Annotated in this window: 95 protein-coding genes, 1 pseudogene and 1 riboswitch; of the genes and pseudogenes, 52 read left to right on the forward strand and 44 right to left on the reverse strand. The window is 63.8% G+C overall.

The genetic code is table 11. The annotated features are described in order from the left end of the window. Positions 1-392: 392 nt before the first annotated feature. Positions 393-2678 carry a 5-methyltetrahydropteroyltriglutamate--homocysteine S-methyltransferase gene (gene metE / locus PI87_RS15330; protein ID WP_039598594.1) on the reverse strand — a complete coding sequence of 762 codons (2286 nt, stop codon included), beginning with the start codon at positions 2676-2678 and terminating at the stop codon, positions 393-395. A 153-nt stretch (positions 2679-2831) separates the two neighbouring features. Between metE and PI87_RS15335 the strand changes: the two genes are divergently transcribed. Beyond that, a complete protein-coding gene (locus tag PI87_RS15335) occupies positions 2832-3521 on the forward strand; it encodes an epoxyqueuosine reductase QueH (RefSeq protein WP_039598595.1) in 690 nt (229 codons plus the stop codon). Between the two features lie 77 nt (positions 3522-3598). On the opposite strand, the gene flgK is transcribed toward PI87_RS15335, so the two are convergent. The 4 genes from flgK to PI87_RS29110 all read right to left on the reverse strand — a co-directional run bounded on the left by flgK (position 3599) and on the right by PI87_RS29110 (position 8475). Next, a complete protein-coding gene (gene flgK / locus PI87_RS15340) occupies positions 3599-5533 on the reverse strand; it encodes a flagellar hook-associated protein FlgK (protein ID WP_039598596.1) in 1935 nt (644 codons plus the stop codon). Between the two features lie 42 nt (positions 5534-5575). Continuing rightward, on the reverse strand, positions 5576-6361 hold the full coding sequence (gene flgG, locus PI87_RS15345) for a flagellar basal-body rod protein FlgG (protein ID WP_039598597.1): 786 nt from the start codon (positions 6359-6361) through the stop codon (positions 5576-5578). 92 nt (positions 6362-6453) lie between these two features. Continuing rightward, the gene (gene flgE / locus PI87_RS15350) at positions 6454-7665 is read right to left on the reverse strand and encodes a flagellar hook protein FlgE (protein ID WP_039598598.1); all 1212 of its coding nucleotides are present in this window, start codon (positions 7663-7665) and stop codon (positions 6454-6456) included. Between the two features lie 462 nt (positions 7666-8127). Further along, positions 8128-8475: a helix-turn-helix domain-containing protein gene (locus PI87_RS29110; protein ID WP_198139569.1), complete on the reverse strand. Its 348-nt coding sequence runs from the start codon at positions 8473-8475 to the stop codon at positions 8128-8130. Between PI87_RS29110 and PI87_RS15360 the strand changes: the two genes are divergently transcribed. Next, positions 8474-9139 carry an HAD family hydrolase gene (locus PI87_RS15360; RefSeq protein WP_039598600.1) on the forward strand — a complete coding sequence of 222 codons (666 nt, stop codon included), beginning with the start codon at positions 8474-8476 and terminating at the stop codon, positions 9137-9139. The genes PI87_RS29110 and PI87_RS15360 overlap by 2 nt on opposite strands. Positions 9140-9182: 43 nt before the next feature. Here the strand turns inward: PI87_RS15360 and PI87_RS28100 are convergent, their stop codons facing one another. Continuing rightward, positions 9183-9512, reverse strand: a complete 330-nt coding sequence (locus tag PI87_RS28100; RefSeq protein ID WP_052321560.1) for a YdhR family protein — start codon at positions 9510-9512, stop codon at positions 9183-9185. Positions 9513-9655: 143 nt separating this feature from the next. Between PI87_RS28100 and PI87_RS15370 the strand changes: the two genes are divergently transcribed. Next, positions 9656-10072, forward strand: a complete 417-nt coding sequence (locus tag PI87_RS15370) for a hypothetical protein (RefSeq protein ID WP_039598601.1) — start codon at positions 9656-9658, stop codon at positions 10070-10072. Positions 10073-10135: 63 nt separating this feature from the next. On the opposite strand, the pseudogene PI87_RS15375 reads toward PI87_RS15370, so the two are convergent. The 3 genes and pseudogenes from PI87_RS15375 to PI87_RS15385 all read right to left on the reverse strand — a co-directional run. Further along, positions 10136-11068: pseudogene (locus PI87_RS15375) on the reverse strand (Dyp-type peroxidase); the annotation flags it as partial. Between the two features lie 111 nt (positions 11069-11179). Continuing rightward, positions 11180-12619, reverse strand: a complete 1440-nt coding sequence (locus PI87_RS15380; RefSeq protein ID WP_039598602.1) for a HEAT repeat domain-containing protein — start codon at positions 12617-12619, stop codon at positions 11180-11182. Between the two features lie 225 nt (positions 12620-12844). After that, entirely contained in the window at positions 12845-14362 is a 1518-nt protein-coding gene (locus PI87_RS15385; protein ID WP_039598603.1) for an efflux transporter outer membrane subunit, read from the reverse strand. Positions 14363-14498: 136 nt separating this feature from the next. Here PI87_RS15385 and PI87_RS15390 point away from each other — a divergent pair, with 136 nt between their 5' ends. Together PI87_RS15390 and PI87_RS15395 are read left to right on the forward strand one after the other, a co-directional pair. After that, the gene (locus tag PI87_RS15390) at positions 14499-15734 is read left to right on the forward strand and encodes an efflux RND transporter periplasmic adaptor subunit (RefSeq protein ID WP_039598604.1); all 1236 of its coding nucleotides are present in this window, start codon (positions 14499-14501) and stop codon (positions 15732-15734) included. 12 nt (positions 15735-15746) lie between these two features. Continuing rightward, on the forward strand, positions 15747-18917 hold the full coding sequence (locus PI87_RS15395; protein ID WP_039598605.1) for an efflux RND transporter permease subunit: 3171 nt from the start codon (positions 15747-15749) through the stop codon (positions 18915-18917). A 41-nt stretch (positions 18918-18958) separates the two neighbouring features. Here the strand turns inward: PI87_RS15395 and PI87_RS15400 are convergent, their stop codons facing one another. After that, complete coding sequence (locus PI87_RS15400; protein WP_039598606.1) at positions 18959-19564, reverse strand: response regulator transcription factor; 606 nt, start codon at positions 19562-19564, stop codon at positions 18959-18961. Positions 19565-19647: 83 nt separating this feature from the next. Here PI87_RS15400 and PI87_RS15405 point away from each other — a divergent pair, with 83 nt between their 5' ends. After that, on the forward strand, positions 19648-21270 hold the full coding sequence (locus PI87_RS15405) for a sensor histidine kinase (RefSeq protein ID WP_052321561.1): 1623 nt from the start codon (positions 19648-19650) through the stop codon (positions 21268-21270). Here PI87_RS15405 and PI87_RS15410 read toward each other — a convergent pair whose 3' ends face one another. Continuing rightward, entirely contained in the window at positions 21271-21639 is a 369-nt protein-coding gene (locus tag PI87_RS15410) for a hypothetical protein (RefSeq protein ID WP_039598608.1), read from the reverse strand. Positions 21640-21852: 213 nt separating this feature from the next. After that, positions 21853-21958: riboswitch (glycine riboswitch) on the forward strand. Between the two features lie 145 nt (positions 21959-22103). Here PI87_RS15410 and PI87_RS15415 point away from each other — a divergent pair. Beyond that, positions 22104-23357: a D-amino acid dehydrogenase gene (locus tag PI87_RS15415; RefSeq protein WP_039598609.1), complete on the forward strand. Its 1254-nt coding sequence runs from the start codon at positions 22104-22106 to the stop codon at positions 23355-23357. Between the two features lie 202 nt (positions 23358-23559). Continuing rightward, complete coding sequence (locus PI87_RS15420; protein WP_039598610.1) at positions 23560-24927, forward strand: chitinase; 1368 nt, start codon at positions 23560-23562, stop codon at positions 24925-24927. Positions 24928-25006: 79 nt separating this feature from the next. Here PI87_RS15420 and PI87_RS15425 read toward each other — a convergent pair whose 3' ends face one another. Both PI87_RS15425 and PI87_RS15430 read right to left on the reverse strand, forming a co-directional pair. Beyond that, entirely contained in the window at positions 25007-26071 is a 1065-nt protein-coding gene (locus tag PI87_RS15425; RefSeq protein ID WP_039598611.1) for a porin, read from the reverse strand. Positions 26072-26192: 121 nt separating this feature from the next. Next, the gene (locus PI87_RS15430) at positions 26193-28100 is read right to left on the reverse strand and encodes a bifunctional sugar phosphate isomerase/epimerase/4-hydroxyphenylpyruvate dioxygenase family protein (protein WP_052321562.1); all 1908 of its coding nucleotides are present in this window, start codon (positions 28098-28100) and stop codon (positions 26193-26195) included. Positions 28101-28231: 131 nt separating this feature from the next. Between PI87_RS15430 and PI87_RS15435 the strand changes: the two genes are divergently transcribed. The 5 genes from PI87_RS15435 (at position 28232) to PI87_RS15455 (ending at position 33826) form a co-directional block, all read left to right on the forward strand. Further along, positions 28232-28999: an IclR family transcriptional regulator domain-containing protein gene (locus PI87_RS15435; protein WP_039598612.1), complete on the forward strand. Its 768-nt coding sequence runs from the start codon at positions 28232-28234 to the stop codon at positions 28997-28999. 220 nt (positions 29000-29219) lie between these two features. Continuing rightward, a complete protein-coding gene (locus PI87_RS15440) occupies positions 29220-30605 on the forward strand; it encodes an MFS transporter (protein WP_039598613.1) in 1386 nt (461 codons plus the stop codon). Positions 30606-30624: 19 nt separating this feature from the next. Next, positions 30625-31458: a shikimate dehydrogenase family protein gene (locus tag PI87_RS15445; protein WP_039598614.1), complete on the forward strand. Its 834-nt coding sequence runs from the start codon at positions 30625-30627 to the stop codon at positions 31456-31458. A gap of 23 nt (positions 31459-31481) precedes the next feature. Beyond that, complete coding sequence (locus tag PI87_RS15450; RefSeq protein WP_039598615.1) at positions 31482-32672, forward strand: MFS transporter; 1191 nt, start codon at positions 31482-31484, stop codon at positions 32670-32672. Between the two features lie 80 nt (positions 32673-32752). Continuing rightward, the gene (locus PI87_RS15455) at positions 32753-33826 is read left to right on the forward strand and encodes a 4-hydroxyphenylpyruvate dioxygenase family protein (RefSeq protein ID WP_039598616.1); all 1074 of its coding nucleotides are present in this window, start codon (positions 32753-32755) and stop codon (positions 33824-33826) included. A gap of 71 nt (positions 33827-33897) precedes the next feature. Here the strand turns inward: PI87_RS15455 and ggt are convergent, their stop codons facing one another. Continuing rightward, positions 33898-35628 carry a gamma-glutamyltransferase gene (gene ggt, locus PI87_RS15460; protein WP_039598617.1) on the reverse strand — a complete coding sequence of 577 codons (1731 nt, stop codon included), beginning with the start codon at positions 35626-35628 and terminating at the stop codon, positions 33898-33900. A 141-nt stretch (positions 35629-35769) separates the two neighbouring features. Further along, on the reverse strand, positions 35770-36246 hold the full coding sequence (locus tag PI87_RS15465; RefSeq protein ID WP_039598618.1) for an Lrp/AsnC family transcriptional regulator: 477 nt from the start codon (positions 36244-36246) through the stop codon (positions 35770-35772). A gap of 70 nt (positions 36247-36316) precedes the next feature. On the opposite strand from PI87_RS15465, the gene PI87_RS15470 reads away from it, so the two are divergent. Beyond that, a complete protein-coding gene (locus PI87_RS15470) occupies positions 36317-37534 on the forward strand; it encodes a cystathionine beta-lyase (protein WP_269746645.1) in 1218 nt (405 codons plus the stop codon). Between the two features lie 11 nt (positions 37535-37545). Here the strand turns inward: PI87_RS15470 and PI87_RS15475 are convergent, their stop codons facing one another. Then, a complete protein-coding gene (locus PI87_RS15475; protein ID WP_039598620.1) occupies positions 37546-37998 on the reverse strand; it encodes an Lrp/AsnC family transcriptional regulator in 453 nt (150 codons plus the stop codon). A gap of 134 nt (positions 37999-38132) precedes the next feature. Here PI87_RS15475 and PI87_RS15480 point away from each other — a divergent pair, with 134 nt between their 5' ends. From PI87_RS15480 to PI87_RS15510, 7 genes are all read left to right on the forward strand, one after another. Further along, entirely contained in the window at positions 38133-39035 is a 903-nt protein-coding gene (locus PI87_RS15480; RefSeq protein ID WP_039598621.1) for a DMT family transporter, read from the forward strand. Positions 39036-39246: 211 nt separating this feature from the next. Further along, positions 39247-39435 carry an H-NS family nucleoid-associated regulatory protein gene (locus tag PI87_RS15485; RefSeq protein ID WP_442965493.1) on the forward strand — a complete coding sequence of 63 codons (189 nt, stop codon included), beginning with the start codon at positions 39247-39249 and terminating at the stop codon, positions 39433-39435. 295 nt (positions 39436-39730) lie between these two features. Further along, positions 39731-39997, forward strand: a complete 267-nt coding sequence (locus tag PI87_RS15490) for a BufA1 family periplasmic bufferin-type metallophore (RefSeq protein WP_039598623.1) — start codon at positions 39731-39733, stop codon at positions 39995-39997. Between the two features lie 28 nt (positions 39998-40025). Next, positions 40026-40895, forward strand: coding sequence for an MNIO family bufferin maturase (gene bufB, locus PI87_RS15495; protein ID WP_039598687.1), 870 nt, complete (start codon positions 40026-40028; stop codon positions 40893-40895). After that, on the forward strand, positions 40882-41658 hold the full coding sequence (locus tag PI87_RS15500; protein WP_039598624.1) for an HvfC/BufC N-terminal domain-containing protein: 777 nt from the start codon (positions 40882-40884) through the stop codon (positions 41656-41658). Before bufB ends, PI87_RS15500 begins: the two co-directional genes overlap by 14 nt. Next, positions 41655-42137, forward strand: coding sequence for a DoxX family protein (locus PI87_RS15505; protein ID WP_039598625.1), 483 nt, complete (start codon positions 41655-41657; stop codon positions 42135-42137). Before PI87_RS15500 ends, PI87_RS15505 begins: the two co-directional genes overlap by 4 nt. Positions 42138-42220: 83 nt before the next feature. Continuing rightward, positions 42221-42646: a BON domain-containing protein gene (locus PI87_RS15510; RefSeq protein WP_039598626.1), complete on the forward strand. Its 426-nt coding sequence runs from the start codon at positions 42221-42223 to the stop codon at positions 42644-42646. Here PI87_RS15510 and PI87_RS15515 read toward each other — a convergent pair. Then, complete coding sequence (locus PI87_RS15515) at positions 42643-43065, reverse strand: hypothetical protein (RefSeq protein WP_039598627.1); 423 nt, start codon at positions 43063-43065, stop codon at positions 42643-42645. The two genes, PI87_RS15510 and PI87_RS15515, sit on opposite strands and share 4 nt — an antisense overlap. 86 nt (positions 43066-43151) lie before the next feature. Between PI87_RS15515 and PI87_RS15520 the strand changes: the two genes are divergently transcribed. The 5 genes from PI87_RS15520 (at position 43152) to PI87_RS15540 (ending at position 49970) form a co-directional block, all read left to right on the forward strand. Beyond that, the gene (locus PI87_RS15520; protein WP_039598628.1) at positions 43152-43538 is read left to right on the forward strand and encodes a MerR family transcriptional regulator; all 387 of its coding nucleotides are present in this window, start codon (positions 43152-43154) and stop codon (positions 43536-43538) included. Positions 43539-43702: 164 nt separating this feature from the next. Continuing rightward, positions 43703-45097 carry a TolC family protein gene (locus tag PI87_RS15525; protein WP_198139570.1) on the forward strand — a complete coding sequence of 465 codons (1395 nt, stop codon included), beginning with the start codon at positions 43703-43705 and terminating at the stop codon, positions 45095-45097. 4 nt (positions 45098-45101) lie between these two features. Continuing rightward, complete coding sequence (locus PI87_RS15530; protein ID WP_039598629.1) at positions 45102-46259, forward strand: efflux RND transporter periplasmic adaptor subunit; 1158 nt, start codon at positions 45102-45104, stop codon at positions 46257-46259. 2 nt (positions 46260-46261) lie between these two features. After that, the gene (locus PI87_RS15535) at positions 46262-49357 is read left to right on the forward strand and encodes an efflux RND transporter permease subunit (protein ID WP_039598630.1); all 3096 of its coding nucleotides are present in this window, start codon (positions 46262-46264) and stop codon (positions 49355-49357) included. A gap of 172 nt (positions 49358-49529) precedes the next feature. Further along, positions 49530-49970: an Hpt domain-containing protein gene (locus tag PI87_RS15540; RefSeq protein WP_052321563.1), complete on the forward strand. Its 441-nt coding sequence runs from the start codon at positions 49530-49532 to the stop codon at positions 49968-49970. Here PI87_RS15540 and PI87_RS15545 read toward each other — a convergent pair. Beyond that, on the reverse strand, positions 49967-51379 hold the full coding sequence (locus PI87_RS15545; protein ID WP_052321564.1) for an APC family permease: 1413 nt from the start codon (positions 51377-51379) through the stop codon (positions 49967-49969). The genes PI87_RS15540 and PI87_RS15545 overlap by 4 nt on opposite strands. A gap of 353 nt (positions 51380-51732) precedes the next feature. On the opposite strand from PI87_RS15545, the gene PI87_RS15550 reads away from it, so the two are divergent. From PI87_RS15550 to fdhD, 4 genes are read left to right on the forward strand one after another with little or no spacing between them, the layout of a single operon-like run. Next, positions 51733-53388, forward strand: a complete 1656-nt coding sequence (locus tag PI87_RS15550; RefSeq protein ID WP_084209981.1) for an OFA family MFS transporter — start codon at positions 51733-51735, stop codon at positions 53386-53388. Positions 53389-53415: 27 nt separating this feature from the next. Then, positions 53416-55755, forward strand: coding sequence for an FdhF/YdeP family oxidoreductase (locus tag PI87_RS15555; RefSeq protein WP_039598631.1), 2340 nt, complete (start codon positions 53416-53418; stop codon positions 55753-55755). Continuing rightward, entirely contained in the window at positions 55755-56000 is a 246-nt protein-coding gene (locus PI87_RS15560; protein ID WP_039598632.1) for a hypothetical protein, read from the forward strand. Before PI87_RS15555 ends, PI87_RS15560 begins: the two co-directional genes overlap by 1 nt. Beyond that, complete coding sequence (fdhD, locus tag PI87_RS15565; RefSeq protein ID WP_039598633.1) at positions 55997-56818, forward strand: formate dehydrogenase accessory sulfurtransferase FdhD; 822 nt, start codon at positions 55997-55999, stop codon at positions 56816-56818. Before PI87_RS15560 ends, fdhD begins: the two co-directional genes overlap by 4 nt. A gap of 25 nt (positions 56819-56843) precedes the next feature. Here the strand turns inward: fdhD and PI87_RS15570 are convergent, their stop codons facing one another. Beyond that, positions 56844-57878, reverse strand: a complete 1035-nt coding sequence (locus PI87_RS15570; RefSeq protein ID WP_039598634.1) for a LacI family DNA-binding transcriptional regulator — start codon at positions 57876-57878, stop codon at positions 56844-56846. A 265-nt stretch (positions 57879-58143) separates the two neighbouring features. On the opposite strand from PI87_RS15570, the gene PI87_RS15575 reads away from it, so the two are divergent. The 4 genes from PI87_RS15575 to PI87_RS15590 are packed head-to-tail and all read left to right on the forward strand — an operon-like array spanning position 58144 to position 62882. Further along, positions 58144-59514 (forward strand): uracil-xanthine permease family protein, encoded by a 1371-nt coding sequence (locus tag PI87_RS15575; RefSeq protein ID WP_052321565.1) that lies wholly within the window; start codon positions 58144-58146, stop codon positions 59512-59514. A 26-nt stretch (positions 59515-59540) separates the two neighbouring features. Next, entirely contained in the window at positions 59541-60998 is a 1458-nt protein-coding gene (locus PI87_RS15580; RefSeq protein ID WP_052321566.1) for an amidohydrolase family protein, read from the forward strand. 31 nt (positions 60999-61029) lie between these two features. Beyond that, entirely contained in the window at positions 61030-61746 is a 717-nt protein-coding gene (locus PI87_RS15585) for a sulfite exporter TauE/SafE family protein (protein WP_039598635.1), read from the forward strand. 44 nt (positions 61747-61790) lie between these two features. Then, the gene (locus tag PI87_RS15590; protein WP_039598636.1) at positions 61791-62882 is read left to right on the forward strand and encodes a porin; all 1092 of its coding nucleotides are present in this window, start codon (positions 61791-61793) and stop codon (positions 62880-62882) included. Between the two features lie 173 nt (positions 62883-63055). On the opposite strand, the gene PI87_RS15595 is transcribed toward PI87_RS15590, so the two are convergent. Continuing rightward, positions 63056-63472, reverse strand: a complete 417-nt coding sequence (locus PI87_RS15595) for a hypothetical protein (protein WP_039598637.1) — start codon at positions 63470-63472, stop codon at positions 63056-63058. 316 nt (positions 63473-63788) lie between these two features. Between PI87_RS15595 and PI87_RS15600 the strand changes: the two genes are divergently transcribed. Next, the gene (locus PI87_RS15600) at positions 63789-64337 is read left to right on the forward strand and encodes a TetR/AcrR family transcriptional regulator (protein ID WP_232314006.1); all 549 of its coding nucleotides are present in this window, start codon (positions 63789-63791) and stop codon (positions 64335-64337) included. A 22-nt stretch (positions 64338-64359) separates the two neighbouring features. Here PI87_RS15600 and PI87_RS15605 read toward each other — a convergent pair whose 3' ends face one another. Next, entirely contained in the window at positions 64360-66255 is a 1896-nt protein-coding gene (locus PI87_RS15605; RefSeq protein WP_039598694.1) for a potassium transporter Kup, read from the reverse strand. A 353-nt stretch (positions 66256-66608) separates the two neighbouring features. On the opposite strand from PI87_RS15605, the gene PI87_RS15610 reads away from it, so the two are divergent. After that, complete coding sequence (locus tag PI87_RS15610; RefSeq protein ID WP_039598695.1) at positions 66609-66812, forward strand: cold-shock protein; 204 nt, start codon at positions 66609-66611, stop codon at positions 66810-66812. Positions 66813-67026: 214 nt separating this feature from the next. Further along, a complete protein-coding gene (locus PI87_RS15615) occupies positions 67027-67233 on the forward strand; it encodes a cold-shock protein (RefSeq protein ID WP_039598639.1) in 207 nt (68 codons plus the stop codon). A 76-nt stretch (positions 67234-67309) separates the two neighbouring features. Here PI87_RS15615 and PI87_RS15620 read toward each other — a convergent pair whose 3' ends face one another. Further along, positions 67310-68833 carry a CoA-acylating methylmalonate-semialdehyde dehydrogenase gene (locus tag PI87_RS15620; RefSeq protein WP_039598640.1) on the reverse strand — a complete coding sequence of 508 codons (1524 nt, stop codon included), beginning with the start codon at positions 68831-68833 and terminating at the stop codon, positions 67310-67312. Position 68834: 1 nt separating this feature from the next. Then, positions 68835-70172 (reverse strand): aspartate aminotransferase family protein, encoded by a 1338-nt coding sequence (locus PI87_RS15625; protein WP_039598641.1) that lies wholly within the window; start codon positions 70170-70172, stop codon positions 68835-68837. Between the two features lie 145 nt (positions 70173-70317). Between PI87_RS15625 and PI87_RS15630 the strand changes: the two genes are divergently transcribed. The 4 genes from PI87_RS15630 (at position 70318) to PI87_RS15645 (ending at position 74951) form a co-directional block, all read left to right on the forward strand. Next, positions 70318-71730: an aminotransferase-like domain-containing protein gene (locus PI87_RS15630; protein ID WP_039598696.1), complete on the forward strand. Its 1413-nt coding sequence runs from the start codon at positions 70318-70320 to the stop codon at positions 71728-71730. Between the two features lie 363 nt (positions 71731-72093). Continuing rightward, entirely contained in the window at positions 72094-72843 is a 750-nt protein-coding gene (locus PI87_RS15635; protein WP_039598642.1) for an acetoacetate decarboxylase, read from the forward strand. Positions 72844-72877: 34 nt separating this feature from the next. After that, complete coding sequence (locus PI87_RS15640; protein ID WP_039598643.1) at positions 72878-73663, forward strand: 3-hydroxybutyrate dehydrogenase; 786 nt, start codon at positions 72878-72880, stop codon at positions 73661-73663. 25 nt (positions 73664-73688) lie between these two features. After that, positions 73689-74951, forward strand: coding sequence for a DUF3734 domain-containing protein (locus tag PI87_RS15645; RefSeq protein ID WP_039598644.1), 1263 nt, complete (start codon positions 73689-73691; stop codon positions 74949-74951). A gap of 6 nt (positions 74952-74957) precedes the next feature. Here PI87_RS15645 and PI87_RS15650 read toward each other — a convergent pair whose 3' ends face one another. Both PI87_RS15650 and PI87_RS15655 read right to left on the reverse strand, forming a co-directional pair. Then, positions 74958-77090: a cation:proton antiporter gene (locus PI87_RS15650; protein WP_052321568.1), complete on the reverse strand. Its 2133-nt coding sequence runs from the start codon at positions 77088-77090 to the stop codon at positions 74958-74960. Next, the gene (locus PI87_RS15655; protein WP_039598645.1) at positions 77087-78199 is read right to left on the reverse strand and encodes an oxidoreductase; all 1113 of its coding nucleotides are present in this window, start codon (positions 78197-78199) and stop codon (positions 77087-77089) included. Before PI87_RS15655 ends, PI87_RS15650 begins: the two co-directional genes overlap by 4 nt. A 248-nt stretch (positions 78200-78447) precedes the next feature. Between PI87_RS15655 and PI87_RS15660 the strand changes: the two genes are divergently transcribed. The 3 genes from PI87_RS15660 to speG are packed head-to-tail and all read left to right on the forward strand — an operon-like array spanning position 78448 to position 82345. Continuing rightward, positions 78448-80580, forward strand: a complete 2133-nt coding sequence (locus tag PI87_RS15660; protein ID WP_039598646.1) for a TonB-dependent receptor — start codon at positions 78448-78450, stop codon at positions 80578-80580. Between the two features lie 22 nt (positions 80581-80602). Continuing rightward, positions 80603-81745, forward strand: a complete 1143-nt coding sequence (locus PI87_RS15665; protein WP_039598647.1) for a PepSY-associated TM helix domain-containing protein — start codon at positions 80603-80605, stop codon at positions 81743-81745. Positions 81746-81802: 57 nt separating this feature from the next. Next, positions 81803-82345, forward strand: a complete 543-nt coding sequence (speG, locus tag PI87_RS15670) for a spermidine N1-acetyltransferase (protein ID WP_039598648.1) — start codon at positions 81803-81805, stop codon at positions 82343-82345. A 13-nt stretch (positions 82346-82358) separates the two neighbouring features. Here the strand turns inward: speG and PI87_RS15675 are convergent, their stop codons facing one another. Further along, positions 82359-83063, reverse strand: a complete 705-nt coding sequence (locus PI87_RS15675) for an ArsR/SmtB family transcription factor (protein ID WP_039598649.1) — start codon at positions 83061-83063, stop codon at positions 82359-82361. 108 nt (positions 83064-83171) lie between these two features. Between PI87_RS15675 and PI87_RS15680 the strand changes: the two genes are divergently transcribed. From PI87_RS15680 to PI87_RS15690, 3 genes are all read left to right on the forward strand, one after another. Further along, on the forward strand, positions 83172-84302 hold the full coding sequence (locus PI87_RS15680) for a cytochrome P450 (protein ID WP_039598650.1): 1131 nt from the start codon (positions 83172-83174) through the stop codon (positions 84300-84302). A gap of 42 nt (positions 84303-84344) precedes the next feature. Continuing rightward, positions 84345-84689, forward strand: a complete 345-nt coding sequence (locus tag PI87_RS15685) for an antibiotic biosynthesis monooxygenase family protein (RefSeq protein WP_039598651.1) — start codon at positions 84345-84347, stop codon at positions 84687-84689. Positions 84690-84826: 137 nt separating this feature from the next. Further along, a complete protein-coding gene (locus PI87_RS15690) occupies positions 84827-85981 on the forward strand; it encodes a Gfo/Idh/MocA family protein (RefSeq protein WP_039598652.1) in 1155 nt (384 codons plus the stop codon). A gap of 55 nt (positions 85982-86036) precedes the next feature. Here PI87_RS15690 and PI87_RS15695 read toward each other — a convergent pair whose 3' ends face one another. From PI87_RS15695 to PI87_RS15775, 17 genes are all read right to left on the reverse strand, one after another. Next, entirely contained in the window at positions 86037-86327 is a 291-nt protein-coding gene (locus PI87_RS15695; protein ID WP_039598653.1) for a membrane protein, read from the reverse strand. 175 nt (positions 86328-86502) lie between these two features. Beyond that, positions 86503-89742: a bifunctional cytochrome P450/NADPH--P450 reductase gene (locus PI87_RS15700; RefSeq protein WP_039598654.1), complete on the reverse strand. Its 3240-nt coding sequence runs from the start codon at positions 89740-89742 to the stop codon at positions 86503-86505. A gap of 148 nt (positions 89743-89890) precedes the next feature. Then, positions 89891-90679 carry a DUF2968 domain-containing protein gene (locus PI87_RS15705; RefSeq protein WP_039598655.1) on the reverse strand — a complete coding sequence of 263 codons (789 nt, stop codon included), beginning with the start codon at positions 90677-90679 and terminating at the stop codon, positions 89891-89893. Between the two features lie 106 nt (positions 90680-90785). Further along, positions 90786-92183 carry a sigma-54-dependent Fis family transcriptional regulator gene (locus tag PI87_RS15710; protein WP_039598656.1) on the reverse strand — a complete coding sequence of 466 codons (1398 nt, stop codon included), beginning with the start codon at positions 92181-92183 and terminating at the stop codon, positions 90786-90788. Positions 92184-92198: 15 nt separating this feature from the next. Then, a complete protein-coding gene (locus tag PI87_RS15715) occupies positions 92199-93878 on the reverse strand; it encodes a TadG family pilus assembly protein (protein ID WP_269746646.1) in 1680 nt (559 codons plus the stop codon). Between the two features lie 70 nt (positions 93879-93948). After that, positions 93949-94281, reverse strand: a complete 333-nt coding sequence (locus PI87_RS15720; protein ID WP_039598657.1) for a DUF3613 domain-containing protein — start codon at positions 94279-94281, stop codon at positions 93949-93951. Then, positions 94278-95201: a tetratricopeptide repeat protein gene (locus PI87_RS15725; RefSeq protein WP_039598658.1), complete on the reverse strand. Its 924-nt coding sequence runs from the start codon at positions 95199-95201 to the stop codon at positions 94278-94280. Before PI87_RS15725 ends, PI87_RS15720 begins: the two co-directional genes overlap by 4 nt. A 1-nt stretch (position 95202) precedes the next feature. Continuing rightward, on the reverse strand, positions 95203-96192 hold the full coding sequence (locus tag PI87_RS15730; RefSeq protein WP_039598659.1) for a type II secretion system F family protein: 990 nt from the start codon (positions 96190-96192) through the stop codon (positions 95203-95205). 9 nt (positions 96193-96201) lie between these two features. Continuing rightward, positions 96202-97128 carry a type II secretion system F family protein gene (locus PI87_RS15735; RefSeq protein ID WP_039598660.1) on the reverse strand — a complete coding sequence of 309 codons (927 nt, stop codon included), beginning with the start codon at positions 97126-97128 and terminating at the stop codon, positions 96202-96204. Beyond that, positions 97121-98485, reverse strand: coding sequence for a CpaF family protein (locus PI87_RS15740; RefSeq protein ID WP_039598661.1), 1365 nt, complete (start codon positions 98483-98485; stop codon positions 97121-97123). Before PI87_RS15740 ends, PI87_RS15735 begins: the two co-directional genes overlap by 8 nt. After that, on the reverse strand, positions 98482-99837 hold the full coding sequence (locus tag PI87_RS15745) for an AAA family ATPase (protein ID WP_039598662.1): 1356 nt from the start codon (positions 99835-99837) through the stop codon (positions 98482-98484). Before PI87_RS15745 ends, PI87_RS15740 begins: the two co-directional genes overlap by 4 nt. Positions 99838-99846: 9 nt before the next feature. Beyond that, positions 99847-101214, reverse strand: coding sequence for a type II and III secretion system protein family protein (locus tag PI87_RS15750; RefSeq protein ID WP_039598663.1), 1368 nt, complete (start codon positions 101212-101214; stop codon positions 99847-99849). After that, positions 101207-102133 carry a Flp pilus assembly protein CpaB gene (gene cpaB / locus PI87_RS15755; protein ID WP_039598664.1) on the reverse strand — a complete coding sequence of 309 codons (927 nt, stop codon included), beginning with the start codon at positions 102131-102133 and terminating at the stop codon, positions 101207-101209. The genes PI87_RS15750 and cpaB overlap by 8 nt, the downstream gene beginning before the upstream one ends. Before the next feature lie 52 nt (positions 102134-102185). Further along, the gene (locus PI87_RS15760; RefSeq protein ID WP_039598665.1) at positions 102186-102680 is read right to left on the reverse strand and encodes a TadE/TadG family type IV pilus assembly protein; all 495 of its coding nucleotides are present in this window, start codon (positions 102678-102680) and stop codon (positions 102186-102188) included. 63 nt (positions 102681-102743) lie between these two features. Continuing rightward, positions 102744-103235 carry a prepilin peptidase gene (locus PI87_RS15765; RefSeq protein ID WP_232314008.1) on the reverse strand — a complete coding sequence of 164 codons (492 nt, stop codon included), beginning with the start codon at positions 103233-103235 and terminating at the stop codon, positions 102744-102746. Positions 103236-103304: 69 nt separating this feature from the next. Further along, positions 103305-103481 (reverse strand): Flp family type IVb pilin, encoded by a 177-nt coding sequence (locus PI87_RS15770; protein WP_039598667.1) that lies wholly within the window; start codon positions 103479-103481, stop codon positions 103305-103307. A 575-nt stretch (positions 103482-104056) separates the two neighbouring features. Next, entirely contained in the window at positions 104057-105235 is a 1179-nt protein-coding gene (locus tag PI87_RS15775) for a collagen-like triple helix repeat-containing protein (RefSeq protein ID WP_039598668.1), read from the reverse strand. Positions 105236-105735: 500 nt separating this feature from the next. Here PI87_RS15775 and PI87_RS15780 point away from each other — a divergent pair, with 500 nt between their 5' ends. The 5 genes from PI87_RS15780 (at position 105736) to PI87_RS15800 (ending at position 113668) form a co-directional block, all read left to right on the forward strand. After that, the gene (locus PI87_RS15780) at positions 105736-107223 is read left to right on the forward strand and encodes a collagen-like triple helix repeat-containing protein (protein ID WP_039598669.1); all 1488 of its coding nucleotides are present in this window, start codon (positions 105736-105738) and stop codon (positions 107221-107223) included. A 295-nt stretch (positions 107224-107518) separates the two neighbouring features. Then, on the forward strand, positions 107519-109192 hold the full coding sequence (locus PI87_RS15785; RefSeq protein WP_039598670.1) for a ShlB/FhaC/HecB family hemolysin secretion/activation protein: 1674 nt from the start codon (positions 107519-107521) through the stop codon (positions 109190-109192). Positions 109193-109335: 143 nt separating this feature from the next. Next, a complete protein-coding gene (locus PI87_RS15790; protein WP_039598671.1) occupies positions 109336-110595 on the forward strand; it encodes a helix-turn-helix transcriptional regulator in 1260 nt (419 codons plus the stop codon). 268 nt (positions 110596-110863) lie between these two features. Beyond that, positions 110864-112957, forward strand: coding sequence for a putative bifunctional diguanylate cyclase/phosphodiesterase (locus PI87_RS15795; RefSeq protein ID WP_039598673.1), 2094 nt, complete (start codon positions 110864-110866; stop codon positions 112955-112957). Between the two features lie 402 nt (positions 112958-113359). After that, a complete protein-coding gene (locus PI87_RS15800; protein WP_021192590.1) occupies positions 113360-113668 on the forward strand; it encodes an H-NS histone family protein in 309 nt (102 codons plus the stop codon). 113 nt (positions 113669-113781) lie between these two features. On the opposite strand, the gene PI87_RS15805 is transcribed toward PI87_RS15800, so the two are convergent. Next, positions 113782-115323, reverse strand: a complete 1542-nt coding sequence (locus tag PI87_RS15805) for a methyl-accepting chemotaxis protein (RefSeq protein ID WP_039598674.1) — start codon at positions 115321-115323, stop codon at positions 113782-113784. Between the last annotated feature and the right edge of the window lie 20 nt (positions 115324-115343).

The following is a 115343-nucleotide window of genomic DNA, read 5'->3' on the forward strand; positions in this document are numbered from 1 at the left end:
GCGACACCCACCCGATTCACGCTACCAATCGGCCGGAAACCCGCACCACTTCTACTTCTCCACCGCCTCAACACCGCCACCGTCGCTTTCGTTTCGGCGCTGTGTCGTACAGCGAGGGGCGAACTATAGGGAGGTTTCCCGCGCTTGGCAACACCTTTCTCATGACCAACTGATGACGAGACCGTGAAGAATGCTCGCCAACCCAGGCTGGGACTGGGATTGCGGGCAAAAAAATAATTCAAAAGCAGCAACCTCGCCCTCATGGGCACTCCGATTAACTCACTGGCGGCAGCGGTTACTGATGAAAGGAGCCCGAGAACGGCATCGCCCCGGACATGCCGGGGCGACGGGTCTCCTTATAGACGGATCCCTTTATATAGAGACAGGCGTGCTTATTGGTCGCGCAGCGTCTTGGCGGCGGCGACCATGTTGGTCAGCGCCGGAATCACCTCAGCCCACTGGCGGGTCTTCAGACCGCAGTCCGGGTTGACCCACAGGCGCTCCTGCGGAATGCGCTCGGCGGCCTTGCGCATCAGTTGGACGATGTGATCCTGCGTCGGGATGTTCGGCGAGTGGATGTCATACACGCCCGGGCCAATCTCGTTCGGATACTTGAAGTTGTCGAACGCGTCGAGCAGCTCCATGTCCGAGCGCGAGGTCTCGATCGTGATCACGTCGGCATCCATGTCGGCAATCGACTTGATGATGTCGTTGAACTCCGAGTAGCACATATGGGTGTGGATCTGCGTTTCATCGCGCACGCCATTTGCAGTGATGCGGAACGACTCCACGGCCCAGTCCAGGTACTCCTGCCATTGCGCGCGGCGCAGCGGCAGTCCTTCGCGCAGTGCCGCTTCGTCGATCTGGATCACGCTGATGCCGGCACGCTCCAGATCCAGCACTTCTTCACGAATCGCCAGGGCGAGCTGGTAGCACGATACCGAGCGCGGCTGATCGTCACGCACAAAGGACCAGTTCAGGATGGTGACCGGGCCCGTGAGCATGCCCTTCATCGGCTTGCTGGTGAGCGACTGGGCGTATTGGATCCATTCGACCGTCATGGCGTTCGGGCGGCTGATGTCTCCAAACAGGATAGGCGGCTTCACACAGCGCGAGCCATACGACTGCACCCAACCGAACTGGCTGAAGGCGTAGCCCTGCAGTTGTTCGCCAAAGTATTCGACCATGTCGTTGCGCTCGGCCTCGCCGTGCACAAGCACGTCCAGGCCCAGGGCTTCCTGCTCGCGCACGCTGCGTTCGATCTCGGCGTGCATGGCCTGCTTGTAGCCGGCTGCGTCCAGCGCGCCTGCCTTGAACTGGCTGCGCGCATGACGAATCTCTGCCGTTTGCGGGAACGAGCCGATCGTGGTGGTCGGGAACGCAGGCAGCTTCAGCAACGCGGTTTGCTTCGGGGCACGTACGCCGTATACGTTCTGACGCTCGCCCAGCGTGCGGGTGATCTTGTCGACGGCGGCCTTGACGTCGGGATTGTGTACACGCGGCGAGTTGCGGCGGGCGTCGATGGCAGCACGGTTGGCTGACAGCGCATCCTTCGCGGCGTCACGCCCCTGGCGCAGCGCCACGGCCAGTACCTTGAGTTCGTCGAGCTTCTGCAACGCGAAGGCCAACCAGGACTTCACGTCGGCATCGAGCTTCTGTTCACTGCTCAGGTCGACCGGCACGTGCAGCAGGGAGCACGACGGGGCAATCCACAGGCGATCACCCAGTTGCGCCGCTACCGGCTCCAGCCAGTCCAGCACGCCATTGAGATCGGTCTTCCAGATATTGCGGCCGTTGATCACGCCCAACGAGACCACGCGGTCAGCCGGCAGCGTTGCGATCAGGCTCGCCACCTCCTGGCGCGCATTGATGGCATCCAGGTGTACGCCCTGCACAGGCAGCTCGGCCACCAGCGGCAGGTTTTCCTGCAGTTGGCCGAAGTACGTCGCCAAAAGCAGCTTGACCGGGCTCTTGGCCAGCGCGGCATAGGCGGTGCGGAAAGCGCCCTGCCATTCCGGCGCCAGTTCGGTCACCAGCACGGGCTCGTCAATCTGCACCCATTCCACGCCCTGCGCTGCCAGTGCGGCCAGCAGATCGGCATACACCGCCAGCAAGCGCGGCAGCAATGCGAGCCTGTCGGAATCGTCCTTGGCCTTGCCCAGCGCGAGGTACGTGACAGGGCCGACGATCACCGGTTTGGCGCGTACGCCTTGCGCGCGGGCTTCGGCCAGTTGCTCGACCAAACGCGAAGTGTCCAGCTTGAACGCCGTATCGGCAGCGAACTCGGGGACGATGTAGTGGTAGTTGGTGTCGAACCACTTGGTCATTTCACCGGCCGCCACGCCACCGCAGCAGGCGGCGTGTTCTGCGGACTGCGCCGAGCGGCCGCGGGCCACGCGGAAGTAGTTGTCCAGCGCATCACCGTGGAAATCGCGCACGCGCTCCGGCAGGTTGCCAAGCGTGAAGCTCATGTCCAGCACCTGGTCATAGAAGGCAAAGTCGCCCACCGGCACGAGGTCGAGGCCTTGCTGGTTCTGCCAGTGGCGCTGACGCAGTTGGGCGCCGAGGCCCTTCAGCGCATCGCGCGACGATTCGCCTTTCCAATAGGACTCGAGGGCGAACTTGAGTTCGCGCTTGGCGCCGATGCGGGGAAAGCCGAGGTTGTGGACGGTGGTCATCTTCTGAATATTCCGGTGGAGTCAAATCGATCCGCTGATTCTAAAAATCTCACTTCATGAAGTAAAATGATGTATTTTTTGAATTGAATGAATTTCATTCATAAATCGCAATCGAGTACACCCTGAGTCCCGCCTCGGGACGCGAGGAACCTCATGACAACTCCCACGACACCCGCTGAACGCAAGGCGTTGCCGCTGCCCGGCGGGCACAACAAGGTGCTGCTGCATTCCTGCTGCGCGCCGTGCTCCGGTGAAGTCATGGAAGCCATGCTGGCTTCCGGCATCGACTACACGATCTTCTTCTACAACCCGAACATTCACCCGCGTAAGGAATACGACCTGCGCAAGGATGAAAACATCCGATTTGCAGAGAAGTTCAGCATCCCCTTCATCGATGCGGATTACGATCGCGATAACTGGTTCGCGCGTGCCAAGGGCATGGAGAACGAACCCGAGCGCGGCGTGCGCTGCACGATGTGCTTTGACATGCGGTTCGAGCGCACGGCGCTGTATGCGCACGAGCATGGCTTCCCGGTCATCACCAGTTCACTCGGCATTTCCCGCTGGAAGAACATGCAGCAGATCAACGAGAGCGGCGTACGCGCGGCCTCACGCTATCCCGATCTGATGTATTGGGAATTCAATTGGCGTAAGGGCGGCGGCTCGGCCCGCATGATTGAGATCAGCAAGCGCGAGAACTTCTATCAGCAGGAATACTGCGGCTGCGCTTACTCGCTGCGTGACACGAACCAGCAGCGCAAGGCTGCGGGCCGCGCGCCGATCCAGCTTGGTGTGCTCTATTACGGAGCGCCCGACTCCGAGGCCGGTGACGGAGAAGACTGAAGGCTGGGCCCCGTCTTGACCGAAAACGTACCGGACCAGCCTTGCACTGGTCCGGCTCAGGTCAACATCGACCGATCTCAACGCCCCGCGATGGATAGCAGCGAGTCAAACAGACTGTTTGCCGTTTGCATGACCTTTGCCGAGGCCTGGTAAGCCTGCTGATAGCGCATCAGGTTCATCGCTTCCTCATCCAGACTCACGCCTGACACCGATTGCTGCTGCCGCGTGGCGCTCAACAGCAGCCCCGCCTGCGCGGTCAGGTTGCCGCTGGCCTGGTTGGTCTGCACGCCCACCTGTGTGGTGAGACTGTTCCACGCCGAGCCGATCGACGTGGTACCGCCGTCGAGCAGCGTGGCGTTGCGCAGCTTGGCCAACGCACTGGCGTCGCCGTTATCCGTACTGTTGGCGCTGTTGGGCGAGAACTTGAAGGTGTCGCCGTTGGCAGGCGAGCCCGTCATCGTCATCTGGACGCCGTTGAACGCATACGTGGCGCCCTGCGTGTAGGGCGCCGTGCCGGTATACGTGGTCGACGTGCCGTTGACGGTGACGGTGACAGTGCCCGGAAAGCCTGAAAGCGTACCGCCGCCCGCCGCGTTGTAGGTGAGCGAGACCGGCGAGGTCAGCGGCGTTGCTGCGTAGCCTGCATTCACGCCGACGGACGTAACCGCCCCGCTGCCCTTGTTGTTACTGCCCAAGTCCGCCACCACCGGAGAGGCTGCGGCGACCGCGTGGTAGTCGTTCGTCAACGTCTTCATGCTGGACGCGGCGTTGGCGGTGGGGCGCACGAGGAACGAGTCTCCGTTGCTCATCGTGCCGCTCAGGTTGAGCGTGACGCCATCCACCGTGGTCGGCCAACTGGTGACCGTGACCGCGCTGGAACCATCGGGATAGCGCGACACCGTATAGGCGCCGCCCTGATACTTCACCTGATAGTCATACCCCTGCCCCGCGTTGGCATTGGTGATGGTGGCCGTAAGCGTGCCGCTACCGGTGTTGCCGCTGCTGGGTGCAACGCTGGGGCCGGCCACGGAGAACAGGTCCGAGCCCATCTTGCCGTTGGCGTCCATGCCTAGCCTGTTCTGGGCGTTCACGGCCGATGACGTGGCGGCCGCCAGACGACCCAGGCTGTTCTGCGCGGGAGTGAGCGTATTGCGCCGGAACTCCATCAATCCGCCCAAAGCACCGCCGCCAAGCTGGCTGTCGTCAACGCTGACGGTGCCTGCCGGGCTCTTGTAACCCACCGAAAGCTGCGTCGAATCGTACGGCGATGACACCGTCGTCAACTCAAAACTCTGGTTGCCCTGCACCAGGGCCTGCCCATTGCCGATGTAGACGTTGTACTGGCCGTCGCTCGTCTGCACTGCACTGGCCTTGATGGATTTGTTCAGTGTCTGGACGAGCTGATCGCGTTGGTCACGCAGGTCATTGGCGGGCTGGCCGGTAGAGCTTTCCGCCTTGGCGATCTGCTCATTGAGCGCGGCGATCTGCTTGGCGGTGCCGTTGACAGTGCTGACTTGCGTCTGTACCTGCGTATTGACCTGGCTCGACAGCGCATTCATCTGCCCAGCAATCGCATTGAAGCGGTTCTGCAGGCCTGCGGCGGCGTTCAGAAACACCTGCCGCGCAGTGGTGTCCGACGGCTTGGAGGCCAGACCATCGGCTGCGTTGAAGAAACTGGTGAGCGCCGAGCTCAGCCCGCTGTTGGGGTCCCCCATGTATTTGTCCAGGCCGGTCAGCAGGCTGCTGAGCTGGTTGGCAGCACTGGTGGCCGCATGGCCGTTCTGTACCTGGGTGGTCAGGAACTGGTCGTAGATGCGCTTGACGGTGGCGACATCGGCACCCTGCCCCAGATAGCCGACACCGGCATACAGCGGCACATTCTGCGTCTGCACCGCTTCCTGGCGCGAATAGCCGGGCGTGTTGGCGTTGACGATGTTGTTGCCCGTCACCTGCAGGTGGATGCCCGCAGCGCGCAAGCCCGATGCGCCAATGTTCAGAAGAGAAGAACTCATAGTTGCAAGGAGAAGAATCTGCCCGATCAGGCGCGCGGTGCGTTACTTGAGCTGCGCCACTTTTTCCAGCATGCGGTCGGACGTTTGCACGGCTTTGCTGTTGATCTCGTACGCGCGCTGCGTCTGGATCATCTGGATCATTTCTTCCACCACGTTCACGTTGGACGTTTCCACGTAGTTCTGATTGAGTACGCCAACGCCGTTGGAACCGGGTGCGGCCAGATTGGCGGTGCCGGAAGCCTCCGTCTCTGCGTACAGGTTCTCGCCCATGCTGCGCAGGCCGGCCGGGTTGACGAAGCTGGCCAGCTGGAAGGTGCCCACCTGCGTGCTGTTGGGCGACCCTGCCGTGGTGACCGTCACCACCCCATCCTTGCCGACCGTCAGGCTCTTGGCATTCTGCGGCACGGTGATCGCCGGCTGCACCGCATAGCCGCTCGATGTCACGAGCTGCCCCTGCGCGTTAATCTGGAAGCTGCCGTCACGCGTGTAAGCCAGCGTGCCATCGGGCATCTGCACCTGGAAGAGGCCGTTGCCGTTGATGGCCACGTCGGTCGAGTTACCGGTCTTGGTCATGTTGCCTTGCGTGTGCAACCGCGTGGTGGCGACAACGCGCGTTCCGGTACCGACCTGCATGCCAGAAGGCAGCGTGGTCTGCTGTGACGACTGTGCGCCCGGTTCGCGCGTGGTCTGGTACAGCAGATCTTCGAACACGGCGCGCGAACGCTTGAAACCCGTCGTATTGACGTTCGCCAGGTTGTTGGAGACGACGTCCAGTTGTGTTTGCTGGGCGTCCATCCCCGTCTTGGAAATCCACAGGGAGCGAATCAATTGGAGGCCTCTCGTCAAAATCGGAATGAAGCCGCCCCGGGGCTCCGGCATGCCAGAGCCGCACCAGGCGGGGTATCAACGGCCGTACGCGATCAGCGCAGGCTGACGAGCGTCTGCAGGATCGAATCCTGTGTCTTGATGGTTTGCGCGTTGGCTTGGTATGAACGCTGGGCAACAATCATGTGGACCAGTTCGGCCGAAAGATCCACGTTCGACTGTTCTGCCGATTGCGACTGCAGCAAGCCAAACGAGCCCATGCCCGGCGTGCCGAGGTTTGCCGCGCCCGAGTTGGAGGTCTCTACCCACTGGTTGCCGCCAATGTTCTGCAGGCCATCCGGCGCCTTGAAGTTGGCCATCGCAACCTGGCCCAGCACCGCGGTGCGGCCATTGGAGTACCGCGCCATCACCGTGCCGTCGTTGCCCACGGCGTAGCTGGCCAGGCGCCCGGTGGCGTAGCCGTCTTGCGAGACGCCAGGGGCCGTGTCGTTGTAGCCGCCGCCGTACTGCGTGGTGCCCGTCAGGTCGATGTTGGTGATGCTCGTGCCGGCAAACGCAACCGGAATCTTGGTGGGCGCGGAAGTCAGTTGGCCGGTGCCGTTGAACGTGAGCGAGGTAATGGGGTTGCCGGCTGCGGGCGGAGCACCGTCCAACATTGCGTGGACATCCCAACCGGTATTGGTGCGCACGTAGTAGTTGGTCAACATATGCGCCTTGCCCGTGCCGTCATACACTTGCTGCGAAACGGAGTGATTGAAAGTCTGCGAGTTGGTGGCCGAGAACGGCGCGGTGGCCGGCAGCTTGGCGCCAGCATCAAGGTTGACGCCAAACGTGGTGTTGGTCGTGCCCAGCGGGGCCAGGTCGTTCACCGGAATCTGCAGGTTGGTCAGCACGGCCGTGTTGACCTTGCCGGTGGAATCCACGCCGTAGCCGGTCAGATTCTGGCCGGTGGCGGAGATGATGTAGCCATTCTTGTCGGTCTGGAACTGGCCATTACGCGTGTACGACACCTGACCGCTGCCAGAGTCCACCATGCGGTAGAAGCCCGTGCCGTTGATGGCGATATCCAGCGGATTGCCTGTACGCGTGACATTGCCCTGCGTGAAGGACTGCGACACGCGCGTCACGTTCACACCCTGCCCGATCTGGCTATCCGATGCGCCGACGAGCGAGCGCGCATACACGTCACCAAACACCGTCGTCGCTTTCTTGTAGCCGACGGTATTGGCGTTGGCGATATTGCTGCCGATCGTGTCCAGCGACTTGGACGCAGCGTCGAGGCCACTCAACCCTTGTTGAAATCCCATGATGTTCTCGCTTGGAAAGTTGTAACGCTGTTCTGCTGGTTGACCGTGCAATGCGGTAGGCCAGCGTCAAAGACTCGGAAATCGATCTCCCGGCATCACTACCCGCTCAACGACCGGGGCGATTTCGTCTTTAGACAGCGTGGTGTATTTCCCTTGCGAACACCTTATTAAACCTAGCTTTAAAGCGATACCGTTCGATTCTTTATGCAGTCTGACATTCAATCGCTGAATTAGAAGGATAAAAGCACCGCATCTCTTCAGATTGACCCCGGACATACACGCACTGCAGATCAGGTGTCAGTACGGCAGGTAGTCACGCGACTGACCCGGCGATGGCCTTCCGTGCAGGCAAAGGGCCGCAACGGATTCCCCACTCCCAGTGGGAAATGAACGCATCGGAGTGGCTTGTTTCGGCACGGTGCTTCGCCCCACATTTTGTCTGCCCGCCGACTTCCCGGCGATTCATCGCGAGCGCAGCTTGACCCCAAGACGGATCTCGAGTGTGTTCAGGTGCTTGCCGACCATGCTTGACGATAGGCTCAGCCGCTCAGCGGCCGTTGTCAGGTTTCCATTGCTCACAATCTCGACGAACACCGCCATGCTTTCAAGGCCATCCATTGCCGGACGATTGACCTGGATGAGGTAGGAGGTGAAATACCGCAGCACATGGCGCGTTTTCTGCCGACCAAGATGGGGCAACCCTTCATGCGCAGACTCTGCTGCCGGTGCATGATGTCGGCTGTTCGCGGCCCCAACATCAACTCGCCGATCCAGAAAATGGCGCACTGAACCAAGGAGCTTCCACCCCATGCCGACTCGCGCAGTGATTTTCGACTTCGACCTGACATTGGCCGATTCCTCCAGCGCCATCATCGAATGCACCGAGCACGCATTGCGACAACTGGACGCGCCAACTGCCACGCCTGCGGAGATTCATGCCGTCATCGGGCTGCCGCTGCACGTGATGTTCCAATCCCTGACCGACGACAGCGAACCGGCACGCGCCGACGCGTTTGCACGGCACTTCGTCGCACGTGCCGACGAGATCATGGTGCAGTCCACCCGCATCTACCCCGAGGTGCCGGCCCTGCTCGCACAACTGCGTGAACAGGGCATGGCCATCGCGATCGTCTCGTCCAAGTTTCGCCATCGGATCGACGCCACGCTTGCGCGAGCCGGATTGCGGCCTCTGGTTGACGTGTTGATCGGTGGGGATGACGTGCAGCGCCACAAGCCCGACCCCGAAGGCATAGAAGCCGCGCTGGCGCTGCTCGGCATCACGGCGGTCGAAGCGGTGTACGTTGGTGACCATGCCGTTGATGCGCAGGCCGCCGAACGCGCGGGCATGCCGTTTATCGGGGTAACCAGTGGAACGACGTCATTTGAGGCGTGGTCTGCCGCAGGCAAGACTGCGGTGCGCAAGCACGTTGGCGAGGTGGCCAATATCGCGCGTGTGGAGCAACACGCTTCCTAGCAGGGCATGGATCAAGGGCCATCGTGATGGCCCTGCGGGCAAGTCAGACCGGGCTTTCGCCGTTGAACATCTCGTAGGTCTTCCGGGTTGCATCGACATGCCCCAACGCATCGAGCACGCGAATCTCCGGTGGATACCCGTAGACCTGCTCAACCATCGCCTTGTACTCTGCGCCGTGCCATCGTTCGGCCGCCTCCCGGCTGCGCCAGATGTACACCCCACCGCCTTCCCGAGTGGCTGCGTCATGGAAGTACCACTTCTGCAGCAGGTCAGGGTTCTCGGCCCATTTCACCGCCGTGCTTTCGTAGCGCGCCAATAGCGTGGGAATGTCTACGTCAGGTTTGAGTTTGAAGAAGACGATCTCGGTGATCATGGTGAGCCTCTCTCGTGAATGACAGGGATGGGAACCACGTCGTCAGGCTGACAGCTTCCAACCCAGTCTAGACAACATCCCACTGCGCTACCATGCGCCGCACGCTGTCGCTGCCTCACGCAAAATCAGGAGTCACCTTGACGATGCAAACCATTCACTTCCGGCTGCGCTGGCTGCCATTGGCGCTCTCGCTGCTCTTGTTCACGCAAGGGTGTGCTGCCGCCGGCGCAGCCAGGTCAGAAGACGCGTTCCGCACCCAGCAGTCGGCGCAGGAGGCAAGGCAGCAGATCGCTGGCTGGATACCGTCGTCATCGGCGCTGGATGGTGCGGTCAAGACGCTTCAGTCTCGCGGCTTCACGTGCCGGGCGATGCAGCCTGCCGCCGCCGATCTGCGCTCGACCACGCTCTGCATACTCGGGCCGCTCCCGGATGTGCCACCCATGCGGCGTCTGGCTACGCCTGCGACGCCCGTCAACTGGTTCGTGACGCTCAACTCGATGGACGGCACCACCGTCAGCAACATCCAGGTCAGCCGTACCCCGAAAGACATCGGGGGCTGATCCGCCCGGTAATTCGTACCGTTGAAAGTTGCCGCGCCTCAATCGCTGCCGACATCAGCCCCCCCGCTCGGCCAGCGCTTCCAGCAGGTCTGCAGAGGGAACGAAGAAAAGGCTGCCCGTGACTGCGCGGCTGTAGTCAAGCAAGCGGTCATAGTTGCCGGGCGGGCGACCAACGAACATGTTTTCCAGCATCTGCTCAATCGGGGCCGGCGAGCGGGCGTAGCCGATGAAGTACGTGCCAAACTCGCCAGCACCTGGGCGGCCGAACGGCATGTTGTCGCGCAGGATCTTCACCTCCCGACCGTCTTCCTCAAGCGTCGTCAGCGAACTGTGCGACCACGACGGTTTGACGTCATCCTCCAGCTCGATATCGGACAGCTTGGTCCGCCCGATGATGCGCTCCTGCGCCTCGACGGAGAGCGCGTTCCACCCGGCCATGTCATGCAGATACTTCTGCACGAGCACATAGCTTCCGCCGGCAAAGGACGCATCCTCATCGCCGATCACCGTGAAATCGACGGCTTCGCGACCCTCTGGATTTTCTGTGCCGTCAACAAAGCCGACCATCGCGCGCTGGTCGAAGTAGCGGAAGCCGTGTACCTCGTCGACCACCTTGACTGCGTCACCCAGCCTGCCGATCAGTTGCGTGGCAAGTTCGAAGCACAGATCCATCTGGTCTGCGCGGATATGCAGCAGCAGATCGCCTGGCGTCGCAACGGCGGTGCGCGCCCCCGATCCGAACACGCGAAACGGATGCAGTGACGCTGGGCGCGGTGCACCAAACAGCGCATCCCAGGCATCCGAGCCAAAGCCGCAAACGCACGACAGGTGACCGGAGGGGAAGCGCTTGCCGACCGAGCGGACCAGCGCGGCAACATCGGCACACCATGCGCGCACAACGCCAGCGTGATTGGTGCCCGGATTCAGTGTCGCGACAATAAAGATTGCGCTACGGGTCACGGGGCCGGCAACGGCTTGCGGTTCTGGGGTTGGCATCGGATCGAGTGCAGTGAAGACGGTAGGGCTCTGCAGCCTACCAGAACACGTTCACCGTCGGGCGACTGGAGCCGCATCGCGGTACGCGTGTCGAACTGCAGTTGGTGAAGGCTACTCGTAGTGCACAGTGCCGCGCTGGCCCGATCGCGTCGCGGCCAAAGTTGCAGCCGCCAACTCCTCGCGCGCGTCAATCGCGCTCTGTAGCGCATGGGTGGCGACGGAATCGCGTTCAGGCAGATCCGAAAGTAATGCGTGCAGCGCTGGCAGCGGGTAGATCGCCGCTAATGCCTGCGCGGCTTGCTCCCGCACGTTGCCATCACTGTCCCGCAAGGCCTGTGTCAACGCGGGCAGCAATGCCGGCTCGGCATCTGCATGCGTGCCCTTCTGCAGCATGGCGATCGACTCGGCGGCACGTGCGCGGAACTCGGCATCAGAGTCACCCAGCGCCGTAAGAAGCGTCGGCATGCCCGTGAAATCTCCGCTATCACCCAGCGCCCACAACGCGCCCCAACGCACACGGTGCCCCAGCGCGGGCGTCTGAAACACGGTGATGAGGTGTTGCGTGGCATGCGCGTTGCGCAATTCACCGAGCGAACTGACGGCGTAGTAGCGCACCTCTTCATCCGCTTCGTCAAACACGCGCGCTGCAATCGTCTCGACCGCCCGTGCATCCCGTAGCGAGCCCAACGCGATCACGACCTCCAGCCGCACGCGCGGCTCTGGATCGTTGGCTGCGGCCACCAACGCGGGCAACACCTCTGGTGGCCCGAAGCGCAGGCTCTCGGCCGCCTGCCGCCTAACTTCCGGCACAGGGTCAGACAACGCCGCTAGCAGCAGGTCGCGCAACGTGGTGTCTTCTGTGTCGAGGCATTCGCGCAGCGCGCCCAATGCAGCGGCGCGCACGCTACCGTCGAGATCCGCTGTGGCGGCAAACAGATCGGGCATCGCATTGGCGGTGTCGCATCTGGCGAGCGCATGGATTGCCCAGATTCGCACGTCGACGTCGGTATCCAGATGCAGCCGTGCGCGCAATGCGGCAACCACGGGCTCGGACGACCAACGCCCCAGCGCCTGCACCGCCTCACGCCTTACCTCGGCGCTCGGGTCCTTGAGGGCTTGGAGGCACGCGGGCAGGTGCGCGTGCGCGACAGCCTCCGACTGCATGCCGATGGCAAGCACGGCAGCGGCGCGGACATCCGCCTCGGTGTCGTGCGCCAGCGCATGCAGCACGGCGGACTCGGCTTGCGGATATTGGCGCAGATCGTAGTCCGCCAGCGCATGGACAGCGCTCGCACGGAAGTAGGCATCGGCGTCGCGCGTGGTGGCCACCAGCGGCGAAACGAATGCATCGTCGACGCCCAGATCGGTCAGGCTGACGTTGGCGCCGCGGCGCGTATCCGGTGCCTGCTGCCTGAGCGTGGCGATGAGCGCTTCGATCTCGGCAGCGCTGCGCGCCTCGGCTGACACCTCGCCGGAATCGACAGCAACAGCCCGCTTACGGCGACTGAGCAGCACAGCTTTGATATGGCCCATCAGCGAAATCAAGCCCATGGAGCGGCGGTTCCTCTACGTTCGGTCAAGGCCAGAAACGCGCCCACGGTAGCGGGAGCAAGAAACGCCCCGGAGCGGCTTGCCGGCGGGCCGAGGATCGGGTTCCGGCGAGCGCGGATCGTAGCGCGCATGCCAACACTGTTGCAAGTGGCGCACCCACACCACTGCCGAGTGGGCAGGCTTGGCGACCCCAAGGGGATAGATGGAGGCAACGGCCTCCGACGCTCAGTTCGTGGCCGTACTCACACCCTCCCGGTTCCACCACCCGCCGCCGAGCGCCTGGAACAATGCCGCCGTATCGGTAAAGCGGTTGGCGCGCGCAGCAATGGTGGCTTGCGTGGCAGTCTGATAGGCCTGCTCGGCGTTCAGCACAGCCAGGATGTTGACCTGCCCGATCGCACGCTGCTTGTCAGTAATGTCCAGTGTGGTGCGAGCGGCCTGCTCAGACTTGAGCGCGGCCTTGAGCACGTCAGCATCCGCATCCAGTGCGTGCAGGGTGTCTGCCACGTTCTGGAAAGCGGTGATGACGGTGCCGCGATACTGCGCCTCGGCTTGATCGACACCGGCATCGGCGCCGCGCTTCTTCGCCAGCAGCGCGCCGCCATCAAAGAAGGTCTGTGCAACATTGCCGACCAGGCTCCAGAAGACATTGCCGTCACGGAACATCTGGCTGAAGATCTCGGCAGTGCCGCCCTTGGTACCGGTAATCGTCAGTTGCGGCAGCATATTGGCGATGGCCACACCCACCTGCGCAGTGGCAGCGTGTAGTTGCTCTTCCGCAGCACGCACGTCCGGGCGCTGCCGCACAAGGTCAGACGGCAGTGAGACCGGCAGGTCTTGCGGCAGCGTGAAATCAGCAAACGTGAAGGTCTCGGCAATGCCTTCGCTGGGCAGCTTGCCGGCCAGCGCAGCCAGTAGGTCACGCTGTACGGCCAATTGTTTCGTCAGGCTGGGCAGCGCCTGCTCGGCCTGGGCCTGCGCGGTCACGGCAGCCGCCAGGTCCAGTCCGGTGACAGCGCCCAGCTTGAACTGCTTCTGCAAATTGTCGACCAGTTGCATGTTGATGGCGACGATGCGCTGCTGCGCATCAATCTGCGCACGCAGCGAGGCCTCTTGCACCGCCGCCGCCACGATGTTCGATGCCAGCGTCAGATAGGCCGCTTCCATCTGGAAGTACTGCGCGTCTTCGGCCGCCTTGAGCGACTCAACCTGACGCCGGTTCAGGCCGAACACATCCGGCGCGTAGCTGATGGTGAGCTGCGCAGTGTGCAGGGAGTAGATCGGCGCACCCGAGGTGAGCGTGGGCGAAATGGTACCCACCGCGTTCTGCTGGCGGCTGGGTTGATATGAGCCCGTCAGTGTCGGGAAAAACGCCCCCTGCTGCGCGCGCGTCTGCTGCTGCGCCACCCGTAGCGCCGCCTGCGCAGCAGCCAGCGTGGGGCTGGCGGTAAACGCGCCGGCAATCGTCTTGTTCAGCTTGTCCGACTGGAATGTCTTCCACCACTGGTCAGACACCTTCATGCCGGAGACGAAACGCTGGGCCTCGCCGCCCGGTGTGGCGGCAGAAGACGTCTGCTCCGGCAGCGGCTGCGGCGTATAGCCGGTCACCTTGGGCGCTTCCGGCGTCTTGAAATTAGGCCCGACCGCGCACGCGCAGGCCAACAGGCAGGCTGCTGCCACGGCAGTCAGGCGCAACAGGGTCAAAGCGGAATGTGGCATGCCAGAGGCAGTCTTGGCGGGCATGGAAGCACCCAGTTTGATCGAATGGCGGCGATTCTAGGGGGGATCAGATTTGTTGCGAACTGTGATTCGTCACAGTAGACCGATCTGCGGCCGGCCAGCATCATGCGGGCAAATTTCTACCATCTGGGGTACTGCTGTGCAGGTCGACTACAAATCCGCCGCCATTGGGGGCGCCGTTGCCGCGCTGGTCGTCGGCGGGCTGATGTGGGGAATGGGCGGGCAGAAGCGTTCGGAAGCTGCGCCCTCTTCGCCCACTTCGTCCTCGTCGTATGGGGACGTGCCCACGAAGTTGCCGGCAGCGCCGTCGCGCGATGGCCAGGCCGTCACGCTGAGCCAGGGCCAGTTGCAGTACGTCAAGGTGGCTTCGGTTGAGCTACGTGAGTTCGCCAACCGACGTGAGGCCGTGGGCAATATTGACTTCAACCAAGACCGTGCGGTGCAGGTCTTCACGTCGTACCAAGGCAAGATCCGCAACACCTATGCCAAAGTGGGCGACACCGTTGCCAAGGGCAAGCCGCTGTTCGATATCGAAAGCCCCGATCTGGTGCAGGCGGAATCCACCCTCATCTCCACCGCAGGCACGCGCAAGCTGACGACCGATGCGCTCGCTCGCGCGCACCAGCTATATGAGATTCAGGGCCTGGCACAGAAGGATCTGGACCAAGCCATCTCTGACCAGCAGGCCGCTGAAGCTGCCTACAAGGCCGCACGCGAAGCCCTGGCCGTCTTCGGCAAGACGCCGGCGCAGATGGACCAGATCGTCCAGACGCGCAAGACCGATTCACTGCTGACCGTGGTGAGCCCGATCTCTGGCCAGGTCACGGCACGCAGCGCACAGCCTGGCCTGCTGTTGCAGCCGGGCAGTGGCACGGCACCGTTCACGGTGGCCGACGTCTCGACCATGTGGATGCAGGCCTTCGTACCGGAAGCCGATGTGCCGCTGCTGCACGTCGGCCAGCCGGTCAAGATGCATGTGATGGCGTTTCCGGGGCGCGTGTTCAACGGCAAGATCGCCACCCTGGGTGCCACGGTGGATGCCAATACGCACCGCATCATGGTGCGCTCGGAAATCGACGACCCGAAGCACGAGCTGCGGCCCGGCATGTTCACCTCGTTCGACATCACGACTGGCGCCCCCAGCAGCTCACCCGCATTGGCGATGGATGGCGTGGTGCGCGAGGGTGACGGCACGATGACGGCCTGGGTGACAACCGACCGCAAGCGCTTCGCACGGCGTGTGATCAAGCTCGGCCTCGAGCAGAACGGCTTCGTGCAGGTGCTTGAGGGCCTGACCGCAGGTGAGCTGGCCGCCAACGAGGGGGCGTTGTATCTGAGCACGGCAGCCGCCGGCAGCTTCAACGGCGCTGACTGAAGGGGGTCCACCGTGCTGAAGGCCATTCTCAAGGTGTCGCTGCTGCGACGGCCCCTGATCCTGCTGTTCCTGCTGGTGTTCGTGGTGGCAGGGCTGTTCGCCTATTCCAAGCTGAATATCGAGGCGTACCCCAACCCGGCGCCGGTCATCCTGGAGATCACCGCGCAAACGCCTGGCCTGTCGGCCGAGGAAATGGAGCGGTACTACACCGTGCCGATGGAAATCGGCCTGGCGGCCACGCCTGGCGTGGAGAACATCCGCTCCACGTCGTTCTTTGGGCTGTCGTTCGTGCGGGTGACGTTCAAATACGGCATCGACTACTACTTTGCGTACACGCAGGCCGCGCTGTCCTTGCAGCAGAACGTGAGCCTGCCCAACAGCGTGCAGCCGCAGATCCAGGCATCGAGCCTGGTGGGCGAAGTGGTGCGCTACCAAGTCAAGGGGCCGCCCCACTATGGGCTGACCAACCTGCGCACGCTGCAGGACTGGGTGCTGCAACGCCGCTTGCTGACCGTGCCTGGCGTCGCACAGGTGGTGAGCTGGGGCGGCACCACCAAGCAGTACAACGTCGAGGTCGACCCGAAGAAACTCGAAGCCTACGGCGTCACCCTGCCGCAGATGATTACCGCCCTGGGCAACGCCAACATCAACGTGGGCGGGCGCACGATCAACTTCGGGCAGCAGTCGGTCAACATCCGCGGCGAAGGGCTGATTCAGGACGTGAAGGACATCGACAAGATCGTCCTCACGCAAAACAACGGCGTGCCCGTGCAGGTGAAAGACGTGGCGAAGAGCACCATCGGCTTTTCGCCGCGCCTGGGCCGTGCCGGGCGTGACAACGAAGACGACGTCGTTACCGCCATCGTGGTGATGAACCGCACCATGCAGACCAACGACGTGGTGGCGCGCGTCAAGGCTGAGTTGGACAAGATCAACTCCGACGGCACGCTGCCGGCCGGCGTGAAGGTCGAGCGCTACTACGACCGTTCAGAACTTGTCTCCGTGACCACGCACACGGTCATGCACGCCCTGCTCTTCGGCTGCCTGCTGGTGTTCTTCATCCAGTGGATCTTCCTGGGCGACCTGCGCAGCGCCATCATCGTCAGCGTAAACATTCCGTTTGCCCTGTTCTTCAGCATCCTGATCCTGCTGTTGACGGGGGAATCCGCCAACCTGCTGTCGGTGGGTGCGGTGGATTTCGGGATCATCGTCGATTCATCGGTCATCCTGGTCGAGAACATCTTCCGCAACTTCCAGATGCCGGCGGCCGAACAGGCACGCCTGCTGATGAGCCGCGACGCCAAGGTGCTGGGCATGCGCGTGCCGGAGCGCCTGCGGATGATTTTCGTGAGCGCGCTGCAGGTGGATCGCGCGGTGTTCTTTTCGGCACTGATCACCGTGGCGGCGTTCGTGCCGCTGTTCACCATGCAGGGCGTGGAAGGCCAGATCTTCGGGCCGATGGCGCGCACCTACGGCTACGCACTGGCCGGTGCGCTGATCGCCACCTTTACCGTCACGCCAGCGCTGTGCTCGTACCTGCTGCCCAAGCATATTGAAGAGAAGGAAACGTGGCTGGTGCGCGTGCTGCATCGGGCGTATCAACCGGCGCTGACGTGGTCGCTGTCCAACCGGCGCATCGCGGTGACGATCGGTGCGACGGTGCTGGCGGCCACGGTGGCGTTGATGCCGTTTCTAGGCACCGAGTTCTTGCCCGCGCTGGAAGAAGGCAATCTCTGGATTCGTCTAACCATGCCGCAGACGGCGTCGCTGGAATCCGGCATCGCGCCCGTGGCCCGCATGCGGCAGATCCTGCTCAAGCACCCGGAAGTGCGTACGGTGGTCTCGCAGCACGGCCGTCCGGATGATGGCAGCGATTCGGCGGGCTTCTACAACGCCGAGTTCTTCGTCCCGCTCAAGCCGCTCGACCAGTGGTCATCCGGCATGACCAAGGACAAGCTGATCGCGCAGATCCAGAAGGAGTTCACCAGCGAGTTTACGGGCGTCGGCCTGAACTTCTCGCAGTACATCCAGGACAACGTGGAAGAAGGCTTGTCCGGCGTGAAAGGCGCGAACTCGGTCAAGATTGTCGGCCCGAACCTCAACGTGCTGGAAAACCTGGCGACCCAGGTGCAGTCGGAGATGAGCAAGGTCAAGGGCATTACCGACCTGGGCGTGTTCCGCGTGCTTGGCCAGCCCAACCTGAATGTGCACATCAACCGTGAAGCGGCTGCACGCTATGGGCTGAACACGGGTGACGTGAACACCGTGGTGCAAGCCGCGCTGTCCGGCACGCAGGCCACCACCATCCTGGAGGGCGATCGTCAGTTCGCGCTGACGTTACGTCTGGCGCCCGAGTACCGAGCCAATATCGACGCGGTGCGCAATGTTCGGGTGGCTTACACGAATGCGAATGGCGGGAACTCGTACATTCCGCTCTCGGCACTGGCCGACATCACGCTCGACACGGGTGCGTCGTACATCTATCACGAGAAGAACACCCGCTACATCCCGGTCAAGTTCAGCGTACGCGGCCGCGACCTGGGTGGCACGGTGGAAGAAGCACAGCAGCGCATCGCCCAGCATGTCAAGCTGCCGCAGGGCTACCGCATCGAGTGGGCCGGCGAGTTTGAAGAGCTGGAGCAGGCCAAGAAGCGCCTGGAAGTGGTGGTGCCGATCAGCATTGTGCTAATCCTGGTGCTGCTCTATGGGCTGTTCAACTCGCTGCGCGACAGCTTCATGGCGCTGGCAGGCATTCCGTTTGCCATCACCGGCGGCGTGGCGGCGCTGTTCCTGACCGGGCTGGATTTCAGTATCTCAGCAGCGATCGGCTTCGTTTCGTTGTTCGGGGTGTCGGTCATGGACGGCATTCTGATGATCACCTACTACAACGACCTGCGCCGCGATAAGGGCTTCAAGCCCACGGAAGCAATGTTCCATGCCGCGCAGCAGCGGATGCGGCCGATGCTGATGACCGCGTTGTCGGCGTGTATCGGCTTGTTCCCGGCCGCCATCTCCACCGGGATCGGCAGCCAGGTGCAACGCCCGCTGGCCACCGTGGTGGTGGGCGGCATGCTGGTCGGCCCGCTGATGCTGCTGGTGATCGTACCGGCGTTGCGGATGGTGTTCCTCGGTAAGGAGCCGCCAGATGATGAGCCGTCCCCCGAGCAGATCGCGCCTGTTTGAGCATTCGCCCGGTCATCCACCGGCCGGGCGCATTGCTCGCGCTATGGCTTGATGATGCCGGCGCTCGAAGCCTTCACCACGGCTTCGATGCGCGTGGCTACGCCCAGCTTCAGCCGAGCATTGTCGATATGAAAATCCACCGTGCGCTTGGACAACCCAAGAATGGTGGCGATCTCGCCGGAGGTCTTTCCGCGCGCGGACCAAGCCAGCACCTCCACCTCGCGCTCGCTCAACTGCACCTGCGGCCGCGGTGCACGCGTATGTGCCCGCTTGGCCAGTCGCGTCTGAACAATGCTGATCAGGATCTCGAAATCGACCGGCTTGGTCACGTAGTCGTCCGCGCCCAGGCGGCGGCCGCGCAACTCCGATTCGCGCTGCGCCATCGCGGTAAGAAATACGAACGGAATCTCCGCATAGCGCGGCGCAAGCGCCCCAACCTGCTCCAGCAGTTCGAACCCGGTCATGCCGGGCATGCCCACATCGCACAGCACAAGGTCGGGCTGCTCACGCAGCAACGCTGCCAGGCCAGACTCACCGTCATGGGCGACGATGACTGCGTAGCCATGCTCGATCAACTCTTCGCTGATCAGCTCCGCGGTCTCGACGTCATCCTCGATACAGAGGATTTTCGGGGCCGTTGCGTTCATGATGCACTCATGTGAATGGTATGGTTGCCGATGCCTAACAGCACCTCCGTGCTGCCCCGAGGACCCAGCGCATGACACTTCCGATGCCCCCCTCTGAATCGACGCCCGGCGGGTTTCCCTCACCGCAGCCCCGGGCGCGCCTGTTCGGCCTCGGCTCGCCGTCGATCCTGCGCCCGATCCGGGTGCGGTTGTCGCTGGTGTTCGTGACCTTCCTGCTGCTGGTGATTGGCGTCGGTGCCTTCAGTATCGACCAGTTGGCGAGCTTCCACAGCGTGTCTGCACAGATCAGCGGGCGCTGGCTGCAGAACAGCCGCATTCTAGGGGATCTGAACAACTACATCTCCGACTATCGTGCCGCCGAGGGCGACTTCCTGATCGCCTCGTCCCGCGCCGACTTGCGCGCGGCGGATCAGCAGATCGCCACGCTGGACGACCTCATTACCGCCTCGCAGGCCCGTTACGACAAGATCGAACACGATGCCGCCGAACGCGAGCTCTATAGCCAGTTCGTCGTGCAATGGAATATGTACCGGGAGCTGGCGAAGCGGCTGATGATTTCCGCCAAGGCCGGTGAGGTAAAGGGCGCGACACAGCTCTACCACGCCGAGTCCAAGCACGCGTTCGACCTGGCCAACGACACGCTGGGCGTCATGACTGAGCGCAGCGTGGCCGGCGGTGCCGCAGAAACCGAGCGCGAAGCCCAGGCCTATCATGATGCACGGCAACTCATCATTGGCGCCATCATCGTGGCAGCATGCCTGGTCGTGATTGCGGTGGCCTACCTTGCCCACGCGGTCTCCCGCCCGATCGCCGTGCTGGTCGACCGCATGCACCACATCGTCAACAACGACACGCACGTCGACATCCCGGGTCTGGATCGTCGCGACGAAATCGGCGACATCGCACAGGCTGTGGCACGGTTTCGCGACAACACCATCGAACTGGGCCGCAGCAAGGATGCGCTGGTTGCGCAGGCGGCAGTCCTGCAGGACATGCTGGACAAGGAGCGCCGACTGGCCGAGCTGCAGCGCAACTTCGTCTCGATGGCGTCACATGAATTCCGCACGCCTCTGGGCGTGATTGACGGCCATGCTCAGCGGCTGATGCGCATGCGCGAGGCACCTCCGCCAGAACTGATCGACGAGCGCTGCGGCAAGATTCGTGCAGCGGTGCAGCGCATGACGCATCTGATGGACCACCTGCTCGATTCTTCGCAGTGGCTCGACAGCACGACGCCCGCAGCCATGCGGCGCACGCGATTCCCGCTGCCGGCATTGCTTCATGAGGTGTGCGAAATGCATCGGGATAGCACACCCGGCGCCCGCATCGAAGAGCACATTGACACCGACGGGCCTGATGCATTCTTTGGCGATGCCAAGCTGCTCTTCCAGGCGTTCAGCAACCTGATCGGCAATGCCGTCAAATACTCACCACCCGGCACGCCGATCGGTGTGTATGTGCAAGGCAATGCCGAAAACGTATCGGTCGTGGTGGAAGACCGCGGCCTGGGCATTCCGGAGCGCGATATCGAGCGGTTGTTCGAGCGCTATGTCCGCGGTGGCAATGTGGCCGGTACGGTGGGGGCCGGTGTCGGTCTGTACCTGGTCAAGCTTGTCGTTGAACTGCACCAGGGCACGATTGCCGTCAGCAGCGCGGAAGGCAAAGGTTCCAGATTCATCGTCCGCCTGCCGCGGCTGGATGCCTAGTCAGGCACGCCGCGAAGCCTTGAGCGACAACGCCCAGGCCACCGTGCCGATCACGGCGCCCAGCAGGAACGGATATGCCCACAGATTCCCCGAGCCCCACTTGAGGAACGACCACGCTAGGCCCACCGCCGCAAGCATCAGGCTCCACTGCGCAGGCCTGCCCATCATGTGCCGGATCACGCCGCTGTAGAGCACTAGGCAGGCCAGCAACGAGATCAGCGCGGTCAGCAGCGACATTGCGCCCATGCGCACCATTTCCAAATAGGCGGATGCGTAAGTCGCGGTAAAGCCGGCTTGCAGCAACGTGGCAATGGCAAGCGGTGCGCGCGTCGAATTGGTGGTCTGCTGTGCGGGTGTTGATTCCATCATCCCCTCTTCTATCTTGTGTTCTTGCGAGCGTTTTCATGTCGATCAAAGGGCAAAAATGCGACGCCCAGATCGCTTGGGTGCGCAGCATAGCATTCGGCCAGCGTGTCGCCTCCGCAATCACCCGGCTTGCCGAACGTCACAACCCGTGACACACTCCAGCCCGCTGCCTTCACCGGCAGCACGCAGGCGCGGCTGGCGCAACAAGCACCGCCGCAACACGCCGCAGGAGAGACCGGGCTCAACGCACACACGCGCAACGCCCGGCGCCGATGGAGCAACCACCCCGGAAACTCTCAGGCAAAAGGACTGTGGCGTCGACTGCGAATCTGGAGAGAGGCATGCGCGCGCATGCCCACCGAAGGGGAAGGCGCCAGCGCTGCTGACGCCCAAGCTCTCAGGTCCCGAGACAGATGGGGTGAGCCGACCGGATCGTCCGGTCATGACATCACTCCATAGGGACCACCATGACGCACATCGTCATCGTCGGCGCCGGCATTTCCGGCGTCACCACTGCTTACACGCTCTCGCAACTCGGCTATCAGGTCACGGTTCTCGACCGGCATTTGTATCCGGCCATGGAAACCTCGTTCGCCAACGGCGGGCAGCTTTCCGCCAGCAATGCCGAGGTCTGGAACAGCACCGGCACGCTGCTCAAGGGCATCAAATGGATGCTGCGCAACGACGCCCCGCTGCTGCTCAATCCCAAGCCGTCGTGGCACAAGTACTCGTGGATCGGCGAGTTCGTGGCCAGCATCGCCCACTACCGCCGCAACACCATCGAGACCACGCGCATGGCCATCGAAGCGCGCAAGCATCTGTTTGCGATGGCCGAGCGCGAGCAGATCGATTTCGACCTGCAGCGGCGCGGCATCCTGCACGTCTATCACGACAAGGCGAGCTTTACGGCAGCGGGCAAGGCCAACGCCCTGCTCGTCGCCGGCGGGCTAGAGCGCCATGCCGTGAGCCCCGAAGACATCGCGGCCATCGAGCCCACGCTGCGCGGCAGCTACTACGGCGGCTACTTCACCGAATCCGACGCCACCGGCGACATCCACAAGTTCACACGCGGTCTCGCACAGGCATGCGAGAAACACGGCGTGCGCTTCATGCAAGGCGTGGACGTGCGCGACGTGGAAACCACCGAGCGCGGCGTGCGATTGCTGCTGCAGACCACGTTGGATGACCGCCTCTCCACAAGCGCGGCCAACGTCGTGCAGGAGATCTCCGCCGATGCACTGGTCGTCTGCGCGGGCGTTGGCAGCCGGCACGTTGCGCAGATGGTGGGCGACCGCATCAATGTGTACCCGGTCAAGGGCTACTCGATCACCGTGCATCTGGACGACGAGGCCAGCGTACAAGGCGCGCCGTGGGTCAGCCTGCTGGATGAAAGCGCGAAGATCGTCACCAGCCGCCTGGGCGCGGGCCGCTTCCGTGTGGCCGGCACGGCGGAGTTCAATGGCTACAACCGCGACATTCGTGCAGACCGCATTGAGCCTCTGGTGGCCTGGACGCGTCGCAACTTTGCCATCGGCACATCGCGCGTGGTGCCGTGGGCCGGCCTGCGCCCGATGATGCCGGACATGATGCCGCGCGTCGGTCGCGGGCGGCATGCGCGCGTGTTCTACAACACGGGCCACGGGCACCTCGGCTGGACGCTTTCTGGCGCCACAGCCGCGATGATCGGTGACGTGATTGCGCGCGATTGCCCGTTGCACTGACCGCTCGACCTGCACGCCTCGCAGGTCTGTCTTGATGATTCCCGCATGACGCCGCAGGAGTGTCGAAACTCCTGCGGAGTCAGTCGCGGCGCCCTTCCTCGTTATTCTTCGCGGGTCGATCAATGCTTGCCTAAGCTGCTTGGCGAAGGCGTGCGCTCGGTCGGCACACGTGTGTTTTCAACACTTAACAGAGAGAAGAAAAATGAAAGTCAGGGTGTCATCACGTTCAATCACGGGAACGTTTGCAGCGGTATGTCTGACCGCCATTGCCGGAGCATCGCAGGCGGCAGGAGTGTATGCGCCGTATGTCGACGTCACGATCTATCCCACGCCGCTGGTTGACCAGATTGGCGTGCGGCAAGGCATTCAGCAATTCAACCTCGCCTTTGTGGTGGCGGGCAGCGGCTGCGTGCCGTCGTGGGGCGGCGTGCAGGCGGTTGGCGGGGGCGCGAGCAGCGATCTGCTGACGGCCATCGGCACGTCCATCACCAACTTCCGCGCCAAGGGTGGTGACGTTGCTGTGTCGTTTGGCGGGGCGAACGGCACGCCGTTGATGCAAGCGTGCTCCACAGTGCCGGCGTTGAAGACGGCGTATCAGACCGTGCTCGACACGTACGCCCTCACGCGCGTTGATTTCGATATCGAAGGCGCATCGCAGCAAGACACCGCCGCCGTGGCGCGCAACTTCCAGGCGGTGGCGCAACTGCAGTCGGACTTTGCGGCCAAGGGCAAGACGCTGCATGTCTCGCTCACGCTACCAGCCATGCCGTATGGGCTCACACAAGACGGCATCAACATCGTTAACGCGGCCATCCAGAACAAGGTGGCATTCGACGCCGTCAACCTGATGACGATGGACTATGGCCCCGCCAACATCGACATGGGTGCGGCGGCCATCAGCGCGGCGCAGGCGCTGTACTCGCAGCTCGATACGGCGTACAAGGCCGTCGGCCAAGTCAAGACCAGCGCCCAGTTGTGGCAGCTCGTGGGCGTGACGCCGATGATCGGCATGAACGACGTACAGGGCGAAACCTTTACGCTGGCCAATGCGCAGAGCGTGCTGAACACCGCAAGCACCAACGGCTATGGCATGGTAGGCAACTGGTCGATCAGCCGCGACCAATCGTGCCCAAACAACGGCGCCTACACATCGCCCACCTGCTCGGGCATCGTGCAGAAGCCGTATGACTTTGCGACCGCCTTCAAGCAGCTCAACGGCCATTGGGGCACGGGCGTGACGCAAGACCCGAACTATGGTGGCGGCAGCAGCGGCGGTGGCTCGGGCGGCACGCCCACGCCGGGCGCAGCGTGGTCGGCCACGCAGATCTACACGGCTGGCATGACCGTCACCTACCAGGGCACGACGTACCAAGCACAGTGGTGGACGCAGGGTGATACGCCCGGCCAGGCGCCGGTGTGGAAAGCCATGGGCGGCGGCACGCCCACGTGGTCGGCCACGGCGGCCTACCAGGGTGGCCAGTGCGTGAGCTATCAGGGCGCGAAGTACTGCGCCAAGTGGTGGACGCAAGGCGATGTGCCGAGCGCAGGCGGCGTATGGGTCAAGCCGTGATGATGCTTAGCCGCTGACCTTTCATTGTCAGCCAAAGGGGCACTGCCTGGCAGAGCATGCAGTGCCCCGCGGGCACCACTCAGAACTTATGGCGCACGCCCAACATCACGCCAAGCCGTGAGTTGTTGCCATACGTATTGCCCGAGTTGTTGAACGCGGCAGCGCTGTTCAGCGCAATCCAGGCACCCTGCAGACGTGTGTAGTCCACTTCCGCATACACATCCGTGCGCTTACTGAAGGCGTAGTCGAGCATGCCAGCGGTGGTCAGGCGCTTGCCGCTGGCATCAAGATGCTTCATCCAGTCGTACTGCACGGTGCCGATGAAGCTCAACGGGCCGGAGATTGGCACCTTCGCGCCAACATAGGCGGCCTGGTTCTTGTAGTCAGCCACGTCCAGGCGGTTGTTGGTGTAGCCCAGATACCAGGTGGCAATGGAGGTGTCCCACTTGCCACCAAACCCCCACACCGTCTGTTTGCTGGCAAGCGCCGCCGGCACTGCACCGAAGAACGCTGAAGACACGTCGTGCGTGACCTGATACACCGCGCCCACTTCAGCCGACCCCATGCTGTAGACGATCGAACCCGCACCGGCCGAACTCTTGCTGAAGCTGCCCGCGGCCTCGCCAAAGGTCCACGCACCGGCCAGCTGCAGACCACCGAACGACTTGATGTATTTGATCGTGTTGTCGTAGCGCAGGCCTGTGTAGTTGCCGCCCTGATAGCCAACGATGGAGTTGTTGGCAAACGCCATCGCCTCATACGAAGACAAGACCTCGTGCGCCAGCGTGTATTGGCGGCCGAGGTAGAGCTTGCCGTAGTCACCCTCCAGGCCGACCACCGCGGTGCGTCCAAACAGCCGGCCGCCCTGCTGGCTGCCACCGGTGTCGGGAAAGAACCCCGATTCCAGGATGAACATGGCCTTGGTGCCGCCGCCGATATCTTCAGTGCCGCGCAGGCCCCAGCGGCTGCCGGTCAGCACGCCGTCCATCATCTGCAGATTGCTGTTGCCCGCCGCGTTTTCGTGCGTGCTGTAGCGGATGGTGGTGTCGATCAGCCCGTAGAGCGTGACACCGCCTGCGCTTTGCGCTGCTGCCGGCAGGCTCGTGGCTCCGAGTACCAGTGCGGCGATCATTGTTTTGTTCATGGCTCCCTTGTCTCCTCTTTGATGTGATGGGTACGGATGTGCGATGGCTGACCGCGCAGCCGTGGTGTTGCCGGAAAACGCCCACGGCCGCACACGCCGAGGGCGACAAAGTTGTCGTGGATCAGTGGTCGACCGTAGTGGTGCCCGCCGTCGCGCCAAGGCTCAGTTGCGCCTGCACGGCCATGCGCACTGCAGCGTTGGCGGCGCCGTAGCCCAGGTAGCCGTCGCGCTGGACCAGCTCGAAGAAGAAGCGCTCGCGGAAGGGCTCGGTGTAGACGTGCAGGAAATCGCCGTGCAGGTCGCGGTCGTAGAGCAGACCGTCGTCGTGCAGGCGTGTGAGCAGCGCGTCGTCCAGCCCCAGGCGGGCGGCGACATCGTCGTAATAGTTTTCGGGCACGTGCTGCAGGTGGGCCGCGCCGCGGTCGATGGCTTCAATGGTTTCGAACAGCCGGTCGGTGCGGAAGGCAACGTGATGCACGCCCGAACCGGCATAGGCGGCAATGAACCGGCCGGTGGCCGTGCGCCCGCTTTCCGACACGTTGAGCGGAATCCGCACGTTGCGGTCGGGGCTCACCATCGCGCGGCTTTTCACAAGGCCATAGGGGTCGGCAATCTCCTGCACCGCTTCGGCTTGCATGCCGAAAATGGCACGGTAGAACAGCACAAAGCTGTCGAGCCGATGCGCGGGCAGCGCCTGCGCGACGTGGTCGATCGATGCCAACCCTGCCGCGTCGGCTTGCGCGTTGGGCTGCAGAACAAAATCGCTCTCGTAGATGCTGCGATCGGCCTGGCGGTCGTCAATCAGATAGAGCAGCGTGCCATCCGGCGCGCGCAACGCGGGAATGCTGCGCTCACTCGGACCCACCGGCCCGCGCCACTCCTGGCAACACAACGCGCGTGCGCGTGCCATTGCGCGCTCGGCATCGTCCACCTTCAGGCCGATCGCGCATACAGATGGCCCATGCAGTTGGAAGTGCTCAGACGCCGCACTGTCCAGCTCCATGTTCAGGATCACGTTCACACCGCCCTGCCGGTACAGATCAACCGCCTTGGAACGATGGTGCCCAGCGAAGCCAAACCCCAGCGCACGCAGACGCGTTTCCAGCTCGCGCCCGGCGGTGGCGTCCACGGCAAATTCCAGGAAATCCACGCCGGCAAAGCGGGCCGGTGCGGGCAACTCCGCGCCGCCGGCTTCCGACTCCAGCCAGCGCAACGAACGCATGCCGTCCAGGGCGGTCTGGCGCGCAGGGGCGGAGCGAAACTCGTCATTGAAGACCTCCAGCGACAGCGGCCCCGCATAACCAGCGGCGAGCAGATCGCGCGCAAACGCCGTCACAGGTAGATCGCCCTGCCCCGGGAAATTACGGTGATGCCGGCTCCAGGACAGCACATCCATCGACAGCTTGGGCGCATCCGCAAACTGCACGAAGAAGAGCTTTTCCGACGGAACGTCATGCAGGCCATCCAGCGTGTCGCCTAGCGACAGCGTGTGGAAGCTGTCCAAAATCAGCCCGAGCGCGGGGTGGCCGGCCTGCTGCACGATCTGCCATGCTTGGCGCCAAGTCCGCGTGTGCCGGCCCCAGGCCAGCGCCTCGTAGCCCACGCGCAGCCCGCGTTGTGCGGCCGCTTCTGCCATCTGGCGCAGATCGTCCGCAGCATGCGCGGGGTCGTCGATGGCGATGTCCTGCACGTTGCTGCACACCAGAATCGTCTCGACGCCCAGTTCCGCCATCACGTCGAACTTGCGCTCGGCGCGCACCAGGTTGCGGGCCAGCAGCTCGGGGGGCATCGCCTCGAAATCGCGGAACGGCTGGTACAGCATGATCGCCAGCCCGAGGTCCGCCGCCATCTGCCGCACGCGGGCCGGCGAGCCGTCGAAATTCAGCAGGTCGTTCTCGAAGATCTCGATACCGTCAAAGCCCGCAGCGGCGGCGGCTTCCAGCTTTTCAGGCAGCGTGCCGGACAGGCAAACGGTGGCGATGCATTTGGGACGGCGGACTGAGGGAAGCGCGGGGCGAAGCGAATTCATGGCGATACGGTGATCAGACGATGCCCGCAGCGTAGGTGCCCACCCCTTGCCATCACAAGCGGCATTCGCGCAACAGCGTGCGATGATCGTACAATCGTGCGCACATATCGCTCGTTTTTAGGGTTATCGCCATGAAGAAAGAACCGCTCGACCGGCGCGACTGGATCGCCGGGCTGGAGAAGGGGCTCGCCATCCTGGAGGCGTTCGACCATGAGCACCCACGGCTAACCCCCACCCAGGCCGCTGAGCTGACCGGCCTGACCCGCACGGCCGCGCGCCGCTACCTGCTGACGCTGGAACACCTCGGCTACCTCACCAGCGAAGGCACGCTGTTCAGCCTGACGCCGCGCGTGCTGAAGGTGGGCTGGTCGTACTTCGATTCAGCCCGCTTGCCGCGCACGGTGCAGCCCTTCCTGCAGCAGGTGACGGCCGCCGTTGGCGAGGTGGCCTACCTCAGCGTGCTGGACGATTGGGAGTTGGTCTTCATCTCACGCACCAGCACCAGCCGCGTCATGAGCACGGGCTTTGTGCTCGGTGCGCGCGTGCCGGCGCCGCTCGCATCCGCCGGGGTAATGATGCTGGCCGCGCAGCCCGAGCCGGAGGTCAAGGCCTGGCTGGAAACCTGCGTGCTCACGCCCTATACGCCGTACACGATCCTGCAGCGCGAACGGCTGCTGGAGGAAATCCGCAAGGCCAGCCGGCAGGACTACGCCGTGGTCGAGCAGCAGTTGCAGATCGGCGTGCGTGGCGTAGCGGTGCCGCTGCGTGATCGCCATGGCAACGTGATTGCTGCACTGAGCGTCAACATGCAAGTCGGCGACGAGACCACCGAGCACGCATTGCAGCGCGTGCTGCAGGTGTTGCAGGACACCGCGCTGTCGATCATGCGGGTGCTGTAACCCGCAGCGCATTTTCGTTGCTGGCGCCTCAACACCTTAGCGTCCGAGCAGACTCGGAGAAACCCTTGAGTCGTACGTTATTCGCACCATTCCGTGCGATTATCGAACGTTTTCCACCGTCAGTTGCTTGTGCCCGGCCATGCCGCCGGACTACGCTGCGGTGCGTGTACAGACGGCCCTTCACCGCACGATAGGCCCCGCAGATAAACCGGAGACCACCATGACCGCAGCCCCTGCCCACGAGCCCCTGGGCAAGCACCAGTCGAAGAAAGCCGCTGCCAGCGGCTGGATCGGCTCGGCGCTCGAGTACTACGACTTTTTCATCTACGCCACCGCGGCAGCGCTGATCTTCCCGCAGATCTTCTTCCCCAAGGGCGATCCGAAGACGGCCATCATCGCCTCGCTTGCCACCTATGGCGTGGGCTACGTGGCGCGGCCAATCGGCGCGTTCGTGCTGGGCCACATGGGCGACACGCACGGGCGCAAGAACGTGCTGCTGGTATGCATGTTCCTGATGGGGTTTTCGACCATCGGCGTGGGTCTGCTGCCGACCTATGACCAGGTTGGCCTGCTGGCGCCGACGTTGCTGGTCATCATGCGTCTGATCCAGGGCTTTGCCGTGGCCGGTGAAATTTCCGGTGCCAGCTCGATGATCCTGGAGCACGCGCCGTTTGGCCGACGTGGGTTCTTTGCCAGCTTTACGCTGCAAGGCGTGCAGGCCGGGCAGATCCTGGCAGCCGCCGTGTTCCTGCCGCTGGCGCACTACATGCCTGCCGAGCTGTTCAACACCTGGGGCTGGCGCATTCCATTCCTGCTGAGCTTCGTGGTCATCATTGCGGGCTACATCATCCGCCGCGAGGTGCACGAGACGCCGGCCTTTACAGCGGAGCAGCAACAACAAGGCCGCCCCCGCTCACCCGTCCTCGACGCTTTCAAATACAGCACGCCCGACATGCTGCGCGTGGTGTGCATGGCGCTGATGAACGTGATTCCGGTGGTGGCAACCATCTTCGGCGCGGCCTATGCGGTGCAACCCGCTTACGGCATCGGCTTTGCCGCAGACATCTACCTGTGGATTCCGGTGGTGGGCAATATCGTCGCGGTGCTGGTGATTCCGTACGTGGGCGATCTGTCCGACCGCATCGGCCGCAAGCCACCCATCGTGATCGGTTCACTGCTCGCCGGCCTGCTCGCGTTTGGCTATCTGTATGCCATCAGCATCAAGAACGTGCCGCTCGCGTTTGCCATGTCGATCCTGATGTGGGGCGTGGTCTACCAGGGCTACAACGCGGTGTTCCCGAGTTTCTATCCGGAACTGTTCCCGACGCGCACCCGTGTCTCTGCAATGGCGATCTCGCAGAACATCGGCACCGCCATCACCGCCATGCTGCCGGCGCTCTTCACAGCCGTGGCGCCTCCAGGTGCCGACAACATCTGGCTGACGGTGGGTGCCATCGCCTTCGGCGTAACCATCATTGCCGCCGTGGCAGCCATGAGCGCCCGCGAGACCTACCGCATCCACATGGATGAACTGGGCCAACCGACCGCCCAACCGGTCGACAAAGCTGAGTACGCCCGCCAGCGGGCCGGGGCCCTGGCGGCTTGAAACACGCACCTCCTGAACCATGATTTCCGGAAAAACCACCCTCATCGCCCACATCGGCTACCCGACCGAGACGTTCAAGTCGCCGATGATCTACAACCCCTGGTTCGAGCAGAAAGGCATCGACGCCGTTGTGGTGCCCATGGGGGTCAAGGCGGAGGACTACACGCAGAGCTTTGCGTCGATCTTCCGCTTCACCAACCTGCGCGGCGCGCTCATCACCATGCCGCACAAGGTGACCACGGTGGAGCTGGTGGATGAGGTCACGCCGGCCGTACGCGTTGCCGGCGCCTGCAACGCGGTACGCAAGCGCGACGACGGCACGCTGCTGGGTGACCAGTTCGACGGCGCAGGCTTTGTGCGCGGCGTGCTGCGCAAGGGGCGGCAGCTTGAGGGGGCGCGCGTGCTGCTCTCGGGGGCGGGTGGCGTGGGCTCGGCGATTGCAGCATCTCTGGCAGCGGCCGGCGTGGGCGAACTGGCGTTGTACGACACGCGCGCAGCCTCTGCTGAAGCACTGGCCCAACGCCTGCGCGAGCACTACCCGGCGCTGGTGGTGCGCACCGGCTCGAATGACCCGGATGGCTTCAACGTGGTCGTCAACGCCACGCCGGTCGGCATGAAGGAAGACGATCCACTGCCCTTCGATGTGGCACGCATCTCGCCCGATTGCTTTGTCGGTGAGGTCGTCATGAAGTCGGAATACACCCCGCTGCTGCGTGCTGTGCTCGACAAGGGCTGCGCAGTCCAGGTCGGTACCGACATGCTGTTCGAGATGATTCCGGCCTACCTGGAGTTCTTCGGATTCGGCACCGCTACCGCAGAAGAACTACGAAGCACCGCAGCCATTGCGTACTAACGCATGGCGCCGCACCACACCCCATGACCCGCCGCACACTGAGCTTTGCCCTGCTGTTGCCGCTGCTGCTGTCAGCACAACCGGTGGCCACCGACAGCTACCTCCCCGCCCTGCCCGCGATTGCCCGGGCGCTGGGCTCGGCGAGCACGAGCCTCACGGTGTTTGCGCTGGCCTTTGGCATTGGGCAACTGCCGATGGGCAGCCTGGCCGATCGCTTTGGCCGCCGGCAGGTGCTGCTGGTGGGGCTGGCGTGCTACGCCATTGCTGCGCTGGTCGGTGCCCTGGCGATGACGGCATCCATGCTGACGGCAGCACGCGCCATGCAAGGCTTTTCCATGGCGGCCATCCTGGTGTGCGCACGTGCGGCCGTACGCGATCTGCACCCGGCGCGCGATGGCCCCCATGTGATGGCGCGCGGCCTCACCGGGCTGGGCTTCGTGGCGTTGGTGGCGCCGATTCTTGGCGCCTTTGTCGCGCAGCATGCCGGCTGGCGCTGGGTGCTTGCCGGCATGAGCGGCTATGCGATCGTGCTGTGGGCGATGTGCTGGTACGGTTTTGCCGAAACCCGGCAAGACACGCACACCCAGGCAGGCGGTGTACGCGAGATCTTTGCCAGCGCGGAATTCCGCGTCTGGGGGCTGCTTGCCGCCACGACGTATGCCGGCATCTTTTGCTTCCTGCTGCTCTCGCCGATGGTGTACATCGCATACCTTGGCCTGTCGCCTGGGCTGTACGGCTGGATACCGGCCGGCGGTTCGCTCGTCTATATCGTGAGTACGACCGGCTGCCGGCGTCTGCTGCGTCGCCAGAGCCTCGTGCGGACCGTGCAGCAGGGCGCAGCGCTCAGCCTGTGCGGCGCCGGCATCCAGGGGCTGGGCTGCTGGTTGCTTCCGGGTGAGGCATGGCCGCTGCTGCTTGGGCATGGCGTCTATTGCATGGGCCACGGCATCCACCAGCCTTGCGGCCAGGCAGGCGCAGTGGGCGAGTTGCCGCATCTTGCCGGGCGCGCGGTGTCATGGTCGGGCTTCATCATGATGCTGGCTGCCTTCTGCCTGGGGCAGACTGCGGCCGCCTTTGACAACGCATCGCACAGCCTCGGCGCATGGCCCATGGTCGCCCCGATGATGCTTGCAGGCACCGTGCTGGCATCGATCGCGTTCCTCTGGCTGCCAAGGCTGCCGCATCTGTCGAATCTGCAAAGAGCGGCTGCGTAGCGGCGGCTGGATGCGCATTGCCACGTGCGTGGTACACAATGCGGTGTTCTCACGCTTTGCTCAGTCACAGGAGTTCACACATGGGCCGCAATGCCGACTTGCCCTTCAAGACCGCCGGCCTGGAATTCGTCGAGTTCGCGACACAAGAGCCAGTGGCACTGGGGCAGATGTTCCGATCGTTTGGCTTCAAAGCCATCGCACGCCACGTGAGCAAGGATGTCACGCTGTACCGGCAAGGCGACATGAACTTCCTCGTCAACGCCGAGGCCGACTCCTTCGCGCACCGCTGGGCCGAGGAATACGGCGTGGGCATCTGTGCGATCGGCATCCGCGTCGATGATGCGCAGCACGCCTACGACCGTGCGGTTGAACTCGGCGCATGGCCGGCCGAGGCCGAACCAATCGGCCCGAGCGAACTGGTCATCCCCGCCATCCAGGGCGTGGGCGATACGCACCTGTACTTTGTCGACCGCTGGCGCGGCAAGCACGGCGCAAAAGGCGGCCTGGGCGACATCTCCATCTACGACATCGACTTCCGACCGCTGGACCCCGCCACCGCACATGAAGACTGGCACCATGCCGGTGTTGGGCTGGCGCGGGTCGACCACCTGACGCAGACCGTCGGCGCCGGCCGCCTGCAGGACTGGATCGATTTCTATCGCAACCAGCTCGGCTTTAGCGAGATCCACGAGCTGCATGCCAACTGGCACGTGGCGGCGGATTCCCGCGTGATGGTGTCATCGTGCGGCACGATCCGCATTCCGCTGTATGAAGAGGGCACGCACCGCGCGCACCTGATGCACGCGTACCTGCCCGACCACCCCGGTGAAGGCGTACAGCACATTGCGCTGGCCACTGACGACATCCTGCATACGGCTGCGGCACTGGCCGCCAACGGCCTCACCTTCGTCGAGCCCCCGCCGCACTACTACGACACTGTCGATACACGCCTGCCCGGGCATGGGCTGGATCTGAATGCCCTGCGCCAGTACGGCGTCCTCATTGATGGTGAGATCGTCGACGGCGTGCCCAAGCTGTTCCTGCAAACCTTCGTCAAGCGCCACCCCGGCGAGATCTTCTTCGAGATCGTGCAGCGGCGCGGGCACCACGGCTTCGGCGAGGGCAATCTGCCCGTGTTGACCGCTGCGGCCTGACCTCCTCGCACCACCAAGAAAAAAGCCCGCAAATGCGGGCTTTTTCCATACTGCGGGTACTGCACTACCAATCAATAACCGGCAGCCAGACCCGTATTGCGACGCGGATCATTCGCGCCATAGAACTTGTTGTTGCCCACCGGCTTGCCACCTAGCGACGGCGCCCCGACGATGATGGCTGCCAGGTGGTTGGCCGGCTGCGGCGCACCCAGGTTGTGGCCCATGGAGGTCAGGATCTTGCGCGTATCGTCCGACAGTGCATACGGCTCGACGTTGGTCACGTCCGGCAGCCATTGCTGGTGGAAGCGCGGCATGTCCACGGCTTCCTGCACGTTCATGCCGTAGTCGATGGCGTTGATCATGGTCAGCATGACGGCCGTGATGATGCGGCTGCCACCCGGCGTGCCAACCACCATGACGGGCTTGCCGTCCTTGGTGACGATGGTCGGGCTCATCGACGACAGCGGACGCTTGCCCGGGGCGATCGAGTTGGCCTCGCCTTGCACCAGACCGTACAGGTTCGGCACGCCGACCTTGGCGGTGAAGTCGTCCATTTCGTCGTTCAGGATCACGCCCGTTTTGGCAGCCGTAACCTTGGCACCAAACCAATCGTTGAGCGTGTACGTGACGGACACCGCGTTGCCGTACTTGTCAGCGATCGAGTAGTGCGTCGTGTTGCTGCCCTCATGCGGCTCGACGCCCGGCTTGATGTCCTTCGACACACCGGCCTTCTTCGGGTCGATCACGGCACGGATCTTGGCCGCGTAGTCCTTGCTCAGCAGACGGTCCAGCGGGTTCTTCACGAAGTCCGGGTCGCCCAGGTAGCTGTTGCGGTCCACATAAGCGTGGCGCATGGCTTCGATCTGGTAGTGCGTGGCCTGCGCGGAGTGCCAGCCCAGTTCCTTGAGCGGATAGCCCTCGAGAATGTTCAACATTTCGCAGATGATCACGCCACCCGAGCTCGGGGGCGGCGCCGATACCACGTGGTAACCGCGGTAGTCGCACTCGACCGGCGCCAGTTCGCGCGTCTTGTAGCTGCTCAGGTCAGCCGTCGTAATCAGACCGCCGCCGGCCTTGCTCGATGCAGCAATGGCTTCGCCGACCCAGCCCTTGTAGAAGCCGTCGGTGCCCTTGTTGCTGATCTCGCGCAGCGTCTTGGCCAGATCATGCTGGACCAGCTTCTCGCCCACTTGGAAGGGCTGGCCCTTGTTCAGGAAAATCGCGCCCGAGGCTGCGTCTTCCTGGAAATCCTTGGTCGACGTCAGCAGCATGTCGACGTCGCCCTGGTCGAGGGTGAAGCCCTTCTCGGCCAACGAGATGGCCGGTGCGACCAGTGCAGCGCGTTGCATGGTGCCGTACTTCTGACGCGCGTATTCCATGCCCGACACGGTGCCCGGCACGCCCACGGCCAGGTGGCCCTTGGTGGAGGCGCCCTTGATGACGTTGCCGTCCTTGTCCAGGTACATGTTGGCGGTGGCGGCCTTCGGCGCGACTTCACGGAAGTCGAGGAAAGTCTTGCGGCCGTCAGCCAGCTGGATGGTCATGAAACCGCCGCCGCCCAGGTTGCCTGCGGCCGGATAGACCACAGCCAGCGCGTAGCCGACTGCCACGGCAGCGTCGACTGCGTTACCGCCGCGCTTGAGCACTTCGACACCGACCTTGGCTGCAAGATGCTGTGCTGCGACAACCATCCCGTTTTCCGCGGCAACCGGTGCCACGGATGCGGCGTGTGCGACGGTCGTGATGCTGATCGATGCGATTGCGGCGGCGATCCACCGCATGCCTGTTCTTGGATTCTGCATAGGAGCTCCTTTGGTACCTTCATGGACGCCAGTCGTGCCGGCGTCGTGTTATGGCGCGCGAAACGTTATCAAGCAACGCGCTCGGGCACTATAGCCTCATCCCCGTATTGACGCCTTGCGCAGGCGGTGGGCTGTACGGCGTTAGCCCAGCGGCACCTCGAGCCCGACCTTCACGCGGTTGAGCACCACCGCCGTGCGATACCACTTGATATTGTCGTTGTCGTCAAACATGCGGCGCGCCAGGGCTTCGTACTCCGTCATCGTGGCCACGTTCAGGATGAGGACGAAGTCAGCCTCGCCGGTCACGTAGTAGCACTGCTGTACCTCGGGGCCGGACAGCGCCTTCTTGAGCGCAACCATGGCCGCGGTATTGGTGCGCTCGGCATGCACCTCGACGATCACGGTGATGGGTTTGGCCACCCGCTCCGGGTCCACCACCGCCACGTTGCCGACAATGACGCCCGCCTCTTCCATCCGCTTGATGCGCCGCTGCACGGCCGCCGTCGACAGGCTCACCTGCTCACCAATCACGCGCAGCGGCGTGGTGTAACACCGCTGCACGGCGTTGAGGATGGCGATGTCGAAGGTGTCGAGTTCGAGCGGGTTTTGCGCGGCCATGGCGGGCTCTGTGTGAGAAATTTTTGCGTCTGACTGCGCAGAATAGCGGAAATTGCTCTATGGACGTGACATAGGATTTCATGGTCATTCGTCCGCAGAGGCCCCAGCCATGCATTTGCATTCGCAGCTTGTCAGCCCCGATCCGCTTGCCCCAGGCGGCTTTCGATCGCTCGTCGCACCGGTCTACCGCGGCTCGACCGTCCTGTTCGACAACGCAGCGCAGGTCGTGGACGACTGGCGCCATGCCCAGCACGGCTATACCTACGGCCTCTACGGCACGCCCACTGCCATTGAACTTGGCGCGCGGATTGCACAACTGGAACGCGCCCGCCACAGCTTTATCGTGCCGGGCGGGCAGGCAGCCATCGCCCTCGTCTACCTGGCTTGCTGCAGTGCGGGCAGCCATGCGCTGGTGCCATTCAGTGCGTATGGCCCCAACCGCAGCATGGCTGACAGCCTGCTCAAACGCATGGGCATCGAGGTGGAAACGTATGACCCACTCATTGGCGCCGGCATTGCCGGGCTGATCCGCCCCAACACCGCGCTCATTTGGACCGAAAGCCCCGGCTCGGTCACGATGGAAGTGCAGGATGTGCCGGCCATCGTGGCAGCGGCGCATGCGCGCGGCGTGCCGGTGGCGCTCGACAACACGTATACAGCCGGCGTGTACTTCGATGCCTTCGCGCACGGCGTCGACATCAGCATGCAGGCGCTGACCAAGTACGTGGGTGGCCACAGCGACCTGTTGCTCGGCTCGATCTCAGTCAATTCGGAGGCAATGTTCGAGCGCGTGGGCAGCGCGTTTGCGGACCTGGGCATGGGCGCATCGCCCGATGACTGCAGCCTGGCCCTGCGCGGCCTGCAAACCTTGGGGCTACGGCTCGAACACCTGCAGGCCTCCACGCTGGCGGTGGCACGCTGGCTGCATCTGCAGGAAGGCATCGCCACCGTGCTGCATCCGGCGCTACCGTCGTGCCCCGGTCACGAGCTCTGGAAGCGCGACTTCACGGGCGCGACCAGCGTGTTCTCGGTGGTGTTCCAGGAAAGCGTGTCCGCCGAACAGGTCAACGCGTTCATCGATGCGTTGCGCGTGTTCCGGATCGGCATGAGCTGGGGCGGCACGAGCAGCCTGGTGATGCCGTATCCCGGCCTGGCGCGCCCGAACCGCCACTATCGCGGCCGCCTGGTGCGCCTCAATGTTGGGCTGGAGGCGCCGGCAGACCTGATTGCCGATCTGCGGCAGGCTATGGCCCACGCGGCCATCCACCAGCAGGCCGTCGCTGCATAACCGTCAACGCCTCAGTCGGCCGGCGCAAACGGCGGCGCACGCCGGCGCACCGGCTGGGCCTTGACGATGGCGGTGTTGGTCTCAGCGTGGTCTGCCACGCGGTCGAGAATGTGGTCGAGCTGGTCAATCGAGCGCACATACAGCCGGGCGATAAAACAATCCTCGCCCGTGACCTTGTCGCACTCGCCAATCTCCGGAATCTCTTCGATCAGCTTCTGCACGATATGGAGCTTGCCCGGCATGGGCCGCACCCGCACGATGGCCTGCAGCGGGTAGCCCAGCGCCTTCGGGTCGATGTCGACCGTGTAGTGGCGGATCACGCCGCGCTCCTCCAGCCGACGCAGACGCTCCGACACGCTCGGAGACGACAGCCCCACCTGCTCTGCCAACAGCTTGAGCGAGATGCGGGAATCGGTCAGCAGGACGTCGAGAATCCGCTGGTCCAGCTCATCTATCGTGATCATTGCTCCTCCAAACGGCCGTTGGTGCCTTTTGCCTTACTTCATTAGCAAGAACACATAGTTTGCCTCAGAAAAGCAATGGAAGTCAGGCGATCCACATGCGATCCTTCTCACATCCAACGCACAGGGTGGCAGGCATGAACGAGAAGACACGCGGCACGGTCGAGATGACCGCCGCCATGACGATTTCCGGAACAATCGGCTGGTTCGTGGTCCGCTCGGGCCAACCGGTGATGGACGTGGTGTTCTGGCGCTGCCTGTTCGGCGCGATCACGCTGCTGGCGGTATGCGCGGGGCTCGGGCTGCTGCGCGGTGCCATCACGTGGAAGCGCGCGGGCATTGCCGCGCTGGGCGGGGTGGCCATCGTCATCAACTGGCTGCTGCTGTTCGCAGCGTATCCACGGGCGTCCATCTCGATTGCCACGGCGGTCTACAACACGCAACCGTTCATGCTGGTCGGGCTGGGCGCGCTGTTTTTGTCAGAGAAGCTGACGGCGGCCAAGCTGACGTGGCTGGCCATCGCCTTCATCGGCGTGGTGCTGATTGTGCAGGTGGGGCCGGCGGCCACCATGGGCACGGATTACCTGATGGGGATTGCGCTGGCGCTGGGCGCGGCGTTTGCCTATGCGGTGGCGGCCATCATCACCAAGAAGCTGGCCGGCACGCCGCCGCACCTGATTGCGCTCATTCAGGTGTGCGTGGGCGTGCTGATGCTGGCGCCGCTGGCCAACCTGTCACACCCACCGGCCGATGCGTATACGTGGGGGCTGCTGGTGACGGTGGGCGTGGTGCACACAGGGCTGATGTACATCCTGCTGTATGGCGCCATTCAACGGTTGCCGACACATTTGACGGGGTCGTTGTCGTTCATCTACCCGATCGTTGCCATTGCGGTGGACATCATTGCCTTCGGGCATCGGTTGCAACTGGCGCAGTTTCTGGGGGCTGGAGCCATCCTGCTGGCGGCGGCCGGCATGAACCTGGGGTGGTCCCCATATCGGTGGCTGCGTCCGGGGGCAAATTCAACCGCTGTTAAATAATGCAATAAGCCGCAACACCCACAACACGAATCTGCCACCCAACTGCTGTTATTCTTGTGCGTTTTCCGCCGGCCCCGGGCGCGACTTGCGCCCGACTCTCTCTCCCCTGGCGCCGGGCGGACACAGAACTCCAAAACATACGCACAAGATGAAGGAAGGCCACCCGCCGCAACCGGGCCGCGAAGTCGCGATCGCCTGGATCCGGGAACAAATGCAAACCTATGCCCTGTCGGTCGAAGACCTGCAGGCACGTGGCTGCTTCGACTTACCCCCTCCACCCGCCGGCCCCGTCTATATGAGTGCCGATGGTCAGCATTGGGACGGCGCAGGCGACATGCCCGACTGGCTGCAGCGCGCAGTCAACGCCGGGCAGAGCATTGAGCATTTCCGCGTAAGCTGAAAAAAGTTGTGCCCCATACGGGGTAACCGCTGGCGGCGCACTAAAAACGCGTCGCGCACGATCTATTGATGCAAGCCCTTTTCTGCCTGAAGGCGGCCCATTTTGGGTCGCCTTTTTGTTTGGGCGACGCGGTCCTTCACCTTTCAAAAAAAAATTTCGTTTTCCGTATCAGGAATCTGTCAGTGCGACGACCAAGTTGCACGGAACGCGTTTGCGCATCGCCGCAGCGCACCGTACCGCAAGGCAATCACGCCTTCGCTGGTGAAAGACACCTGCTCAATCAAGGAGAACGCAAATGAAACAACAAGCCATGATCGCCGCCGCCCTGGGTAGCCTGCTCGCACTGGGCGCCCTGTCGACCCCGGTGCAGGCCGCAGACCCAGCCGGCAAGGAGAAGTGTTACGGCGTGGCCAAGGCCGGTCAGAACGACTGCGCCAGCCCGGGCAGCGCCCACGCCTGTGCCGGCCAATCGAAGATCGACAAGGACCCGATGTCATGGAAGTTCGTGCCGGCCGGCACCTGCGCGCAGATGGGCGGCACGATGCAGCCGATGTCCAAGTAAGCGTCAGCCGACCGACCGGGTGACCGCCATGCAGACGACTCTGCCGATGTGCGCGGGTGCAGGCCTGCGCGCCCCGCACTTTCCTGCTCTGCTTCACGGGGAAGCCCGCTTCCCCTGGGTGGAAGTGCACAGCGAGAACTACCTGTATGGCGGCCCGGCCCGCGCTGCACTGCTGGCCGCACGGGCGCATCAGCCCGTGAGCCTGCACGGCGTGGGCATGGGGCTCGGCAATGCCGATGGGCTGGACGTTGACCACGTGCGCGCCATTGCCGCGCTGGCCGATGCCGTGGCACCCAACGCCATTTCCGAGCACCTGTGCTTCAACCGCAGCGGTGCCCAGGTCGTCAACGACCTGCTGCCCCTGCCCTATTCCCGCGAGTCGCTCGACCTTGTGTGCGCCAATGTCATGCGCGCACAGGACATCCTCAAGCGGCCGCTGCTGATTGAAAACATCGCCGCGTATATCGATTGCCGCGCGCTGGTGGATGCCGATGAGGCTGTCTCCGAAGGCGCGTTTCTCACCGCACTCGCGCGCCGCACCGGCTGCGGCATCTTGCTGGACCTCAACAACCTCTACGTCAACAGCGTCAACCACGGTGTGACGGTTGAATCGGTGCTGGCCGACATCGACCCGGCGCTGGTAGGCGAGATTCACCTGGCCGGATTCAGCGTGGAAGACGGCATGTTGATCGACACACACAGCGCACCGGTGCATGCGTCGGTCTGGGCGATCTACGAAGCCTGGATCGCCGCGCATGGCGCGCGCCCGACGCTCATCGAGTGGGATGCCGACATCCCGCCCGTGCAAGTGCTGCTGCAGGAAGCGGAGCGCGCCCAGATCGTCCTTGACCAGTACGCCGCTTCCACTGTCACGGAGAGCGACCATGCGCCTGCCTGACTGGGAAGCCCACTTGATCAGCACGCTCACGGCACCTGCGAGTGGTGACGCATCGCGCGGCGTGGCTGTCTATCGCAACGCGCGTCTGGCCATCCTGCGCAACACGCTGGCCGGTGCGTATCCGGTCTGCCGAGCACTGGTTGGCGATGACTGCTTTGATGCCATCGTGCGCGACACGCTGGCAGTGCAGGACTCGACCTCTGCGAACCTGCATCGATATGGCGACGCATTGCCCGAAGTCATCGCGCAATCACCGCTGGCCGACAGCGTGCCGTATCTGGCCGACGTGGCGCGATTGGAATGGCGCGTGCACTGGGCGCACTACGCACCCGACGCACACGCTGAGGCGCTGGACGTCACCGCGCTCGGCACGCTGCTTGCGCAGCCGGCGGACACACTCCGCGCCGGTCTCGTCGACGGCGCGTGGTGCGTGGCGTCGACGTGGCCAGTGGTATCGATCTGGCGCGCCCATCAACCGGATGCAGCGATCACGCTGAGCAACATCGACCTCGACACGAGCGAGGCTGCCATCGTCACCGTGCAAGACCACCGTGTGGTCGTGCTCGATCTTGATACGAGCACCGCTGCGTTTCTCGCGGCCTGCGATGCAACGTCGTCGCTGCAGGCGGCCCTCACACAAACACTGACTGCGCAGGCGGACTTCGACCTGACCGCTTGCCTGGTCGGCCTCTATCGCGCGGGGTTGCTCGCGCTGTCCACGCACCCGGCACCCCACAGCCCGATCCTTGGAGACACACCATGAACACCACGCTTGCCCCGCTCACGCGCATCCGCGCCACGCTCGACCGCTTTGCCGGCCCGCAAAGCGGGTTGTGCTCGCTCATTTTGCTGATCGCGCGGGCGTACCTCTTCTACGTATTCTTTCGCTCGGGCCTGACCAAGCTGCACGACTGGGACACCACCGTGCTGCTCTTCACCGAGGAGTACAAGGTGCCGCTGCTGCCGCCCATGCTGGCTGCGGCGCTGGGCACGTTCGGTGAGCTGGTCTTCCCCTCGCTGATGCTGATTGGCATCGTGCCGCGCTTGGCGGCGGCGGGCCTGTTCTTCGTCAACGTCGTGGCGGCGCTGTCGTATTGGGCGAGCCTGTCGGCCTCAGCCATCGAGTTCCACTTCGTATGGGGCGTGCTGATCGCGATCGTAGCGACGGTCGGGCCGGGCTGGCTGGCATTGCAGACGCTGTGGCAGCGCAAGCAAACCACCGCGCCGGGTCACGCCTATTGACCAGCGGAGCGTAAGACGCGCAGTTCCGGTGCAGGGCGGCAGGCTTATCATGTGGGCCTGTCGCCATTTTTTCAGGAGCATCGATGCGCTTCCCCTCGTTGTCCTTGGTGGTCCGGGCTGGTATGGCACGCCGGCGGATCGGTGTGCTGGCTGCAATCGGCGCCGCGTCGGTGCTGGCCGCCTGCGCCTGGGGCGATGGCCCCGACCGCACCGGCGCCCGCATGACCGACGACTCCCTGCTGTCGTATCAGGTGAAGGCAGCGTTGGATCAGGACACGGCGCTCAACCCTCGCCAGATCCGCATTCACACCACGCCGGAGGGCAAAGTCACCCTCACCGGCTGGGTAGATTCCGCTGAAATGGCCCGCCGCGCAGGCGAAGACGTCAAACGCTTCGTTGAGCCAGCCAAGCTCGACAATCAGTTGCGGATCCTCTCCCGCAGCCAGGTGCTCGGCGGCGGCCCGCTGATCCCAGCCGGCCTGCCACCCGCGGCGCCGGCCGCGCGCTAAGCGCTTTGCGTGCCCGCACGGGCGGGCACGCGCCCCACCGGCATCAGTTGCACCAGCCCAAAAGTCACCTCCGCGATCAGGAACGGCACCACCAGCAGGGTGGCCCCTGACATCAGCGCAAACACTTGCCAGGCTGAGAAGAGCCAACGTGCGACCGCATCGTAGCGGCCCAGCGTCACACTCGCCTGCCGGATACGCAGCACCGACCAGACGCACACCACCGACCCCATCAGGTTGGCCATCAGCAGATGCGCCGGCTCGAACGCCGGCAGGCCGCTGATGCCCAGCATTCCTGCCAGGGCATTCAGCACTTGATGCAGCAGCGCGAACGTCCACGGCGTGGCAAACGGTGCGGTCACGATCAGGTCGTACCAGGCACTGGCGCGCACGATGCGCACAAAGGTCGATTCGGAAACCACGGCGAGACTCCAGAAGTGAAAGAAACATCACCGTAAAGCCTGGTGTACGCTCCAAGGTCAAGCTCGATTCCGTTGCGAGACCCTCAATGCCCACCACCCTCCCCGCCCGTACCGACGATCTCTCCATCGGCGACCTGGCCGCCGCCACCGGCGTATCGCGTGACGGCCTGCGCTTTTACGAGGCGCGCGGCCTGATCCGCGCGCGGCGGCGCACCAACGGTTACCGCGCCTATCCGCCTGAGACCGTTGAACTGGTGCGCTACGTGCGCACGGCCCAGCAGCTCGGCTTCACGCTGGCTGAAATTGGCGAAGGCATGACCCAGGTGTGGCAGCAGCCCGACACGGATGCCGCCGTGACCGCCTTGCTGCGCGAAAAGCTGTCCACCATCGATGCCCGCATCGCCAGCCTGCAGGCCATGCGCGACGCCCTGGCCTTGCGGGTAGGTCTGCCGTGCCCGCTTGCAACGGCCTGAGACGGTCGACATGTCTTGTCATATAACTGACGCAGACTGCCGCCTGAAGCGATTTCCTCCTGTTTTTGTGCGTTTTTCCGCGCCCTGACGACTCGCTGAGTCGTGAAAGGCGCTTGAAAGATCGCGTCGGTTAAATCGCTCCCGTCTCAAGGGGAGTCTCTGCAGTGAAATATTGGGGTGCATTCCATCCACGTGCCTGGGCCGCGCTGTGCGTGGCGACCAGCCTGCCGCTGACAGCGGTAGGGGCTACCACGTCAAAGCCGGCCACACCGGTACCGATGCCGACCATGCCGGCAGCCGCCAGCATGCCCGTGGCCACCATGCCGCCGGTCAAATCGTCCGTGCCGGGCGTGACCGGCCCTGGCTTCAACCTGGTTGAGCTGCTGCAGGAGCTGAAGAGCAACAATCCGCAGCTCATGCAGGCCCGCCATGTCTATCTGGCAGCCAAGTCTGTACCGCCGCAATTGGCCGCGCCCAACAACCCGCAGCTCGGTTACATCTGGAACAGCATCCCCAAGGGGTTCCCGCTGGCCGTCAACCGGGCGGGCGGCAGCCAGTACAACCTGACGCAGCAGATTCCGTTTCCGGGCAAGAAAGCGCTGGCGGCTGAAATTGCTGACCGCCAGGCCGAGTCGCTCAATGCGCAGTCCGACGCGTTGTATCTGCAGCTCTACGCACAGCTTTCGACCACGTATTACCAAGCGATCTCGCTGCAGAAGCAGATCGACGTGCAGAAGCTGACCATCACGCGCCTGGAGCAGGTCAAGCAGATCACGCGCGTGCGCTACGCCAACAACGCGGCGGCGTATGCCGATTTCCTGAACGCGCAGGTCATGCAGAGCAGCGCGCAGAACGATCTGTTTGCCACGCAGCGCCAGTACGACATCACGCTGCAGACACTCAACACCCTCATCGGCAAAGACCCGACCTTCCCGCTGGAGCTGCGCACCGACGATGAATCCGTGCGCCTGCCCGACGAGCCGCTGCCCGAGCTGGAAAACCGGGCCCTGCGCGAGCACCCATCGATCAAGGCCTCAGCCGAGTTGATCGACGCAGCCCGCAAGAGCGTGACGCTGGCGCGCAAGGCCTACCTGCCCGACTTCCAGGTCATTGCCACCGTCACAACAGACAACCCGCCGTACGGCGTACGCCCGAACAGCTATCAGATCGAGCTGGATCTGATCATTCCGTTCTGGTTCTTCACCAAGGAAAAGTACGGCGTGAACCAGGCGGTGGAAAGCCAGATCGCTACCGAGGCCAATGACGTGTCTGTGCGTCAGCAGACGTTGCTGGCCGTCGATACCTCGTACAACACGCTGCGCCAGACGCTTGCGCAGCTCGACTTCAACAAGCAGCGGCAACTGCCGCAGGCGCTGGCGGCCTATCGCGTAACGATGACCAACTACGCCAGCAACAACGCCGATTTCAATGACCTGCTGACCGCGCAGGGCGCACTCAAGAACGCCGAACTGGCGGTCGCCCAGGCGCAGGCCACGGCCCTGCAGGCCTATCACGCATTGCTCGCGGCCACCGGCCGTTCGCCGGTTCAAGCTCAATAAGACCATGAAGAAGTTCTCTCCTATCGTTGCTGTGATTGCCTTGGCCGCCGCTGTTGCCGTTGGCGTGGTGGCTGGACGCAAATGGCCCGCCGCCCCGGCTGAAGTTGCCAAGCCCGCCAGCAGTGCTGCTTCCGGCTCTGAACACCCTTTGGCCACCGCCAAGGGCCCGAAGCCCGATTCCGTGGAGATCCCGGCTGGCGGGTTCGACCCGCAGCAGGTGCAGATCACGCATGTCAGCCAGCTCACCGTACCGGTGGAGCTGTCCAGCCCCGGCAAGCTGGCCTTCAACGCCGAGCGCACCAAGCTGGCGTCTTCCCGCGTGGCGGGCCGACTGGATCGCATCCTGGTGTTCGAAGGCGCACTGGTGAAAGAAGGCCAGCCGCTGGCGGAGCTGTACTCACCAGATTTCATCTCCGCCCAGAAGGAGTACCTGCTTGCGCTCAACACCGCGCGCCAGCTCAAGGGCTCCAACATGAAAGACTTGCAGGAGGACGCGGACGCTACTGTGCAATCCGCTGCGGGTCGATTGCACGTACTGGGACTGACCGACGCGGACGTCGCGCAGATTGCCAAGCGTGGCGCGCCCGCCGAGCACATGACGCTGCGCGCGCCCATCTCGGGCACCATCGTCAAGCGCAACATGGACCCAGGTGCCTTCCTGAACGTGGGCGACTCGTTCATGAGCATCGTCGATACGCGCCAGTTGTGGTTCACCGGCAATCTGTATGAGAACGACATTGCCAGCGTGCATATCGGCCAGCCGATCACGCTGCACACAGCTGCGTATCCGGACCGTGACTTCACCGGCCGCGTGAGCTTCATCGCCCCCAACATCGACCCGGCCACGCACACGCTGACCGTGCGCTGCGACGTGCCCAACCCCGACGGCCTGCTGCGCCCCGAGATGTACTCGACCGCGCGCATCCAGATCGGCACCGGCATGGCCTCGGTGGTGCCGAAGTCCGCGCTGGTCAAGGAACGCGGCAGCTACTACGTCATCGTGCAGAGCGACGCCAAGCACTTCAAGCGCGTGCAGGTGCAGGGCAAGGACACGGGCACCGATGGCAGCTTTGCCGTCACAGCCGGTCTGGATGCCTCATCGCAAGTGGTCGTGCGCGGTGCCGCCCTGCTCAATGAAATGATCGTGAAGGCGGGGGCGTAGGCATGGGCTTCAACCCGATCGCGGGCATTCTCAAGCGGCGGCTGTTGATCGTCTTCCTGGCGATTGCGCTGCTGGTCGCAGGCGTCCTGTCGTTCCGCGAACTGCCGTTGCAGGCGTATCCGGGCGTGGCGCCGTTGTCGGTGCAGGCCATTACGCAATGGCCTGGTCGCAGCACGACCGAAGTCGAGCAGCAGATCACCATCCCCATCGAGAACGCGCTGGCCGGCGTACCGGACGTGCAGTCGTTCCGTTCCGTGTCGCTGTTCGGGCTGTCGGTGGTGACGCTCAAGTTCAAGGAAGGCACCGACAGCTTCAAGGCGCGTCAGAACTTCTCTCAGTACCTGGCGCAGGCCAATCTGCCCACCGGCATCCAGCCCGCATTGAGCCCGGACTCCGACGCGACCGGCGAAATCATGCGCTTCCGCCTGGTGGGCGACGGCGTGGATCTCACCACGCTCAAGAGCTACCAGGACTACGACATCACCAAGGAGCTCAAGCACGTGCAGGGCGTGGCGGATGCCAGCTCCTTCGGCGGCAAGGTGAAGGAGTACCACATCGTGCCGTCGCCGGCGAAGCTGCAGTCGTACGGCATTACGCTGTCGCAGCTCATCACGGCCATCGGCAACGCCAACAACAACACCGGCGGCAACCTGCTGCGCGACGGCGAACAGCAGTTCGTGGTGCGTGGTGTGGGCCTGCTGCAAACGGTGGAAGACATCCGCAACGTGGTGGTGGCCGCCAATAATGGCGTGCCGGTGCGCGTGCGCGACATTGCCGAAGTGGAAGTGGGCAACGTGCAGCGTCTGGGCATGGTGCAGTACAACGACCAGCCTGACGTGGTGGAAGGCATTGTGCTACTCAAGCGTGACGCCAATGCCACTGAAGTGCTGGCCAAGGTGCGCGACAAGGTTGCCGAACTGAACAACGGCATCCTGCCCAAGGACATCCAGATCAAGCCGTTCTACGACCGCCAGGTGCTGCTCGATATCACCATGGGTACGGTGGAACACACCCTGGTGGTGGGCATTGCGCTGGTGCTGGCGGTGCTGTTCGTGTTTCTGGGCAACCTGCGTGCGGCGGCCGTGGTGGCCGCGGTGATTCCGCTGGCGCTGTGCGTGTCGTTCATCAGCATGGAGCACTTCCATGTGCCGGCCAACCTGATCTCGCTGGGCGCGATCGACTTTGGCGTGATTGTGGACGCGGCGGTGATCGTGATGGAAAACATCATGCGTCACCTGGAAGAAGGCGCTGAAAAGCTGGAAGACGCCATTGTCAAGGCCACCAACGAAGTGCAGCGCGCGATGATCTTCTCCACGGGCATCATCATCGTGGCGTACTCACCGTTGTTCTTCATCGGCGGCGTGGAAGGCATCATCTTCAAGCCGATGGCGTTCACGATGGGCTTTGCACTGATGGCGTCGATCGTGCTGAGCCTGACCTTCGTGCCGGCCACCACGTCGTTCGTGTTCGGCAAGTCGCTGCATCCGCATTCGCCGGCGTTTGTGGGCGCGATCCTGCGCTGGTACAAGCCGCTGCTGCGTAAGCTCATCGCACGCCCGAAGACGGTGTTTGCTGCCGCCCTGGCCGCGCTGGGTCTGACGCTGTACAGCGCCAGCTTCCTGGGGACGGAATTCCTGCCGACCCTGGAAGAGAACAACCTGTGGCTGCGCATCACGCTGCCCAATACGGTGGATCTGGATTACTCCGCTTCGGTCGCCAACGACCTGCGCACGTACTTCGCCAAGCAGCCGGAAATCCAGAAGGTCTCGGTACAGATCGGCAGGCCGGACGACGGTACCGATTCCACCGGCGTGTTCAACCAGGAATATGGCCTGTACTTCTCGTCGCCTGACAAGTGGGGCCCGGGGGTGACCAAGGAGCATTTGGTTGAACGACTCACCAAGCATCTGGAGAAGATTCCGGGCATCGAATACAACTTCTCGCAGTACATCCAGGACAACGTGGATGAAGCGCTCTCGGGCGTGAAGGGCGAGAACTCGGTCAAGCTGTTCGGCAACGATCTCAACATGCTCGAAGCCAAGGCCAACGAAATCCAGACGCAGCTCAAAAAGGTGCAGGGTCTGGTAGACGTCGGTATCTTCCGCGAGCTGGGCCAGCCCACGTTGAATGTCACCATCGACCGCCAGGCCGCCGCGCGCTTCAACATCAACGTGAGCGATGTGCAGAACCTGGTGCAGTACGCCATTGGCGGCTCGCCGGTTACGCAAATCCTGGAAGGCGAGAAATCGTTCGGGCTGGCGGTGCGCCTGAACCAGCAGTCGCGCGCTTCGTACGACGCCATCCGTGAACTGTTGATCGACACGCCCGACGGCCAGCACATCCCGCTGTCGATGATCGCCAAGGTTCAGATGACCGATGGCCCATTCTTCATCTACCGCGAGGAAGGCAAGCGCTACATCGCCATCAAGTTTGGTGTGCGTGGGCGCGACCTCGGCAGCGCCGTAGATGAAGCGCAGCGCGTGGTGGGCAACAACGTCAAGCTGCCCGAGGGCTACACCGTCAAGTGGGACGGCCAGTTCAACGAGATGAAGGTCGCCCAGGGCAAGCTGATGGTGATCGTGCCGCTGACGATCCTGGTGATCTTCCTGCTGCTCTACAGCACGTTCGGCAACTTCAAGGACGCGCTGATGGTGGTACTCAACGTGCCGTTTGCAGCCATCGGCGGCTTGCTGGCGCTGCACATTGCCAACGAGACACTGTCGATCTCGGCGGGCATCGGTTTCCTGTCGCTGTTCGGCATCGCCATCCAGGACGGGGTGATTCTGATCTCGTACGTCAACCGTCTGGCGCACTCCGAGAACCTGCATGAAGCCACGGTGGAAGGTGCAGCGCTGCGTCTGCGCCCGGTCATCATGACGGCCATGCTGGCAGGCCTGGGCCTGCTGCCGGCGGCCCTGTCGCACAGCATTGGCTCCGAGGCGCAACGCCCGCTGGCGCTGGTGATCGTCGGCGGCATGGTAACGACGACGATCCTCACGCTACTGGTGTTGCCGGTGGTGTTCACGTGGGCACACCGCCATCGCGGCACGCCCCCGCGCGAGCCGGACGTCACGCCGACCGCAGCCATGCTGCCCTGAGCCTCACCCGCTCAACACCCGATTGGGCGTATCGCCGCACAAGCGATACGCCCGATCTGTTTTTTAGGCCTGTCAATTCGTGCGTGGGCGCGTTCAAATCGGACGAATCTCATTGTTGCAAGCGGGCCCGGCACGCAAAGTGTGGTTCAAGCCTAAATCCACGCACCACGCCATGCAGCCCCTCCACGACACCCCTGCAGCCACCGTCTCCGACACGGTCGATCAAACCGTCGCCGGCCTGCTCCCCCCGCAGGTCATCAGCACGCTGACCGATCTGTTCGGCCTCGACCTGCAGCAGTGGCGCTTCATCGTCGACTTGTTTGCTGAGACGGTTGAGCAGGATCTCGCCAACCTGGAGAAGGCCCTGCGCGGGGGCGTGGATGCGGAGATCATCGAAGCCTCGCATCGCATCGTGGGCTCGTCGCGCATGCTGGGGCACCTGGCCATCGGCGACGCTGCCCACGCCATCGAGCGCGTTGCACAAAGCGTGGGGCCGTACCACGAGCGCTCGGCGGAAATGCAGTCGCACTTCGCCCACCTGCGTGCGCTGGCAAGCGAATTCCAGCTGCAGATCAGCCGCTGCGCCTGGCCAGATTCAGCAACGGCCGGTTAAGGGTTGCCAGCCAGGCGACCATTGCGCTCAGCCAACCGCCGGTTGAGCAGCAACGGCACGATGCCGATTGCAATACCGCCCAGGCCGATCAGGTTGGTCGGCAGATCGAACGTCGGCACGCTGTAGCCCGCGATGAACCACAAGAACAGCGCGCTGCCCAACGGCCATAGCACCAGAAACACCGCATCAAACACCGAGCGCAGCGCATCGCGCCGGTAGTGCCACGCGCAGGCAAAGCCGGCCAGCCCGTAATAGAACGCCACCTGAAAGCCGATGGCGTTGACCGAATCCTTGATGATCGCGTTGATGCTCGGAAAGTACGACGCGCCAAACAACAGCACCAGCCCGATCGTCGTGATGACGGCCGTGGCCATCCACGGTGTGTGCCAGGTCTTGTGCAGCCGCGCATAGCGGGCGTGCAGCGTGCCATCGCGCCCCTTGGCGTAGAGCGTGCGCGTGAACTGCAGGATGGAGGTTTCCAACGTGCCGACCGTGCTGAGCATGACAGCCACCACCGCCACATAGCTCCACGGTCGCGGCAACAGCTTATCGGCCACGGCAAAGATGACGTTGGTGCTGGACTGCTCGATCTCCGCATCGCTCAGCACGAGCAGGATCACCGCCGCAAAGCCCATGAACAGCGCCAGCACGATCACCATGGCCCACAGCGCGCCGCGGCCTGGTGCATGACTGGCGTCGCGCGTTTCTTCCGTCAGGTTGACGGTCACGTCCCAGCCCCAGAAGAAGAACAAGGCCGTCAACGCGCCGGTGGCGAAAAGCTGCGGCGTAAAGGCGCCGGGTGACAGCCACGCCCACGACAGCGCATGCGCCGGGTGCGCACCGAATTTCGACACTGCCAGCACAATCAGCGCGATCAGGATGACGGTCTCCACCACCGTCATGGCGACTTGCGAATAACTCGTCAGCTTGATGCCCTTGATGATGACCGCGCTCACCACCAGCAGCCACGCGGCGGCCACCAGCGCCACCACGGCAGGCTGATCAGCCATTGACGGCGCCACCAGCGTAAGCGTGGCCGTTGCCGCCGGGATCGTGCCCGACACCATGAACACGCCGGAAGCCACCAGCAGCGCCCAGCCGGCAAAGAAGCCCAACGTACGGTTGAAGATCGCACCCACCCAGGCATACGCCGCGCCCGCGTGCGGGTTGATGCGATTCAGGTGCAGGTAGGCGAAGGTCACGCCAAACATGATCAGCCCGCAGTAGAGCAGGCTCGCCGGCGTGAGCGCGCCGACGGCGGCAATCAGCGTGGCCGTGGTGGCCGCAATGCTGAAGGCGGGCGCGGTGCCGGCCACGCCCATGACAACGGATTCGCCAACGCCCAGGGCGTGGGCATCGAGTCGTGCCTGTCCGGGCTGTGCGTGCGTATCCGGCGTATGAGTCGTCATCCCCACCTCCGCTATCCAACTGCTTGGAAACTGCCCGCCTTCAGTATTGGCGCTCGCGGCGGCAACACCAACCGCTTTGATGTCAAGCGCGAACCGCTCGGCGGCAAAGCCATTTCTAAGGATTATTTATGTTTATGACCACATAAACAACTTGATTAGGCTGTATGTTGCGCATCCCGCAATACAACGGATTTCTACAACTATTGATTTAGACCAAGGCTCATCACTATCTTCGCGGGCAACGTCGGCGCAGTCCCTCTGCAGCCGGCAGGTACGTACCAGCCATGACTGGTGCGACCAACTCAGTTCATACCGTAGCAACCAGGCACATCAACACATCCGGGGGGATTTCGATGTCCGAAGCAGTACTGCATCCATTTTTTTCGCGCGAGCGCACCATCGCCGCAGTGGGTTTCAACCGCTGGCTGGTCCCGCCTGCCGCATTGGCCATCCACCTGTGTATCGGCATGGCGTATGGCTTTTCCGTTTTCTGGCTGCCGCTCGGGCGCGCGCTGGGCATTGCCAAGCCGCAAACCTGCGGCGCCGATGTCTCGCTCGTCGCTGAGCTGTTCACCACCACCTGCGACTGGCGCATTTCCAGCCTGGGCTGGATGTTCACGCTGTTCTTCGTCTTCCTTGGCCTGTCGGCTGCGCTGTGGGGCGGCTGGCTGGAACGTGTCGGCCCGCGCAAGGCCGGTGTCGTGTCGGCGGTGTGCTGGTGCAGCGGCCTGCTGATCTCGGCAATTGGTATCCAGATGCATCAGCTCTGGCTGCTGTGGGTCGGCTCCGGCGTGATCGGAGGCATTGGCCTGGGGCTGGGCTACATCTCGCCCGTGTCGACGCTGATCAAGTGGTTTCCGGACAAGCGCGGCATGGCGACCGGTATGGCCATCATGGGTTTTGGCGGCGGTGCGATGATCGGCGCACCGCTGGCTGACCGTCTGATGAAGCTGTTTGCCACGCCGGATTCCGTGGGTGTGGCGCAAACGTTTATCGTGCTGGCCGGCATCTACTTCGTGTTCATGATGGCGGGCGCACTGGGCTACCGCGTGCCGCCCACGGGCTGGAAACCGGCCGGCTGGGCGCCCTCGCCCGCCAAGGCGAAGGACACCATGGTCACGCAGCGCCACGTACACGCAAGCCAGGCACTGAAGACGCCGCAGTTCTGGCTGATCTGGGCCGTGCTGTGCCTGAACGTGTCGGCCGGTATTGGCGTGCTGGGTATGGCTTCGCCGCTGCTGCAGGAGGTGTTTGGCGGCAAGCTGCTCGGCGTGACGACTGCCTTCACGGAGTTGACCGCCGCGCAAAAGGGCCAGATCGCTGCCATCGCTGCGGGCTTCACCGGTTTGCTGAGCCTGTTCAACATCGGCGGGCGCTTCTTCTGGGCGTCGCTGTCGGACCGCCTGGGCCGCAAGATGACCTACGCGATCTTCTTCGTGCTGGGCTTCGTGCTGTACGCATCGATTCCGTGGACCTCGCACACCGGCAACATCGCGCTGTTCGCACTGGCCTTCTGCGTGATCCTGTCGATGTACGGCGGCGGCTTTGCCACTGTGCCGGCGTATCTGGCCGACATGTTCGGCACGCAAATGGTGGGCGCCATCCACGGCCGCCTGCTGACCGCGTGGTCGACGGCCGGCATCCTGGGTCCGGTGCTGGTGAACTACCTGCGTGAATACCAGATTGCCCATGGCGTGGAACGTGCTGCCGTGTACGACATCACGATGATGATCCTGGCCGGCCTGCTGGTTCTGGGCTTCATCTGCAACCTGCTGGTGCGCCCAGTGGATGCGAAGCACTTCATGACCGACGCGCAGCTCGACGAGCAACGCCAGGTTGCGGCCACCAAGAGCCTGACGCCGTCGGTGGCGGCACCGGAAACGTCGCTGGAATGGAAGGCCCATCCGGGTTCGGCCGTGGCCGTGGTACTGGCCTGGGCAGCCGTTGGCCTGCCGTTGGGCTGGGGGGTTTGGATTACACTCCAAAAAGCTGCTGTTCTGTTCTCTTAACGCCTGAAATCAAGCCGCCTCGCCACCATGAAGCACCAGAAAATTGAGTTTTATCGTCATCCGGCCGGTGGCTGGGGCGCGCTCAAAAGCGTTGCGCATCAACTGCTGTCACAGGGCATCGCGGCCAAGGGCGCGAAGACGATGCTGTCGGCCAATCAACCCGATGGCTTCGACTGCCCCGGCTGCGCCTGGCCTGATCGTGACCACGCCTCCACGTTCGAGTTTTGCGAGAACGGTGTGAAGGCGGTCGCGGCCGAGGCCACCTCCCGCCGCACCACGCCTGAGTTCTTCGCACAGCACACCGTGCGCGAACTGGCCGATTGGTCCGACTACGCGCTGGAAGACCAGGGGCGCCTCACGCACCCGATGGTCTACGACGCCACCAGTGACAAGTACGTCCCGATCGAATGGGACGCCGCCTTCGCGCTGATCGCGCAGCACCTGCGTGCACTGCCTGATCCGAACCAGGCGATCTTCTACACCTCCGGCCGCACCAGCAACGAGGCGGCCTTCCTCTACCAGTTGTTCGTACGCGCATACGGCACGAACAATTTCCCCGACTGCTCCAACATGTGCCACGAGCCCTCCGGCACGGGCATGCGGGGCAGCATCGGCGTCGGCAAGGGCACCGTCACGCTCGACGACTTCACCCGCGCCGACGCCATCTTCATCTTCGGCCAGAACCCGGGGACGAATCACCCGCGCATGCTCGGCGAGCTGCGCGAGGCATCGAAGCGCGGTGCAAAAATCGTGTCGTTCAACCCGCTGCGCGAGCGCGGGTTGGAGCGCTTTGCCGATCCGCAAAGCAAGATCGAGATGCTGACGCTCGGCTCCACCCGCATCAGCACCGAATACCATCAGGTCCGCATCGGCGGTGACTTGGCAACGGTCAAGGGCATCATCAAACATGTGATCGAGCGCGACGACGTGGCGCGCAGCCGTGGCGAGCCCACCATCATCGATCACGCCTTCATCGCCCAGCACACCGGCGGCTTCGACGCCTTTTCCGCCGACGTGCGCGCGGAATCGTGGGCCACCATCGAGGCCGAATCGGGCCTGCCGGAAAACGAAATCCGCCAAGCCGGCGATACCTACATCAAGGCCGGCAGCGTCATCGCCTGCTGGGGCATGGGGATCACGCAGCACAAGCATTCGGTGGCGACGATCCAGATGATCGTCAACCTGCTGCTCCTGCGCGGCAACATCGGCCGCCCGGGCGCCGGCGCGTGCCCGGTGCGCGGCCACAGCAATGTGCAGGGCGACCGGACGATGGGCATCTATGAGAAGCCCGCACCGGCGTTCCTCGATCGGCTGGAGAAGGTGTTTGGCTTTGCCGTGCCGCGCGAACATGGCTATGACACCGTCGGTGCCATTGAAGCGATGCGCAACGGCGCGGGCCGCGTGTTCTTTGCCATGGGCGGCAACTTTGCGGCCGCCACGCCGGACACCGCTGCCACGTGGGCCGGCCTGCGCCAGTGCGACCTGACCGTGCACGTGACCACCAAGCTCAACCGCAGCCACATCGTGCACGGTAGGGCTGCCCTGATCCTGCCCTGCCTGGGCCGCACCGAAGTCGACCAACAAGCCGGCGGCACACAAGGCGTGACGGTGGAAGACTCGATGAGCATGGTGCACATGTCGGCGGGCATCAATCCGCCGGCCTCGCCGCACCTGCTGTCGGAGCCCGCCATCGTGGCGCGGCTGGCCGAGGCGACGCTGCCCGAGAGCACGATCCCCTGGGGCTGGCTGGTGGAAGACTACGACCGCATCCGCGAGCGCATCGAAGCCGTGTTCGACGACTTTGCCGGCTTCAACGAGAAGATTCGTGTGCCGGGCGGTTTCCGCCTGCGCAACACGGCATCGGAGCGTGTCTGGAACACGCCATCAGGCAAGGCCGAATTCCACACGCATGCCGTGCCGACCGACACGCCGGTCCACCGCGCCCGCGAGCGCCATGCCGATGCCACCGTCTTCACGCTGGCCACGGTGCGCTCGCACGACCAGTACAACACAACAATCTATGGGATGGACGACCGCTACCGCGGCGTGTTCGGCCAGCGCCGCGTGGTCTTCATCAACAGGGAAGACCTGCACACCATCCGCATGAAAGACGGCGAGTGGGTCGACATGATCACGCTGTCCGAAGACGGTACTACGCGCCGCGCGGATGGCTTCCGTCTGGTGGCGTACGACATCCCGCGTGGTTGTCTGGCGGCGTACTACCCCGAAACCAATCCGCTGGTGCCGCTATCTTCCGTGGCCGATCAGGCGCGCACGCCGACATCCAAGTCGATTCCGGTGATGCTGGTGCCGAGCCAAGTGGCCCGCACCGCTGATGCACAGGCGGCCGCCACGGCCGAAGCCTGATGTCGACAGAGCCGGCGTGGTCTGCGCTGCAGCTCGCGCTGCTGACAGCGTTGCGTGAGACCGAACCTGGCAAGCCCGTGTCGCTGCCCTGGCTAACCAAACGCGTGAGTGAACGCGCCAGCACCGTGCTGCGCGCGTTGCATCCGCTGGCTGATGCTGGCTTGTTGCGCGTCGCCATGGATGACACACGCTGGCTCGTCGTACTGCTCGATGCCGGCCGCACTGTACCGAGTATCACCGTATGACAGCCCTCACCCGCCACCCCGCCGGCCTGCCCGTGGTCTCCACGTCGGCAACGCGGTGCACACGTGCCGGCACGCACGAAGATGCCACCACCGCCGTCGCTGACGAGGCACCGGTGGCGCTCGTCTTCAACGGCATCACGCACGCCGTGATGATGGCTTCGCCCGCGGACCTGGAAGACTTTGCGCTGGGCTTTGCGCTGTCCGAAGGCATCATCGACAGCCGTGCCGACTGGCGCGGTGCCGATGCCGAAACGCATGCGCATGCGCATGGCATCGAGATTCACACCGAAATCGCCTCGCACTGCTTCGTTCGCCTGAAAGAGCGCCGCCGTGCACTGGCCGGTCCGACCGGCTGCGGCCTGTGCGGTATCGAAAGCCTGCAGAGCTTTGAAGACACACCGGTGACGCTCGCACGCCCCGCGTGGGTCGACACCTTGACCCAGGCGCAGGTGCTGGATGCATTGCAAACGATGACAGCGCATCAGCCTGCCAATGCGCTGACGGGCGGCTTGCATGCGGCCGGCTGGGTACCTGCCGACAGCAACACGCCGCTGCACGTGCTGGAAGATGTCGGCCGCCACAACGCGCTCGACAAGCTGATCGGCAGGCTGACTCGATTGGGTGTCCGCCCCGCAGACGGCTTCGTCGTCATGACCAGCCGCGCGAGCTTCGAGCTGGCGCGCAAGTGCGTACACGTGGGCGTTCCACTGCTGGCGACGATCTCTGCGCCGTCCTCGCTGGCCATCAGCCACGCCAAGGCCGGGCAACTGACGCTGCTGGCGTTCTGCCGGGGCGATACCGTGACGCGCTTCGCCTGAGCGACTCGCGCGCCAACGAGATCGACTAGGCTGCAGGTCCCGCTGAAGACTCACGCACCACCAGATTCGGCAGTGGCGGCGCAATAGAGCGGCGGGCATCTGCGTTTCCACCCAGATGATCAAACAGCAGGGCCACCGCCAGCGAGGCCATGTCGTCCAGGTGGAGATCCACGGCGGTCAGTGGCGGCCGGCAGCTTCTTGCGCGAATCCCGTCGTAGCGCGTCACCACCTTCACGTCGTCCGGCACACGCAGCCCGTGGCTGCCGATGGCCTGTACCGCGCCCACGGCAAAGGCATCCACCAGCGCGCACAGCGCATCGATGTCGGGATGATCGCGCAGCAGTGCGGCACAGGCCTCCTGCCCTGCGGCCTCCCCACCTGATTCATCCGCGACAGCGATGATTGGTGCCATGCCGTGCTCGGTGCAGAACCGCTCGTAGCAGGCCCGGGATTCGATGTACGAGTTGCGCTCCTGCGCGCCGATCAGCAGCGCAATGCGCCGACTGCCCTGGTCCTTCAAATGCCGCAGCAGCATCTCAGTCGTGGCCGAGGAATGAATATCGACGTAAGGCACGGCATCGTTGCCGGGTTGGCGCCCCAGGCACACCACCGGCAGACCGCGCTCCTGCAGGTGGACGACATTCGCGTCGTCTGCCGTGGGTTCAAGCACGATCGCGCCGTCGATGTCGAGTTGCTCAAGCGGCAACCGGCCACCCACGATGGGTGGCACCAGAACCAGTGCGAGGCCGCGTGTCAGCGCGCTGGCAGCGGCAACCGCCGCCACCTCCATCAGAAACCCGAGGCGCGACGCACCACCTGCAACCTCGTACGGCATCGAGGAAATCAGCGCGATTGAGCGGGCCTCCCCGGTGCGCAGGCGTTGCGCCCGGATGCTTGGGCGGTAACCCAACGCGCGTGCGGCTTCTTTCACACGCTCGCGCGTGTGCACATCAACATAGCCCTTGCCGTTGAGCGCGTGCGACACCGTGGTGGGGGACACCCCTGCCGCGCGAGCGACATCGGCAATCGTTGGCCGCCTTGGCGACGCTGGAGTCTGCATGCTGTTGCTTTCGGTTGATGTCTCCGTGCCCGGTTTTGTCGGGTGGCGTCATCGCCTATCGGAGCACAGAATCAATAGAGAATAAAAATTGACAACTCGATTCTAGCGCATCATTCTAAGTTAACAAATCGATTTGGGGCGCCCGCCCATTTTTTTGGGGTGCACCCCAAATCGATTTGGGGAAACAACACCATCGCATCCGGAAACCGGAGCAGCCCGACGCTGGCGCAACCCGCGTCCGCCGGGAAATAGGAGACAAACCACCATGACGAAGACCCAGCCGGCAGACGCTGTCGACGAGCGCTTGCCGCTACGCACCCTTATCCTCTTTGGACTCCAGCACGTGATGGTGGTGGCCGCATCGCCGATCACTGCGGTGTTTCTGGTCGCCAAGGCGCTCGGCCTGCCCTCCGGGCTGACGGTGGATCTCATCAGCGCCACCTTCCTCGCCTGCGGCCTGGGCAGTCTGCTGCAGTCGTTTGGGCCGCGCGGATTCGGGGCGCGCCTGCCGTTCATCATGGTGCCCGGTGGGGCGCCGCTCGTGCTCTTCGTGCTCATCGCGCAGCAAACGAACCTGCAGACCGCCACCGGCGCGGTCATCCTGGCGGGGCTGTTCTACTTCCTGCTGCTCCCGGTCTTCGCGCGCTGCCTGAAATTCTTCCCGCGCATCGTCATTGGCGCGATGCTGATTCTGGTGGCGATCAACCTGGTCAACATCTACGGCGGCGTCATCGTCGGCCGTCCGGGCACACCTGAGTTTGCCAACCCGCTCTGGATTGGCCTGGCGCTTGCGACCGTCGCCTTCACGATCCTGTTCGCCAGGCTGTTCTCGGGCATGTTCGGGCAACTGGCCGTGCTGCTGGGCATGCTGGCAGGCGCCGCCCTGTCTGCCGTGCTCGGGCTGATGAACTTCACCGGCGTCTTCTCCGGCCCGTTCATCACGCTGCCCACGCCGCTGCCGTTCGGCGCGCCGCAATTCGACGTGCTTGCGGCGCTGCCGCTGCTGATCTTCAGCGTGATTTCGATGGCGGAAGCGACCGGGCAGACGGTCGCCATCGCCGAGGTCGTGGGCAAGGAGATTGATCCGCGCGTGACGGTGCCGAAGACCATCCGCGGGGACGCGCTGATGTCAGTGCTGGGCGGGCTGTTTGGCACGTCGATGATCATCACCAGCAGCGAGAACATCGGCATCGTTCAGGCCACCGGCATCCGCTCCCGCTACGTGACTGCAATGGCGGGCGTCATCCTGATCGTCATTGCACTGCTGGCGCCGCTGGGCCGACTGGCCAACGCGATTCCAGCCGCCGTCGTGGGCGGGACCGCGCTGGTCGTGTTCTCGATCATCGGGGTGATGGGCATCAACCTGCTGCGCCAGGTGGATCTGCGCGCCCGCTCCAGCATGTACACCCTCGCCGCCGCGCTGACGATGGGGCTGCTCCCGATCGTCGTGCCCGGCATCTACAGCCGGTTTCCCGCAACGCTGCAGATCGTGCTCAACAACGGACTCGCCATGGGCGCGCTGACGGCGGTACTCGTCAACATCGTCTTCGAATACCTGCGCTGGCCGGTACGCAATGCCGCCAATCCGGCCATGCATCTCGAAACGGCAGTGAGCGACAAGCATCCCTGCCACTAACAACCCCTCCTTGATACGGACCCATCATGGCTTCCCTCGCCACGTCTCTCTCCACCCCGCCCGGCCTGTCGCACACCGATCTGCGCGCCGATGAATTGCTGCTGTTGCCCGAGTACCTGTTGCTGGACGAGGGGCCGGTGCAGGGGTACGGCGCCGTCGTTGCCGACGGAAAATTTCTCGACATCGACCGGGCGGAAGCGCTGATCGCGCGCTACCCGCACCTGATGCCGCTCAGCCTGCCGGGCAAGCTGATCATGCCGGGCTTCATCGATACCCACCATCACCTCACGCAGTCGTTCGGCAAGGCGTTCGCGTTTGGCGAGCCCTCGGAAATCTTTCGCCGGATCTGGGTGCCGCTGGAAAACTGCCTCGACGAGAACCTGCTGCACATGTCGGCCAAACTGGCCGCATTGGAGTCGCTGCGCGGCGGTTTCACCACGGTCTGCGATGCGGGCACGCGTGCCGACGGAGATGCCACGACCATTGCCGCCGCCACGCAGGAAGTCGGCATCCGCTGTGTGCTCGGGTTGATCTGCAACGACATGGCCGACCACGTGGATGCACATGAACGGGCCGCCATCCTTGCGCGTGCGCAGCAGCACTTGGCGCGGTGGGAGAACCATCCGCTCGTGCATCCGTCGTTGGCCATTTCGGTACCGGAAGCCGGGTCCGACGGCATGCTGCAAGCGGCCGCAGCACTGTGCACCGACGCCGACACGATCTTCCAGACACACGCGAACGAGCACCTCGCATCTGTCGAGCGGTCGATCGTGCAACGCAAGATGCGCCCGATCGAGCATCTGCACTACGCCGGCGCGCTCGGGCCGCAAACGCTGATCGCGCACGCCACGCTCGTCACCCCCACCGAGCTGAACCTGCTGCGCGATACCGGCGCCGCGGTCAGCTACAACCCCGTCGCCAGTTCGTGGAAGGGCAACGCCGTGGCGCCCGCCATGCAGATGGCGGCACTCGGCATCCGGGTCGGACTGGGCACCGATGGCACGCGCAGCGACGCCTTCCGGCTGCTCGATGCGGCGGAATCCGCCCAGCGATTCGCCTTCGGCCTCACCACCGGCGATTCCGCCTGCGGTGACGGCGACCTGTGGCTGAACCTCGCCCATCACGGCGGCGCCAACGTGCTGCGCCTGGGCGCCCGCATCGGTGACATTGCGCCGGGCAAGACCGCGGACTTCCTGCTGGTCGACATCGACGTACCGGAGATGCGGCCGTCCTGGAATCTCAGTTGGGAGCTGGTCCGGCTCGCCAATCGCAGCCAGATCGATGCGGTCTTTGTCGCTGGGAAGCTGCGCCTGTGGCAGGGCTGGCCATTGGACTGGGACGCCCGCGCCTTCCTGAAGGAGGTGGACGCAGCGGCCGCCGAGGTGGTGGCGCGTGCCCCAATCCAGCGAGTCCATGCGCCCTCGTGGTCCAACGCCCGCTTGCGGCAAACCACGCAACCCACCAACGCCATCACCGACCGGTGAGGGGCCATTCAACCTAGAAGCGAGACATCTTGTGAGTTTGACCATCTTTGCCCTCCTGGCCGCCACGGTCGCCATCGGTGCCTTTGTACAGGGCGCTGTCGGCGTGGGGTTCGCACTCATTGCCGCACCGGTGATCGGGCTCGTGGAGCCCGGTCTGTTGCCCGTGTCGTTGTTGATCCTGATGCTGCCCTTGAATGCGTATCTCGCGTGGCGTGAGCGCCCTGCATTGGATTCACACGGCGCCATCTGGATCACGGTCGGGCGCATTGCCGGCGCAGTGGGCGGTGTATGGATCCTTTCGCGTATCTCGACACACGACCTCAACCTGTTCATTGGCGCATCGACCGTTGCTGCAGCCGTCGCCACCCTGTGCGCACCTGCGTTTGCGCCGGGCCGCAATTCGTTCATGGCAGCCGGCGCCGTCACCGGGATTACCGAGACGGCAACCGGCATCGGCGGCCCGGCACTGGCCATGGTGTTTCAGCACTACCAGGCACCGGCACTGCGATCGACCATCGCGCTCTGTTTCGCCATCGGTGAAGCGGTTTCGCTGGGGATGCTCAGCGTTACCGGACAGATCACGCCCGACAAGTTCGTATCAGCGCTGCAGTTGGTTCCGGCGGTCATCGTGGGGGCCTTCATCAGCCAGCACATCCACCACCACTTCAACGGCCGGATCCTGCGCATCAGCGTGATGGGGTTCGCGATCGTCTCCGGCGCCGCGATTCTGTATCAGACCTTGGCGTGAGCAGCAGCTCAGCCACACATACCTATTAAAACGGAGGAGACCATATGAACAAGAAGGGCCTGACTTGCATCGCCCTCTCACTACTGGCGGCTGCCGCCGGTGTGCATGCGCAGAGCAGCGTGACGCTCTACGGCAGCCTGGACGCCGGCATCGGCTATGTCAGCAACCTGCGCGGGAGTTCTGCGTTCCTCGCGCAGCAGGGCACGTATCAGGCAGACCGCTGGGGCCTGATGGGCACCGAGGATCTGGGTGGCGGGCTGAAATCGGTGTTCAAGCTTGAGTCCGGGTTCTCGACCATTACCGGTGCGATGTCCAGCGCGGGAACACTGTTCAACCGCCAAGCCTATGTCGGGCTGTCTGACAACCGCATCGGCACCGTCACGCTCGGCCGCCAGACCGACTTCCACTTCGAGATGCTCGGGCCGCTATCCACCGCCCAGGCGCTCGGCGATTTTTCCGCGTTCCACCCCGGCAACATCGACGGCCTGGGCAACACGCTGCCGGTGCAACTCTCGAATACGGTCAAGTTCCGTAGCCAGACGTTCTCGGGCATCACGCTCGGAGCCATGTACGGCTTCACCAACGCAGCCAGCAGCACGGCTGGGCACAGCATCAGCCTTGGCGCGACCTACGCAAACGGGCCGCTCAACCTGGCAGCGGCGTACTCGGAATATCACAACCGCACGCTGAACATCGCGGGTGGCCTGGGCCTGACGAGTTTTCAGGGCGTCAACCTGGCCAGCGGCGCACCGTTCGTGGCCGATCTCGCCAAGAACGCCGGCATTGGTGGCAGCTATCAGCTGGGCGCCTTCAAATTGCACGGGCTCATCACCCAGGTCCGCATCGAGCGCAATGGCCAGACAGACAACTACCGAAGCATCGATGGCGGCGTCAATTTCCAGCTGACGCCGGCGTACCAGATTGACGCGGGCGCGTGGACCACCACGCTCGCGGGAAAACGCTGGACGCAGTTGACGATCGCCAACGTCTACGAGCTGTCAAAGACCACGCAGCTGTACGCCGACCTGATGGTTGGGCAAGGCTCGCAAGGTGCTGTGGCTACCACGCTGGGCATCGGCGCCTCGTCATCCAATCGGCAGACCGTTGTCCTGACCGGCATTCATCACCTCTTCTGAGCATTACCGCTACCTCAGTGCAGTGCTGGCCCCTCCTGGCAGAGCACTGTTTAGCCCTCCATAGCGGGGGCGTTTTTTTTGACGGAAAACGCACAGCCGCTCCCGCCACACCCTCATAACCGGGCAGCGGCGACGACACCCACTCGCCCGCTGCCCCAATCAGCAACGCTGCCTTAGCCTTGCGCCACCGCCTCGCCGAGCTCGGCATTGGTCACAGCCTGCCCGTTCAGACTCCACGCACCGTCCACCGCGTGGACCACATTCACGAAGATGTACTCCCGCGGCTGCCGCCCCGCCGACAACTCTTCAATGATGTTGGTGGCATCGGCAAAGAAACCTTGCTGGACTTCGCGGTTGGTGAATGCGATGCCCGGCACCTTCCACTCCACCCACGCCCCGGCAAACGGCTTGCCGGCTGAGAACGTCGCCGACTTCGGCAACACATGAACCGTTGCAGTGACGTTGGGGGTCATGACGGTGTTGCCCAGCAGTCCGTGCCATTTCAGCATGGCCTCGGTCAGCCGGGAGACCGCGGTGCTTTCGCTGCCAGGGGGCAGCACGCCTTCAGTCAGGGTGAGAGTCAGCGGCATATCAAACTCCAGTTAGTTGATATTGCGATCGTTACATAACGACCGCAATGCAATCTAGGAACCCACATTGGGTGTGTCAAGGAATAGATAGCGATCGCGTTATCATTGCGCTGCCAATCCCGTGCAGATAGTGCTTTACCGGCAATCTAGAAACCTGTTCATTGGCACGCAACCTATCTACTTGTTGTGTATCGATCGCGATCTATACTATCGAAACACTCCGGCTGATTGCCAAACGTAGAATAGCGATCGCTCCACAAACTGATAGCCACCCATGAGATATCCGGAAGGACACAAAGAGGAAGCTCGCGCCCGCATGGTTGCCGCCGCCGGCCGGGGGTTTCGCAAGCATGGCTTCGGTGGCATCGGCGTTGATGGGCTGGCCAAAGAGGCCAAGGTCACGTCAGGGGCGCTGTATGGCCATTTCCCGTCAAAGAACGCGGCCTTCAGGGAAGCCGCGATCGCCGGGCTGGAGGAGTTGCGCAGCGGCGTGCTTGCCATGCGCGCGCAACATGGCGCGGATTGGCTTGAACCGTTTATCGATTTCTATCTGGGCTTCAAGCGCGTCTGCGAGCTGGGCGAGAGCTGTGGCTTGCAGAGCCTGACGCCCGAAGTCTGCCGCGCTGACGAGGACGTGCGCGCCGCCTACGAACTGCATCTGCAGGGAGTCGTGCATGCGGTGGCGGATGGCTTGCCGGGCGGTACGCCGGCTGACCGACATCAGCGCGCGTGGAGCCTGCTCTCCTTGCTGCCAGGCGCCGTGACGATGGCCCGCGCTACCTCCGGTAACGCCGTCTCTGAGGAGATCGCGCGCGCGGTGCGTGCGGCGGCCCTGCTGGTGGCGCGTACGCCGGGCGAAGGCTGATCGACAAGCAGAAACGCCCGCGCTAGATCTCCACCTTGCTCCCCAGCTCAACCAGCCGGTTGGCAGGGATTCGGAAGAAGTCCGATGGCTTGGCGCTGTTGTGCTGCATCCAGGCAAACAGCGACTCTCGCCACATTGCCATGCCGGGCAGCGGTGATGGCACCACCGTGGCACGCGTAATGAAGAACGACGTCTCCATATCTTCAAAGACGATGTTCAGGCGCTGGCCCACGCTCTTGACGATCTCGTCCACCGCGGGGGTCTCCTTGAAGCCGAAATCCACGGTCGCGGTGTAGATGTCTTCGCCAATGGTCCTGAGCACCATCCGCTTGGCGGGCTCCACATAGGGCACGGCCAGCGTACGGAAGTGAATGAACAGCACGCGCTTGTGCAGCACGTGGTTGTGCTTGAGGTTGTGCAGCAGTGCCAATGGCACGAACTCGATGCTCGGCGTGAGATACACGGCCGTGCCATCCACGCGATACGGCGGATGGCGCAGCAGGCCTTCCATGAACGGTTCAAGCGGAATGCCACCTTCCACATTGCGCGCCTTGAGCAATTGCGTGCCGGTATGCCACGTCACCATCAGGAAGAAGATCAAGCCGCCCAACAGCAGCGGGAACCAGCCACCCGCTGCAATCTTGAGCAGGTTGGCGCTGAAGAACGACAGATCCACTGCCAGGAACACCGCGCCGATGCACGCAACCACAGGCAGGCTCCACTTCCATGCCTTGTGCATCACCACAGTCACCAGACCAGTGGTCAGCAGCATGGTGGTCGTCACGGCAATGCCGTAAGCGGCGGCCAGGTTGTCGGATTTGCCAAAGGCCAGCACCACCGCCACCACCAGTAACAGCAGTATGTAGTTGACCACCGGCACGTAGATCTGGCCGATCTCCACATCTGACGTGTAGAGAATCTTCATGCGCGGCGCATAGCCCAGGTGCACGGCCTGCGCCGTCATCGAGAACGCACCGGAGATGACTGCCTGCGATGCGATCACGGTGGCAGCGGTCGCCAACACCACCATCGGGCCCACGGCCCAGGTTGGCATCAACAGGAAAAATGGGTTCTGCACGGCGGAGGGCTCGCGCAACAGCATCGCGCCCTGCCCGAAGTAGTTCAGCAGCAGGCACGGCATGGCAATGTAGAACCATGCAAAGCGGATCGGCCGGGCCCCAAAGTGGCCCATGTCGGCATAGAGCGCTTCGGCACCGGTCAATGCCAGGAACACCGAACCGAACACGATGAACGCCAGGATGGTGTGCCGGAACGCAAATTCGAGCGCATAGACCGGGCTGAGCGCCACAAGGATCTGCGGAGATTTCACCACTGATACCAGCCCGATCAGCCCCAGCAGCAAGAACCAGATCAGCATGATCGGCCCGAACAGGCGCCCGACCACGTGCGTGCCCTGCTTCTGCAGCAGAAACAGCCCAATCAGCACGACCAGTGCCAGCGGCAACACCCACGTCTGTAGCGAGGGCGCCATGATCTCCATGCCTTCAATCGCGGAAAGCACCGAGATGGCCGGCGTGATGACGGCGTCGCCGTAGAACATGGCCGCGCCGAGCAGGCCAAGCATCATCAGCGTGCGGGTAAACCGGGCACCGCCGCCGCTTGCGCGCATGGCCAGCGCTGTCAATGCAAGGATGCCGCCTTCGCCATTGTTGTCGGCGCGCATGACAAACAGCACGTATTTGATGGAGACCACCAGCGTCATCGCCCAGAACAGCATCGACAGGATGCCAAAAACGGTCTGGTCCGAGAACGGAACCCCATGCTCGGGGTTGAAGCATTCCTTTAGTGCATACAAGGGGCTGGTGCCGATGTCCCCGAAGACCACGCCGATCGCGCCCACCATGGTGGCCATCAACGCGGGTTTTTTTGTGATTGTGCTGGCGGTGGCTGTCGTCATGGTTGCCTGCGACTGGAACGACGGGAGCGCACGCAACTTTCGTGCACCAACTGCCTTGCCGCCCACGCCTGGCGCGGCATTGGAGTGCGGCAGAAGCCACTAAAGCTTAGGTGAAAACGCTCGGTTTTGTGCGAGTGTTTGCACCGATGGCACGAACGCGCAGACGCTGGTGGCCCCCTCAGGCATCGCCCATGCTTGATCTAAACGGGCCGTGTTAAAAAAACAGACTTTGACGAGGAGACGCGCCAAGCATATATTCACCAAACGATCGTTTGGCCGGTTTGGCCGGGTCTGCCTGCTGTGTTTCTTTTGGCCGGCGGCCGATCGATTTCTCAACTTTACGACTCAAGATCATGGCTACTGGTACCGTCAAGTGGTTCAACGACGCAAAGGGTTTCGGCTTTATTACTCCGGACGATGGCGGCGAGGACCTTTTTGCACATTTTTCCGCTATCACGATGCAGGGCTTCAAAACCCTGAAGGAAGGTCAGAAGGTGTCGTTTGACGTCACGCAAGGCCCGAAGGGTAAGCAAGCCTCGAATATCCAGGCGGCTTAATCCGAAGGCCGGGGCACCGGCATAGCCAAGATCGCCATTGCGATTGCAGGACGGCGCGCCATCCTTCCGGGCAAGGAGGCGCGTCGGTCGAAGGCCCCGTAGAAGTCAGGTTGCAAGGGTTGTTCAGTACGTGTTTGCCATCAAGCGGTCGAAGGGCTGCCGCCTCCTAAACAGCGGCGCTCCGGTTTGACGAAGTCCCTCTCGGGAGAATGCAATGGCCAGCCGAATTGAAGATAACGCCGTTCAATATGATCCGCCCGCCGGGGCAGCTGCAGAAATGCACGCTGCCCCGCGCTTTATTCGGGATTCGGAGATCCAGTTTTCACGCACACCTGCGTTCCATGAAGGCCAGCGCGTGAGTTTCGATATCGAGATCGGCCCCGACGGCGAGCCAATCGCCGTGAATATCAAGCCAATATGACGGCGCGGTTGACCTGCCGCATGCGCAAAGAAAAAAGGGAGGCAGAGCCTCCCTTCTTCATTGGTGCGTACGGCGCTTACTTGGCCGTGGGCATGACAAACTCGGCGCCCTTGGCAATCGAATCCGGCCAGCGTTGCATCACGCTCTTGTAGCGTGTGTAAAAACGCACACCCTCTTCGCCATAGGCGTGGTGGTCGCCAAACAACGAGCGCTTCCACCCGCCAAAGCTGTGCCACGCCATCGGCACCGGGATCGGCACATTGATGCCGACCATGCCCACCTGGATCTGGCGTGCAAATGCGCGCGCCACGCCGCCGTCGCTGGTGTAGCACGACACACCATTGCCATATTCGTGGGCGTTGATCAGGTCCACGGCTTCGGCAAAGTCATGCACGCGCACGACAGACAGCACCGGGCCGAAGATCTCTTCCTTGTAGATCGTCATCTCGGGTTTGACGTGGTCGAACAACGTGCCACCCGTGAAGAAGCCCTGTTCGTGACCCGCCACCGTATGACCGCGGCCATCCACCACCAGCTTGGCGCCCTCTTCCACACCCTTGGCGATATAGCCCTCCACCTTGGCCTTGTGCGGGCCGGTGACGAGCGGGCCCATTTCACTGTCTGCTTCCATGCCGTTGCCGATCTTGAGCGCGCGCGCACGCTCGGCCAGACGCGGCACGAGTTTGTCGGCCACGTCGCCCACCGCCACGGCCACGGAGATGGCCATGCAACGCTCGCCAGCTGAACCGTAGCCGGCGCCGATGAGCGCGTCGACCGCCTGGTCGAGATCGGCATCGGGCATCACCACCAGGTGGTTCTTCGCGCCGCCCAGTGCCTGCACGCGCTTACCGTGTTTCGTACCTTCGGTGTAGATGTACTCGGCGATGGGCGTGCTGCCGACGAAGGACAGCGCCTGCACATCCGGATGCACCAGCAGCGCATCGACGGCATCCTTGCCGCCCTGCACGACGTTGAACACACCATCGGGCAAGCCGGCTTGCTTGAGCAGATCAGCAATCATCAGGCTCGGGCTCGGATCACGTTCGCTCGGCTTGAGGATGAACGTGTTGCCGCACGCCAGCGCCACAGGCGCCATCCACATCGGCACCATGAACGGGAAGTTGAACGGCGTGATGCCTGCCACCACGCCCAGCGGTTGGCGCAGGTTCCAGTTGTCGATGCCACCACCGATGTTGTCGGTGAACTCAGTCTTGAGCAGGTTCGGAATGCCGCAGGCGAATTCCACCACCTCGATGCCGCGCGTGACTTCGCCCTTGGCATCGGAGAACACCTTGCCGTGCTCGCGCGTGATGGCGGCAGCCAGGGCGTCTTGGTGCTGGTCAAGCAGCGCCTTGAAGTTGAACAGGATGCGCGCACGCTTCAGCGGCGAGGTCTCGGCCCACGCAGCTGCGGCGGCATGCGCGGCAGCCACGGCCGCATTCACTTCGTCCTTGCCGCCCAGCAGCACCTGCGCGCTAACAGCGCCAGTGGCGGGGTTGAACACGTCGGCGCTGCGCGTGGCGCTGCCCGCAACGCGCTGGCCACCGATGTAGTGGCTGACCACGGATTCAGTCACAGCGGGATCAATCGGTCGGTTCATCTCAAGCTACCTCTTGCAGAACAGTACGAACGGTATCGAAGATGCGCGCGATCTGCGCCTCGTCGATGATGAGCGGCGGCGAGAACGCCAGGATGTCGCCGGTGTAGCGCACCAGCACGCCACGCTCCAGGCATTTCAGGAAGACTTCATACGCACGTGCGCCGATGGCACCGGGACGCGACTCCAGCTCGATGCCAGCCACCAGCCCCAGGTTGCGGATGTCCTTGACGTGCGGTGCCCCCTTGACCGAATGCGCCGCAGCTTCAAACGCCGGGGACAGCGCGCGTGCACGCTCGAACAAGCCTTCGCTGCGATACAGGTCGATGGCCGCAACCGCTGCGGCGGCAGCCAACGGATGCGCGGAATACGTGTAGCCGTGGAACAACTCGATCGCACCCGGTGCGCCGGCGTCGATGATGGTGTCGTGCAGCGACTGACGCACAGCCACGGCGCCCATCGGCACGGCGGCGTTGTTGATGCCCTTGGCCATCGTCAGCAGGTCTGGCGTGACGCCGAAAAACTCTGCGGCCGTGGCGGCGCCAAGGCGGCCAAACCCGGTGATGACCTCATCGAAGATCAACAGGATGCCGTGCTTGTCGCACAGTGCGCGCAGGCGCTGCAGATAGCCCTTGGGCGGCACAAGCACCCCTGTGGAACCGGCCAGCGGCTCAACGATGACGGCGGCAATGGTCGACGCATCGTGCAGCGTGACGAGGCGCTCCAGCTCATCGGCCAGATGTTCGCCCCAGGCCGGTTGGCCCTTGGAGAACGCGTTGTGTTCCGGCGCGTGCGTGTGCGGCAGGTGGTCCACACCCGGGATCAGGTTGCCGGAGAATGCCTTGCGGTTCGGCGAGATACCGCCCACCGAGATGCCGCCAAAACCGACGCCGTGATACCCGCGCTCACGGCCGATCAGGCGGGTACGCTGCCCTTCGCCACGTGCACGGTGATAGGCCAGCGCAATCTTGAGCGCCGTGTCCACCGCCTCCGAGCCGGAGTTGACGAAGAAGATGCGGTTCAGCCCTTCCGGCATCAGCTCGGCCACTTTCTCGGCCGCGCGGAAGGCCATCGGGTGGCCCATCTGGAAGGTCGGCGCGAAATCCAGCGTGCTGGCCTGCGCGGTGATGGCGTCGACGATTTCCTTGCGGCTGTGGCCGGCGTTGACGCACCACAGGCCCGCCGTGCCATCCAGCACCTCGCGGCCGTCGGCATCGCGGTAGTACATGCCTTGGGCCGACGTGAGCAGGCGCGGTGCTGCCTTGTACTGGCGGTTGGCCGTGAACGGCATCCAGAAGTAGGACAGATCGGTGGTTTCCAGCGGGTGCGGTGCAGGTTTCATCGGTGTCTCCGAAAGAAAAGCGGGCAGGCAAGCGAATCAGCGGTTCGAGCAAACTGTACAGAGCCAAACGCAACGCGGACATGCACAGATGACGGTTCTGTACGAAACTGTATAGGTGCCTGCCACCCTCATGCCGCATCGCAACATGTCACTCGAACACCTCGAACTCGATCCTCATCATCCCCAGCGTACGTTGGTCGATCAGATAGTCCAAGGCATTCGTACCGCCGTGGAAAGCCGCAGCCTGCCCCCAGGCACGCGGCTGCCCTCGGTGCGCAAGCTTGCTCAGACACATGACGTCAGCACGTTCACGGTGGCCGAGGCCTACACGCGGCTGGCGGCGTTGGGGGCCATCGTGGCGCGGCCGCGCTCCGGTTATCTGGTCGCCGCGCGTGCGCCTGCACAGCCGGCCCCCGTTGCGCCGCGTTGGGAGCCGCCCAAGCTCAATGCTGCGTGGCTGCTGTCCGACGTGTTTGCCGATCGCTCCATCGCCGTCAAACCCGGTTGCGGCTGGCTGCCGAACGATTGGCTGGATGAGCGCGGTGTGCAGGAGGCGATGCGTGCGGTGAGCCGCGTCTCTGCACTGCGGGTGGCGGGCTACGGGCACCCGTGGGGTTATGCGCCGTTGGGTGAGACCGTGGCGGAATCACTCACGCTGCGCGGGTTGCCGGTCGAACGCTCACAGGTGCTGCTGACCAGTGGCGCCACGCAGGCGCTAGACCTGATCGTGCGCACCTTGTTCAAGGCCGGCGACGTGGTAGCCGTGGACGAGCCGGGCTATTGCAACGTGCTCCAGGTGCTCAAGCTGGCCGGCCTGCGCGTGGTTGGCGTGCCGCGCACGCCGGATGGCTTGGACACGGCAGCGCTGGAAGCCATCCTGCGCACCGACGATGCCGAGCGCCCGCGCGCGCTCTTCACTAGCTCCGTATTGCAGAACCCCACCGGCACATCGATGACCGCGCAGAACGCCTACCGCGTGCTGCAACTGGCCGAGCAGCACGGCCTGTGGATCGTCGAAGACGACCTGCACCGCGAACTGGCCGACCCTGCAGCCCCCATGCTGGCTGCACTCGACGGCCTGCGCCGCACGCTATACGTCAGCGGCTTCTCCAAGACGATCTCGCCGTCATTGCGTGCGGGTTACGTGGTGGCCGATGCCGCCATCACGCGAGAACTGGCGCGCACCAAGATGGCGGTCGCGCTCACCTCGTCGGAAATCACCGAGCGCATCGTGCACGCATTCGTTACCCGGCCGAGCTACGCAGAGCACGTGGCGCGACTGACTGCGCGCCTCGCCAAGGCGCATGCCGACGTGGAAACCATCATGCGCGAGCACGGCGCCATCGCGTTCGACACGCCGGGGCGCGGCCTCTTCCTGTGGGCGCGCCTGCCGGGCCATCCGAATGCCGCCGCGCTGGCCGACCAGGCCATCCGCCACAACATCTGGCTGGCGCCGGGCCAGTACTTCCGCACCGATGAGGCGGTCGACCCATGGCTGCGCTTTAACGTGGCGTACTCCGCCGAGCCCGCGCTATGGGCATTCCTGGCCCAGCAATAGCAATCTTCCAGTGGGCGCAACAATGCGTTGCCCCCGTCAACTAAGGTTGTCGATTTGCCCTGTACTGGCGGCTTCCGGCTACGATGATTGCCTACGCAATTAAATGAATCGACGCCGGAAACGCCTCTCGAAATCAGCCTCCATCAGCCGCATGTGACGGTTTGACTTTCCTGTCACATAAGCCCGGCAGCATCGCCTTTTGCGTCACATGCGTTCTGGCCGACGCACCACCGTCAGGCGTTGTCTATCGTGTTCGAGGCGTGCTGGCCTCACAGCGTTTGCTTCTGAGACCGGCTGATTTCCCGCTCTTCCCGCTGTCCGGATTCCCCTCCCTCCTCGATCCCTCACCGCACAAGGAGTGCCATGGATATCAAGACTGTCCGCGAAACCGCATTCGCGATGCCGCTCACGAGCCCGGCCTACCCGCCCGGTCCGTACCGTTTCATCCACCGTGAGTTCTTCATCATCACGTACCGCACCGACCCGGCCAAGCTGCGTGCCATGGTGCCGGAGCCGCTGGAAGTGCCCGAGCCGCTGGTCGCCTATGAGTTCATCCGCATGGCTGATTCCACCGGCTTTGGCGATTACACCGAGAGCGGCCAGGTGATCCCCGTCACCTACGAGGGCAAGCCCGGCACCTACACGCTGGCGATGTACCTGGACGACCACCCGCCCCTTGCCGGCGGCCGCGAGATGTGGGGATTCCCCAAGAAACTCGCCAGCCCGAAGCTGGAGACCGACAAGGACACACTGATCGGCACGCTGGACTACGGCCCCGTGCGCGTAGCCACCGGCACCATGGGCTACAAGCACCGCGAACTGGATCTGGCGGAGCAGAAACGCCGGCTGGAGCTGCCCAATTTCCTGCTCAAGATCATCCCGCACGTGGACGGCAAGACCGCGCGCATCTGCGAGCTGTCGCGCAACCACATGATCGATGTCGAGATGAAAGGCGCCTGGACCGGCCCCGCGTCGCTGGAGCTGGCGCACCACGCACTAGCGCCCGTGGCCGAACTGCCGGTGCTGGAAATTGTCGAAGCTCGGCACATCATTGCAGACCTGACCCTTGGCATGGGCGAGGTCGTGTTCGACTACCTCGCCAACACCCGGTAACACCGCTCTCCTCAACCCTCACGGAGTACACAACATGTCTGATTTGAAAGGCAAAGTCGCTGTCGTCACGGGTGCCGCCAGCGGCATCGGCAAGCAGATCGCCCTGACGCTTGCCAACTCGGGCGCCGCCATCGCCATCGTTGACCTGAACGAAGATGGTGCAAAGGCCGTCGCCAAGGAAATCACCGATGCGGGCGGCAAAGCCATCGGCCTGCGCATGGACGTGACCGACGAACAAGCCGTCGACAGCGGCATCGACCGCGTGGCGGAAGAACTCGGCTCGGTCGACATCCTCATCTCCAATGCCGGTATCCAGATCGTCAACCCGTTCGTGAGCTACTCGTTTGCCGACTGGAAGAAGATGCAGGCCATCCACGTCGACGGTGCGTTCCTGACCACGCGCGCAGCGCTGCGCCACATGTACAAGGACGACCGCGGTGGCGTGGTGATCTACATGGGCTCGGTGCACTCGCACGAGGGCTCGCCGCTCAAGTCGGCGTACGTGGCGGCCAAGCACGCGCTGCTGGGCCTGAACAAGGTGCTGGCCAAGGAAGGTGCCGCGCACAACGTGCGCTCGCACGTGGTGTGCCCGGGCTTTGTGCGCACGCCGCTGGTGGAAAAGCAGATTCCCGAGCAGGCCAAGGAACTCGGCATCAGCGAGGAAGAGGTCGTGAAGAAGGTCATGCTGGGCGACACCGTGGATGGCGTGTTCACCACCGTGGAAGATGTGGCCGAGACGGTGCGCTTCCTGGCCACGTTCCCGAGCGCAGCGCTGACCGGCCAGTCGTTCGTGGTCAGCCACGGCTGGTTCATGCAATAAGGCATCCGACAAGACCGGAGGAGACATGCCCGCACCCAAGCTACGCGTAGCAGCCAGCCGCGCCAAATCCAACGACACGGCGGAAGTCACCGGCACATCGCCCTCACCTTCCCCCTCAGGCATTGAGCTGCCGCCCTACGAAAACATCGCGCTGGTGCTGCAGGGCGGCGGCGCGCTCGGCTCGTACCAGGCTGGTGTGTTCGAGGGGCTGGATGCGGCCGGCATCATGCCGAACTGGATTGCGGGCATCTCCATCGGGGCGCTGAACACGGCCATCATCGCGGGCAATGCACCCAAGGATCGGTTGGCCAAGCTGCGCGAGTTCTGGCAGATCATCACGCAGCCGACGTTCTCGCCGCCGCTGCCCGACATCCTGGAAAATGCCTGGTTTGACGGCAACACGCATCTGCGCAAATGGCTGACTGCCATGCAGGCGGCCGACACCCTCATCGAGGGGCAGCGTGGCTTCTTCACGCCGCGCATTCCAGCGCCACTGCCGGCCAACGAAGTCGACCCGCTCGACGCAAGCTACTACGACACAAGTCCGCTGAAGGCTACGCTCGAGCGCCTATGCGATTTCGATCGCATCAACGACGGCGGCATCCGTGTATCGGTGGGTGCCGTGAACGTGCACACGGGCAATCTGGAAGCCTTCGACAACACCGAGCGCCGCCTGACCGCCGAGCACTTCATGGCCTCGGGTGCGCTGCCGCCGGGGTTCCCGCCCGTGCTGATCGACGGCGAGTACTACTGGGATGGCGGTGTCGTCTCCAACACGCCGCTGTCGTATGTGCTGGGCTCCAAGCCGCGCCGCGATACGCTGGTCTTCCAGGTGGACCTGTGGAGCGCGCTGGGCCCGGTGCCCAACACCATGATCGGCGTGGCGAGCCGACAGAAAGATCTGCAGTATTCCAGCCGCACACGCATGGTCACCGACTGGATGGAGCGTTCGCAATCCACGCGCCGGCTGGTGCGCAAGCTGCTTGAGCACATCCCAGAGAAGGAGTTCGAGCGCACGCAGTGGTACAAGCATGCGCAGGAACTGGCCTGCTCCAAGCGCTACAACGTGATCCACCTGATCTACGCGGCCAAGGAGCACGAGGGCCCCGGCAAGGACATCCAGTTCGGGCCGTCCACCATGCGCGACCACTGGAGCTCGGGCCTGACGGACATCCGCGAATCGCTCTCGCACCCCGAGTGGCTGGCGATGCCGGATGATGAGTCCGGCTTCGTCACGCACGACATCCACCGCCACCCGCATGCCGAGCGACGCGGCAAGCGGCTCTGAAGCGGACTAACCAGGCGACTGCGACGCGTTAGCGCGCTCTCGCAGCGTCCGGATCGACACGCCGAGCGGCGGCCGTGGCAACGCGGCCGACCAGGCACGGCGGATCACCCCGCTGATCTGCTTGTAGACCTCTTTCGAGATCACCGTTTCGGCCAGCATGGTGTCGACCTTGCTCTGGCCGATGTGCAGCGCAAACAACAGCAGCAGGCGCTTTTCGAGTGCGGCACTGTAGTCGCCGAACTTCACGCGCAGTTCGGTCAGGCCCTCTTCTGCCGCTTCGATCCGTGCGATCAGTACACCGTCGAGCAGATCGGCCATCCGCTCGCCCAGCACCGGCTGCAGTGACAAACGGTTGTAAGCACGCAGGCGTTCCAGCACCGTCTGTCGGCAGACCAGCAATTCATAGCGATCAGCCAACGCGTTGGCAAGCGGCCGATCGATATGCACCAAGCGGTGCAGCCAAACCGCAGCACGAAAACCGAAATTCTTGGCCAGAATCCGGCGCGATGCGCGCTTGTAACCCACGCGGCCTTCGGCGCGCGCCGCGTCGATCATGTCGGCGGTGTTGCGCATCATCGCGTCAAGGTTGCGGATGGAGATCAGGCCGTTGCCGTATTCCGGAATCAATTCGCGCTCGCGCGTGGCCAGTGACACCAGGCCGATGGTGAGTTGGTCGCGCTCGGACAAGGCGTCGTCCAGGTTCAGCTCCGCAGCGCCGGCCGCCACTTCCAGCCGATACGCCGCTGCGGCCTGATCTGCTGCCCCCGCTGCAAAGTGGAAGTGCCCGCCAATGCGGCGCATGATCGCCTCCACTTCTTCTGTCGACATATTCAGCGCCTGGCGCTGCAACGCCTGCTCCTGTGGCGAGAGCTGATCGAGCCCGAGCTGGTGCATCACCCAGCGCAACGTCGCGCCGTTGAAGAGCACGCTCACCAGCACGAAGCCCGTGGCGAGAATGGTGACGAAGTGCCGGTCAGCCGCGTGCACGGCGTGGTTCTCGGCCACACCCAACGCCAGCACCAACGTAACGGCGCCGCGCAGGCCGCCCCACGCAATCGCCAGCTTGTAGGCGTGGCTGACCGGTGCAGACAGCTTGAACCACGCCAACACCGGCAACAGACCAAACAGCACGGCCAGGCGGGCGACCAGTGCCGCCACCACAATCACCGCCAGCCAGAGCGCGTCTTGCCAAACCACACCGTGCAGCAGTTGCGGTACGCGCACGGCCGCCAGCAAGAAGACCACGGCCCCCGCCAGCGCGGCAATCTGTTCCCAGATCAGTTGCAGGTGCGACCAGTTGCGCGGCGTCAAGCGCGTGCGCCCCAACGCACCAATCACCAGCCCCGCGCACACCACGGAGACCACGCCCGACACATCGAGCACGTTTTCCGCCACGAGGTACAGCGGATACGGCAACGCGAGTGTCCACGCGGCTTCTGCCTGCGCGATGCCGCGCAGCGCCGGCAAGAGGAACGCGGCAACACGCCCGGCAATCAGCCCAAAGATCACGCCGCCGCCAAATGCCTTGGCCAGATCGCGCAGGCCGCCGCTGATGGTCGCATCGGTGCCGTGGCCCGTGAGCATGGCCAGCAGCACGCCCATGATGGCAATGGCGGCCGCATCGTTGAGCAGCGCCTCACCTTCCACCAGCCGGATCAGCCGCGCCGGTGCGCCTACATCACGAAACACGGCAATCACGGCGGAGGGGTCCGTCGTGGCGATCATCGCGCCCAGCAGCAGACACGTGACGATGCCGAACGGCGTGACAGCCGCCGCCGCCAGCCCAATGACGCCCGTGGCCACGATCACCGCCACGATGGCGAGCATGAGGATGGGCGCGGCATCCGGCGCCATGCTGCGCACGTCCACCGACAACGCCGCCTGAAACAGCAGCGGCGGCAGGAACAGCCACAGATAGGCCTCGGCCGGCCAGCTTGGATCAATGAGCGGCGCGAAGAAGGTCGCAGCAAATGCAGGCGCCGTGTTCTGCAAGCCCACATACGCACCGCCGATGCCGATACCCGCCAGCGCCAGCAGCGTCGATTCGGGCAACGTCAACCGCGACGCCAGCATCTGCACCAGCGCCACCACGGCGAGCAGGCCGCCCGCCGCCAACAACAGGATGACGACGCCGTTCACGAGGTGGCCTCCGGCATGGTGGACATGAGGGCAAGCCAATCGGCACGTTCGGTATCGGTCAGGTCTGGCACGACGGCGGTGCCGGTTTCGGCGGCGGCGATGGCCGCCTCGAGCACGGCCATCACGGCTACGGCCTGTACCGGCGGAACGGGGTTGGCGCGTTGGCCGAGGATGGCATCGCGCACGGCGGCGTAGTACGCACGTTGATCGCCCGCGGGTGTGGCGATATCGCTTGCCGAAAACGTTGCGCCGTCGATGAGGCTGCCCGCATCGTCATCAACGCCCCAGCCTTGCGCGCCAGGCGTCATGCCAGCCAGCAACTGTGCTTCCTGCTGATCCATGCGGCGCTTGATGAACGAGCCAAGCGTGCCGTGCACGATCCAGCGCGGCGCACCGCCCGCCACCAGCATGCTGGCGTGCAGGATGGCGCGGCGCTCGCCGTGGTGGAGCACCACGTGTGCCCAATCGGCGGTCTCCGCACCAGGGCGTTGCTGGGCAAACGATGCGCTCACCGCATCTGGCAGGCCGAGCAGCAGCAATGCCTGATCAATCAGATGTGGGCCGAGATCAAACCAGATGCCGGTGCCCTGCCCGGCTTGTTCGCGCCAGCGCGCACGCACCTGCGGGCGATAACGGTCGAAATGCGCTTCCACGTGCATCGCGTCACCAACGGCACCGCTGGCGAGCACGGCCTGTACGGCGAGGAAATCACTGTCCCAACGCCGGTTCTGGAAGACCGACAGCAAGCGGCCGGTCTCGCGGGCCACACGGGCCAGATGGCGCGCCTCTGCCAGCGTGACGGTAAAGGGCTTGTCCACCACAACGTGCTTGCCGGCACGCAACGCCGCTTCGGCCAACGGCGCGTGGCGGTCATTGGGCGCGGCAATGACGACGAGGTCGACGTCCGGGTGCACCGCTGCCGCCTCGGGCGCGCAAACCACAGCGTCTGGCCGATCCACGAGCACGGTGTCCGGCCGGTTCGAACCGATCACGTGCAGGCGCAGACCGGGGGTGGCGTCGATCAGGGCGGCGTGGAACAGCTTGCCCGCATAGCCGTAGCCCACCAGGGCAACGCGCAGGGGAGTCGATGGATGTGGTGAAGACGACATATCAAGAAAAGGCAAAAAGCAACTGAGTCAGACGCCGCGCACGCAACTTGGTGCCGCAAATTTGCAATTGACTCGTGGAAAGTTGCTGCGTCTTGTACCTGCAAACGTTACCTCCCGTCAAAAGCATGATTTAACTTTCTTGTAAATAGGAATTGTTCTCATTATTATCTGCGCCTTCACAAAGTGAAGGCGCCGCAGAAGACGGCGCCCTTCCCCACACCGGGGCTTTTTACTTTACGGGAACTGCAATGCCGCCGAAACGTCTGCGCCTGTCTCTGGCCGTCCTTGGAACCCTGCCGATGATGCACGTGGCGGCTGCTGCCGACACGCTTGCGGCTGCCGATGCCGGCACGCTGCCGACCACCATCACCAAGAGCACGCGCAGCAACACGAGCTACGACACGCCTGTCGCCAACACGGCCACGAAGATTCCCGTGCCGCTGCGCGAGATTCCGCAGTCGATCAACGTGGTGCCGCGTGCGGTGATTCAGGACCAGGGCGCGTTGTCGCTCAACGACACGCTGCGCAATGTACCGGGCGTATCGGCTTCGCTGGGTGATGCGCAGCGCGATCAGGTGACCATTCGCGGTTTCTCGTCGATCAACGATCAGTACGTCGACGGCCTGCGCGATGACTCATTGTATTTCCGTGACCTGTCGAACATCGACCGCATTGAAGTCCTGAAAGGCCCGGCTGCCGTGCTGTATGGACGTGGCTCGTCGGGCGGCATCATCAACCGCGTCACCAAGAAGCCGCTGGCCACGCCGCTGGCCGAGATTGGCGTGCTGGTGGGCACCGAGCGCCAGAACCGCGCCGAGTTCGACCTGAACACCTCCATCAACGACGACGCCATCCGCGCACGCATTACTGGCGCGGTGGAGGATTCGGGCGGTTTCCGCAACGACTATTTCCTGCGCCGCCAGGCCGTCTCGCCGTCGTTCCTGTTCAACCTGTCGCCCGATACCAAGCTGACGGTGCAGTTCGACTACCTGCACGACAAGCGCATTGCCGACCAGGGCGTGCCTTCGTACCACGGCCGCCCGGTGGATGTGCCCATCGGCACGCGCTACGGTTCGTCTGATGCAGGCGCAGGCAACATCGACACCACGGTCAAGAGCGTGACCGGCACGCTGGACCACCGCTTCAACGACAAGTGGTCGTTCCACAGCGTGGTGCGCAACTACGAATACTCGCTTGGTCGCAACAACTACACGACCGTGAAGAGCGTCAATGACGGCCCGACGTTGGCCACCCCGCCGACCGTCACGCTCAACGTCAACCAGCGCAACCGCAGCGATCGCGGCACCGTGTGGCAGAACGAGCTGACGCAGAAGGCCGAGACCTGGGGCATCCAGCACACGCTGCTGTACGGTATCGAACTGGGCTACCAGGACAAGAGCGACCGCGTGGCGTCCACCCCGGGCAACTTCAACGTCAACCTGTTCAACCCGGTGCTGCCGCTGCTGCCTACGGTGCCGGGCAACGCCACGCCCACCAACTACGGCCTCTCGCACAACGAGACGTACGCCGCGTATGTGCAGGACCTGATCAAGTTCTCGCCGCAATGGACGGTGCTGGCCGGCCTGCGCTACGAGATCCTCAAACAGAGCCGTGACGACCTCACGCCCAAGAACCAGGATCTCGCACGTACCGACAAGCCGGTCAGCCCGCGCCTGGGCGTGGTGTATCACCCGATCGAGCCGCTCTCGCTGTATGCGTCGTACAGCCGCTCGTTCCAACCGCTGGCTGACAGCTTCACATTCTTCGCCAACAGCGGTGCATTGGCGCCGCAGTCGACCACCAATTACGAGATCGGTGCCAAGTACGACCTGTCGGCTGGTGCCAGCGTGACGGCCGCGCTGTTCGACATGAAGCAGACCAACCTGACAGCCGCCGATCCGGCCACTGGCCTGGGCGTGCCCATCGGCACGCAGCGCACGCGCGGGCTGGAGCTGTCGTTCACGGGCGAAGTCGTCAAAACGTGGTCGCTGGTGGCGAGCTATGCCTACCTGAATGGCCGCCTGGAAAACCCGAACGATCGCAGCGGTGGCGTGGCGGTCAACGGCAACCAGCCGTCGCTCACGCCGCGGCATAGCGGCTCGCTGTGGCTCAAGCACGATCTGCCCAACGGCTTCTACGTGGCCGGCGGTGTGCGTGCGGAAGCCTCGCGCTATGCGTCGCAGTACAACGTGACGACGCTGCCCGGCTACATGACCGTCGACCTGGGTGCGGGTTATCGCAGCAAGAACGTCGACGTGACGCTCAATCTGCAGAACCTGTTCAACTGCGCGTACTACGTCTCGGCCCACGGCGGTGCAGAGAACTACAACATGCCGGGTGCACCACGCATGGCGCTGCTGGGCGTGCGCTACAAGATGTAAGCGTGTAACGGGCAAACACGCGATGCTGCGACGGGTGCTCTTCCGTCTGCACTGGCTGATCGGGTTGTCAGCCGGCGTAGTGCTGGCCGTCGTCGGCATCAGCGGTGCGCTGATGGCCTATGACGAGGTGTTGCTGCGCTGGCTCAACCCCAGCGTACTCAGCCTGCCGGCGCGTACCGGCCCCGCGCCCATGCTGGCGCCGGTGGCCGCACAGGCGCGCGCCGCCATGCCTGAGCGCCCCGTCACCTTCATCACCGCAGCATCGGACCCCGCCGAGCCCTGGCGTATCTGGTACGCCTGGCCGCCGGGCAAGCACGGCGGCAGCAGCCGCGGCGAGTTGCGCTACATCGACCCGGCCACTGGCACCCTGCTGCCCGAGGCGCGCGGGCAACGCTTCTTCGCCACCGTCAAACTGCTGCACCGGACATTGCTGGCCGACGAGATCGGCAAGCAGATCGTCGGTGCCAGCACGATTGCGCTGGTGGTGATGGCGTTGTCAGGGCTGTACCTGCGCTGGCCGCGCCGCGTGACGAACTGGCGCAGCTGGCTCGTCATCCGCTGGAGCCGTAGCGGGCGCATCCGTTGGTGGGATGTGCATACCGTCATTGGCACGCTGGTGCTGCCGCTGTATCTGCTGGCTGCGTTCAGCGGACTGTATTGGGCATATGACTGGTATCGCGATGGCCTGCAGCATATGGCCGGCATGCCCGTAACAGCCAAGACCAAGCCGGTGGAAGGCCCGCGCAAACCGCTTGGCGATGCGGCATTGGAGCGCACCTGGAACGCTTTCCTCCCCAACGCGTCGAACTATGCAACGGCCACCCTGCGCATCGACGATGCCCGCACCGGCAAGGTCGACATCAACTGGCTCCCGCTCGACGCACCGCACGACCGCGCCTTCAACCGCCTGACGCTCGATGCAGCCACCGGCGTGGTCATCCGCAACGAATCCTTCGCCAACAAGCCACCGATGCAGCGCCTGCTGGCCGGCATGCTGCCGCTACATAATGGGCGTTACTTCGGGCCTATCGGCGTGGTGCTGGTGCTGATCGGCGCGTTGATGCTGCCGGTCTTTGCGGCAACGGGGTGGTGGCTGTATCTGGATCGACGCAGGCGCGCACAACCGCAGCGCAAACACGCATCGGCAGCGACACGTCCTTGCTGACAACGCAGGGCGTCAATGCGATGCCGCGCGCGCCCTCAACACAACAAGGACAACACCATGGTGATCGAAAAAGCCCGCGACCTTTCCCTGCGCCCGCTGGAGCGCAATGACCTGCGCTTCGTGCACGAGCTGAACAACGACGCGAAGATCATGCGCTACTGGTTCGAAGAACCGTACGAGACCTTCACCGAACTCTCGCAACTCTACGACCGCCACGTGCATGATCAGCGCGAGCGCCGCTTCATCTGCGAGAACGATGCCGGTGAAGCCGTTGGCCTGGTCGAGCTGATGGAGCTGAACTACATCCACCGCCGTGGCGAGTTCCAGATCATCATCGCGCCCGGCTGGCAGGGGCACGGCTATGCATCAACCGCGACCCGGTTGGCCGTCGACTACGCGTTCATGGTGCTGAACTTGCACAAGCTGTATCTGGTCGTCGACGTGGAGAACAAGCGCGCGATCCACGTGTACGAGAAGTGCGGCTTCCAGCGTGAGGGGGAGCTGATCGAAGAGTTCTTCAGCAACGGCGCGTATCACAACGCCTTGCGGATGTGCGTGTTCCAGCGCGACTACGTGAGCGCGGTTCGCAGCGCCAGTTGACGACGGCGGGCAGCTACGCGGTGCGCAGCCATGCGTGCAACTCACGCTGCCCGAGGTCGGTCATCGCCAGCGCACGTGAGTGTTTCTGCCGCGCGAGCCAGCCGAGCGCAATGCAGCGCTCCGCCACTGCGGCCCCGAGCGCGCCAGCCAAATGCGGGCGGCGCTCGCTCCAATCCATGCAGCCGTAAGCAAAGCGGCGGCGCCCGCTGCGCAAGACAGCCACATCGACACCGATGGCGGCAAAGGCACGCTCCCCTTCTGGCGTGACGTCATAGGCGGCATGTGTCTCATCGAGCTGCTCAAGCCAGCCGCACGCCAGCAGTTTCTCCGACACCTCCGTACCAAGTTGCCCGGCCAGGTGGTCGTAGCACAACCGTGCTGCGCGCAGATTCTCGGGCACGGTCGAACGGCGCGGGTCTGCGGGTTTTTCTGGTGCCACCACCAGCAGCGATTCGATCATTTCCGCCACCGCCGGCGAGCGCAGCCCGAAGTACTTGTAGCGCCCGCTGGCCAGCGACGTGATGAGCGCATCGGCCTCCAACCGGCGCAGGTGCGCGCTGGCCGTGGCGGGTTCCACGCCCGCGCCGTAGGCCAACTCCTTGGCGGTGAGCGAGCGGCCTTCCATCAACAGCAGCAGCATGCGGATGCGGGTCGGATCGCCAATGGTGGCGGCCACCCGGCCGATATCAGGTTGTGTTGCTTGGGAAGATGCGGTCATGGTTCGATGCAGACCAAACTGTTGGTGCGTGACAGGCGCCGGGCCAGTCCAGACAATAGGAGCCATCTTACTCCCGCCACCGCCCCCTCTATCAGGCCGACCGCCGCCATGGACATCACCCTCGCCCCGCCCGCCGACCCGCTGCAGGCCATCGTGCATGCCGACCCCACGCCGTACTACGCCGAGCTGGCCGCCACGCGCCCTTTCTACTTCGATGCCGCACTCGGCTGGTGGGTTGCCGCCGGCGCCAATGCGGTGGATGCCGTGCTCAACAGCGCCGCCTGCCGCGTCCGCCCCGCAGAAGAACGCGTGCCCAACGCAGTCGCCGCATCGTCAACCGGCGCGTTCTTCGGCCGCCTCGTCCGGCAGATCGACGGGCCAGACCACGGCGCACGCAAAGCCACGGTGATGGCTGCGCTGGGCCGGCTGGATGTGGCCGCGCTGGCCGCCCGCGCACAGCAGCAAGCGCATGCCGCGCTGCCCGATGCGGCCGCACTGGACGCCGCGTTGAACACCGACGCGCATTTCCGCGTACCACTGGCCGCCATCGCGCAAACGCTGCTGGGCGATCAGGCCGACACGCACGCCTGCCAGGCCGACATTGCCGCCTACCTGGTGGCGCTCGGCCCCAACACCAGTGCATCGACCGTCGAACAAGCAGATGCCGCTGTCGGCCGCCTGCAGCAACGCTTTGCCGATTCGCCGCTCGCCACCAGCGATGACGATGCCGAGATCAGCAACCTCGCCGCCCTGCTTGCGCAAACCTATGACGCATGCGCCGGGCTGCTGGGCAACAGCATCGTCACGCTGGCGCGGCACCCGGAACTGATCGAGCGCCTGCGCACAGCGCCTGAGGCGATCGAGCCCTTCGTGCGAGAAGTCCTGCGCCTGGACGCGCCGGTGCAGAACACGCGCCGCTTTGTCGCCCACGACACCGAACTGCTCGGACAGCCGTTGCACGCGGGCGACCGCATCCTCGTGCTACTGGCCGCCGCCAATGTGGATGCCACGGCCAACCCCGATCCGCTGCGCTTGCGCCTCGATCGCGCCCAGCCACGCCTATGGACTTTCGGTGGCGGCGTGCACCGTTGCCCAGCCGAGACCCTGGCAGTGGTGATTGCACGCGAAACCGTGCAGCATCTGTTGCGCCTACCAGGCATTGCGCGCTGGCTCGCCAACCTTGGCGAGATCACCTACCGCTCATCCCCCAACGCACGCATCCCAGTATTCCAAGCCTGACCTGACGTTTCGACAATCCGACCATCCACCAGGAGCCTCGCCATGATCGCCGTCATCTTTGAAGTCGTGCCCGCCGCCGGCCAGCGTGATACCTACCTCAACATTGCCGCGCGCCTGAAGCCGCTGCTGGAGCAGATCGACGGCTTCATTTCGGTCGAGCGCTTCCAGAGCCTGACCAACCCCGACAAGCTGCTCTCGCTATCGTTCTTTCGTGATGAAGAGGCCATCAAGGCGTGGCGCAACCTGGAGCAGCACCGCAGCGCGCAGCATGTCGGCCGCGAGAGCGCGTTTGCCGATTACCGCCTGCGCATCGCGCATGTGGTTCGCGACTACGGCCTGAACGAGCGCGAACAGGCTCCCACCGACAGCCGCGCCGAACACGCCTGACTTGCCGCCAAGCCCGATGTGACGCCCTCGGGCGTCCGCGGGCATCGCCTTTGCTACATGGTTGCGGAGCCCGCACTGAATGACGCGTCGCACCATGGCGCGTCACTTCCGTGCGCAACGATTGCAAAGGAGTTGTCATGTCTACCGCTTTTCACGAGGCCGAACCTGCTCTGCAGGCCACCCCAGCCCGCACCCAGCACCGGCCGGTGCGCTATGCCGTGGTCGGCGCCGGGTGGATCTCCCAGGCGGCCTTCCTGCCCGGCGTGGCGCATAGCGGCAACTCCGTCGTCACCGCGCTGGTCACGGGTGACACCGCCAAGGCCAACGCGTTGGCCGGGCGCTACGGCATCGCACACGTCTACGACTATGCCGATTACGAACACCTGCTGACCGGCGGCGAGATCGACGCCATCTACCTCGCGCTGCCCAACGACATGCACCGGCAGTACGCGCTGCCCGCGCTGCAACGCGGCATCCACGTGCTGCTGGAAAAACCCATGGCCACCAGCGAGGCCGATTGCGAAGCCATGATCGAAGCGGCCCACCACGGCAACGCAAAACTGATGATCGCGTACCGGCTGCATTTCGAGCCGGCCACGCTGGCCGCCATTGAACTCGTGCGGGCAGGCAAGCTGGGGCACATTCGCGCGTTCTCGGCCGTGTTCAGCCAATCGGTCGCGCCGTCCAATCACCGTGCCAGTCACGGCTACTGGGCGGGCCCAGTGTCGGACATGGGCGTGTACCCGATCAACGCCGTGCGCAACCTGTTCGGTGAGGAGCCCGTGGAAGTGGCAGCCGTCGGCGTGCGGAATCCGGACCTGCCCTTCAACTTTGACGACACGGTTGCGGTGACATTGCGCTTTGCCGATCAGCGCGTCGCGCAGCTCACCGTCAGCTACAGCGCAACGTGGGTCGACCAGTACCGCGTTCTCGGCACCAAGGGCGATCTGGAGGTATCACCGGGTTTTACGTTTGGCTCGGGCCTGCGGCACCGTCTCACGCTTGGCGGCCACACGCATGAACGCGCGTTCGATGCCAGCAACCAGTTTGGCGGCGAGCTGCAGTACTTTTCCGACTGCATCCTGAACGACCTTGAGCCGGAGCCGAATGGCGAGGAAGGGCTGGCCGACGTGCGCATCCTGGCCGCCATCGAGCGTGCGCTGGAATCGGGGCAACCGCAAAACCTGGGGCCGTTTCATCGCCACGGCCGCATGGAAGCCGCACAGGTGCGCAAACTGCCGGCCGTGTCGGCACCGGAACTGGTGGATGCAGCAGAGCCCAGCGTGGGCTGAAGCAGAAGGAACCGCGGAAGGACCAGCGCCCGCAACGAACGGCGGGCGCGGAGAATTACAGCTTGATGCGCTGCACAGCGTCACGCATGCGCAGGCGGGTGGACACGTCGGAGTTGTTGGTGTTGCCGCTGCCGTCGGTTTCCATGGCGTTGTCGCAGCGCCATTCGGTGGCTGCGCCGCTGTCGGTCAGCGCACAGACGCGGTGGGTCCAGCGGTCCCACACGAACACATCGCTACCCGCCTCACCGGAGAGCAGTGGCTCGAACCGGTACATCCACAAGTACCCGACACCCAGCAGGGTCAGTACCAAAATCGCCATCCAGGACGCTTTGATTCGGCGCCACATCGTCATTTCTCCTCGCAGAAGCGCCGCGCCGGACACGTCAGACTGTGCGTCGCCGTGCTCAAAAACGCGGTGCTTCAAGCGCAAATCGTAACATGCGGCGTGCCCGCCCCCGCCCAGGCGAGTAGGACGATGCGGCGGTGCGGCGGTGCGGCGAGCCGGGGTACGCCCGACAGCCTCAGTTGAAGACGTCCTGCCGGTAGCGTCCGGATTGCATCTGTGCGGTCAGCCAGTCCGATGCGGTGGCCAGATCGCTGGCGTAGCGCGCCTGGTACATGCGGATGAGTGTGTCGCGCACGGCCGGCGCCATAGCGCGGCCATCGCCGCAAACGTACAGCGTGGCGCCCGCGTCGAATGCAGCCCACACGGCCTCGCGCGCATCCCACAAGACGTGCTGCACAAAGCGATGCGGGTGGTCGTCCACGCACGAGTACGCCTGGAAGACACGCACCACGCCGGCATCTTCCCAGGTGCGCAGGGCATCGCGGTACAGGAAGTCGTGCTCAGGATGCCGGCTGCCGTTGCACAGCAGCGATGTCGCAACGGTCTCGCCTGCTGCCTGCAGCGTGGCACGCTCCTCCAGAAAACCCCGGAACGGCGCGATGCCCGTGCCGGCACAGATCAGCACCATCGGCTTGCTGGCGTCCGCATCGGGCGCGAACGGCGGGTTGGGCGTGCGCACCGTGGCGGCGATCTCCGCGCCGGTCGGCAACTGCATCAGGTAGTTCGATGCCGTGCCGCGATACGTACCGACACCCGACCAAGCCGGCCCCGACACCGTGCCCACCGTCAGAGCAACCACATCCGGCGAGACACGTGCCGACGAGGCGATCGAATAGAAGCGCGGCCGCATGGCGCCCAGGCGCGCGAGGAAGCCCTCCAATGTCAGTTCAATGGCAGGAAAGCGGAGCAGCAGATCCAGCACGCTTACATGCGCGGCCTGGATGTCCTGATCGAAGCGTTGCGCTGCTGCCTCCCCTTCGATCCACATGGCAAGCTGGCTGCGCGTGAACGGGCAACGCGTGATCGCGTGCAGCGCGGTGACATCGCGCGCGGTGGCGGTGTCCTGTAGCTCAACAAAGTCGCGCAGCAACTGGCGCACGGTCACGGGCTGGTTGAGCGGCAGATGGCGCACATGGGCATGCTGCGCTGTCAACGTGACGAGCGCTTCGCCTTCCAGGCCGAGCCGGGCGATGGCCGCCTCGACACGGTCATCGGCATTGCGCGGGTAGACGGCAAGGTGGTCGCCGGTGGCATAGGTCACGCCTTCTGGCAGCCGCACGGTCAGGTGACGCGTCGGGCCGCGTGGGGCCTCTCGGGTGAAATCCCACAGACCGGTTGGATCGCTGACGAGTTCTTCGTTGGCGAGCACGGTCATGCTGCGCGCCGCAGCCGGCAGCACTGCGGCGCGTACGGCGTCAGGCGCGAGGTAGCGCACGCTCACGGCGGCCGCGTCGGTCTGCACCTGGCGCGTACCGAGGGTGCTCCACAGGTTGCGTGTCCAGGCATCGACGGCGGCATCGAAACCACCGTTGCCGTCGGCCTCGCCGCGCGGCACGATGGCTTGCGCGCCGGACGCAGCCAGCATGGCCTCCACCCGCTTGGGAAACGCTTGGAACGCCGGCCACTGCGAGTTACCGCAACCCAGCACGGCATAGCGCAAACCGGGCGCCTGCCGGACCAGTGCGTCGGCCGAATCGAGCCGCGCTTCCAAGGTGCGGGCGCTGTCCGGCGCACGGCCGTTGTAGGTGGCCGCCACCACGACGAGCGTGCCCTGCTGCGGCAGCGCATCGGCAATGGCATCCAGCGGCGCCACCTTGGCATCAAAGCCTGCGCGCGATGCAGTGGCGGCAATCTGCTCGGCAATATCCTGGCACGTGCCAAGGCTGCCGCCGTACAGCACATGCATTGGCTCTCCGCCACCGGCCAGCGTGGCTTGTGCATCGGCATCCGCCACGGCACCGGCTGGCGACGGCATCACAACCAACAACCGCTCGCGTGCATTGCGCAGCCGCGCACGCAGGTGGAAGCCGTCCGGCTTGAGCGTCAGCGTCTCCTTGATGTGGAACGCGTAGTCATGCGGGTCGGACAGCGCAAAGCGTTGCAGGATCACCGCCAGCGCCAGCTTGGCTTCGGTCAGCGCGAACTGGCGGCCGATACAGGCACGCTCGCCGTTGCCGAAGGGCTTGTAGGCGTGTGGGTGGATACGGGCTTCGTTTTCGGGCAGGAAACGGTCGATGTCAAACACCTCGGGGCGATCCCACACCGCAGGGTCACGATGCAGCGCCATCAGTACGGTCACCACGCGCTGATCCTTGCGGATGGCATAGCGGCCGCCGATGCGGGTGTCTTCATACGGCGCCACGCCAAAGCTCGGGGCCGTGGGCCACAGGCGTAGCGTTTCCTTCAGCACGCGCTCGATCACGTCGAGCTGCGCCAGATGCGCGTACTGCGGCACGGTATCGCCCGGCAACACGCGATCGACTTCGGCATAGGCTTGGGCTAGCACGGCGGGATGGCGCAACAGCAGGTACAGCGCGAACGTCAGCATCCCGCTGGTGGTCTCGTGCCCCGCAATCAGGAAGGTGATGACCTGGAAGCGGATGTTGGTGTCGTCCAGCGGCAGGTCCGTCACCGGATCGCGCGCGTTGAGCATCAGGCCCAGCAGATCGCTCGCGCCCGTGCCACCGTCTTGCGCATGGCGGCGTGTGCGGATCACCTCGTCCACCAGTTGGTGCATGGCGGCCACATCCTGCTCGAAGCGGCGATGGTGCTCGCGCATGAACTTGTCTTTGAGCGGCAAGCGCGTGAGCTTGCCCATCGCCTCGGACAGCACCCCCACCATGGCCGCCAGGAACGGATGCAGTTCGGGTGTAGTGAACGAATCGAAGCGGTATCCGAAGCCGGCCAGCGAGATGGTGTCGAGCGTGAGCCGCGTCATGTCGTCGGCCACGGGGATGTCGGCGTCGGGACCCTGGCGCGTCCACTTGTCTGCCAGCGCATTGGCCACTTCGAGCATCACGTCGAAGTAGCCCTTCATGGCGCGCTGGCTGAAGGCCGGCAGCAGGATGCGGTGGGCTTTGCCCCAGTTGGGCTCGTCCTGGTGGGCGGTGAAAAGGCCGTCGCCCGCTCCGGCGCGCAGGAAGGACAACGGCGGGCCGATCAGCTTGCGAAAGCGCGTTTCGTCGGACAGCTCGGCCACCAGGTCGGCGGAATAGACAAACGGCACGCGGCGGCCGCCAAAGTCGAGTTGATAGATCCCTTCGGGAAACTGCCGGCTGGTTTCCAGCAGCGCCTGGGCAAGGCCGTCTTTGGGCAGTTGAAGCAGGTTGCCCAACCAGGGCAAGCCCTTGGGCTGGGGAATGGGCGCCGCGGCGGCGGCTGAGGCGTTGGCGGGCAACTCGGAGGCGGAACGCATGCGCGGTCGACTGCGAAAATGGGTTGTCCGCCAATGTACGCGCCACCCGGTTCGGCATCAAACGTCATCACCGTGTTTGAATACCAGCCCCTAAAAGTGCATCGGGCGACCCGTGGGCCGCCCGATCTGGGGTACTGCGACGTGCCGATCAGCGATTGCGCTGCGACGGCGTGAACGGCGCGTTGACCTGCGCTTCCAGCGCGCGAATCTGGCGCTGCAGCTCGTCCACGCGGGCGCGGGCGGCGCGGCGTTCCACGTCCAGCGTATCGGCTTCGGAGCGGGCAACCTTCTGGCGCTCCTGCGCCTGGGCCTGCTGCTGGCGCTGGATGTCCAGGTCGGTCTTCAGGCCACGCAGCTTTTCTTCCTGTGCAGCGATCTGGCGCTCGGAACGCTCCTTCTGGGCCTCCAGGCGGATGCGCTGCAGCTCCAGATCGGCCATCGTACGCGTCTGCTTGGCGAACTCGTTGTACAGGCGCTCGGCAGAGGCTTCGTTGGTGGTCTTGATGACGCGCCAGAGGTCCTTCTGCTGGAACAGCGTCACGTAGTAGGTCAGGTCACTCTGGGCAAACAGCAGGCTGGCACCGTAGGCGCCGTTGTAGGTGGTGCGCAGCTCCGACAATTCGTGGGCCTGCATGCGGCGCTGCAACTCAAGAACGGTGCTGTTGCCGGCCGGGCTCTCGGCGCGGGCGACGCTATTGCTGGCAGTGGGCGTGCTGGTGGCCGCAGTTGCGTTGGCCTGACCAACCGTGGCGGTCAGTGCCGGCACAGGTGCAGCCGCGGCAATCGGTGCAATGGCGGTGGGTGGTGCTGCCGGGCTTTGCGCCACGGCCGATGTGCAGGCGGCGGTGCCCGCCATGGCTGCCACCGCGGCCGCAATGGCCAATCCCCTCTGAAACGCCTGTTGCGACGCTTTCCCTGACTGTTTTGTTGTTGTCATCTCGACCCTGTGGATTCTGCGCAGGTGTTGCAGCCGAAAACTATACGCGATCCGCCGCCCGAGTGGCGCGCCAGGGGGCCGTCAGACAGGGGGGTGTTGTTTGGTGTCACTCCAGCTCGCGCAACTCGGTTTCGCCATCGGCAATCTGGTATTTGCGCATCTTTTCCCACAGCACCTTGCGGCTGATGCCCAAGGTGGCGGCAGTGTCCTGGCGGCGCCAGTTGTTGGCATCCAGCGCGGCCAGGATGCGGCGGCGCTCCTCATCGCTGCCATTGCCACGGTCGTGGCCATTGCCCCCGTTGCCGCCATGGGTCTCGCGCTCGAAGGCGTCGCGCTGCAGGCCGGCAAACAGGGGCAGGATGCGGGTCTCGTCCCAGCGACCGAACTGGCGCAGGGTAATACCGAGGCGCTCAGCCAGATTGCGCAACTCGCGCACATTGCCGGCAAAGTACGCGCGGCCAACCGACGCCCTCACCCACTCCGGCACCGGCGGCATGCTCTCGTAAGCCTTGTCGCCCAGTAGATGCCGCAGGAAGGACAGCAGCAGCGCTACCTTGTCGTCCGCGCCGCGCTGCTCCAGGCTGGGAATGCGCAGTTCGATCACCGCCAGGCGGAAGTACAGGTCTGCCCGAAACTTGCCGGTGGCGACCATCTCGCGCAGGTTCTTGTTGGTCGCGGCCACCAGCCGGAAATCCAGCTTCACGGGCACGGTCGAGCCCAGCCGCGTGCATTCGCTATCTTCCAGCACGCGCAGCAGCTTGACCTGCTGATACAGCGGCAGATCGCCCAGTTCATCAAGGAACAGCGTGCCGCCGTTGGCCTGTTCGAAATAGCCGCGGTGCGCATACATGGCCCCCGTGAATGCGCCCTTGGCGTGACCAAAGAATTGCGATTCGAACAGCCCATCCGGAATGGCACCGCAGTTGACGGCCACAAACGGGCCCTTGCCATACATGCTGTTCTTGTCGTGCAGCAGACGGGCGATGCGCTCTTTGCCGGCACCGGTCTCGCCGTAGAGCATGACGTTGCTGTCGCAGTCGGCAAAGGTGTCGACCTGCTCCAGCAGCCCATGCATGGCAGGCGACGCGGCCACGAGGTCGCTCTGGTCAGGGGCCTGCCCCTGCGCCGACGACATCGACGGCAAGACCTTGGTGATCTGTGCACGCAGCTCGGTCGCGCCAAAGTCCGGCCCGAGCACGTAGGTGTATTCCGGCGGGAAACGGCTCGAATCATGCTGCGTGTCTGCCGCTACCCAGATCACAGGCATGCCCTGCGCTGCCTGCCAATCGAGCACCGTAAAGCCGCCGCTTTCCACGACCGACGCGCTGATGACGGCCACCGCCGGCTTCAGGCGCGGCTCGGCCGGCTGGAAGTCGATGCCGCCCGCGCGGATCACCTCCGCCCCAAACGGCGCCATGAACCGCGCCACACGGTCGGCAATATCGTGGCGGCCTTCCCAGACGAATATCTCAAGCGTTTCGTACGCCCAGCGATCGGTTTTCATGTCGTCGCTTCCATGTCAGTAGACCAACTCGACAGCATCGCAGTCGAGCGAGAGGAGATTGATGTCGGCGTACCCGACTTGGATGCCGAGCGCTTTGAGCAAGGGGGTCAGGACGGCGTCAAGGGTCGAGCCAATCAGCGCGATCACTGGTGCAATGACGGGCGCCAGAGCCGCCCCTAGCGGAACGGTTACCCCAAGAAGAGTCACATTGAGTTGAAGCTGACTCAGGTTGCTGTTCAAGATCGAACTGAAGACGGCCTGGGTCGCCACACGTGGCGGAGAGTTCCCGCTGGTATCCGTCTGCGGATTCTGGCCAATTTGCGTGGCCGCAATGGTTTCATCGCCCCAGTTGGAATTGGCCGCCGGTGACACATTGGCCTTGATACTCACTGACCCGACGAGGGGCCCCAAATCCACCAGAGGTGCGGGAGACGCGGCTGCGCAATTCATTGCGCCACTCACCGCCGTATCTGCACCGGTAGCAATACACAGCGAAACGGGTTGAGGCTGGGCGGAGATCGTGGCCGTCGAGCTGGTACGAGGAACCGTACAGCTAGTCGATTTCGCATGGGCCTGAGCCGCCGCGACTTGCAGGCCAATCGGAACGCTCACGGCCAGCAGTCCCGGTGCGCCCACCACGACCCCGACCCCCAACCGCACCTGCGCAGTCCGAGCCTGCGTCCTCCACTGCCCCGCATTCGGCCCAGACAGAAACTGCCCCGGTGGTCCGACCGCAATCGCCGGCGGTTCGATGATCTTCAACGACAGCGTGACAGCGCCCAGCCCAACAAGGTTCAGTGTGACGGGGGCCACGTTCACTGCCGACTGGCTATTGGCAATCTGCGCCGCGGTCGTCAGCAGATCAAGCACGTTCACAGTGGCATTCAGCGCAGCCTGCTCGTTACCAGCCAGTGCCAGCACCGACAGCAGCCCAGGTGACGAGGCGCCACCATCGCCGATGTTGATCGGCACATTCAGATCGCTGCCATACGACAGCGTATTGCTGGCCCCTGCTCCACCCACCGACACCCCCGCCAGCCCTGACTGCGATGCAACCGAGATCACAGTGGTAAAGAAGCTACCCAGGCTGGGCGACAGCGCCAGCAACTGCTGCATGGAGCCCGCGCCGAGCGCAACCGCCAGATCCGCCAGCCGGATATTGGTCGTGGCGAGCCCCTGGTATGAGGCGGCGTCAAGATTGAGGTTGGTGTGCAGCAAATACCCAAGCAGCTGATTCAGCAGTCCGTTGTTGACGGATGCCAGCCCAGAGCCAAGTGAGAACGCCACGATGGACGTGTTCTTTGCAATGGCCGTCGCCTGCAACTGGCGGTTCCCGACAAGGAAGAAATACGGCACGTTCTGCGTGACCGTCACCTGCGCAGCATTGGTGTTGCCGTCGACGGCGGCCTGCGCAGTGAAGTACGTCGGCGCCGTGCCGGTGCTGGCATCCCACACCCCCGGCACTACCGCCAACGTGACATTGGTGCCATCAACCGTCAGCCCGTTCTGCCCCACCGCCTGTTGTGCTGCGTTGGGCAAGTCCAGCCGCTGTGCCGCCGCCATGGCGGCCAGATCTGCCGAGCGCTGCAACGCACGCTGCGTATAGAACAGATTGCCGATGTCGATCGACACGAGCACGGCCAAGCCAACCGTGGCGACAAAGACAGCCGTCATGACGCTCACCGCGCCGCGCATGCGGCCCAGTGTGGTTGCGGTTTGGCGAAGGTGGGGGGCGGATCGTTTCACGGCGGAAGAGTGACGATGCTTAACGCCCGGACGGCTGGGCCACGCTCTGCGTGGATGCCCGCGTTCCGGAGTTCTGCTGGGTCAGACCCGGCATCGTTTGGTTGAATGAATTGAGGTAGCGCTGGTACGCCAATGCAGCCTGCTCACCACGCAACGGCACGAGCTCGCCCGCATATGTTCCATCGCGCTGGGCCTTGAGCAACGTACGCGTGGCCTCGTTGACATTGGTGCCCGCTTTGGGCGCAGCCGACACGGTGGTCTGCGCGTCCGCCCCCGAGAAGCCCTGCCCGCCGGCGATACCGCACAGCATCCACGCCGCCATACCAACGCCCATCAGAATGCGATGCATCATTGCGCTACCTCCAACGTGTCAAGTAAGCGGCCCCGCTGCAGTGCCAGCGGGCGGGCCGCGGCACTCCCAGCATTGGCCACAGCCGCAGCAGACGCCGCAGCAGGCGAAACCACCGCCACAGCCCGCGGGGCTGCCAGCGCGGTGTCGCGGGCGATGCGCCGATCGCGCCAGGCGCTGCGCACACGCACCACGTCTTCATCGATGGCTTTGCGGGCAGATGCCGTCAGTTGCGCGCGCGAAGCCAGCGACGCGGCATCGTCCTTGCGCTCGCTCACGGTCAGCCAGATCATCAGGTTGCCTGCAATCTTGGGGTTGCCAGCGGCCATCTGTTGCGCCTGCATCAAGGGCACACGGGCTTGCTCGACCTCGCCGGCGCGCATCAGGGCATAGCCGTAGTCGCTGGCGGTATTGGCGTCCGTCGGATTGGCTTGCGCAGCGACCTGCAGCCGACGCGCCGCTTCGACAAAGTTGCCCTGGCGACCCGCTGTAATACCCAGCCCACGCCACGCACCAGCATTGAGCAGCGCTCCCTGCGTGCCCGCCCCCATCGTCGACGTTGCACTCACCACGGCGCGATAGTCGGCTTCGGCCGCAGCCAGTTGGTCAGTCTCCCGCAGGGCGTCGGCGCGCAACAGCATCACCTCCGGCGTGCGGCCGTAGCGCTGCTGGTAGGCATCAATATGTGCCAGCGACGCGTAGTACAGCCCCTGCTCCTGCATACGGCGGATCAGCGACAAGTACGTCGCCGGGCTGGTGATCTCGGCCTTCTCCTGGCTTTGACGCTGACGTGCCATATCAATATCGGCATCGGCACGCAGGCTCATGTCTGACGTGGCCATCGAGCCGCAGCCCGCCAGAAGTGCAGTGAGGACCGGCAGACTCGCCATCCAAGCCCGTGTCGTGATCGGGAGTCGTGTCATCTCAATTTCCCTCGTGATGTTGCAGACTGCGTATCACGCTCGTGAAGCCTGGCCCCGCAGTGACGATCAACAAGGCCGGAAGCAGCGTCAGCACCATGATCACGGTCATCTTGACGGTCAACTTGCCAACGCGCTCCTTCAACCAGGCACGGCGGCTCTCCTGCAGGCGACCACCAAACTGGCGCAGGGGCTCCTGCACAGCACCGCCAAAGCGGTCAACCTGTGTGAGCAGCGTGATCAGGCCCTTTAGATCTTCGTTGTCGAACAGTTTGGCAATGCGCAACAACGTCTGCTCTCGCGGGCGGCCCGATGCGAACTGCTGGTTGGCTCGACCAAACTCACCGGCCAGCACCGGCAGCATGCTGTGAAACTCATTGGCGATCACCTGCAGGCTCTGATCGATCGACAGACCCACCCCTTGCAGCAAACGCAGCATGTCGACCATGACCGGCAACTCGTCATCCACGCGACGGCGTCGGTTCTCTTTGCGGCGCCCGAGCAACCACTTGGGGCCCAGATAGCCCAGTGCAAAACCGACCATGCCCCACACGAACACAAACAGGATCGACGACGCATTGAGCGCCCCAATAACCGCCAGCAGTGGCGGCAGCACAATGCGCGTACCACCAAACATGGTGCGCGCGTGTTCGCCGTAGTAGCCACACTCTTCCAGCAGCTTGCGATCTTCCTCGGTGACGATGCGGCGCCCCAGGCCCGTATCGATCCAGCGCTGCCCCACTTTGGCAATCTGCTGCTGAATCTTCTGTGCCTCGCGAGGGCCGTGAGGGCTCGCCTTGGTTGCCGGCGGTACCGCTGGTGCCCCCGTAGTGACCGCCGGATTGGCAGTCGTTGCCCGCATGTTGGATAGCGCCGTATCGAGCTTGCGCGCGCTGCGATGCCGCGTGAATGCCGCGCGCAGCGCCAAACCGCCAAACACCAGCACACCTGCGGCTGCTGCGGTCAAGCTGAGGGTGATGAGCGTGTCGTCCATGCGCCCCCCTTAGACCGATTTCGCCAGCCGGGCGAGCATGACAGCACCTACCACTTCCATACCGAATGCCGTCATGATCAACGTCTTGCCGAACGGGTCACGCCACATCGACATGATGTAGGCGGCGTTGAACATGACAATGACACCACCGACCACCATCGGCAGCAGGCCAATGATCCACGCTGACAAACGGGTCTCGGCCGACAGCGCAAGCAGCTCGCGCTGAGCATGCTGGCGGTCACGCATGAACGCCGCAGTACGCTCCATCACAATGTCTGCGCGCCCGCCATAGCGTAGAGACAGGCGTAGCACCGACGACAGCAGGACCAGTTCGTTGACCCGGTATTGCTGCCCAACTGCCAGCACTGCGGCATCAAGATCCTTGCCGGCACGCTGCATTTGTGTGATGGCGATCAGGCAAGAGCGTAGCGGTTGCTCGGTGTTTGCACTCGCAGCCTGGAACGCCGCTGGCACAGCGCTACCGATGCTCATCAGGCGTACCACGCCGTCCAAGAATCCGGGCAGTTGCTGCAGCAGGCGTTCATTCATCTTCCGCGCGCGGTTCCAGAACAGAAAGACCGCAATGGTTGCGTACAGCATGAGCGCGATCACCGCAGACAGCAGCCCCAACACCGCCCATGCCACCAGCGCAATCACCAGCGCCGGCGCAACCAACAGCATGTAGAAGCGCCGGCTTGGCTCGATGTCGGCGCGGCGCAGCGCATCGTTCCAGGCTCGAGTCAGGGAGTCGGGCACGCTGACCGGCGCCGCCTCTGCGTTGGGCTGGTAGCGCGCGTTGATCTGCTCGGTCTGCACGCGCACGAAGCTGCGTGAAGCTTCTCGCTCACGTCGGCGCACGGACTCCGCCCACAGCATGAGCGACGCGCCCATCAGCAGAAGAGCCAGACAGCCGAACCAGAGCGTTGCGCTAGACATGGAAGCGGCCTCCGTTGCCGAATCCGCTCATGCCACCGTCCATGCCACCGCCGCCCTCCATCCCGTTGTTGCGCATGCGTGCCAGCTTGGGCGAATGGGGCTGCAGGCCGAGTGCCGTCCAGCGATCGACCTCCTCGCCGTCGGGGCCGATATAGGGCTCGTAGCGATACAGCTCCTGCGTGGAGATGATGTTGTCGCCCAGCCCGGTGACTTCCGTGATCGACAGGATGCGCCGCTTGCCGTTGGACAAGCGCCCGATCTGCACGATGAAATCGATGGCGTTGGTGATCTGGCGGCGCAGGCTCACCTCGCTGCCCTGAAAACCGGCAAAACCCGCCAGCATTTCCAGCCGGTACAGGCATTCGCGCGGGCTGCTGGCGTGGATGGTGCCCATTGAGCCATCGTGGCCGGTGCTCATGGCCTGCAGCATTTCCAGCACTTCGCCACCGCGTACTTCGCCCACGATGATGCGGTCCGGGCGCATACGCAGACTGTTGCGCAGCAACTCGCGAATCGTCACCACACCGGTGCCTTCAAAGCCACCGGGCCGGCTTTCCAGGCGCACTACGTGCGGGTGGTTGAGCGACAGCTCGGCCGTGTCTTCAATGGTGATCACGCGTTCGGTAATCGGGATGTGATACGCCATCGCGTTGAGCAACGAGGTTTTGCCCGAGCTCGTGCCGCCGCTCACCAGGATGTTGCAGCGTGCCCGCACGGCGGCATCGATCAGCGCGCCAATCTCCTCGTTCATCGTGCCCAGGCCAAGCAGGTCTTCGGGCTTGAGCGGATCCTTGCGGAACTTGCGGATCGACACCACCGGCCCTTCCAGCGCCAGCGGTGGAATGACCACGTTGATACGGCCACCGTCCGGCAGGCGCGCATCCACCATCGGGTTGGATTCATCCAGCCGGCGGCCAATCGGCGCGAGGATGCGACGCACAATGCGCAGCAGGTGGTTGTTGTCGGCAAAACGCACCGGAATGCGCTCCAGCACACCGTGGCGCGACACGTACACGTCTAGGTGGCCGTTGACGAGAATGTCTTCCACCGCGGGATCGGCCAGCAGATCCTCAATCGGGCCAAAGCCAGCCAATTCCTTGGTCAACGCCTCTGCAATCTGCCGCACTTCCGTCTCGTTGACGGGAATGCGGCGCATGCGCGTAAAACCTTCGACTTCCAGATCGACAAAACGCTGGATGGCGGTGCGCGACCAGCGTCCGAACTCGGCGCCCAGTTCTTCGATGCGTGTGAGCAGATGCTCGTGCGCGGCTTCCTTGATGTCTTGGAAGGCCTGCGTGACAGCAAACGCGCCGTTGCCTGCGTCCGCCTGGTTGGAAAACTCGATGGGTTGTGTCATGTCGCGTTCCGTCCAGTGGTACCCAGATCCAGTTCGTCCTGATCTGTCGATTTACGTTTGAGGCGCCCGTCCTGCCCTTTGCCGAATCGCCCGCCAAAGCGCGCGCCCATGCCCGCCACCCAGCCCGACATGCCCGAGGCGCGCTCGCTCTGCTGGGCATAGCCCAGTGTCTGCGCAATGTTGGCCAGCGCCTTCACATAGACGTCGTTCGGGTGGGTTTCCGCCAGCATTGCGCCCTGATTGGAGGCGATCACCAGTGCCTCGCGGCGGCTCGGTACCGTCAGCACCGAGGGGATCTCCAAGCGCTCGGCAATCTGCGCGGCATCCAGCGACAGACGCGTGTCGAACTTCGAGATGGTCAGGTGCAGGTGGTCGCGATCGATCTCGCGCTTCTTCAGCTCCTGCATCAGTTCGGCAGCCGAGACAATGGCGCCCACGCTCTGCTCGGTCACCAGCATCACGTCGTCGGCGGCCTTGACCAGTTGGGCAATGAAATCAATGTTGCCGAAACCACCCAGGTCAACCACCTGCAGGTCGAAGAACGTGCGCAGGCGGTTCAGCAGACCGAGCGCCTCGGAGAACGAGATGTCGCGCATCTCCGCCAGCGAGATCGGCAGCGGCAGCACCGCCAGCCCATTTGGATGGCGTGACAGCGCGGTCTGCACAAACACCTGGTCGAAGCGGCGCAGGTTGCGCACGGCCTCCACAAAGTGGAAGTTGGCCTGCACGTTCAGGTACAGCGCACCATCACGCAGCGGTTGGCCGAGGTCCATCAGCATCACATCGCTGGCTGACGTACGGCGCACCAGCGTGGCCAGATTGGCAGCGAGCGTCGTGGCGCCCACGCCTGGGCGCGCGCCGAGCACGGCCAGCACGCGGCCGCGGCGCGTCGGCTCGGTGGAAGCGCGCTCGGCCAGCAGGCGTCGCACCACGCGCACGGCCTCGGCAGGGGCGCCTTCCACATCAACGAAATCCTTCACACCGGCACGCAGCGCGGCCAGCATGGCACGGCCATCGGCTGCCGAGCCCACGGCCACCAGCGGCAACCCCGGGAACAAGCGCGTGAGTTGGCCAACCAGTTGCGTGGCCTCGCCAATGTCGTCGGCACCCTCGCCCAGCTTCTGGTCCTGATCCGGCACGTCGATCAGCGTGGGGGACGATGCGAAGCGTACGAACACCACTTCGGGATTCACCGAGCCGATCTGCTCCAGAAACGCATCGTGACCGGTGGTCTCGGCCACCAGCACACCCAGTTCGCGGATCGCGGCGGCCAGCCAGCGGTGCACGCCCGCTGCCTGCGCATCGCCCTGCACGCCACCACGTGCGCCACCGTGCAGAAGGAAGTAGTCCATGCCTGCCCCTTACTGCGAGAAGCCGGGCATGGTGGCCGGATCTGCCACCCCCAGTGCAAACGGGCGCCAGACAGCCTCGCCTGCGGTGTCACGATCCTGCCCGCCACTTTGGCCGGGCAGCATCTTCTCGATGGGCGCGTTGCGTGCCATCGGTTTGACCAGATGCGGCGTCACGATGATCACCAGCTCACGCTCTTCCTGGTTGTAGTTCAGGCGCTTGAAGAACGTCCCGATGATCGGCACGTCGCCCAGGAACGGCACCTTGTCTACATTGGAAAGCGTCGAACGGCTGACCAGCCCACCGATGACGAAGCTCTCGCCGTCGCCCAGCTCAACCGTGGTATCCGCACGGCGTGTGACGATGGCCGGCACGGTCGCGCCGTTGAGCGTGATGCCGCGGCTGAAGTCCAGGTCGCTCGCTTCCGGTGCCACTTTCAGGGCGATGCGGTTTTCCGACAGGATGGTGGGCGACACCGTCAAACCGATACCGAACGGTTTGTATTCAATCGTGGTGGTGCCCAGCGCCTGCGGCACGGGAATCGGAATCTCGCCGCCGGCCAGGAAGTTGGCGCTCTGCCCTGACAGGGCCACCAGACTGGGCTCAGCCAGCACGCGCGCCATGCCATTCGATTCAATCAGGCTCAAGTTGGCGAAGATGCCTTTGCTGACGGAACCAACCAGCAGGTTGAAAGCGGAGCTCAATGGCATGGTCGACTGCGTGCTCAGCCCCGTCGACGGGCTGAACGTGGCCTGTGTCAGCGACGACGGCGAGAACGTGCCGAAAGAGAATCCTCCCCTTGTGCGCGTGAAGTTCAGACCGGACTGCTTCAACACCGTCTTGCTGAACTCCACCACACGCACGTCGACCTGCACGGTGCCCGGCACGTTCATTGAAGTGTTGTCGACCACGTTGCCATTCTTGGGCTTTTCACCGCCACTCGCAGCGGCGGCCGAACGACGCGCACGCGCAAGCGCATATACATCCTTGGCCTGACCAGATACCACGGCCGTATCGCCTTGCGAGGTCACATTGGGGTCACCCGGCTCAGACTCGGCGGCATCCACCTGCACGTTGTAGGTCGTGGCGGCACCACCTTGCGTCCAGACCATGACGTTGGCTGCCCCCGGTTTCTTCGCGATGATCAACAGGCTATTGGCCGCGCCGCGCCCCTTGAGCAACAGCGCGTCGGCAATCTCGGGGTTTCCGATCGCAATGCGCTCGAGCGGCTTGCCCAAGCGAATCTCGCGTTGACTACCGGTCAGCAGATGCAGCGTCTGCCCAGCCGGCGCCGTTTCGGCAAACGCCGTCGATACAAAGACGGCGCAGCCCCACGCGAGTGCGCCCATCCAACCGCGAACCACGGCGGCATCAGTCATGTTGCTCCTCACGTTTACCTGCGCGGATGATCTCGACACCGGTGCTGGCAGTGCTGCTGCGAACCGTCGTACGGGCGGCCGCAACTGCCGGCAACGGTGTGGGCTGCATCAGGACGGGGCGGCGCGGCGACCCTGTCAGGCTGGACATCGACACGCCAGCCTGTGCAACGTCCATCGGGTTGCGATTGGCGGCAGCCAGCAGCGCGGCGTCCTGCGGTTTGACGGTTGGTTCAGCGTCGTCACCCGGGTTGCGCAGCGCAAGCAGCAGGCGACCGCTCTGATGCGCCATCGCCAGTTGGCTGACGGCTTCCACCGGCACCGCCAGCACCGCCGTCTTGGCCTGGTCAACCTTGCGCGTGACCGCGTTGCCGTCGGGCTGCTTCTGCGCCCCCTCATTGACCGCGAGCGGACCGAACGCCAGCACGCGCAGATGAGGCAACAGCAGTCGTGCCTGACTGTCTTCAATCTCCTGACTGTCCTTACGCATCACGAGGAACACGTCTACATAGTCCCCTGGCATGACACGGTTGCCGACACCAACCACTTCATCAACCGTGATGGCCACTGCGCGCTGCCCCGCCTCCACCTGCTGCGCCAACCCTGATGCAAGCTGGGAGGCGATCAGCGGCACGCCCACACCAACCGGGAGGATCGGCTCGCGCCCCACCACCTTGGATACATCGGAGAACGCGTCCGCCGGATTGATCGGCAATTGCTCGACGCCCAACTGGTCTGCCGTGATGGGCTTACCGGCCTCCAGTGGTTTGACGGTGACGACAATCGGATACACCGCCTTGCCGTCCTTCTGCACGGTCACCGGCGCAGGTGGGCGGTGCGCGCTCTTCCATGCCACCGCTCCAAGAATGGCGGCAAGCAGCAGCAGCGCGGCGGCGAAGATCTGGAGATGTTTGCTGGTCATCTAGGCAGCCTGTCGATGCAATCAATAAGAGAAGTTAGCGGGCCACAGCACCTTAGGAACCCGGCACAAGCTGCACGACAGCCGACCCCGTGAGTGTGGACGGCACCGGCAACAGCGGAATAGATGGCAAAAGCGGCGTGGCGCCAGTGGTGACCGGCAGCGTAAGCACGACACTCAGGCATTGCATGCTGGCGATGGTCGGGCACGTTACCAGCGGCGATGCACTCTGGTTGGTCGTGACCTGAGAACTGAGGTAAGAAGGCAGCGCCGTATTGGCAGCCGTGTAAGCGGCTGACACGCGCAGGGTGTTGGAGGTCTGGTAGCGCAGCGCAGCTCGGGCGCCTTCTTCGGCCGCCAGCGTCAGTACCTGCTGCATGGCCAGGATCACGCCGTAGTACGCGACGCCGAACATGAGCACCAGAAGCACTGGCAGGACAATGGCAAATTCGACTGCTGTCGCGCCGCGGCTACCGCGCCGCCTGGCAGCAAACATACGCGCGCCAGAGTGCATCCGCGCACGCTCCCGTTCCCATCGCAATGTCGGCATGGCCGACTCCTTTCTATAGGCAGGCCGCTTGGCGGCTCTTGTCCAACTCTTCAACTGTTCTGGCTACATACCTGGCAACCACGGCGCCCGCATCACAGTGGGCACCCAAGGCAGGCTCAGCAATCCGATCGCCATATAGGCCGCATACGGAATACCTCGGCGCCCGGCCTGTGCCGTATCCCAGCGCGTCACAGCGGGGCAGAGTCGCATCACCAGCCAAGCGGAGGGCAACGACGCATCAAGCTGGCGCAGGGTCTTGATCAGGAGTGCATGCACCCCGGCGATCATGCTGGAGACCAACCACACGGCTACCAGACCGTGCCAGCCGGCCAGCAACCCCGCTACCGTGAAAAACTTGACGTCGCCCGCGCCCATCCAGCCCAGTGCGTAGAGCGGTAAAAAACAGGCAAATGCGATTGCCCCGCCGAGCCAGAAATCCTGCCAGTCATAGGCAAGCGCCATCACCCCGCCGAGCTTGATCAACACGATGGACAGCACCAGCCCTGCGGCGACGAGCCAATTCGGCACGCGCCGCGAGCGGATGTCCAACGTGATTGCAAGAACTGCGAAAACTCCGACGCTCGCCCAGCCAGCAATATCAACGTGGCTGTACAAGGTGAGGCACTAGCAGGCGGTAGCGCCGATCGCAGTGCAGAGGCCCTTGAACATGGCTTCGATCTTGACGCCGATTGCGGTGACGGTGGCTACGATCAGCCCAGCAATCAGGCCGACGATGAGGCCATACTCGATGGCCGTGGCACCTCGTTCGTCGCGAAGGAACTTCAGAACGGCGTTTTTCATGATTGCTCTCCTGTTTGCACTCGCCCGCGGATGTGTTGATCTTGACCAGCCTGCGGTGCTCCGGCCGCGACCAGTTCATATTTACGAATAACGGATAAAACGCTTGGGGATTTATAGCGATGACACGATCAAAAGAAAATCTTTTCGCCGCGTCGACTTCGTTTTGCTAACAAAACGAAGATGAAATGTCATCAGACGGTCTTGGTCCCGCAAAAACGTCTAATGACCACCACACGCCCCCAAACCCGTTACCTTATTTCTCGGAATGTCACGGATGTCACGTAACGTCCCGTAACGGTTTTATAGGCGTGCGGCGCCGCAAACAAAATAACTCAACTGAGGTACTTGCACTCAATTAGAGTGAAGTCTCTATTTAATTTCATTAAAAACGCACCAACCCTCTGAAAACTAATGGAAATCCCTTAATGATCGAAAGACTAGATCCATTATATGTGCGGGTTGTCCATTAATCCGGGGCTGGTCGGAACGCTCCCCACTCTCTGTCTTGGCAAAAAAAGGATGCGCGAGCGACGGGAACACGCCCGCGCACCTTCAAGAGCACAGACAGGTACTGCTCAGTGCGCCAGGCTGCTTACGCCACCCAGCAAGTTCGTAACAGGGGCCAGCGGATTGCTGCCCGAGGCCCCGCCGGCTGCGCTGGTCACGCCGCCCAACAGGCCCGTGACAGGCGCCAGGGGGTTGGAGCCACCCGCAGCACCACCCAGCAAACCGGTAACAGGGGCCAGCGGATTGCTACCGCCTGCGGCGCCGCTCAGCAGGCCCGTAACCGGCGCCAAGGGGTTGGAGCCACCAGCTGCCCCGCTGAGCAGACCGGTCACCGGTGCCAGCGGGTTGCTACCGCCCGAGGCGCCACCCACCCCGCCAAGCAAGCCACCCAGCGGATTGCTGCCAGACGAGCCGCCGGCTGTGCCTACGCCGCCCAGGGCTGCCACCGTCGTTCCAACTGAGGTGACGACCGGGCCCAGGGTCGAAACCACAGGCACGCCCGTTCCGGTGATGGTGTTGCCGGCACCGGCCACGCCGCCGCCAACCGTACCCAGCAGCGAGCTGAACGGGCCGCCCAGGCCAGTCATGTCGCCGCCCGATTGCGTGGCGTTGGTCAGTTGCGTGGTGACGGGAACAATGGCCGAGCTGGCCTGCTGCGTGACTTGTTGTACCGCGCCGGACGACAGCGCGCTGCCCAGCAAGGTGCCTCCGCCAATCAGCGCTTGGCCAATCTGCTGCACGCCAGCCCCTACCGGCTGCGTGACAGGCGCAAGCGGCGCGCCCGAGCCTTGGCCCAGGCCCTGCACGAGCGAACCCGCGCTGACAGCAGTTTGGCCGACATCCGTCACAACGTTGCCGGTGCTGGCCACGGTCGTGCCGATCGGATTCGGGTTCTGGCCCATCTTGCCCAGACCGGTTTGTACGCCCAGGCCCAGATCGCTGACGGCCTTGCCGGCGTTGCTGACCGTGCCGCCCAGGCCAGCCTTGGCTTGGTCGGAAAGGCCCGGAATATTTGCGTTCTGCAGGGTCGTGCCCAGGCTGCTGACGGCCTGCCCCGTCGCGACGACGGTGTTGCCGGTGCCGTTGGCGACCTTGCCGACAGGCGTCACGCCCGTCAGATCGTTCGGGCTGGGGCCATTCGGCGAGCTTCCCGAACCCGAACCTCCCGAGGAACAAGCCGCCAGCATGAGGGCAGCAACAGCGCACGCCAGCGGCGCAACGCGAATGGAGTGGCGAATGTGAGTCATGGTCCGTCCCCTTCTTTGCTTTGATTGGTTGTATTACCTGATGTCTGAGCTCGGTACTGCGGACTGCGGGCCAGATTCTGCAATTGCCATGCCAATCGCATTAGAGCAAAACCTCGATTTTTGAAGAGTGGCGCCGCAACAAGCTTTGCAGGCAACGCATCCGGTGATACCCGAATATGGCGGACGGGCGTTACGGGCAGAAAACCAACGTTCCCGGCGTTACGTTGTTACGTGACACGGAACATATTCGGCCCGGACATAACCCCAATAGCAAACGTTTCCCTCCCTCATTCGTGGGGCAGGGTAAATCCCGCATTTCAGTTAGTTTTCACAATTCCTCCATTTTCTACGGGCAAATCACATTCGATTCCAATAATCGGTTACGCATGGCGTAATAATCAAAACATGGCACACCGTTTGCAAGGCTCCGCTACCCAAATCGACATTGGGACCATTTTCCAGCTGACAAAAAGCGGACTTTTTAAAACGGGAGAACGATCATGAATAAGAACATCAAGTGCCTGGCAGCCACGATGGCAAGCCTGTTGGTCCTGGGCGGTTGCGCCAGCTCCGGCTCGGGCGATATGGGGGGGTCGTTGGGGGGCTCTGGCTCTAACGGCACCGGTGGCACCAACAACAATACCGGTGGCTCGACGCCCACGCCGTCGCCTGCACCTTCGCCTTCGCCCTCTCCGTCGCCTTCTCCCTCCCCTTCGCCGTCCCCGTCGCCCTCGCCGACACCCGCTCCTGCGCCCCTGACGCCCGCGGGCGTGATCCTCAACAACACGGGCAACGTCGTCACGGCTGCCGGCTCGACGGTTAGCGGTATCGGCTCGGACATCAAGAATGCGCCGCTGCCCTCGCAGCTGAGCGGTGTGCAGAGCGGCCTGGGTGGTGTGGTGGATAACGTTGGCACGACGGTTTCGGCACTGGGCACGGGCGTGCAGAACGGTCTCGGCAGCATCGGCCGCAATCCGGATCCGGTTGGCACCACGGTGTCGAGCCTCGGCAATGTGGTCACGGGCGCAGGCAACACGGTCACCAGCGCCGGTACGCTGGTGAACAATCTGGGGACTGGCCCGCTGGCGCCGCTGGCTCCGGTGACGACGCCGCTGGCTGGTGTGGTCACGCAGGTTGGCCAGACCTTGGCCAACGGCGGCGGCACGCTTGGCACGGCACTGTCGACGGGCCCCGTGCAGCAACTCACGCAGCAGCTCAGCACGGCCATCGTGCCGATCACCTCGCAACTCACCGGTGGCACGCAAACGGTGGGGGCAACCACTGGCCTGGGTTCGCCGGGCAACTCGCTGTTGGGCCAGTTGGGCGGTGCGGTCGCTAACGGCGGTAGCGCCATCACCGCAACCCATGCGCCGGTCGTCGGCAACCTGGGTGGCGTGGTGACGGCGGTCGGCAACACCGTCGGGGCGCTGGGTGGCGCGGTGTACTCGCCGACGGCGTCGCCGAGCAACCCGTTGGCACCAATTACCGGTGCACTCGGCGGCTTGGGTGGTACTGGTGGCAGCAATCCGCTGGCGCCCATCACCGGCGCGCTTGGTGGCCTGACGGGCGGCGCAACGGGTGGTTCCAACCCGCTGGCGCCGATTACCGGTGCACTCGGTGGCCTGGGCGGTGCCGGCGGCAGCAATCCGTTGGCACCGATCACCGGTGCACTCGGTGGCCTGACGGGCGGCACGGCAGGCGGCACCAACCCGCTTGCCCCGATTACCGGTGCGCTCGGCAGCCTTGGCGGCGCCGCGGGCGGTAGCAATCCGCTGGCACCGATCACTGGCGCACTCGGTGGCCTCGGCGGTGCCGCAGGCGGCAGCAATCCGGTCAGCTCGATCACGGCGCCGGTAGGCACGGTCGTCACCACGGTGGGCAGCGGCCTGACATCGGCCGGCGCGACCACGCCGCTGGCACCGGTAACCGGCGCAGTCGGTGGCCTGCTGGGCACGGTGGGCGGCGCACTGGGCGGCACGCGTCACTGATCGACACGCAGTTCAACGCACGGCGGATCGGCCTGACCGGCCGGTCCGCTTTTGCGTTTCAAACGCGTTGATGTGGCGCCAGGCGGCGTCATTGCTGGGCAAACGGGCACGGATTAACACACCATTGGTATCAACCAGGGCGTTGCGCCGCGTGAACGTTGCCTCTATGTGATTTGTTGTAAAGCACTATGTCTCGCGGTTATCGTTCCATGCAGTGCGCAACCACGCGCGGCGTCGACCGGCCCGGACCGGCTGAACGCTTCACTGCAGAACAAACACCACGGAGGAGACACGCGTGCGGAGCACCACGATGCGGTTAGCGCTGGCCACAGGCGTTGCATTGACCAGCCCGGCGTTGAGCTGGGCCCAGAGCAGCCCCACGCAAGGCAACCCGATCGACACGCTGCCCAAGGTCGACACCTCCCGCCCGCCCGAGCAGAAGATTCAGGTGCAAGTCCAGCGACCAAACCCGGCGCTGGAAAACCTGCTCGCCACGCATCTCACGCCCACCAAGTTCCAGATCGAAGGCGTCAAGACGCTGCCGTTTCCCGAAATCGCCGCGCACTTCGCGCCGATGGCCGGGCACGACGTCACCGTCGCGCAGCTGCTGCAGGCCGCCAACGAAGTCACCAAGCTGTATGCAGACCGCGGCTATCCGCTCTCCTTCGCGTTCGTGCCGGCACAGACGTTTGAAGGCGGCGTGGTACGCATCACCGTGGTGGAAGGCTATGTCGCGCGCATGCGTGTCGAGGGCACGCCCGGGCCGCTGGAGGGTCGCCTGCGCGAAATCTCGCAGCGCTTGATGGACGAGAAGCCCCTGCGCAAAGAAACCTTTGAGCGCGTGACCGGCGTGCTGGCATTGCAGCCTGGCGTGCAGATCACCGCGACCGTGCAGCCGCCCACCACCACCGATGGCGCGAGCGAGTTGGTGCTCAACGTCAAGCGCCAGCCCTACACCATCGGCACCGGCGTTGAATACCGCTCGCCCGGTGTGCGCGCGGTCATCACAGGCACGCTCAACAGCGTGACGCCACTGGGTGAACAGATCACGGTGTCAACGCTGCAGCCGCGCGGACCGGATCACGAAACGTTCTACTCCGCCACCTGGGCGCAGCCGATCGGTACTGATGGGCTGCTGGCGAAGCTCACGTGGTCGCACTATCGCGGCATGCCAGAGAACCTGCCGCTTGAGCAACTCGGCTATCAGTCGCGCTACCTGACCGATACGCAACGGCTGGGGCTGTCACTGAGCTATCCGGTGCTGCTGTCGAACACGCGCAGCCTCACCGTCACGGGCACGTTCTACGGCAACGACGACAAGCAGCAGTACTCGCCGCAGAACCCAGCCATTCCGCAAACTGAGTTGGCCGCCAAGGTGCGCGTGGCCGGCGCTGAAGCGCTATACACCGAGGTCAATCCAGGCGAGACACGTCGTGCGTCGCTTGGCCTGTACCAGGGCATCAACAGCCTCGGGGCGGGCAAGTCAGCCAACAACAATGTCGACCTGAGCTTCCTGCGCACACGCGTCACCGCCAGCGAGGCACACGACTTGCCGCTGGGCTTCGGTATCGTAGTCTCGGGTGCGGCGCAATACAGCGGCGCGGTGCTGCCGTCTTCGGAGCAGATCAGCTTTGGCGGACGCTTCTTCGGCCTGGCCTATCCGGCGGGCGAAGTAGCAGGCGACCGCGGCTGGGGCGCGTCGGTCGAGCTCAACCGCATGTTCACGGTATCGATGGACTACCTGAAGACCGTGCAGCCCTACGTGCTGTACGACACGGCCAAGGTGTACTCGAACGGGGGTACGCTGGTGCATGACCAGCTCGGTTCCATTGCGCTGGGCGTGCGCTTCTCAGACCGCAAGTACTACACGCTGGACCTGGCCGTTGCGCGCCCGGTGGGCGACAAGCCGATCAACTCAAGCTCTCGCAGCTTGCGCTTCACCGCCGCCTATACGTACCAGTTCAACTAGTCGACGGATACAACGGACACAGGGCGCTGAATAGGTTAAGAAATTTTGTATATTTTTTATATTTTCAGCGCTGAAAGTCGCCCATACTCCCTCCCAATGGGGGGGATACAGCACTGCCGGAATTTGGGAGCATCAGAAGCGGAATGTTAAGTTTTTCCAAAGAGTTGCCGATTACCAAGGAAGTCGCGCAGAAGAACAACAATCAACACAGCGACAGCGGCCAGCAGCACGTCAGGCCGCAACACGCCGATGGCGAGGGGCAGTCCCCTCAGTCGTCGCAATACGCACCGGGGGCCACCATGCTGCAACGTCTATCGGATGACGCAGAATTTCATCGACTCGTCGATACCATCTACGAGGCGGTGCTAGACCCCGCGCAGATGCCGATTGCCCTGGCCTTGCTCTCCGTCTACGCTGGGGCCGAAAGCGCACATTATTTTGTCTGGGACAAACACACCGACGCGCCGCGCCAAGGCGTTTCGTCGGGTTGGTGCCAGCACTGCCCGCAACCGGGCCACTGCAACGCCTTCTGCCAAGACCCTCAACTGCTGCAAGCCCCACAAGCCGAAGACGTGCCTGCGCGGGGCGTGACGTTGATGGACACGCCGGACCTGAGCATCACCATGCGGCTGCGTACGCGTGACGATACCTCGGAAGTGAGCGCCGCCGAGCGCGAGGAACGCCTGCAGCGCGTCCTGCCCCACCTGCAGCGCGCCGCACGCATGCAGCAGCGCAATCAGGAGCTGAACGAACTCGCCGCACTCGGCATGGCCGGGCTGGATACGCTCGACTTTGGCGTGATGGTGATCGAACGCAGCATGCGCGTGAAATACGCCAACGCATGGGCGCGCACGATGGCCGCAGAAGACGATCGTTTGTCGCTCGATGGCAGCATGTTGCACTCTGCCGATCACACGCACAACGCGGCACTGCGCAACCTGATTGAACATGCCGCCGGCTCGATGGGCGTGCAAGGCGCTGCTGGCTCGTGGATGTATCTGGCACGCGATGGGCGCCCTGTTCCGTTCATTGCTACACCGCTGACCCCTTCCGACGCCATGCGCTCTGCCTGGGCGGCGCCGCTGGCCTTGGTACTGGTGGGCAATTCCGAGGCACGCTCCGTCATGGATGCGGGTGTACTCGCCTCGCTCTTCGGGCTGACGAACAAGGAATGCATCGTCGCCGCACGCCTGGCCGCCGGCGAAACCCTGCAAGAAATCGCTGACCGCGAATTCCTGTCGCTGCACACTGTGCGCGTGCACATCCGCGACATCCTGCGCAAGACCGGCACGCATCGCCAATCCGAACTCGTGCGCCTGCTGCACCTGCTGCCAAGCGTCGACTTGGAGCGCGCCGGAGCCGCCACCCCCGCCTCACGTCGGCGCACTCGCCTGAACGCCTGATCCTCGCCTGCAATCGCGGGCATGCAGCCATTCGCGTATACCCGGGTCATGTGCCCGGGTTTTTTGCCGATGCATTAGGACAGGCGTGGAGCTGCCGCAACTGCTTGATGCAAGGCAGTAACGACAGAATATCCCGACGCATTCTGTGAATAGCGCGCAACAAGCTAGCCTTTTCGCGGCCTGAAACAGCAGGCTTTTGCGCTATCCTCGCCGCAAAACACAGACAGGTGCCGGTCGAAAGTCGGGGGGCCGCGCCGAATGCGCTTGCATGCATAACGATTTCCATATTGCGCTGCTGCTGTTTGCGTGGGTAAGCACGGGCTTGACCACGTTTGCCGCATTAGACGCTGCGACACGTCTGCCGGGGGGCTCGACGGTTGCAAAACGCCGTAACTGGCGCATTGCCTGCGCCATCATTCTTGGCATTGGCCTATGGTCGGGACTGTGGCTTGCCCAGGTCGGCCTGCACCGGCCATTGGCCACGCCGCTCGCGGCCCCCATTTCTGCCACGCTCTTGACCGCGCTGGCAGCTTCACTCGCAGCATTCCTAGTGGTGCTGCCGGATACGTCGCCTGCCGCCGCCGGACAGCCGCCGCATCGCCACCGCATCGCCATCGGCGCCATCGCACTTGGCATCGGGTTGATGATGGCGGAGCTATATCTGGCTCGTCCGTGGGTGCACGACGACACCCTCTCGCTACAACGCACACTCATTGGTTGGGGCGGCGGCACTCTCGTGCTCGGCGCCGGTTCCTGCCTGGCAATGTGCATGGCCTTCCATCTACCGCCGGCACAACGCCGTGCCGCAGTCGGGCTGCGCGCACGTGCGGCTGCGGTGCTGGCAACGTCTACCGTGCTGTCACTGGCAGCGTGGCCATCAGCCAGCACCTGGCCCACCGACGAAACGACCATGCTGCACGTGGTGCCCGTCATCATGCTCAGTGCCGGCGGCGTACTGCTGGCGCTCGGGCTGCACGCCGTGCTGATCATGCTGGAGACGCGTGTTGATTCAGCGCAGGCCCATCTGGCGGCGTCGCTGGCGCGTGTCGCGAATCAGGCGCCCACGGCGCAGCATCACGATGCGCTCACCGGTTTGCCCAATCGGCTTCAACTCAAACAGTCGCTGGATAGCGCGATCCTCTCGACGACACGGCGCAGCCGTCCCTTCGCCCTCTTCTGCCTGGACCTCGACAACTTCGGCCAGATCAACGAGCAGTACGGCCGCGCCACGGGCGACCGCGTATTACAGATCATCGCCGAGCGCCTGCGCCAGACGATGCGCGGCGAAGACATGGTCGCCCGGCTGGGCGGCGATGAGTTCGCCATTCTGGTCGAAGGCCTCACGCTGCCCGAAGCGGCCGCCACCGTTGGCGACAAGCTGCTGTTCCGCCTGCGCGAACTGGTGGAAGTGGACGGCCGCCGCCTGCGTGCGACGGCCAGCATCGGCGTGGTGATCCATCCGCACAATGGCGCAACGGCCGACACGCTCATGGAGCACGCCGACGCCGCCATGTTCGATTGCAAGCAGTCCACCGGCAACGCCTACCGCTTCTACGAGCCACGCCTGAACACGACCGCGCATCGCGTGCTGCAGATCCAGCGCGCGCTTTCGCATGCGGCGCTGAATGGCCAGCTGTCGGTGTACTACCAGCCCAAGTTCGATGCGTTCACGCAGGTCATGACGGGCGCGGAAGCGCTGCTGCGCTGGAACCATCCGGAACTTGGCCCCGTGTCACCCGCCGAGTTCATCCCCCTGGCCGAACGCACCGGCACCATCGTCGAGCTGGGCGACTGGGTGGTCGAAGAAGTCTGCCGCCAGATCATGCATTGGGATGCCGCCGGCATGGCCCCACAGCGTATCGCGGTCAATCTGTCACCACGCCAGTTCCAGCAACCGGACCTCGTGCAGCGCCTGTCGCAGATCCTGCATCGCTACCAGGTAAGTGCGCACCGGTTGATGTTCGAGATTACCGAGACCGCCGCCATGCGCGATGCCAGCCAAAGCATTGCTGTCATTCGGCAGATCCAGGCACTCGGTATTGAGGTCGCCATCGACGACTTCGGCACTGGCTACTCCAGCCTCAGTTATCTGCAGCGCTTCCGCGCGCAGCAGATCAAGATCGATCGGGCATTCGTCTCCGCGCTCGACGACAACCCGCCCGAAGCGGCCGCCATCATCCGCGCCATCTGCGCGATGGCGCATTCGCTGGATATGACGGTGGTGGCGGAAGGGGTGGAAACCGAGGCGCAAATGGAGGCCTTGATGAATCTGCAATGCGACCAGGTACAGGGCTATTTGTTGGCGCGTCCGTTACCGGCCAAGGATTTTCAAGACTTGCTCGAGGGAATGCAGTTCGCGTGAGGCAATTGTAAAAATGCGCCATTTTGATGCATTTTCCGTTTCCCTTTCGACAACCTTTCAACTCCCTCTCGAAAGCCTTTCATCAAATCAGCGCCCAGCATCATTGTCGAAGCAATGAAGCAATCACATAAAAAGAATGTGCGCACCGCACGTTCAATGCTTCTCGCTGGCATTGGGTACTCACGGTAGCGCGGCTTCTCGCTGCGTCATATGTTCACAATTTCCATTGCTCCGGACAAATGGCCGCACCATGCCGGTTTGCGCAACGCCGACCGCTGCGCAGAATCCACGCCGTTGACATGAGGTCTTAACGAAATTCATTTCACTCGGTCAAACTCGTTATAATGCGGTGGGCTACGGGGAGCGTGCCCATGTTTCAATTGCAAAGTTGAGGAATCCATAATGCCGACTTACAAGGAAATCGTTCAGAAGATCTCTGAACTGCAGCGCCAGGCCGATGAACTCCGGGCAAACGAACAGGCGACGGTGATCGCTGAAATCAAGCAGAAGATCGTGGAATATGGCCTGACCGCCGACGACCTCGGTTTTGGCGCCAAGGGTGCAGTGGCTTCGAAGAAGGCCGGCCGTAAGGTGCCGGTGCGTTACCGCGACAGCAGCGGCAATACCTGGACGGGCCGTGGCAAGCGTCCGGGCTGGCTGGTCAAGGAGCTGTCGTCGGGCCGGAAGATGGAGGATTTTCTGGTCGCCTGACCCAGCTGTAAAAGCAGCACATCCGAGTCCGCACAAAGAGGCAACCGGAAACCACAAAAGACAAGGCCGGCGATATTGCCGGCCTTGTTCATTTGCGTTGCACCTGTAACTCGCTATACCTGGAAGCGCCCCACCGCCGAGCGCAGCAACTGCGCCTGCTCTTCCAGCGAGAGCGCCGCAGCCGCAGCCTGCTCCACCAGCGCAGCGTTCTGTTGCGTCACTTCATCCATCTGATTCACGGCCTGATTAACCTGCTCAATGCCCGAGCTTTGCTCGTCGGATGCGGCAGAAATCTCGCCCATGATGTCGGTCACGCGCTTGACGGCCACCACCACTTCGTCAATCACGGTGCCCGCTTCCTGCACCAGCGCCGAACCGTTCTGCACGCGCCCCACCGAGTCGCCGATCAATTCCTTGATCTCCTTGGCGGCACTGGCTGAACGCTGCGCAAGGCTGCGCACTTCCCCCGCCACCACGGCAAAGCCGCGGCCTTGCTCGCCGGCACGCGCGGCTTCCACCGCGGCGTTGAGCGCCAGGATGTTGGTCTGGAACGCAATGCCCTCGATCACACCAATGATGTCGGCAATCTTCTTGCTGCTCTCGTTGATGCCCGACATGGTCTCAACCACGCGCCCGACCACTTCACCGCCCTTGACCGCAATATCCGATGCGTTGACGGCCAACGTGCTGGCCTGACGCGCGTTGTCGGCGTTCTGCTTCACGATCGATGTCAGCTCTTCCATGCTCGATGCTGTTTCTTCCAGCGACGATGCCTGTTGCTCCGTGCGCTGTGAGAGATCGGCATTGCCGGCGGCAATCTGCTTGGTTGCGCTGGCAATGGAATCGGCCGAGTTCTTGATATCGCTGATCGTGCCCGTCAATTGCTGCTGCATCTGCGACATGGCGAAGAGCATGCTGTCGCGATCGCCCTGGCGAGTCTGCACACGCACCGCCAGATCGCCACTCGCAATCCGCGCGGCAACGTCTGCGGCATACGCCGGTTCACCGCCCAACTGGCGCTGCAAGCCGCGCGTGACGACCACCACGACCACCGTCATCAGCAGGCCAATGCCCAGCAACAAACCGAGCGACTGCATGAGCGAGGTACGAAACGCCGCATCGACATCGTCGATATACAGCCCCGTCGTCATGGACCAATCCCAGGGCTCGTAGTACGAGACGTAAGTCAGCTTGGGTTCGGCCTTGTCGCTGCCGGGCTTTGGCCACAGATAACGCACGAACCCGCCACCGGCCTTGGCCATCTGCGCGATATCGACAAACAGGTGCTTGCCTTCGGGATCCGTCGCGGCAGACATGTTCTTGCCGACCATCTCAGGCTTGATCGGGTGCATGACCGACACGGTGTCGGTTCTTGACAGCGAGAAGTAGCCGTCGGTGCCGTAGCGCATGTCCTTCAAGCGCGCGATGGTCTGGGCCTTGGCCTCATCCACCGTCATCTTGCCGTCTTGCGCCAGCTGTCCGTATTCCTTGATGACGCTGAACGCGGTGGCGCTGACGTTCTGGAGATCGCGCTGCCGCTCCTCCATGCGTACGGTGCGTGCGCTCCATGCACTCCACAATGTGATGACAAGCAGGCACAGCCAGCTCAGGACGAGCGGTAGCCACAGCTTCTGTCGAAGCGTGAGTCGATTCATCTTCCTTCCTCCAAGCGTTT

The sequence above is a fragment of the Ralstonia sp. A12 genome (genome assembly GCF_000801955.1).
GTDB lineage: Bacteria > Pseudomonadota > Gammaproteobacteria > Burkholderiales > Burkholderiaceae > Ralstonia.

Excerpts from the sequence above, each read along its gene's own strand:
- metE (WP_039598594.1), bottom strand. The coding sequence starts at position 2,678 with ATGACCACCGTCCACAACCTCGGCTTTCCCCGCATCGGCGCCAAGCGC.
- PI87_RS15335 (WP_039598595.1), top strand. The coding sequence starts at position 2,832 with ATGACAACTCCCACGACACCCGCTGAACGCAAGGCGTTGCCGCTGCCC.
- flgK (WP_039598596.1), bottom strand. The coding sequence starts at position 5,533 with ATGAGTTCTTCTCTTCTGAACATTGGCGCATCGGGCTTGCGCGCTGCG.
- flgE (WP_039598598.1), bottom strand. The coding sequence starts at position 7,665 with ATGGGATTTCAACAAGGGTTGAGTGGCCTCGACGCTGCGTCCAAGTCG.
- PI87_RS15360 (WP_039598600.1), top strand. The coding sequence starts at position 8,474 with ATGCCGACTCGCGCAGTGATTTTCGACTTCGACCTGACATTGGCCGAT.
- PI87_RS29110 (WP_198139569.1), bottom strand. The coding sequence starts at position 8,475 with ATGGGGTGGAAGCTCCTTGGTTCAGTGCGCCATTTTCTGGATCGGCGA.
- PI87_RS28100 (WP_052321560.1), bottom strand. The coding sequence starts at position 9,512 with ATGATCACCGAGATCGTCTTCTTCAAACTCAAACCTGACGTAGACATT.
- PI87_RS15370 (WP_039598601.1), top strand. The coding sequence starts at position 9,656 with ATGCAAACCATTCACTTCCGGCTGCGCTGGCTGCCATTGGCGCTCTCG.
- PI87_RS15380 (WP_039598602.1), bottom strand. The coding sequence starts at position 12,619 with ATGGGCTTGATTTCGCTGATGGGCCATATCAAAGCTGTGCTGCTCAGT.
- PI87_RS15385 (WP_039598603.1), bottom strand. The coding sequence starts at position 14,362 with ATGCCCGCCAAGACTGCCTCTGGCATGCCACATTCCGCTTTGACCCTG.
- PI87_RS15400 (WP_039598606.1), bottom strand. The coding sequence starts at position 19,564 with ATGAACGCAACGGCCCCGAAAATCCTCTGTATCGAGGATGACGTCGAG.
- PI87_RS15405 (WP_052321561.1), top strand. The coding sequence starts at position 19,648 with ATGCCCCCCTCTGAATCGACGCCCGGCGGGTTTCCCTCACCGCAGCCC.
- PI87_RS15410 (WP_039598608.1), bottom strand. The coding sequence starts at position 21,639 with ATGATGGAATCAACACCCGCACAGCAGACCACCAATTCGACGCGCGCA.
- PI87_RS15415 (WP_039598609.1), top strand. The coding sequence starts at position 22,104 with ATGACGCACATCGTCATCGTCGGCGCCGGCATTTCCGGCGTCACCACT.
- PI87_RS15420 (WP_039598610.1), top strand. The coding sequence starts at position 23,560 with ATGAAAGTCAGGGTGTCATCACGTTCAATCACGGGAACGTTTGCAGCG.
- PI87_RS15425 (WP_039598611.1), bottom strand. The coding sequence starts at position 26,071 with ATGAACAAAACAATGATCGCCGCACTGGTACTCGGAGCCACGAGCCTG.
- PI87_RS15430 (WP_052321562.1), bottom strand. The coding sequence starts at position 28,100 with ATGAATTCGCTTCGCCCCGCGCTTCCCTCAGTCCGCCGTCCCAAATGC.
- PI87_RS15435 (WP_039598612.1), top strand. The coding sequence starts at position 28,232 with ATGAAGAAAGAACCGCTCGACCGGCGCGACTGGATCGCCGGGCTGGAG.
- PI87_RS15440 (WP_039598613.1), top strand. The coding sequence starts at position 29,220 with ATGACCGCAGCCCCTGCCCACGAGCCCCTGGGCAAGCACCAGTCGAAG.
- PI87_RS15445 (WP_039598614.1), top strand. The coding sequence starts at position 30,625 with ATGATTTCCGGAAAAACCACCCTCATCGCCCACATCGGCTACCCGACC.
- PI87_RS15450 (WP_039598615.1), top strand. The coding sequence starts at position 31,482 with ATGACCCGCCGCACACTGAGCTTTGCCCTGCTGTTGCCGCTGCTGCTG.
- PI87_RS15455 (WP_039598616.1), top strand. The coding sequence starts at position 32,753 with ATGGGCCGCAATGCCGACTTGCCCTTCAAGACCGCCGGCCTGGAATTC.
- ggt (WP_039598617.1), bottom strand. The coding sequence starts at position 35,628 with ATGCAGAATCCAAGAACAGGCATGCGGTGGATCGCCGCCGCAATCGCA.
- PI87_RS15465 (WP_039598618.1), bottom strand. The coding sequence starts at position 36,246 with ATGGCCGCGCAAAACCCGCTCGAACTCGACACCTTCGACATCGCCATC.
- PI87_RS15475 (WP_039598620.1), bottom strand. The coding sequence starts at position 37,998 with ATGATCACGATAGATGAGCTGGACCAGCGGATTCTCGACGTCCTGCTG.
- PI87_RS15480 (WP_039598621.1), top strand. The coding sequence starts at position 38,133 with ATGAACGAGAAGACACGCGGCACGGTCGAGATGACCGCCGCCATGACG.
- PI87_RS15485 (WP_442965493.1), top strand. The coding sequence starts at position 39,247 with ATGCAAACCTATGCCCTGTCGGTCGAAGACCTGCAGGCACGTGGCTGC.
- PI87_RS15490 (WP_039598623.1), top strand. The coding sequence starts at position 39,731 with ATGAAACAACAAGCCATGATCGCCGCCGCCCTGGGTAGCCTGCTCGCA.
- bufB (WP_039598687.1), top strand. The coding sequence starts at position 40,026 with ATGCAGACGACTCTGCCGATGTGCGCGGGTGCAGGCCTGCGCGCCCCG.
- PI87_RS15500 (WP_039598624.1), top strand. The coding sequence starts at position 40,882 with ATGCGCCTGCCTGACTGGGAAGCCCACTTGATCAGCACGCTCACGGCA.
- PI87_RS15505 (WP_039598625.1), top strand. The coding sequence starts at position 41,655 with ATGAACACCACGCTTGCCCCGCTCACGCGCATCCGCGCCACGCTCGAC.
- PI87_RS15510 (WP_039598626.1), top strand. The coding sequence starts at position 42,221 with ATGCGCTTCCCCTCGTTGTCCTTGGTGGTCCGGGCTGGTATGGCACGC.
- PI87_RS15520 (WP_039598628.1), top strand. The coding sequence starts at position 43,152 with ATGCCCACCACCCTCCCCGCCCGTACCGACGATCTCTCCATCGGCGAC.
- PI87_RS15530 (WP_039598629.1), top strand. The coding sequence starts at position 45,102 with ATGAAGAAGTTCTCTCCTATCGTTGCTGTGATTGCCTTGGCCGCCGCT.
- PI87_RS15535 (WP_039598630.1), top strand. The coding sequence starts at position 46,262 with ATGGGCTTCAACCCGATCGCGGGCATTCTCAAGCGGCGGCTGTTGATC.
- PI87_RS15540 (WP_052321563.1), top strand. The coding sequence starts at position 49,530 with ATGCAGCCCCTCCACGACACCCCTGCAGCCACCGTCTCCGACACGGTC.
- PI87_RS15545 (WP_052321564.1), bottom strand. The coding sequence starts at position 51,379 with ATGACGACTCATACGCCGGATACGCACGCACAGCCCGGACAGGCACGA.
- PI87_RS15550 (WP_084209981.1), top strand. The coding sequence starts at position 51,733 with ATGTCCGAAGCAGTACTGCATCCATTTTTTTCGCGCGAGCGCACCATC.
- PI87_RS15555 (WP_039598631.1), top strand. The coding sequence starts at position 53,416 with ATGAAGCACCAGAAAATTGAGTTTTATCGTCATCCGGCCGGTGGCTGG.
- PI87_RS15560 (WP_039598632.1), top strand. The coding sequence starts at position 55,755 with ATGTCGACAGAGCCGGCGTGGTCTGCGCTGCAGCTCGCGCTGCTGACA.
- fdhD (WP_039598633.1), top strand. The coding sequence starts at position 55,997 with ATGACAGCCCTCACCCGCCACCCCGCCGGCCTGCCCGTGGTCTCCACG.
- PI87_RS15570 (WP_039598634.1), bottom strand. The coding sequence starts at position 57,878 with ATGCAGACTCCAGCGTCGCCAAGGCGGCCAACGATTGCCGATGTCGCT.
- PI87_RS15575 (WP_052321565.1), top strand. The coding sequence starts at position 58,144 with ATGACGAAGACCCAGCCGGCAGACGCTGTCGACGAGCGCTTGCCGCTA.
- PI87_RS15580 (WP_052321566.1), top strand. The coding sequence starts at position 59,541 with ATGGCTTCCCTCGCCACGTCTCTCTCCACCCCGCCCGGCCTGTCGCAC.
- PI87_RS15590 (WP_039598636.1), top strand. The coding sequence starts at position 61,791 with ATGAACAAGAAGGGCCTGACTTGCATCGCCCTCTCACTACTGGCGGCT.
- PI87_RS15595 (WP_039598637.1), bottom strand. The coding sequence starts at position 63,472 with ATGCCGCTGACTCTCACCCTGACTGAAGGCGTGCTGCCCCCTGGCAGC.
- PI87_RS15600 (WP_232314006.1), top strand. The coding sequence starts at position 63,789 with ATGGTTGCCGCCGCCGGCCGGGGGTTTCGCAAGCATGGCTTCGGTGGC.
- PI87_RS15605 (WP_039598694.1), bottom strand. The coding sequence starts at position 66,255 with ATGACGACAGCCACCGCCAGCACAATCACAAAAAAACCCGCGTTGATG.
- PI87_RS15610 (WP_039598695.1), top strand. The coding sequence starts at position 66,609 with ATGGCTACTGGTACCGTCAAGTGGTTCAACGACGCAAAGGGTTTCGGC.
- PI87_RS15615 (WP_039598639.1), top strand. The coding sequence starts at position 67,027 with ATGGCCAGCCGAATTGAAGATAACGCCGTTCAATATGATCCGCCCGCC.
- PI87_RS15620 (WP_039598640.1), bottom strand. The coding sequence starts at position 68,833 with ATGAACCGACCGATTGATCCCGCTGTGACTGAATCCGTGGTCAGCCAC.
- PI87_RS15625 (WP_039598641.1), bottom strand. The coding sequence starts at position 70,172 with ATGAAACCTGCACCGCACCCGCTGGAAACCACCGATCTGTCCTACTTC.
- PI87_RS15630 (WP_039598696.1), top strand. The coding sequence starts at position 70,318 with ATGTCACTCGAACACCTCGAACTCGATCCTCATCATCCCCAGCGTACG.
- PI87_RS15635 (WP_039598642.1), top strand. The coding sequence starts at position 72,094 with ATGGATATCAAGACTGTCCGCGAAACCGCATTCGCGATGCCGCTCACG.
- PI87_RS15640 (WP_039598643.1), top strand. The coding sequence starts at position 72,878 with ATGTCTGATTTGAAAGGCAAAGTCGCTGTCGTCACGGGTGCCGCCAGC.
- PI87_RS15645 (WP_039598644.1), top strand. The coding sequence starts at position 73,689 with ATGCCCGCACCCAAGCTACGCGTAGCAGCCAGCCGCGCCAAATCCAAC.
- PI87_RS15655 (WP_039598645.1), bottom strand. The coding sequence starts at position 78,199 with ATGTCGTCTTCACCACATCCATCGACTCCCCTGCGCGTTGCCCTGGTG.
- PI87_RS15660 (WP_039598646.1), top strand. The coding sequence starts at position 78,448 with ATGCCGCCGAAACGTCTGCGCCTGTCTCTGGCCGTCCTTGGAACCCTG.
- PI87_RS15665 (WP_039598647.1), top strand. The coding sequence starts at position 80,603 with ATGCTGCGACGGGTGCTCTTCCGTCTGCACTGGCTGATCGGGTTGTCA.
- speG (WP_039598648.1), top strand. The coding sequence starts at position 81,803 with ATGGTGATCGAAAAAGCCCGCGACCTTTCCCTGCGCCCGCTGGAGCGC.
- PI87_RS15675 (WP_039598649.1), bottom strand. The coding sequence starts at position 83,063 with ATGACCGCATCTTCCCAAGCAACACAACCTGATATCGGCCGGGTGGCC.
- PI87_RS15680 (WP_039598650.1), top strand. The coding sequence starts at position 83,172 with ATGGACATCACCCTCGCCCCGCCCGCCGACCCGCTGCAGGCCATCGTG.
- PI87_RS15685 (WP_039598651.1), top strand. The coding sequence starts at position 84,345 with ATGATCGCCGTCATCTTTGAAGTCGTGCCCGCCGCCGGCCAGCGTGAT.
- PI87_RS15690 (WP_039598652.1), top strand. The coding sequence starts at position 84,827 with ATGTCTACCGCTTTTCACGAGGCCGAACCTGCTCTGCAGGCCACCCCA.
- PI87_RS15695 (WP_039598653.1), bottom strand. The coding sequence starts at position 86,327 with ATGTGGCGCCGAATCAAAGCGTCCTGGATGGCGATTTTGGTACTGACC.
- PI87_RS15700 (WP_039598654.1), bottom strand. The coding sequence starts at position 89,742 with ATGCGTTCCGCCTCCGAGTTGCCCGCCAACGCCTCAGCCGCCGCCGCG.
- PI87_RS15705 (WP_039598655.1), bottom strand. The coding sequence starts at position 90,679 with ATGACAACAACAAAACAGTCAGGGAAAGCGTCGCAACAGGCGTTTCAG.
- PI87_RS15710 (WP_039598656.1), bottom strand. The coding sequence starts at position 92,183 with ATGAAAACCGATCGCTGGGCGTACGAAACGCTTGAGATATTCGTCTGG.
- PI87_RS15715 (WP_269746646.1), bottom strand. The coding sequence starts at position 93,878 with ATGCGCGGCGCGGTGAGCGTCATGACGGCTGTCTTTGTCGCCACGGTT.
- PI87_RS15720 (WP_039598657.1), bottom strand. The coding sequence starts at position 94,281 with ATGATGCATCGCATTCTGATGGGCGTTGGTATGGCGGCGTGGATGCTG.
- PI87_RS15725 (WP_039598658.1), bottom strand. The coding sequence starts at position 95,201 with ATGACACGACTCCCGATCACGACACGGGCTTGGATGGCGAGTCTGCCG.
- PI87_RS15730 (WP_039598659.1), bottom strand. The coding sequence starts at position 96,192 with ATGGACGACACGCTCATCACCCTCAGCTTGACCGCAGCAGCCGCAGGT.
- PI87_RS15735 (WP_039598660.1), bottom strand. The coding sequence starts at position 97,128 with ATGTCTAGCGCAACGCTCTGGTTCGGCTGTCTGGCTCTTCTGCTGATG.
- PI87_RS15740 (WP_039598661.1), bottom strand. The coding sequence starts at position 98,485 with ATGACACAACCCATCGAGTTTTCCAACCAGGCGGACGCAGGCAACGGC.
- PI87_RS15745 (WP_039598662.1), bottom strand. The coding sequence starts at position 99,837 with ATGGACTACTTCCTTCTGCACGGTGGCGCACGTGGTGGCGTGCAGGGC.
- PI87_RS15750 (WP_039598663.1), bottom strand. The coding sequence starts at position 101,214 with ATGACTGATGCCGCCGTGGTTCGCGGTTGGATGGGCGCACTCGCGTGG.
- cpaB (WP_039598664.1), bottom strand. The coding sequence starts at position 102,133 with ATGACCAGCAAACATCTCCAGATCTTCGCCGCCGCGCTGCTGCTGCTT.
- PI87_RS15760 (WP_039598665.1), bottom strand. The coding sequence starts at position 102,680 with ATGCCGACATTGCGATGGGAACGGGAGCGTGCGCGGATGCACTCTGGC.
- PI87_RS15770 (WP_039598667.1), bottom strand. The coding sequence starts at position 103,481 with ATGAAAAACGCCGTTCTGAAGTTCCTTCGCGACGAACGAGGTGCCACG.
- PI87_RS15775 (WP_039598668.1), bottom strand. The coding sequence starts at position 105,235 with ATGACTCACATTCGCCACTCCATTCGCGTTGCGCCGCTGGCGTGCGCT.
- PI87_RS15780 (WP_039598669.1), top strand. The coding sequence starts at position 105,736 with ATGAATAAGAACATCAAGTGCCTGGCAGCCACGATGGCAAGCCTGTTG.
- PI87_RS15790 (WP_039598671.1), top strand. The coding sequence starts at position 109,336 with ATGTTAAGTTTTTCCAAAGAGTTGCCGATTACCAAGGAAGTCGCGCAG.
- PI87_RS15795 (WP_039598673.1), top strand. The coding sequence starts at position 110,864 with ATGCATAACGATTTCCATATTGCGCTGCTGCTGTTTGCGTGGGTAAGC.
- PI87_RS15800 (WP_021192590.1), top strand. The coding sequence starts at position 113,360 with ATGCCGACTTACAAGGAAATCGTTCAGAAGATCTCTGAACTGCAGCGC.
- PI87_RS15805 (WP_039598674.1), bottom strand. The coding sequence starts at position 115,323 with ATGAATCGACTCACGCTTCGACAGAAGCTGTGGCTACCGCTCGTCCTG.